The organism is Aquimarina callyspongiae, assembly GCF_034322225.1.
In the GTDB taxonomy this organism is placed as follows: domain Bacteria; phylum Bacteroidota; class Bacteroidia; order Flavobacteriales; family Flavobacteriaceae; genus Aquimarina.
Genome location: NZ_JAXLPA010000004.1, coordinates 461,372 through 576,714 on the forward strand (window position 1 = coordinate 461,372; position 115,343 = coordinate 576,714).

The 115,343-nt window shown below is 32.7% G+C and carries 100 protein-coding genes and 3 tRNA genes (2 of these 103 running past the window's edge); 47 read left to right on the top strand and 56 right to left on the bottom strand.

The annotated features are described in order from the left end of the window. The 4 genes from U0D62_RS18635 to U0D62_RS18650 all read left to right on the top strand — a co-directional run. On the top strand, positions 1-215 hold the end of the coding sequence (locus tag U0D62_RS18635; protein WP_322288842.1) for a cytochrome P450. It extends 991 nt beyond the left edge of the window; only the last 215 of its 1,206 coding nucleotides appear in the window; its start codon lies off the left edge, out of view; the stop codon is at positions 213-215. A 265-nt stretch (positions 216-480) separates the two neighbouring features. Beyond that, positions 481-1,641 (top strand): MBOAT family O-acyltransferase, encoded by a 1,161-nt coding sequence (locus U0D62_RS18640; RefSeq protein WP_322288843.1) that lies wholly within the window; start codon positions 481-483, stop codon positions 1,639-1,641. 12 nt (positions 1,642-1,653) lie between these two features. After that, positions 1,654-2,595, top strand: coding sequence for a hypothetical protein (locus U0D62_RS18645; protein WP_322288844.1), 942 nt, complete (start codon positions 1,654-1,656; stop codon positions 2,593-2,595). 18 nt (positions 2,596-2,613) lie between these two features. Continuing rightward, complete coding sequence (locus tag U0D62_RS18650) at positions 2,614-2,922, top strand: DUF6122 family protein (protein WP_322288845.1); 309 nt, start codon at positions 2,614-2,616, stop codon at positions 2,920-2,922. Between the two features lie 18 nt (positions 2,923-2,940). Here the strand turns inward: U0D62_RS18650 and U0D62_RS18655 are convergent, their stop codons facing one another. From U0D62_RS18655 to U0D62_RS18685, 7 genes are all read right to left on the bottom strand, one after another. Next, positions 2,941-3,927, bottom strand: coding sequence for an endonuclease/exonuclease/phosphatase family protein (locus tag U0D62_RS18655; protein ID WP_322288846.1), 987 nt, complete (start codon positions 3,925-3,927; stop codon positions 2,941-2,943). 34 nt (positions 3,928-3,961) lie between these two features. Then, entirely contained in the window at positions 3,962-4,834 is an 873-nt protein-coding gene (locus tag U0D62_RS18660; RefSeq protein WP_322288847.1) for a rhomboid family intramembrane serine protease, read from the bottom strand. A gap of 4 nt (positions 4,835-4,838) precedes the next feature. Further along, positions 4,839-5,591, bottom strand: coding sequence for a rhomboid family intramembrane serine protease (locus U0D62_RS18665; protein WP_322288848.1), 753 nt, complete (start codon positions 5,589-5,591; stop codon positions 4,839-4,841). Between the two features lie 7 nt (positions 5,592-5,598). After that, complete coding sequence (mutL, locus tag U0D62_RS18670; protein ID WP_322288849.1) at positions 5,599-7,473, bottom strand: DNA mismatch repair endonuclease MutL; 1,875 nt, start codon at positions 7,471-7,473, stop codon at positions 5,599-5,601. Then, complete coding sequence (locus U0D62_RS18675; protein WP_322288850.1) at positions 7,473-7,763, bottom strand: riboflavin synthase subunit beta; 291 nt, start codon at positions 7,761-7,763, stop codon at positions 7,473-7,475. The genes mutL and U0D62_RS18675 overlap by 1 nt, the downstream gene beginning before the upstream one ends. A gap of 192 nt (positions 7,764-7,955) precedes the next feature. Then, positions 7,956-8,453 carry a 6,7-dimethyl-8-ribityllumazine synthase gene (ribH, locus tag U0D62_RS18680; RefSeq protein WP_322288851.1) on the bottom strand — a complete coding sequence of 166 codons (498 nt, stop codon included), beginning with the start codon at positions 8,451-8,453 and terminating at the stop codon, positions 7,956-7,958. A gap of 58 nt (positions 8,454-8,511) precedes the next feature. Then, positions 8,512-9,282: a tetratricopeptide repeat protein gene (locus U0D62_RS18685; RefSeq protein WP_322288852.1), complete on the bottom strand. Its 771-nt coding sequence runs from the start codon at positions 9,280-9,282 to the stop codon at positions 8,512-8,514. Positions 9,283-9,418: 136 nt separating this feature from the next. On the opposite strand from U0D62_RS18685, the gene recF reads away from it, so the two are divergent. The 4 genes from recF (at position 9,419) to U0D62_RS18705 (ending at position 12,022) form a co-directional block, all read left to right on the top strand. Further along, on the top strand, positions 9,419-10,507 hold the full coding sequence (recF, locus tag U0D62_RS18690) for a DNA replication/repair protein RecF (protein WP_322288853.1): 1,089 nt from the start codon (positions 9,419-9,421) through the stop codon (positions 10,505-10,507). Positions 10,508-10,593: 86 nt separating this feature from the next. After that, positions 10,594-11,316, top strand: a complete 723-nt coding sequence (locus U0D62_RS18695) for a YqjF family protein (RefSeq protein ID WP_322288854.1) — start codon at positions 10,594-10,596, stop codon at positions 11,314-11,316. After that, on the top strand, positions 11,313-11,726 hold the full coding sequence (locus U0D62_RS18700) for a lipocalin family protein (RefSeq protein WP_322288855.1): 414 nt from the start codon (positions 11,313-11,315) through the stop codon (positions 11,724-11,726). Before U0D62_RS18695 ends, U0D62_RS18700 begins: the two co-directional genes overlap by 4 nt. Then, complete coding sequence (locus tag U0D62_RS18705; protein WP_322288856.1) at positions 11,726-12,022, top strand: DciA family protein; 297 nt, start codon at positions 11,726-11,728, stop codon at positions 12,020-12,022. The genes U0D62_RS18700 and U0D62_RS18705 overlap by 1 nt, the downstream gene beginning before the upstream one ends. Here U0D62_RS18705 and U0D62_RS18710 read toward each other — a convergent pair. Beyond that, positions 12,014-12,412 (bottom strand): acyl-CoA thioesterase, encoded by a 399-nt coding sequence (locus tag U0D62_RS18710; RefSeq protein ID WP_322288857.1) that lies wholly within the window; start codon positions 12,410-12,412, stop codon positions 12,014-12,016. The two genes, U0D62_RS18705 and U0D62_RS18710, sit on opposite strands and share 9 nt — an antisense overlap. Positions 12,413-12,509: 97 nt before the next feature. Continuing rightward, the gene (locus tag U0D62_RS18715; RefSeq protein ID WP_322288858.1) at positions 12,510-13,967 is read right to left on the bottom strand and encodes a hypothetical protein; all 1,458 of its coding nucleotides are present in this window, start codon (positions 13,965-13,967) and stop codon (positions 12,510-12,512) included. A gap of 333 nt (positions 13,968-14,300) precedes the next feature. Between U0D62_RS18715 and U0D62_RS18720 the strand changes: the two genes are divergently transcribed. From U0D62_RS18720 to U0D62_RS18730, 3 genes are all read left to right on the top strand, one after another. Next, positions 14,301-17,549, top strand: a complete 3,249-nt coding sequence (locus U0D62_RS18720) for a SusC/RagA family TonB-linked outer membrane protein (RefSeq protein WP_322288859.1) — start codon at positions 14,301-14,303, stop codon at positions 17,547-17,549. A gap of 11 nt (positions 17,550-17,560) precedes the next feature. Then, positions 17,561-19,015, top strand: a complete 1,455-nt coding sequence (locus U0D62_RS18725; RefSeq protein WP_322288860.1) for a SusD/RagB family nutrient-binding outer membrane lipoprotein — start codon at positions 17,561-17,563, stop codon at positions 19,013-19,015. 431 nt (positions 19,016-19,446) lie between these two features. Next, complete coding sequence (locus tag U0D62_RS18730; RefSeq protein ID WP_322288861.1) at positions 19,447-20,745, top strand: reprolysin-like metallopeptidase; 1,299 nt, start codon at positions 19,447-19,449, stop codon at positions 20,743-20,745. 95 nt (positions 20,746-20,840) lie between these two features. Here U0D62_RS18730 and U0D62_RS18735 read toward each other — a convergent pair whose 3' ends face one another. After that, positions 20,841-22,268, bottom strand: a complete 1,428-nt coding sequence (locus U0D62_RS18735) for a hypothetical protein (protein WP_322288862.1) — start codon at positions 22,266-22,268, stop codon at positions 20,841-20,843. Between the two features lie 252 nt (positions 22,269-22,520). Between U0D62_RS18735 and U0D62_RS18740 the strand changes: the two genes are divergently transcribed. The 3 genes from U0D62_RS18740 to U0D62_RS18750 all read left to right on the top strand — a co-directional run bounded on the left by U0D62_RS18740 (position 22,521) and on the right by U0D62_RS18750 (position 26,541). Then, positions 22,521-22,970, top strand: a complete 450-nt coding sequence (locus U0D62_RS18740) for an RNA polymerase sigma factor (protein ID WP_416135548.1) — start codon at positions 22,521-22,523, stop codon at positions 22,968-22,970. Positions 22,971-23,069: 99 nt separating this feature from the next. Continuing rightward, complete coding sequence (locus U0D62_RS18745; RefSeq protein ID WP_322288864.1) at positions 23,070-23,984, top strand: FecR family protein; 915 nt, start codon at positions 23,070-23,072, stop codon at positions 23,982-23,984. Positions 23,985-23,988: 4 nt separating this feature from the next. Further along, complete coding sequence (locus U0D62_RS18750; protein WP_322288865.1) at positions 23,989-26,541, top strand: TonB-dependent receptor; 2,553 nt, start codon at positions 23,989-23,991, stop codon at positions 26,539-26,541. A gap of 92 nt (positions 26,542-26,633) precedes the next feature. Here U0D62_RS18750 and U0D62_RS18755 read toward each other — a convergent pair whose 3' ends face one another. Continuing rightward, positions 26,634-27,053, bottom strand: coding sequence for a nucleoside-diphosphate kinase (locus tag U0D62_RS18755; RefSeq protein WP_322288866.1), 420 nt, complete (start codon positions 27,051-27,053; stop codon positions 26,634-26,636). 163 nt (positions 27,054-27,216) lie between these two features. Then, on the bottom strand, positions 27,217-28,245 hold the full coding sequence (locus U0D62_RS18760; RefSeq protein WP_322288867.1) for an alkaline phosphatase D family protein: 1,029 nt from the start codon (positions 28,243-28,245) through the stop codon (positions 27,217-27,219). A gap of 81 nt (positions 28,246-28,326) precedes the next feature. Between U0D62_RS18760 and U0D62_RS18765 the strand changes: the two genes are divergently transcribed. From U0D62_RS18765 to U0D62_RS18775, 3 genes are read left to right on the top strand one after another with little or no spacing between them, the layout of a single operon-like run. Next, positions 28,327-29,343 (top strand): DHH family phosphoesterase, encoded by a 1,017-nt coding sequence (locus U0D62_RS18765; RefSeq protein ID WP_322288868.1) that lies wholly within the window; start codon positions 28,327-28,329, stop codon positions 29,341-29,343. After that, positions 29,340-29,891, top strand: coding sequence for a gliding motility-associated peptidyl-prolyl isomerase GldI (gldI, locus tag U0D62_RS18770; RefSeq protein ID WP_322288869.1), 552 nt, complete (start codon positions 29,340-29,342; stop codon positions 29,889-29,891). Before U0D62_RS18765 ends, gldI begins: the two co-directional genes overlap by 4 nt. A 13-nt stretch (positions 29,892-29,904) precedes the next feature. Beyond that, on the top strand, positions 29,905-31,071 hold the full coding sequence (locus U0D62_RS18775; RefSeq protein WP_322288870.1) for a peptidylprolyl isomerase: 1,167 nt from the start codon (positions 29,905-29,907) through the stop codon (positions 31,069-31,071). Positions 31,072-31,175: 104 nt separating this feature from the next. Here U0D62_RS18775 and U0D62_RS18780 read toward each other — a convergent pair whose 3' ends face one another. Further along, positions 31,176-31,850 (bottom strand): hypothetical protein, encoded by a 675-nt coding sequence (locus tag U0D62_RS18780; protein WP_322288871.1) that lies wholly within the window; start codon positions 31,848-31,850, stop codon positions 31,176-31,178. Positions 31,851-31,943: 93 nt separating this feature from the next. Then, a complete protein-coding gene (locus U0D62_RS18785; RefSeq protein WP_322288872.1) occupies positions 31,944-32,429 on the bottom strand; it encodes a hypothetical protein in 486 nt (161 codons plus the stop codon). 239 nt (positions 32,430-32,668) lie between these two features. On the opposite strand from U0D62_RS18785, the gene U0D62_RS18790 reads away from it, so the two are divergent. Genes U0D62_RS18790 through U0D62_RS18805 form a run of 4 tightly spaced genes read left to right on the top strand, consistent with a single transcriptional unit; the run spans position 32,669 to position 35,007 of the window. After that, positions 32,669-33,769: a serine hydrolase domain-containing protein gene (locus U0D62_RS18790; protein ID WP_322288873.1), complete on the top strand. Its 1,101-nt coding sequence runs from the start codon at positions 32,669-32,671 to the stop codon at positions 33,767-33,769. 11 nt (positions 33,770-33,780) lie between these two features. Further along, complete coding sequence (locus U0D62_RS18795; protein ID WP_322288874.1) at positions 33,781-34,110, top strand: hypothetical protein; 330 nt, start codon at positions 33,781-33,783, stop codon at positions 34,108-34,110. Then, positions 34,100-34,678 (top strand): RNA polymerase sigma factor, encoded by a 579-nt coding sequence (locus U0D62_RS18800; protein WP_322288875.1) that lies wholly within the window; start codon positions 34,100-34,102, stop codon positions 34,676-34,678. The genes U0D62_RS18795 and U0D62_RS18800 overlap by 11 nt, the downstream gene beginning before the upstream one ends. Continuing rightward, positions 34,675-35,007, top strand: a complete 333-nt coding sequence (locus U0D62_RS18805) for a hypothetical protein (protein ID WP_322288876.1) — start codon at positions 34,675-34,677, stop codon at positions 35,005-35,007. The genes U0D62_RS18800 and U0D62_RS18805 overlap by 4 nt, the downstream gene beginning before the upstream one ends. 26 nt (positions 35,008-35,033) lie before the next feature. Here U0D62_RS18805 and U0D62_RS18810 read toward each other — a convergent pair whose 3' ends face one another. The 7 genes from U0D62_RS18810 to U0D62_RS18840 form a co-directional block, all read right to left on the bottom strand. Continuing rightward, entirely contained in the window at positions 35,034-35,798 is a 765-nt protein-coding gene (locus tag U0D62_RS18810; RefSeq protein WP_322288877.1) for a hypothetical protein, read from the bottom strand. A 10-nt stretch (positions 35,799-35,808) separates the two neighbouring features. Continuing rightward, a complete protein-coding gene (locus tag U0D62_RS18815) occupies positions 35,809-36,291 on the bottom strand; it encodes a MarR family winged helix-turn-helix transcriptional regulator (protein WP_322288878.1) in 483 nt (160 codons plus the stop codon). A 112-nt stretch (positions 36,292-36,403) separates the two neighbouring features. Then, a complete protein-coding gene (locus tag U0D62_RS18820) occupies positions 36,404-37,687 on the bottom strand; it encodes a gluzincin family metallopeptidase (RefSeq protein ID WP_322288879.1) in 1,284 nt (427 codons plus the stop codon). A 22-nt stretch (positions 37,688-37,709) separates the two neighbouring features. After that, positions 37,710-38,456 (bottom strand): hypothetical protein, encoded by a 747-nt coding sequence (locus tag U0D62_RS18825; RefSeq protein WP_322288880.1) that lies wholly within the window; start codon positions 38,454-38,456, stop codon positions 37,710-37,712. 135 nt (positions 38,457-38,591) lie between these two features. Beyond that, positions 38,592-39,263: an AIM24 family protein gene (locus U0D62_RS18830; protein WP_322288881.1), complete on the bottom strand. Its 672-nt coding sequence runs from the start codon at positions 39,261-39,263 to the stop codon at positions 38,592-38,594. Between the two features lie 95 nt (positions 39,264-39,358). Further along, positions 39,359-39,913, bottom strand: coding sequence for a YbhB/YbcL family Raf kinase inhibitor-like protein (locus U0D62_RS18835; protein ID WP_322288882.1), 555 nt, complete (start codon positions 39,911-39,913; stop codon positions 39,359-39,361). Positions 39,914-40,002: 89 nt separating this feature from the next. Then, entirely contained in the window at positions 40,003-40,842 is an 840-nt protein-coding gene (locus U0D62_RS18840; RefSeq protein ID WP_322288883.1) for a helix-turn-helix transcriptional regulator, read from the bottom strand. 213 nt (positions 40,843-41,055) lie between these two features. On the opposite strand from U0D62_RS18840, the gene katG reads away from it, so the two are divergent. Both katG and U0D62_RS18850 read left to right on the top strand, forming a co-directional pair. Beyond that, positions 41,056-43,326 (top strand): catalase/peroxidase HPI, encoded by a 2,271-nt coding sequence (gene katG, locus U0D62_RS18845; protein WP_322288884.1) that lies wholly within the window; start codon positions 41,056-41,058, stop codon positions 43,324-43,326. 451 nt (positions 43,327-43,777) lie between these two features. Beyond that, positions 43,778-44,053, top strand: a complete 276-nt coding sequence (locus U0D62_RS18850; RefSeq protein WP_322288885.1) for a hypothetical protein — start codon at positions 43,778-43,780, stop codon at positions 44,051-44,053. 68 nt (positions 44,054-44,121) lie between these two features. Here the strand turns inward: U0D62_RS18850 and aqpZ are convergent, their stop codons facing one another. The 4 genes from aqpZ to U0D62_RS18870 all read right to left on the bottom strand — a co-directional run bounded on the left by aqpZ (position 44,122) and on the right by U0D62_RS18870 (position 47,027). Then, positions 44,122-44,811, bottom strand: a complete 690-nt coding sequence (aqpZ, locus tag U0D62_RS18855; protein WP_322288886.1) for an aquaporin Z — start codon at positions 44,809-44,811, stop codon at positions 44,122-44,124. A gap of 119 nt (positions 44,812-44,930) precedes the next feature. Then, positions 44,931-45,527: an alpha-ketoglutarate-dependent dioxygenase AlkB gene (locus tag U0D62_RS18860; RefSeq protein ID WP_322288887.1), complete on the bottom strand. Its 597-nt coding sequence runs from the start codon at positions 45,525-45,527 to the stop codon at positions 44,931-44,933. Positions 45,528-45,719: 192 nt separating this feature from the next. Then, positions 45,720-46,436, bottom strand: coding sequence for an SDR family NAD(P)-dependent oxidoreductase (locus tag U0D62_RS18865; RefSeq protein ID WP_322288888.1), 717 nt, complete (start codon positions 46,434-46,436; stop codon positions 45,720-45,722). Between the two features lie 69 nt (positions 46,437-46,505). After that, entirely contained in the window at positions 46,506-47,027 is a 522-nt protein-coding gene (locus U0D62_RS18870; protein WP_322288889.1) for a DinB family protein, read from the bottom strand. Between the two features lie 342 nt (positions 47,028-47,369). Between U0D62_RS18870 and U0D62_RS18875 the strand changes: the two genes are divergently transcribed. After that, positions 47,370-47,744 (top strand): hypothetical protein, encoded by a 375-nt coding sequence (locus tag U0D62_RS18875; protein WP_322288890.1) that lies wholly within the window; start codon positions 47,370-47,372, stop codon positions 47,742-47,744. Positions 47,745-47,994: 250 nt separating this feature from the next. Here U0D62_RS18875 and U0D62_RS18880 read toward each other — a convergent pair whose 3' ends face one another. The 9 genes from U0D62_RS18880 to U0D62_RS18920 all read right to left on the bottom strand — a co-directional run bounded on the left by U0D62_RS18880 (position 47,995) and on the right by U0D62_RS18920 (position 57,484). Next, positions 47,995-49,053, bottom strand: coding sequence for a bifunctional transcriptional activator/DNA repair enzyme AdaA (locus U0D62_RS18880; protein ID WP_322288891.1), 1,059 nt, complete (start codon positions 49,051-49,053; stop codon positions 47,995-47,997). Further along, on the bottom strand, positions 49,054-49,809 hold the full coding sequence (locus U0D62_RS18885; protein WP_322288892.1) for an isocitrate lyase/PEP mutase family protein: 756 nt from the start codon (positions 49,807-49,809) through the stop codon (positions 49,054-49,056). It abuts the gene before it with no gap. A gap of 149 nt (positions 49,810-49,958) precedes the next feature. Beyond that, positions 49,959-50,444: a hypothetical protein gene (locus U0D62_RS18890; RefSeq protein WP_322288893.1), complete on the bottom strand. Its 486-nt coding sequence runs from the start codon at positions 50,442-50,444 to the stop codon at positions 49,959-49,961. 156 nt (positions 50,445-50,600) lie between these two features. Then, entirely contained in the window at positions 50,601-51,695 is a 1,095-nt protein-coding gene (locus U0D62_RS18895; RefSeq protein ID WP_322288894.1) for a serine hydrolase domain-containing protein, read from the bottom strand. Between the two features lie 157 nt (positions 51,696-51,852). Then, complete coding sequence (locus tag U0D62_RS18900) at positions 51,853-52,293, bottom strand: nuclear transport factor 2 family protein (RefSeq protein WP_322288895.1); 441 nt, start codon at positions 52,291-52,293, stop codon at positions 51,853-51,855. 7 nt (positions 52,294-52,300) lie between these two features. Continuing rightward, on the bottom strand, positions 52,301-53,062 hold the full coding sequence (locus tag U0D62_RS18905; RefSeq protein ID WP_322288896.1) for a type 1 glutamine amidotransferase domain-containing protein: 762 nt from the start codon (positions 53,060-53,062) through the stop codon (positions 52,301-52,303). Positions 53,063-53,150: 88 nt separating this feature from the next. After that, the gene (locus U0D62_RS18910) at positions 53,151-54,182 is read right to left on the bottom strand and encodes a helix-turn-helix domain-containing protein (protein WP_322288897.1); all 1,032 of its coding nucleotides are present in this window, start codon (positions 54,180-54,182) and stop codon (positions 53,151-53,153) included. 704 nt (positions 54,183-54,886) lie between these two features. Further along, positions 54,887-56,608: a serine hydrolase domain-containing protein gene (locus U0D62_RS18915; RefSeq protein ID WP_322288898.1), complete on the bottom strand. Its 1,722-nt coding sequence runs from the start codon at positions 56,606-56,608 to the stop codon at positions 54,887-54,889. A 72-nt stretch (positions 56,609-56,680) separates the two neighbouring features. Next, on the bottom strand, positions 56,681-57,484 hold the full coding sequence (locus U0D62_RS18920) for a helix-turn-helix domain-containing protein (protein ID WP_322288899.1): 804 nt from the start codon (positions 57,482-57,484) through the stop codon (positions 56,681-56,683). A gap of 165 nt (positions 57,485-57,649) precedes the next feature. On the opposite strand from U0D62_RS18920, the gene U0D62_RS18925 reads away from it, so the two are divergent. Further along, positions 57,650-58,504, top strand: a complete 855-nt coding sequence (locus U0D62_RS18925) for an SPFH domain-containing protein (RefSeq protein ID WP_322288900.1) — start codon at positions 57,650-57,652, stop codon at positions 58,502-58,504. Positions 58,505-58,506: 2 nt separating this feature from the next. Further along, positions 58,507-58,695 carry a type II toxin-antitoxin system antitoxin gene (locus U0D62_RS18930; protein WP_322288901.1) on the top strand — a complete coding sequence of 63 codons (189 nt, stop codon included), beginning with the start codon at positions 58,507-58,509 and terminating at the stop codon, positions 58,693-58,695. A gap of 9 nt (positions 58,696-58,704) precedes the next feature. Here U0D62_RS18930 and U0D62_RS18935 read toward each other — a convergent pair whose 3' ends face one another. The 5 genes from U0D62_RS18935 to U0D62_RS18955 all read right to left on the bottom strand — a co-directional run bounded on the left by U0D62_RS18935 (position 58,705) and on the right by U0D62_RS18955 (position 64,173). Next, complete coding sequence (locus tag U0D62_RS18935) at positions 58,705-60,135, bottom strand: pyridoxal phosphate-dependent decarboxylase family protein (RefSeq protein WP_322288902.1); 1,431 nt, start codon at positions 60,133-60,135, stop codon at positions 58,705-58,707. Positions 60,136-60,237: 102 nt separating this feature from the next. Beyond that, positions 60,238-60,549: a hypothetical protein gene (locus U0D62_RS18940; protein ID WP_322288903.1), complete on the bottom strand. Its 312-nt coding sequence runs from the start codon at positions 60,547-60,549 to the stop codon at positions 60,238-60,240. 79 nt (positions 60,550-60,628) lie between these two features. Then, positions 60,629-61,483, bottom strand: a complete 855-nt coding sequence (locus U0D62_RS18945; RefSeq protein ID WP_322288904.1) for an alpha/beta hydrolase — start codon at positions 61,481-61,483, stop codon at positions 60,629-60,631. Between the two features lie 289 nt (positions 61,484-61,772). After that, positions 61,773-62,456, bottom strand: coding sequence for a hypothetical protein (locus tag U0D62_RS18950; protein ID WP_322288905.1), 684 nt, complete (start codon positions 62,454-62,456; stop codon positions 61,773-61,775). A gap of 256 nt (positions 62,457-62,712) precedes the next feature. Further along, complete coding sequence (locus tag U0D62_RS18955) at positions 62,713-64,173, bottom strand: aminoacyl-histidine dipeptidase (RefSeq protein ID WP_322288906.1); 1,461 nt, start codon at positions 64,171-64,173, stop codon at positions 62,713-62,715. A gap of 187 nt (positions 64,174-64,360) precedes the next feature. Here U0D62_RS18955 and U0D62_RS18960 point away from each other — a divergent pair, with 187 nt between their 5' ends. Continuing rightward, the gene (locus U0D62_RS18960; RefSeq protein ID WP_322288907.1) at positions 64,361-65,425 is read left to right on the top strand and encodes a DUF3810 domain-containing protein; all 1,065 of its coding nucleotides are present in this window, start codon (positions 64,361-64,363) and stop codon (positions 65,423-65,425) included. Here the strand turns inward: U0D62_RS18960 and U0D62_RS18965 are convergent. Continuing rightward, the gene (locus tag U0D62_RS18965; RefSeq protein WP_322288908.1) at positions 65,420-66,112 is read right to left on the bottom strand and encodes a hypothetical protein; all 693 of its coding nucleotides are present in this window, start codon (positions 66,110-66,112) and stop codon (positions 65,420-65,422) included. The two genes, U0D62_RS18960 and U0D62_RS18965, sit on opposite strands and share 6 nt — an antisense overlap. Before the next feature lie 150 nt (positions 66,113-66,262). Here U0D62_RS18965 and U0D62_RS18970 point away from each other — a divergent pair, with 150 nt between their 5' ends. Both U0D62_RS18970 and U0D62_RS18975 read left to right on the top strand, forming a co-directional pair. Then, positions 66,263-69,250, top strand: coding sequence for an amidohydrolase family protein (locus U0D62_RS18970; RefSeq protein WP_322288909.1), 2,988 nt, complete (start codon positions 66,263-66,265; stop codon positions 69,248-69,250). Between the two features lie 36 nt (positions 69,251-69,286). Then, complete coding sequence (locus tag U0D62_RS18975; protein WP_322288910.1) at positions 69,287-70,579, top strand: amidohydrolase family protein; 1,293 nt, start codon at positions 69,287-69,289, stop codon at positions 70,577-70,579. An 87-nt stretch (positions 70,580-70,666) separates the two neighbouring features. On the opposite strand, the gene U0D62_RS18980 is transcribed toward U0D62_RS18975, so the two are convergent. From U0D62_RS18980 to tgt, 10 genes are all read right to left on the bottom strand, one after another. Then, a complete protein-coding gene (locus tag U0D62_RS18980) occupies positions 70,667-70,984 on the bottom strand; it encodes a hypothetical protein (protein WP_322288911.1) in 318 nt (105 codons plus the stop codon). A 108-nt stretch (positions 70,985-71,092) separates the two neighbouring features. Then, positions 71,093-72,217, bottom strand: coding sequence for a pyridoxal-phosphate-dependent aminotransferase family protein (locus tag U0D62_RS18985; RefSeq protein WP_322288912.1), 1,125 nt, complete (start codon positions 72,215-72,217; stop codon positions 71,093-71,095). A gap of 363 nt (positions 72,218-72,580) precedes the next feature. Then, complete coding sequence (locus U0D62_RS18990) at positions 72,581-73,390, bottom strand: DUF6503 family protein (RefSeq protein ID WP_322288913.1); 810 nt, start codon at positions 73,388-73,390, stop codon at positions 72,581-72,583. Between the two features lie 115 nt (positions 73,391-73,505). After that, positions 73,506-74,495 carry a DKNYY domain-containing protein gene (locus U0D62_RS18995; protein ID WP_322288914.1) on the bottom strand — a complete coding sequence of 330 codons (990 nt, stop codon included), beginning with the start codon at positions 74,493-74,495 and terminating at the stop codon, positions 73,506-73,508. A 74-nt stretch (positions 74,496-74,569) separates the two neighbouring features. Continuing rightward, a complete protein-coding gene (locus U0D62_RS19000) occupies positions 74,570-75,754 on the bottom strand; it encodes an asparagine synthetase B (protein ID WP_322289106.1) in 1,185 nt (394 codons plus the stop codon). Positions 75,755-75,869: 115 nt separating this feature from the next. Then, complete coding sequence (dnaB, locus tag U0D62_RS19005; RefSeq protein ID WP_322288915.1) at positions 75,870-77,417, bottom strand: replicative DNA helicase; 1,548 nt, start codon at positions 77,415-77,417, stop codon at positions 75,870-75,872. A gap of 168 nt (positions 77,418-77,585) precedes the next feature. After that, positions 77,586-78,539 carry an acetyl-CoA carboxylase carboxyltransferase subunit alpha gene (locus U0D62_RS19010; RefSeq protein WP_322288916.1) on the bottom strand — a complete coding sequence of 318 codons (954 nt, stop codon included), beginning with the start codon at positions 78,537-78,539 and terminating at the stop codon, positions 77,586-77,588. 69 nt (positions 78,540-78,608) lie between these two features. Then, complete coding sequence (locus tag U0D62_RS19015) at positions 78,609-79,523, bottom strand: DMT family transporter (RefSeq protein ID WP_322288917.1); 915 nt, start codon at positions 79,521-79,523, stop codon at positions 78,609-78,611. After that, positions 79,510-80,586, bottom strand: coding sequence for an LptF/LptG family permease (locus tag U0D62_RS19020; protein ID WP_322288918.1), 1,077 nt, complete (start codon positions 80,584-80,586; stop codon positions 79,510-79,512). Before U0D62_RS19020 ends, U0D62_RS19015 begins: the two co-directional genes overlap by 14 nt. 69 nt (positions 80,587-80,655) lie before the next feature. Then, a complete protein-coding gene (tgt, locus tag U0D62_RS19025; RefSeq protein ID WP_322288919.1) occupies positions 80,656-81,786 on the bottom strand; it encodes a tRNA guanosine(34) transglycosylase Tgt in 1,131 nt (376 codons plus the stop codon). A gap of 177 nt (positions 81,787-81,963) precedes the next feature. Between tgt and U0D62_RS19030 the strand changes: the two genes are divergently transcribed. The 3 genes from U0D62_RS19030 (at position 81,964) to U0D62_RS19040 (ending at position 84,794) form a co-directional block, all read left to right on the top strand. Then, a complete protein-coding gene (locus U0D62_RS19030; RefSeq protein ID WP_322288920.1) occupies positions 81,964-82,809 on the top strand; it encodes a transketolase in 846 nt (281 codons plus the stop codon). A gap of 90 nt (positions 82,810-82,899) precedes the next feature. Beyond that, complete coding sequence (locus U0D62_RS19035) at positions 82,900-83,853, top strand: transketolase family protein (protein ID WP_322288921.1); 954 nt, start codon at positions 82,900-82,902, stop codon at positions 83,851-83,853. 323 nt (positions 83,854-84,176) lie between these two features. Next, complete coding sequence (locus tag U0D62_RS19040; RefSeq protein ID WP_322288922.1) at positions 84,177-84,794, top strand: porin family protein; 618 nt, start codon at positions 84,177-84,179, stop codon at positions 84,792-84,794. 53 nt (positions 84,795-84,847) lie between these two features. Here the strand turns inward: U0D62_RS19040 and U0D62_RS19045 are convergent, their stop codons facing one another. Next, positions 84,848-86,125: an FKBP-type peptidyl-prolyl cis-trans isomerase gene (locus U0D62_RS19045; RefSeq protein WP_322288923.1), complete on the bottom strand. Its 1,278-nt coding sequence runs from the start codon at positions 86,123-86,125 to the stop codon at positions 84,848-84,850. 14 nt (positions 86,126-86,139) lie between these two features. On the opposite strand from U0D62_RS19045, the gene U0D62_RS19050 reads away from it, so the two are divergent. The 3 genes from U0D62_RS19050 (at position 86,140) to U0D62_RS19060 (ending at position 87,707) form a co-directional block, all read left to right on the top strand. After that, positions 86,140-86,529: an RNA-binding S4 domain-containing protein gene (locus U0D62_RS19050; RefSeq protein ID WP_322288924.1), complete on the top strand. Its 390-nt coding sequence runs from the start codon at positions 86,140-86,142 to the stop codon at positions 86,527-86,529. Then, entirely contained in the window at positions 86,526-87,107 is a 582-nt protein-coding gene (locus tag U0D62_RS19055) for a methyltransferase domain-containing protein (RefSeq protein WP_322288925.1), read from the top strand. Before U0D62_RS19050 ends, U0D62_RS19055 begins: the two co-directional genes overlap by 4 nt. Positions 87,108-87,206: 99 nt before the next feature. Further along, a complete protein-coding gene (locus tag U0D62_RS19060; protein WP_322288926.1) occupies positions 87,207-87,707 on the top strand; it encodes a phosphoribosyltransferase family protein in 501 nt (166 codons plus the stop codon). Here U0D62_RS19060 and U0D62_RS19065 read toward each other — a convergent pair. Then, on the bottom strand, positions 87,699-88,220 hold the full coding sequence (locus U0D62_RS19065; RefSeq protein WP_322288927.1) for a shikimate kinase: 522 nt from the start codon (positions 88,218-88,220) through the stop codon (positions 87,699-87,701). The two genes, U0D62_RS19060 and U0D62_RS19065, sit on opposite strands and share 9 nt — an antisense overlap. Positions 88,221-88,360: 140 nt before the next feature. Here U0D62_RS19065 and U0D62_RS19070 point away from each other — a divergent pair. The 3 genes from U0D62_RS19070 (at position 88,361) to U0D62_RS19080 (ending at position 88,737) form a co-directional block, all read left to right on the top strand. Beyond that, positions 88,361-88,433 (top strand) — tRNA-Lys (locus tag U0D62_RS19070). An 80-nt stretch (positions 88,434-88,513) separates the two neighbouring features. Beyond that, positions 88,514-88,586 (top strand) — tRNA-Lys (locus tag U0D62_RS19075). 67 nt (positions 88,587-88,653) lie between these two features. After that, a tRNA-Leu gene (locus tag U0D62_RS19080) sits at positions 88,654-88,737 on the top strand. 157 nt (positions 88,738-88,894) lie between these two features. Here U0D62_RS19080 and U0D62_RS19085 read toward each other — a convergent pair. Both U0D62_RS19085 and U0D62_RS19090 read right to left on the bottom strand, forming a co-directional pair. After that, complete coding sequence (locus tag U0D62_RS19085) at positions 88,895-89,284, bottom strand: VOC family protein (RefSeq protein ID WP_322288928.1); 390 nt, start codon at positions 89,282-89,284, stop codon at positions 88,895-88,897. A gap of 88 nt (positions 89,285-89,372) precedes the next feature. Continuing rightward, positions 89,373-90,224, bottom strand: coding sequence for a hypothetical protein (locus U0D62_RS19090; RefSeq protein ID WP_322288929.1), 852 nt, complete (start codon positions 90,222-90,224; stop codon positions 89,373-89,375). 574 nt (positions 90,225-90,798) lie between these two features. On the opposite strand from U0D62_RS19090, the gene U0D62_RS19095 reads away from it, so the two are divergent. The 5 genes from U0D62_RS19095 (at position 90,799) to U0D62_RS19115 (ending at position 107,476) form a co-directional block, all read left to right on the top strand. After that, complete coding sequence (locus tag U0D62_RS19095; protein ID WP_322288930.1) at positions 90,799-91,167, top strand: hypothetical protein; 369 nt, start codon at positions 90,799-90,801, stop codon at positions 91,165-91,167. Further along, on the top strand, positions 91,124-91,561 hold the full coding sequence (locus U0D62_RS19100; protein WP_322288931.1) for a hypothetical protein: 438 nt from the start codon (positions 91,124-91,126) through the stop codon (positions 91,559-91,561). The genes U0D62_RS19095 and U0D62_RS19100 overlap by 44 nt, the downstream gene beginning before the upstream one ends. Before the next feature lie 104 nt (positions 91,562-91,665). Next, a complete protein-coding gene (locus tag U0D62_RS19105; protein ID WP_322288932.1) occupies positions 91,666-95,349 on the top strand; it encodes a hypothetical protein in 3,684 nt (1,227 codons plus the stop codon). 3 nt (positions 95,350-95,352) lie between these two features. Next, on the top strand, positions 95,353-96,696 hold the full coding sequence (locus tag U0D62_RS19110; protein WP_322288933.1) for an exonuclease/endonuclease/phosphatase family protein: 1,344 nt from the start codon (positions 95,353-95,355) through the stop codon (positions 96,694-96,696). 19 nt (positions 96,697-96,715) lie between these two features. Further along, a complete protein-coding gene (locus tag U0D62_RS19115; RefSeq protein ID WP_322288934.1) occupies positions 96,716-107,476 on the top strand; it encodes a LysM peptidoglycan-binding domain-containing protein in 10,761 nt (3,586 codons plus the stop codon). 116 nt (positions 107,477-107,592) lie between these two features. Here U0D62_RS19115 and U0D62_RS19120 read toward each other — a convergent pair whose 3' ends face one another. Both U0D62_RS19120 and U0D62_RS19125 read right to left on the bottom strand, forming a co-directional pair. Then, on the bottom strand, positions 107,593-110,730 hold the full coding sequence (locus U0D62_RS19120; RefSeq protein ID WP_322288935.1) for a TonB-dependent receptor: 3,138 nt from the start codon (positions 110,728-110,730) through the stop codon (positions 107,593-107,595). A 192-nt stretch (positions 110,731-110,922) separates the two neighbouring features. Next, a complete protein-coding gene (locus U0D62_RS19125) occupies positions 110,923-112,089 on the bottom strand; it encodes a FecR family protein (protein WP_322288936.1) in 1,167 nt (388 codons plus the stop codon). An 89-nt stretch (positions 112,090-112,178) separates the two neighbouring features. On the opposite strand from U0D62_RS19125, the gene U0D62_RS19130 reads away from it, so the two are divergent. The 4 genes from U0D62_RS19130 to U0D62_RS19145 form a co-directional block, all read left to right on the top strand. Then, complete coding sequence (locus U0D62_RS19130; RefSeq protein WP_322288937.1) at positions 112,179-112,736, top strand: RNA polymerase sigma factor; 558 nt, start codon at positions 112,179-112,181, stop codon at positions 112,734-112,736. A gap of 180 nt (positions 112,737-112,916) precedes the next feature. Beyond that, complete coding sequence (locus U0D62_RS19135; protein WP_322288938.1) at positions 112,917-113,813, top strand: MerR family transcriptional regulator; 897 nt, start codon at positions 112,917-112,919, stop codon at positions 113,811-113,813. Between the two features lie 18 nt (positions 113,814-113,831). Then, complete coding sequence (locus U0D62_RS19140) at positions 113,832-115,325, top strand: phytoene desaturase family protein (RefSeq protein WP_322288939.1); 1,494 nt, start codon at positions 113,832-113,834, stop codon at positions 115,323-115,325. A gap of 17 nt (positions 115,326-115,342) precedes the next feature. Then, on the top strand, position 115,343 holds a 1-nt sliver of the coding sequence (locus U0D62_RS19145) for a phytoene/squalene synthase family protein (RefSeq protein WP_322288940.1). 839 nt of this gene lie beyond the right edge of the window; just 1 of its 840 coding nucleotides falls inside the window; its start codon straddles the right edge of the window (only 1 of its three bases is visible, at position 115,343); the stop codon falls past the right edge of the window.

Genomic DNA, 115,343 nt, shown 5'->3' on the forward strand with positions numbered 1-115,343 from the left:
GAAATCCAAATGAGCATTTAGCCTTTGGTGGAGGAAATCACTTTTGTTTAGGAGCACTCATATCACGACAGGAAATGAGATATTGCTTAAAACCTATGATAGAATTTTTAAAAGATTTTACAATAACCGATACCCAGCAAATAACTTGGGCAAGACAAATCTTTATGAGAACAGTTAATTCATTAAAAATTGAATCTAAAGTAGTAGCGCATTAAAAAGAACTGCTAAGAATTAATTTCTCCTAAAGGAAACTAAATGGTAGAGTTCAACTTACTATTCATTTTTATATATATACTTTTCTCCTTGATCTTAATCTCATTTTTTTCTAAGGAGAATAGATGGAAAGCACTTTTAATCACAAGTTTATTCTTTTACTATATACTTGTGGAGTATAAAGTATTCGTTCTAATCCTCTTAGCTTATATAATTTATAAATTAGGTTTCACAATACATCATAATTTATCAAAAATTAAAATAGCCGTGGTTGTTATTTTGATTCCTTTAATAGTTGCTAAAGCAACAACTATCGGATTTCATTTTGAAAATTATAATTCAAAAAACATACAACTCCTGGAATGGTTTAAATGGTCGTTCGTTTTTAAAATAATAGGGCTTTCCTATTTTACTTTCAACGGTATAAGTTATTTAATTGATATCAAACGAAAATACATCCAACCAGAAAAGAATTTTTTCTTATTTCTTTTGTATCTCACTTATTTTCCTGCAATATTTTCGGGTCCCTTACATAGAGCAAAATACCTTATTAATCAATTTAAGAAGATATCTATTTCTAATGAATCTATTTCCAAAGGACTACGCCTTATACTTTGGGGATTATTCAAAAATATGGTAATTGCTCAGCGAGTTTTTGTATTAATGAATAAATTGATAATTTCAGAAATTAGTGGAATTTATTACCTTATTCTAGGATTACTCTTTTTTCTTTATTTATACTGTAATTTTAGCTCGTTTATTGATCTTTTTCAAGGAGTCTCTAAAATTTTCGGTATACAGCTTAATGATAATTTTCGTAACAGAGTATATTTTTCATCATCACGCCAAGAATTTTGGAAAGGATGGCATATTACTTTAAATGAATGGTTTCGAGATTATTTTTTCTTTGTACTTGCTAAAAAAGATAGAAAAAGAAAATACCTGAATCTAATTCTTTTAACTACATTCATTTTAATTGCCCTATGGCATGAATTGACTTTAACATTGCTAATATGGGGAATAATGAATGGGCTATGGATTATACTTGAAAAAAAGGTTAACATTCATAGGTTACCATATCCAAATCTAAGACAAGCAACCGGGTTTATTTATCATATTTTTTTTTCATGTATTCTTGCACTAATTTTTATATCTTCTGATTTATTTTTTATGACGGAAAAAATTATTCTAAAGCCTAATTATTTTCCAGTAGAAATAATTCAAAAGCAATATATAAATATCATTGTAATTATTTCTTCATTTATAATAATGGATTATCATTATAGAAAAGCTAAAGATGAAAGATTTGACATTTATATACATAAAAAAACTGCATTAATTAGGTGGTTTATTTATTCCAAATTAACACTTATCATTTTAATATTTGGAATAAATGCTGGAGTAGACAATTATTATATTCTATTCTAAATAACAAAAGTCATGAAAATAAAAAAAACAATCGTAAAACTAATTGTTTATGGAACAATTTTGTTGTCTACAACATTTCTCTTTAAAAATATAGCTAAAGAAAAAACAGGCAACTTTTCAAATATCGCAAATAACTTATCAAATGTTGATAATACTTCTTACTACTTTGTCGGATCTAGTAGAGTTCAAAAAAGTATAAATCCCGAAATATTAAGGAAAAACTTTAATAACAAAAATATTCATAATGTAGGTATCAGTGGTTCCACCTTTTTAAGCAATTGTATTCTAGCAGAATATTTAATTAAAAAACAAAAGTCTAGTACAATTTTTATTGAGCTATCACCAGTAATTCCAAAATTAGCGACAGGGCTTATAAAATTCTCGGATGAAGTTAACCTAGACCTGTTAAAAAGCTTTAATCAATTCAATAAATATGAAAACGTCAGAAAAAAACTCTTCAATACCCTAAATGTATTAAATCATTATTCTTTCTCTAAATTAACAGTAAAAGAAAATATAAAAGAAGTACTTGGACAACCCAATTTAAATGACGAAAAAAGATTGATGGGTTTTGTCTCTGTAAATGAAAATAATTTTAATTCAACAACACCTTTTATCACCTATAAAGAAATTAACTCTTCTTTTAAACAAAATGAAGAATTAAACACTCATAAGAATTACATTAATCATTTATTAAAATTAGGCAAGCAATATAACTCTAAAGTAGTATTCTTCTTACCTGTTACATATAGAAATCAGAAAGAAAAAAATATAGTAATACCCTTGTTCCAAGAGCTACCAGATAGTCTAAAAATAAAATACTCTGAGAAATTCATTAAGACTATTACCGATTCAAAATATTTATCTGATAATAATCATCTTAATAATATAGGGGCCAAGAAATATTCTCAACTATTAGGCCCACTTTTAGGAACCTATTTTGAAAACAAGTAACCTTCTCTCTATACAATAATGATTCAAACGATCGTACATTACGGATTTCATTTATTAATTCCTTTAGGTATTGCATTGATCTTCTTTCCTAAACAATGGAAAAAAGTATATCTTATTTTTCTAGGTGCAATGTTAATTGATTTAGATCACCTTCTAGCAAGTCCTATTTTTGATTCAAACCGATGTAGTATAGGTTTTCATCCTTTACATAGCTACTATGCAATTTTTGTATACACAGGAGCTTTATTTCTCAAAAAAACCAGGGTCTTCGGTTTTGCTTTACTTTGGCATATAATAACAGATCAATTAGATTGTTGGATGATGTAGGTCAGAAATGAAATGTATTTAAAACCTAACCCTAGTATAAATAGGGTAATGATCTGATAATTCTTCATCAAAACTCTCAAAATTTAAGACTTCAAAATCCTTAGAAACCAATATAAAATCAATTCTGGCAGGAAATAATTCAAACTTGAACGTTTTACCAAACCCCCTTCCCGCTTCTTTAAATGTATCTTGTAAATTCTCAGATTTAATTTTATCATATACATAGGAATATGCCGTGTTATTAAAATCTCCCATCACAATATTTTTATATGGTGAAGATTTCATGTGAGTAATCAAATGTTCTGCCTGATCTTGCTGTTTTTTAAAAGAGACTCCAATACGTTTTAATAATTTTTGAGAATCTGCCTTCGCTAAATCATCAGTTTTAGAACTAATCCTATGTGATTGCAAATGAATATTGTATACTCTAACCGTATCTACTCCTTTTACGATATCAGCAAAAATGACATTATTAGCCGTGTTCTTAAAATTAAGAGATCCTTTATTCACAAAAGGGTACTTAGAAAAAATAACCAAAGCCAATTCTTTTCTATTATGATTAAAGTATTCATACTTATGATCATATTGACTAAAATCAATACTAGAGTTATTATAATATTCCTGAGCGCAAAAAACATCAGGATCTTGTTCTCTCACCAATTTTGAAATATCCTGCGGAATAGTATTAGAATCTATCCAATCAAAACGATTGAAACTATGCACATTATAACTTAATAAAGAAACACTATTTTCTATATCATCAGAAGATTTACCTCTAAGCTTATATAGTGAGGTTACATGAGAAAAACCTAAAATTAAAACTACCAGAGAAAGTGTTACTTTTTTATTGAGAAGTATTGCCCAATACACTAAAAACAGAACATTTATCACAATAAGAATTGGTACAGCGAGACTTAACACCGATAATAATGGAAATGTTTTGGGAGATACATAAGGTAGTAAGTAGGACAATAATAAAGCAAAAGCTGCTATAGAATTTGTCAAAAAAACTATCTTATTGATCAATTTCTTCATACACCTACTCCTTCCCCGCTTTAAACAAAAAGTCTTTTTCTTCCTTTGTCAGGCTATCATAACCACTCTTACTAATTTTATCTAAGATAGCATCTATCTGAGCCTGATTTGGATTCTTTGGGGTTGGAGTTTTCTTGGCAGATGTTTTTCGAGTTTTAGACTTATGAACTGTTTTTAAAGGACTTTTTTTAGAAGGCTTAAAAATAGTAACCAATCCATCAATCATTTTTTCAAACCAAGCCCCTATATCATTACCTTTTTTAAGTTGGATAGCATATGCATATCCAAAAATTGCACCGCCCATATGTGCTATTAAACCACCGGCATTACCAGAACTAGGTAACTGTATTAAATCAGATAACACAGCAAATACACCTATATGCCATAGTTTAACATTAAAAAAGATGAGTCTCACTTCGGTATTTGGCGTATAAGATGCAATAAAGATTACAATAGCCAATACAGAAGCAGAAGCTCCTATTAGATAACCAACTTTCCCACTTAAAACGGGAAAAAGATTGTAAGCCAAAACAAATAATACCCCTCCACATATAGCTCCTAATAAATAGATTGTTAGAAACCTTTTTTCATTAAATAAATTTAAAACAAATCGTCCGAATAAATATAACATGAGCATATTCCAGAAGATATGCCAGAAGTCAAAATGTAAAAAACTATAGGTAAGTAATCCCCAAATCTGTAATACTAAAGCATTAATCTCTGTAGGCAATACAAACCACTTCATCAAAGACTCTGGATTGGTTTTAAAAATCCAGGAACCTAGTGTTGCGAACAAAAAAATAACCGTATTGATCGCTATAAGTTTAATAACAATATTAGCCGTTTTAAACTGATATGTCAATGAGTTTGCTGCCATAATATTAATCCCAACGATGTTGATTAAACGAATTCTTTTTCCAGTACCACATAGTAATAAACCCAATTACTGCACCACCTATATGCGCCCAATGAGCTACATTAGAAGGTCCAAGAATAGCCTGACCTGTTATCCCTCCGTATAAATCTAATAAGAAATATCCTCCGATAAGATATTTTGCCTTTATAGGTATTGGTATAAATATTATATACAAAGGTAAATTAGGATACAATACAGCAAAAGCTGCTAACACTCCAAAAATTGCTCCTGAAGCTCCTACCATAGGTGTAGCATACGCTCCTATCATTCTCTCTGTTAAATCCTGAGGGATATTAGGATAAACTTTATATTGCCCGGATGATATTGTATTCTGAATAAATTCTGTAATCTCACTTGGAGAAAAACCAGCTTCAATATACGCTTGAAATCCAGGATTAAATTGAAAATAAGTAAATAAAATTTGAAATCCTACAGCCCCTAATCCTGAAGAAAAATAAATAAAGAGGAATTTTTTCTGACCAATTGCACTTTCCAAATGACTTCCAAACATGTATAAAGCAAACATGTTAAAGAAAATATGACCTCCATCCGCATGCATAAACATATGCGTAACGATCTGCCATATTTGGAAATTATCATTTTTTGGAAACCATAAAGCAAAAAATTGAAATGCATTATCACCAAGACTTATTGATCCAACAAAAACAATAATATTTATAATCAATAAAACCTTTACTGTATCTGTAATTCTTCCCATTTATATTTTAAAATTTCTTATCGATCTCATCTACTGTTAACGTGATGAAAGTCGGCTTATTATCTGGTGTTATTTTTGGTTCAGTACAGGCAAAAAGACTATTAACCATATACTGTTGTTGTTCTAAATCAAGATCCACCCCTGTTCTAATAGCTACACTCTTTGCCATCGATCTGGCTAATAAATCTGTTTGTGAAAAACCACTATCCGGTACTTCATTCTCAAGATCACTTAACAGTTGCTCTAACAAAAGTGATATCTCTTTTTCTGTAGCAACTGTAGGGATTCCAGTAATTTCTACTTCACCTTCAGATAGGTCTCCAAAAATAAATCCTGTATTTTGTAACTGTTCTTTTACTGTTTCTAACAAAGTTATTTCTTTTTTAGAAAAAGAAAGCTTTATAGGGAACAACAATTGTTGACTTACTGTATTTGCCATTGTTATACTTTTTAACAATTCTTCATACAGTATTCTCTGATGTGCACGATGCTGATTTATAATTACCATCCCGCTTTTTATGGTAGTTACAATATACTTTCTTCTAAGCTGGTATGTGGTATTATGCTCTAATTCTGTTTTTTTATCTCCTTCAAATAAAGATCCCGTTACCTCAGCACTTTCAAACTGAACTGAAGAAAATCCTTCGTCTGATTTTTCAGGAGTAGCCATTTCTGATTCAAGACCTACATAAAGATTCTCCCAGTCTCCTGCTGATTCTTTTTTAAAAGAACTATAATTCTTGGTCGAAGGTGTTGTTACAGTTCCTTTTTCATCTTTAAAAGGATTAAAACTTCGATCCACCTCAATTTTTGGAGCTTGTGCCATTTTGCTTTTATATTCATAAGGCGTATCCATTGATGAATCTCTATTAAAATCTAAGACTGGAGCTACATTAAACTGCCCTAAGCTATGTTTTATTGTAGAACGCAACATTGCATATAATGCATGTTCATCATCAAATTTAATCTCAGTTTTTGTGGGGTGAATATTAATATCTATTGATTTAGGATCTACTTTTAAATAAATAAAGTAGCTAGGATGTGCTTTATCTTTTAACAATCCTTCAAAGGCAGCATTTACCGCATGATTTAAATAGGCACTTTTAATAAATCGATCATTAACAAAGAAAAACTGTTCTCCTCTGGATCTTTTAGCATACTCTGGTTTGCCTACAAACCCGCCTATGGTCACTAAATCAGTTTCTTCTTTAATAGGAACCAATTTTTCATTAGTCTTTCCCCCAAAAATATGAACTATTCTTTGGCGATCATTAGATATAGGCAGATTAAACACCTCACTACCGTTATGATACATATCAAATCTAATATCAGGGTGCGCCATAGCTACTCGATGAAACTCATCTATAATGTGACGAAGTTCTACTGCATTAGATTTTAAAAAATTACGTCTTGCTGGTATATTATAAAAAAGATTTTTTACGCTAATTGAAGTTCCTTTTGTAGTAACACAAGCTTCTTGTGAGGTAACTTCACTACCTTCAATCTTTATCTCTGTTCCTACTTCATCTGATTCCTGACGGGTTTTAAGCTCAACATGTGCTATTGCAGCAATAGAAGCCAATGCTTCTCCTCTAAATCCTTTAGTATCTATTTGAAAAAGGTCTTCTGCTGCTTTTATTTTTGAAGTAGCGTGACGCTCAAAACTCAATCTTGCATCAGTAACACTCATTCCTACACCATTATCAATAACCTGGATAAGTGTTTTTCCTGCTTCTTTTATAATTAATTTTATTTGATCGGCTTTTGCATCTATTGCATTCTCAAGTAACTCTTTTACTACTGAAGCGGGTCGTTGAACAACCTCTCCGGCGGCAATTTGATTGGCTACGTGATCTGGTAATAGTTGTATGATGTCAGACATTAAGAACTGGTAAAGAATATTGACAAATCAAAATCTATGAGATATAAAAAAATAAGAAGTAATATAGCAACAATCAATAAAACTCGATTATTTACCTTTCTATCAGAATCATGTCTTAATTCTTCCCAAGCTGTTTTTAAAGTAGTCTTAACCCCTTTGTTCTTACCTACCGTACTACGGTATTTATCAAACTTATGTTCCATTTGATATGGACTACCCTCTCCATTATCATCCCAGTATCTAGGTGAATAATTAAACTTTTTATTTTTTCGCGTCTTGAAGATTCCCATAATATATAGTTTCAAAGGTACTTAAAATTGCTTTGTAATCTAAATCTTTTAGCATTACAATAACATCAAGATATTAACAACAAGGATCATGCCAGCCTTATAAATCATAGATTAAGCAGCGCAATTAATACGGGAATTCTTAATTACCTGTAGAATAGGCAAACCACAAAAATATCTAGAAATAGTTACAGCTTAAAACTTAGCCTCTTTGCGCAATTGCGCCATTTTAATTGCTGCGATTGCTGCCTCTGTTCCTTTGTTACCATGCTTACCTCCTGAACGGTCGATGGATTGTTGCATGTTATTATCTGTTAGTACACAAAAAATAACCGGGATATCACTAGTGATATTAAGATCTTTTATTCCTTGAGTAACTCCTTCGCATACAAAATCAAAATGCTTAGTTTCTCCCTGAATCACAGATCCAATTGCTATTACTGCATCAAGCATATCATAGCTTTCTTGCATTTTTTTACAACCATAAATAAGTTCAAAGCTCCCTGGAACGTTCCACCTTACTATATTTTCTTTCATCACTCCGCAATCTCTCAAAGCATCAAATGCTCCTTGAAACAAGCCTTCAGTTATAGTATCATTCCATTCTGAAACAACAATCCCAAATCGAAAATTTTTCGCATTTGGGATTGTCGATTTATCGTATTGTGATAAATTTTTATTCTCTGTTGCCATAGTATGTGTCAATGGTATCTTTTGTAGTTTAAAGTTACTAAAAACTCAAAACCATAAATTACTGCATTGCTTTTGCTCTTCCTAAATGTACATCAACTTGGTTAGCTTCTGCACTTCCTGCGAATTCATTTTTAATTCTTTCTAAATAAGGAATTGCTACTTCTGGTTTATCCAAAGATATAGCTGTTATTGCTGCTTTTAATAAAAACTTAGGAGTAGTAAACTCATTAGTTTTAGTATTTGCAGCTTTTTCATAATATCCTAATGCCTCTCCCACTTGATCTAATTGAGAAAATGCATCTCCAATACCTCCAATAGCCAATGGACCTAGCATCTCATCATCACTTTTGAATTTATCAAGATAATCAATTGCTTCTTGATATTTATTCATATTTAGATATGCAAAACCAGCATAATAATTAGCTAAGTTTGCTGCATCAGTACCTCCATAGTTATCTATGATTTGTAAAAAACCATATTTACCTTCTCCTCCATTAAGTGATAAATTATATAAAGAATCTCTAAGAGTACTGTTACCATTAACAGCATTGTCAAAATATTGTTGTGCTTTAAACATTTCATTAGATGCTTCCTGTTCTTTAGGCTCCTGAATAAATTTCTGATATCCAAGGTAAGCTAAAACAACAAGAGCGATAATTCCAACAATTGAAAATATATACTTTTGATTGGCCGCAACCCATTCTTCTGTTTTTGAAGCTCCTTCATCCAAGGTATTAAACACCTCTGCAGTGGTAGATTGATCTTCTATTACCTCTACTTCTTCGGCTTTATTTTTCGGTTTGTATCCGCGTTTCTTGTAAGTTGCCATAAATTTTCTTTAATGAAGGGCAAAAATAAAATTTTTATTCATAATTAAAAGCACAACTATTTATTATTTTTCAATAATTTGCACAGATTAATTACGAATTTTATTATAATTACGATCCGTTGAAGATCAACGATTTATGATTTTAAAATCTCTTTCTTTACTTAATTACAAGAATTTTGAATCTATCAATTTTGAATTTGATGATAAGATAAATTGCTTAGTAGGAAACAATGGCGTAGGAAAAACCAATATTCTAGACGCTATCTACCACTTATCTTTTGGTAAAAGTTATTTCAATCCAATTACCGGTCAAAACATTAGGCACAATGCTGATTTTTTTATGATTGAAGGTAGTTATGAAAAAATGGAACGAGATGAAAAAGTAATCGTTAGCGCTAAAAGAGGTCAGAAAAAAATAATTAAACGCAATGGTAAAATATATGACACGTTTAGTGAACATATTGGTTTTTTACCATTAGTTATTATTTCTCCAGCCGACAGAGATTTAATTACAGAAGGAAGTGGTACTCGCCGCAAATTTATTGATGGAGTAATTTCTCAAAGTGACCCCAATTACCTTTCTATACTATTAAAATATGGTAAAATTGTTTCGCAACGTAATTCTTTATTAAAATATTTTAATGCCAACCATAGTTTTGACCCTACAGCTTTAGACGTTTACAATCAGCAATTACAAGAATATGGTAGCGTTATACATCAAAAAAGAAAAGAGTTTTTAGAAACTTTTGTTCCAATATTTATTCATAGATATGAAGCTATCAGCTCTGGTAAAGAAAATGTAGCTCTTGCATATCAAAGTAAATTACATGAAACTGATCTATTAACACTACTCGAGCAAAATATAGCAAAAGACAGAATGCTTCAATACACCAGTGTTGGGGTTCATAAAGATGATTTAATATTTGAAATAGAAGGATATCCTATAAAAAAGTTTGGAAGTCAGGGACAACAGAAATCGTTTTTGATAGCCTTAAAACTAGCTCAGTTCGATTTTATAAAAAAACAAAGTAAAGTAAATCCAATCTTACTCTTAGATGATATTTTTGACAAACTTGATGAAAAGCGAGTTGAACATATCATAAAACTTGTTGACGATCAAAATTTTGGACAATTATTTATTAGTGACACCCATGCTGAACGTACCGAAAGTGTTGTAAAAAAAATCTCTCAATCATATAAAATCATTAATTTAGAAAGCAGGTGATTTTTAAATATCTAACATGGTATCACTTCTTAAAAGTAACACCATAAGAATTTTAAAAAACGGATTGCTATTTCGGCTATCTAAAAATGAAAACCAAAGAAATACTACATACTACGAAGCACAGACCTTGGGAAATTCCTGACAAACCATGGAAATTCTATCAAGAATGGAATAATGCTATATTTCTTCATTGGGAAGTGGACTATGACATATTAAGAAAACAAGTTCCTAAAGAATTAGAAATAGATCTATTTGAACAAAAACCCTGGGTTTCGGCTGTGGTATTTGCTATGGAAAAAATAAGGCCTAAAAATTTACCTTCGTTTCCTCCTGTTTCTAATTTTAACGAAACCAATATTAGAACTTATGTACGTTTTAAAGGAAAACCTGGTGTTTATTTTTTAAGCATCGAAGCTGATAAAAGAATATCCTGTGCAATAGCAAAAGGTATCTCTGAATTACCATACCGATTTTCAGAAATGAAAAGAGAAAAAAGTAGTTTCACTTCTAGAAATCAAAAATTTAAGGATCAATTAAATTTTGAATACATATTAGGAAAAAAGGTGACCAACAAAACTGCTACAGACAAATGGTTAACTGAGAGATATGCTCTTTTTCAAGATACCCGTAGTTCTATAAATCAATTCGAAATTCATCATATTGAATGGCCCATTCAGGAAGTAAAGATTAGCAAATTAAATATCAATTATCCTAGATTTAGTGACCTTATTCATTCTACACCTGATATAATTAATTACTCTCCTGGTATTCAAGTGATCGCCTGGGGAAAGAATAAAGTTAAAAAATGAACAGAATAAAATTTTACATAGTATTCATTTTGATAGTTTCTTGCACAAAAACTAATCCTGAAGAATATATTAAACACCTACCCGGTTATTGGGAGATAGAGCGAGTTATAAGACCTGATGGAAGCGAAAAAAAATACAACTTCAATCAAAGTATTGATTTTTTTGAGGTTAAAGATTCTACAGGTATTCGAAAAAAACTACAACCTCAACTCAATGGCAACTTTATAATCAGTGGTAATAACGAATCCTTTTCTCTTAGAGTAGAAAACGACAGTTTAAGAATCTATTATAAGAATACTCTTGACGATTGGAAAGAAACTATTATTTCTATAAAAGAAAATACCATGACTATCAAAAATGAGACTGGGAATGTTTACTTTTACAAGAGGTATCAAAAGATAGAATTATAATGGCAAAAAGACAAAATGAGCATCAAAGCCTTAGTGATGTATTAAAGGATTTTGTAAGTGACAACAATCTTCAAAAAGGGCTTGATAAAGTAGAGGTTAAAGATATCTGGGAGCAAATTATGGGACCTGCCATTACCAAGTACACTCAAAATATCAAACTAGATAGAGATACATTATACGTACAATTAACCTCTTCTGTATTGCGCGAAGAACTTAGTTATGGAAAAGAAAGAATCATAACCAACCTTAATGAAGGATTGGGTAGAAGTTTGATCAAAAAATTAATCTTAAGATAATTCGTCTTTAAGACGGTCTTTTACAAATTCTATTTTAGTTTTTCCGTGTGGAGAAGGTTTTCCTTTTTCATTAAGGTTAACCATGGTAATATTTTCGACTTTTATGATCGTTTTTCTGGTGAGCTTATTCCTCACCTCGCATTTTAGAACTAAAGAAGTAATTCCAAATTTTACTACATCCATGCCGATTTCTATAATATCACCCAGAACTGCAGAACTTACAAAGTTAATTTCTGACATATACTTGGTTACTATTCTTCTACTTTGTAATTGAATAACTGCATAGATAGCTGCTTCTTCATCTATCCATTCTAATAATCTACCTCCAAACAATGCCCCAGCAGGATTAAGATCTTCATGCTTCACTACTTTACGAGTATGATACCTCATATTACCACTTTATTTTCAAACAAAATTACCGAAAATAAAACAGAAGTTTTTAAAAGTAAGAAATGAAAAAAGAAACAAAAATTGAAAAGACACCTATCTAATTAACTACTAATTGTTCGCAAAACTCCGTGCCATCGGGACAAGTATTTGATTCTGCTCTTATACATATCGTATAAGTACCAGGGGAAAATTGACGAGTAAGCGTATTATTTCCTCCAGCACCTCCTCCATTATCCACAACCATTCCATCTACCAACCATTCAAAAGGCGTTGTATCAATACCTGAAAATGCAGCAATAAAGTCATAGCTAGATGTGTTTCCTTGTTGTTCTATTGTAAACGCCAGGTCAGGACATATAGGTTCTACCATAACCTCTCTACAAAACTCTGTGCCTTGAGGACAAGAAGTAGCTTCTGTTCTGATACATATATTATGCGTACCAGGTGTTAACTCTAAAAACAGCATATTATCTCCATTTGCTCCACCATCTGACTCTACCATATCATTATCGAGGAACCATTGATATGTAACATCAGTTATTTGATTAAAACTTGCTGTAAAATTATATCCAAGAGTTTCAGGTTCCTGTTCAAATTCAAAAAACAAATCAGGGCAAAATGAATCTATTACAATCTCCCTACAAAAAACAACCATTTCTGGGCAATCAGCAATATCTGCTTTCATACATACTTGATACGTTCCAGAAGCATTAAAACTATGTACTAACATATTGTCACCTTGAACACCTACCCCATCTTCTTCTATGAACTCATTATTTATGTACCACTTATATTTATCTACTAGTTGTAAATCAGGAAAACTTGCAACAAACTTATATTCTAACTCTAAGTTATTAGTTACTTCTGAAGTAAACCCTAACTGCGGACAAAACTCACAATTGTTTATAATTCTATAAAACCCGAAATATGTGTTAATCTCCACTTCAGTTGAATTGGGAGCCACAAGAACATTTACAGGAAATTTAAATCTTGGCTGATAATCTACTCCTTGATTTTGCCAGAACACATCAAATTCCTCGGCAGAATCAACGGTAACTTCTTCATTAGTTTGTGATAGTAAGGTAATCGGATAATCAAATGTAAAACACCTATCAGAAAACTTATCTAACTCATCACGTAGAGTATCAAACCCACATTCTCGTAGCACGCTTATCAAAGCTGTTTCATTCTCGATAGTTATAGGACCATCACTATTTCTATATATAATCTGAATAGGAAACTCTAATCCTGTTATATTGAAATTGATGCTTTGACTTGAAATCACATCGATCAAGCCTCTAAAATTATCTATTCGTATTGTCGAATCATTATTGTATCCCAAAATAATTGGATAAACAAACCTAAAACAAAGCTCATTCTCTAAAGAAGAAGTATCTACAGCGCGAAAATCATTAAGAATACTAACCACAGCAGTACTGGCTGTGATATCATCTCCAGAGTTATCCGGAATAAAGGAATCATCATTAACACAAGAATTTAATAGTACAAGTTGCACTATTAATAAAACTCTAAAATATGTAATTAATCTCCTCAAAATAAACATGTTTTGATATAAGTATAACGTTTATACAACCATTTACCCTACCATATTTATGAATTTATTTATTATGGATCAATGTATAAAAATTAAATTAGAATCAAAAAAAGATCCCGCAACCCCCTATTTTCCCTCTAAGCAAAACCTAATTCTACAGTTTTAAATAAAATTTAAAAAGTAAAAAATATTATTTAGTCGTATTTAACATAATTCCTTACAAATAAAAAGATAATTCTTTGTTAAAAACAATAATTAACCATTGATTTTAACAATCACTTGTTAATCTTTTATTCATTTTTGCGCCACAAACCAATAAATTATTACACAATAATGAAATTATTAACAAAAAACTTGTTAATACTGCTATCAGTATTAGCGATGCAACTCTCGTTTGCTCAAAAAAGTTCTGTGGATGGTAAAGTCACAGACGACAACGGCTCTCCTTTGCCTGGTGTAAATATTGTCATAAAAGGCACCAGCTACGGAACTCAAACAGATTTTGATGGATTATTTTCTCTTCAGGTAGAAAAAGGAAACACTCTCGTATTTAGTTATCTCGGTTTTGGAGATCAAGAAGTAGTTATTGGAGATGAAAAAAACCTTAACATCCAACTTGTACCTTCTGCTTCTCAACTAGATGAAATTGTAGTTACAGCTCTCGGAATCTCAAGAGATAAGAAATCTCTTGGATATTCTACTCAAGAAGTTGGAGGAGAAGACTTAAACAGGGTAAAAACTTCAAATTTTGTAAACTCTCTATCGGGAAAAGCTTCTGGGGTTCAGATTAAAAGAAACAACAACTTAGGTGGTTCTACCAATGTTGTAATTAGAGGTAATGCTTCATTAACAGGAAGTAACCAGGCTTTATTCGTGATTGATGGAGTTCCTATTAATAATACGAATACGAATACAGCAGGTCAAGGACAAGCAAGAGGCGGATATTATGATTATGGAAACGCAGCTTCGGATATTAACCCAGAAGACATAGAATCTATTAATGTGCTTAAGGGTGCTGCTGCATCAGCTTTATATGGTTCCAGAGCGGCAAATGGTGTTATTATGATTACTACCAAAAAAGGTGATAAATCCAAAGGGATGGGAGTTACTCTTAACTCAGGAATAACATTTGGATCTATTGACAAAAGCACTTTTGCGAAGTATCAAACACAATATGGTGCTGGCTATGGTCCTTATTATGGCCCAAATGAAGATAGTTATCTGGATTTAGTGGATATTGATGGTGATGGTAATTTAGATTTTGTTACACCTTTAACAGAAGATGCTTCTTATGGTCAAGCTTTTGATCCTAATATTTTAGTATATCAATGGGATGCTTTTGATCCGGATTCTCCAAACTATTTAACCGCAACTCCTTGGGTAAATGCAAAGAATGGTCCTATTTCCTTTTTTGAAACGCCAGTTACTATTACAAACTCTATATCGGTAGATCAAGGCTTTGATCAAGGAGCTTTTAGATTAAACTATACTCAATTTGATCAATCAGGTCTTATGCCTAATAGTTCAATTAAGAGGCATAACTTTTCTATGAACGGAAGTTTTAATCTTAATGAAAAACTAACGGCTACTGGTTTTGCAAATTATATCAAAACAGATGGTTTAGGTCGTAATTCTACTGGTTATGGAGACAATATTGTCGGAATGTTTAAACAATGGTGGCAAACCAATGTAGATATCAAACAACAAAGAGATATCTACTTTGCCACCAGAAGAAATATAACCTGGAATCCTGCCTCAAGAGATGCCGGATCTGCTCCTATTTATTGGGATAATCCCTATTGGACAAGATATGAGAATTTTCAATCAGACACCAGAAATCGATTCTTAGGTAATGTTTCTTTAAACTATATCGTAACAGATTGGTTTAATATTACTGGTAGAGTAGCAACAGATACTTATTCTGAGCTGCAAGAAGAACGCAGAGCAAATGGTAGTGTTGCCAGTAATTTTGGAGTAAGTCGAGGTAATGTAGATTCTGGATATTCGCGTAGAAATATTCAAAATACCGAGACCAATTACGATTTAATGCTAAACTTTGACAAAGACTTAAATGAAGAGTTAAATATTAAAGGTATCCTAGGTACTAATATCAGGAGAAATCATTTTCAATCTATTTTAGCTTCTACAAGCGGTGGATTGAGTGTACCTAGATTATATTCTTTACAAAATAGTGTAGATCCTTTACCACTACCTGTTGAACAAGATCAAAAGGTAGGTGTTGACGGTATTTATGCCAGTGCGTCTTTAGGATACAAGAATATGTTATTTGTAGATGGTACCATAAGAAGAGATCACTCTTCTACATTACCTGAAGATAACAGTACTTTTTACTATCCATCTATTGCAGCAAGTTTTGTATTTTCCAATGTAATACACACAGAAATTATTTCATTCGGAAAAATAAGAGCCAATTATGCCGAGGTAGGTAACAGTGCTCCTTTTGACTTTTTATATGACAGTTACAATATAAATACTCCTATCGGAAGCGCCAGTACATCTGTAGGCGATATAAAAAAGAATCCTAACCTAAAACCAGAGAGAACTACAAGTCTTGAATTAGGTTTGGAAATGAAACTTTTAGCCAATCGAGTTGGTTTTGATTTTGCTTATTACAAGAACAACTCCATTGATCAGATTTTTGGAGTACCAGTGAGTACCGCAACAGGGTACACTTCTAAAATTTTAAATGCTGGAGAAATCGAAAACAACGGAGTAGAATTATCTGTGTACGGAACTCCAGTTAAAACAGCAGATTTTTCTTGGGACGCATCTGTAAACTGGTCAAAAAACAAAAATGAGGTAGTTTCTCTGGAAGATGGTATTGAAAATCTTCAATTAGGGTCTTTTCAAGGTGGTATTACGATCAATGCATCTGCAGGACAACCATATGGTGTAATACAAGGAACAGATTATACATACTTAAACGGGCAACGGGTTGTAGACCCCGCAAATGGTCAGTATATTAAAACTTCTACATCTAATAATGTAATTGGAGACACTAACCCAGATTGGTTAATGGGGATCACAAACAAGTTTAATTATAAAAACCTGGCTCTTAGTTTCTTAATCGACATTCAACAAGGAGGTAGTATTTTCTCTTTAGATCAATATTACGGAAGAGCGACAGGATTATATGAAGAAACTGCTTTTATTAATGATCTAGGAAACCCCGTAAGAAATTCATTAGCCGACGGAGGTGGTTTTATCAATCCTGGAGTAAATCCTGACGGAAGCACAAATACCACAAGAATCAGAGCAGATCGTTTTGGTGCTTTTGGATATAGAAGAGGTCTTCCGGATGCTGCTTTTGTGTATGACGCTAGTTATGTAAAATTGCGTGAAGTTGCACTGACTTATACACTTCCTAAAAAACTATTAGAAAACACGTTTATCAATAATGTAACTATTAGCGCAATTGGTTCTAACCTTTGGATCATTCACAAAAATATTCCTCATGAAGATCCTGAGGGTGGTTTGAGTTCTGGTAACCTACAAGGATATTCTACAGGTTCCTTACCTACCACCAGAGACATTGGTTTTAATTTAAGAGTACAATTCTAAAAATAGTAGCGATGAAAAAATTAATAATATTAATTACAGCAGTAATTATAGCTTCTTGTTCTGATAATTTAGAAGATCTAAATCAGAATATTAAAGACCCTTCTTCCGTTCCAGGAGAAACCCTATTTACAGGTGCCCAGAAAAATTTAGTCGATCAAATGGTTGATTTAAATGTGAATAACAATAACACCAAGCTTTGGGCTCAGTATCTGCAAGAAACCACTTATACAGATGAAAGTAATTATGATCAGGTAACCAGAACCATTCCTGAAACTCATTGGAGTGTTTTATATAAAGATGTTTTAAAAGATCTTGATGAAGCTTCTAAAATTATTACTGCTACAGAATATTCATTACCAGATGATATAGACAACAAAGCAAATAAGTTACAGGTTATAGAAGTATTGACCATATATGCATATAGTGTATTGGTAGAAACTTTTGGAAATGTTCCTTATTCTGAAGCCCTGGATATTGATAATTTATTACCCGTTTATGATGATGCAGAAACTGTATACAGAGATTTGATTAGCAGACTTACTGTTGCTATCAATGCTTTGGACACTTCAAATGGAAGTTTTGGCTCTGCAGACAATATCTATAGCGGAGATGTAACTTTATGGAAAAAATTTGCTGCTTCTCTTAAATTAAGAATGGGTATTTTGATGTCTGATGTAGACAATGCATTTGCAAGAACTACCGTAGAAGAAGCCGTTGTCAGTGGTGTCTTCTCAAGTCGCTTGGACAATGCTAATTTCACTTATTTATCTGCTGACCCTAATACAAATCCTGTACACGCAAATCTAGTATTGAGCGGAAGACAAGATTTTGTTGCCGCAGTAACAGTTATAGATATGATGAATACTTTAAACGATCCCAGAAGACCGTTATATTTTGAAGAAGTACCTGGAACAGGCACTTATATTGGCGGTAACATAGGAAGTACTTCAAGTTTTGCTTCACATTCTCATGTTTCTGACCAGGTGGAAGAAGCAACAGCTCCTGGTGTTATTTTTGATTATGCTGAAGTTGAATTTCTATTAGCAGAAGCAGCTGCAAGAAACTTTACTGTTGGAGGTACAGCAAAAAGTCATTATGACGCTGGTATTATCGAATCTATAGAATATTGGGGAGGTTCAAATGCTGATGCCTTAACATATTTAGCTCAACCAACAGTAGATTATGATACAACTCTAGCTACAAGTACAGCTACAGTACCTTGGAAAGAAGTAATAGGTAATCAAAAATGGCTGGCATTATTTAATAGAGGGATTGAAGCCTGGACTTCCATACGACTTTTGGATTATCCTTTGTTGGCAACTCCTGCTGAAGCGGTTTCAGGTTTTCCTACCAGATATACATATCCTATCGTAGAGCAAACCCTAAACGGAACCAATTGGGATGCTGCTGCCACTGCCATAGGTGGAGATCTAGCAGAAACCAAACTTTTTTGGGACCTTAATTAGTGATCATATCGCAACTTTTATAATAAAGAGGTCTATAATAGGCCTCTTTTTTTGTGAAGTAATCCCTGAATACACTTCAGGATTTAACAAAGCATTGATATTTTTTATAGGGTAATTATAGTACATTAGAAGTAATAATATTAACCAATACACATCATGAAAAATATTTGCACAATTCATTTTATTCGATCTTCTTATTAGCATGTAATTCTTTTTATAATCTCATAGTATTCTAGCACAAAGAATATATGCTCTATTTAAAGATATTGACAGTTCTATTTTTAAGTTCTTGTCATACAACTACGCTAGATTTCATTAAAACAGAAAAACACTAATCAAAACCCCGTAAAACTTTACAAATCAATTTCTAGGAGAAAAAACTGACCCGAACACTCCAAAACAAAGTAGGGCATCATTAAATATTCACACAAATGAAAAAAATACTCTTTTTAAGCCTATTATTTACTGTTTTCATTGGTTGTTCTGAAGATGATTATTTATCAGAAGATAATAACATCCAACAAACAGATGCTGTATTTGACACACTAAAATCCTGGGGATTTTCAGACGATGAAATCGAGGATAAAGGAACATATTACTTAGTCGTTGGGGATATAGTCTTTTACAAGAACAAAAAATATCATAGCCCTAATACTTCTAATACCAGACAACGAGAACATCCCAACTCTGTTACTATAAATAACGTTAATGTATTTTTAAATACAGGAATGAATAATGATTGGAGAAATGCTTCTATAAACGCTATTAATAGATGGAATAATGCTAGTTCTGGTTTATTTTTAAATATTACTCCTACTCTGGCAAATGCACACATTGAGATCATGTATGACACCCATGATCCGGCAACGACCTTAGCTCCTAATGTTTTCGGGAGAGGAGAATTTCCTACCGCAGATGGCTTGCCCGGTACCAGAATCTGGATAAATCCAGATTTTAACGCTTGTGGTTTTGCTATCACGCAAAACATGAGAATTTCAAATGTACAGCATGAGTTAGGTCATAATTTGGGAATTATGCATACCAATCAATCTGGTGGCAATTTAATCCCAGGAACACCCAGCACAGATGCTCAATCTGTAATGAATGGTGGTCAAGCTTGTTCTATAGATAATTTTAGTGCCGGAGATTTTTCTGCGATAGATTTTTTATTCCCTCCTTTAAATATAACTGGCATAGCTTTAATTTGTAGTGGATCAACTAATTATAATATTCAAAATGATGGTATTCCTATAAATTGGACTACATCCTCTAATCTTCAGATTTTATCTTCTTCAAACAACGGTATATCTGTAAGCCCAGTTAATAGTTCATTTAATGGCTCTGGATTCATACAAGCCGCGACACCAACCCATACAATCCGAAGAGATATTTGGATAGGAGACGCTATAGTTGATTATGTTGAGTTTGGTAACGGCGTGGGAGGAACAGATTATTTTTGTTCAAGTCATAATGGTAATACGTATAGTATTTTGCCTCAACAATCGGGTACAACACATCAAATACGTTTACGTAGATTCCCTAGTTTATCGATCATTTATAGTCCCTCTACCAATTATGTTGGTAACACTGGAACAGTAAACTTTACTCCATCTCCAGGTTGGTATGTTTTTGAAGTAAGAAGAACAAATTCTTGTGGTACTTCAGAATGGTTTAGTACAGAAGTTGAATATGTAGATTGTTCTAACGGCGGCGGCGGTGAAGAATTTTAATTTAAAAATTGAATCTATTATATAGACAAAAAAATTCCCTGGAAGTATGGCAGCTCCCAGGGAATAACCTAATTAATCTAACCTAACCAACTTTATTATTCGACAACTATTGTTTTACAGTATCTAATTCCTTGTGGGCAGTTTGGTGTTTCTACCAAAAGACATATTTCATAAGTACCCGGATTAAATTGATAGTAGAAAGGATCATTACTAGTTCCTGGAGTATTTCCTACAACATCTCCATTAACTGACCATTCTAATGTAACATCATCCATACCTTCAAAAGCTCTTGGGTAAAAATAATACGCAGGGTTGTCTCCATCTTGCTCGGCTTCAAAAAATAGATCTGGACAAGAGGCATTAGGATCTTCTATTTCTATAACCTTACAGTAAGATGCTCCTTCAGGACAAAGAGGTGTTTCTGTCATCAAACATACTTCATATCTACCTGGTTCAAATTGATAGTAAAATCTATTATTATCTCCATTGTTAGAATCTTCTACAAACTCTCCGTTAATATACCAACCTAACCATTCTATTTGGTCAGCTCCTTCAAATTCTACCTGGAAATAGTACGCTGGATTATCTCCATCTTGTTCTGCAAGGAAAAATAGTTCAGGACATCTTCCTACTCTAATCTCTTTACAATAGATTACTCCTTCTTCACAATCTGGTGTAATTACTTTAAGACATACTTCGTGAACTCCAGGCTCAAACTGATACCTTAATACTCTTGCACTTTCATTAGGATCTGTAGAGTTTTCAACAACGTTTCCGTTTACATACCATAGTATCTCCATTTCATTAGCATTATCAGCTCCTTCAATTCTTGCTTCAAACACATATGTATCATCAGTATCAGGTACCATCTCTTTATCAAAAGAAATTTCTGGACATCTTTCATCAACTTCTTCAATTTCAATTACTTTACAATACGATGCTCCTTCTGGACATTCATCAGTTTCAGCTTTGATACATACTTCATATCTCCCTGGTTCATTAAAATCCCAGATCAAATAATTTCTTTCATTTGGGGATGAATCTTCTACCAATTCTCCATTGATAAACCATCCATACGATATCTCTTCAATCCCTCTAAAATCTGCTATAAACTTGTAGGTTGATGGTCTTTCATATTGTCTCGCTTCAAAAAATAGATCAGGACAAGGATCTGTTTCATCAGTTTCTACTACAATATCTGTACATACCTGGATTGGGCAGTTTTCATCAGTTACTCTAACGCAAATTGTATGAGAACCTGGTTCAAATCTGTAATCCAAAATTTGATCAGCAATATCATTTAAATTTCCTGTTTCGATATCTTCTCCATCAATTGACCAGGTTAATCTGATATCTTCGATACCTTCTATTTGCGCTACAAAACGATATACTGCACTACCAGCTTCATTTTCTATATTGATGTCTATCTCTGGACAACGGTCAAATTCCTCATTTAGTTCGCAAGAAGTAAATCCAATTAACAGTGTAAAAATCGTTACACACCAAATACTAAGTTTTTTCATCGTATATATATTTTAGGGGTTATTCAAATGTTTTTTAAAAGAGACTATTTCAATGCCTCACATAAATAAAACGCGTCCTAAAAAAAATACCCTACCCCCCTATCTTTCATTTTTTATTTTTTGATAGGAGAAAAAAAACATCTAGATTTGAACACGTATATGTATATTCCATACCCCTAAATGTCTGAAAACAATAAATCTACATGTGATGAACAAGCTTTTGATAATTTTTTCAAAAGCCACTCAAAACTTTTGAGAAATTTTATTTATTACAAATTTGGAGATCTGGAACAAGCCGAGGATATTGTTCAGGATACCTTTATTAAATTATGGAATAACTGTTCTAAAGTTTCTCTGGATAAAGCCAAAAGTTATATTTATACGGTTGCTAATAATTTGGGCATTAGTATTACAAGGCATCAGAAAGTTAAATTTAAATATCGCGACTATATAACACAACGTAGAAGTGATATCACCAATGAGTCACCAGAATTTATTGCACTTGAAAAAGAATATATGGAACAATTGAAAAGTGCAATTGCAGATTTACCAGAAAGACAAAGAGAAGTTTTTCTTTTAAGTAGAATAGATAAAAAAACCTATAGGGAAATAGCAGAATTATCAGGAGTTTCTGTAAAAGCGATAGAAAAATTAATGCATAAAGCATTACTATCTCTAAGAAAAAAAATAGGAAATATTTAGTGGTTGATTTTTTACAAATCGTCAACTTTAACAAAAAAATATAAAAAAGAAGGTAGGGTAAATAATAAATAAAACGTTTTCAATATATATACCAAAGTTATGTTAGACGATAAAAAAGACGACATATTCTTATCCAGATGGATTAGTGGCGAGCTTTCAACCGAAGAGTTGAAAGAGTTTCAAGCACATCCTGAATATGGGTATTATATGAAGATTATGGCCGGTGCTGATGCTTTGGATCTCAAAGATTATGATGTCGATAAAGAGTTAGTTTCTTTAAAATCAAAACGAGAGGTTAAGTCAATAAACCAGTCTACTCGTATAATTAAGTTATGGCCGTATTTAGCTGTAGCAGCATCTGTTATTATCATTTTAGGTGTATTTTTATTTAACCCAAACGAATCGTTCAATACTAATTATGGAGAACAATTAGCCGTAACACTTCCGGATGGTTCTGAAATGATATTGAATGCAAAATCCACAGCGAGTTTTGATGAAGATGATTGGAATAATAATAGGACAATCACTTTAGAAGGAGAAGCATATTTTAAAGTAAAAAAAGGAAGTAAATTTACCGTTACCACAAAAAATGGAGATGTATCTGTTCTAGGAACTCAATTTAATGTACAATCGGATACTTCTATATTTGAAGCTATTTGTTATGAAGGTAAAGTAAGTGTTACAAATGGCCAAAATTATAAAATTCTTACTGCAGGAAATGCATATAGAAATATTATAAACACAGCCCCTGAACATTGGACGTTTGTAGCACAAAAACCTTCTTGGATCGATAACACAAGCTCGTTTAGAAGTGTGCCTGTAAAATATGTTTTCAAAGAACTTGAAGAACAGTATAATTTACAGATTGATACTACTAAAATTGATACCGAAATTATTTACACAGGAACCTTTCCAAATGACAATATAAAAGTTGCTCTTAAAACAGTTTTTAGTACCTTAGGCATTGAGTATAGCCTATCTAAAGATGGTAAAACCGTCGTACTAGAAAAGTAAACGAATGATTAGACTTTTATATGCATGTATGTTTTTATGGAGCATGTCTGTTTTTTCTCAAGAAAAGACAAAAGTCGCTGTCATAGAAAACAAATCCCTATCTGAGGTCATTACATTGATTGAACAACGTTTTGACCTTAAGTTTTCCTATATCGATAATTTAATCAATAATAAAAAGGTCACAATCACAATAGATTCTACTACTACTGTAGAAAATCTAATTGATCATTTACAACGACAAACTTCTTTAAAGTTTGAAATCACAGGCTCTAATTTTGTAACAATAAGTTCATATAAAAAAAAAGATACAATCACTGTATGTGGTTATATTATGGATGATAAATCTACTCCATTAAAAGAGATAAGCATATTCTTTAAAGCAATACGTACCAATATAAAAACAGATAAAAATGGATACTTTGAGATAAAAGAAGTTCCTTATAATTCTGTCATATTAGTTAGTGCTCCTGGATATCGACAAAAAATACTAAACACTCGATCTTTTCTAACGCAAGAGTGCAAAAAGATTTATCTCACCAATACACTTGAAGAAACCTTAGACGAAGTTCTTATTAAAGAGTATCTGGCTAAAGGGATTACAAAAAATAAAAATATAATACATATTGATCTTAACGATGTAGAAATTCTTCCAGGCCTTACTGAACCAGATATATTACAGAGTGTACAATTAACACCAGGAGTTAACAGTCCTTTTGAAACTGCCTCAGGTTTGTTTGTAAGAGGAAGTACTCCACATCAAAATCTTGTATTATGGAATGGTATTAAAACGTATCACCAAGGACATTTTTTTGGTATGTTATCTGCCTATAATCCATATGTTGCAAAAGAAGTTAATTTTTCAAAAAGTGGAGTTAGCGCTAAGTATGGAGACCGAATAGCTGGTGTTATTGATATAAAATCCGAAAATGAAGTAGCACAACATTTCAATGGAGGTGCAGGGTTTAATATGATCAATGCAGATGCTGTTATCCATACTCCAATAATAAAAGACAAGATGTCTCTTCAAATATCAGGAAGAAGATCGTATACAGATCTCCTGGAAACATTTACCTATAAACAACTTTCAGATCGTGTATTTCAAAATACTAAAATTGCTGACACCATCGGTCTCAATAATGAAGACAACGACTTCTTCTTTGTAGACTATAACGCAAACTTGATTATAGAACCTTCTGATTATGATAAAATAGAGATAAATACTATTTACAGTAAAAATGATCTTGATTTTAGAAGAAGTGATGACACTTCAGCATTTCGGGACGATCTTGTTACCGAAAATGAAGGATACAATTTTAAATGGAAACGCTCCTACTCTAAAAGGTTAGAACAAAAAGCTAGTGGATACTATACCAAGTATTTATTAAATTATCAGTTTATTACCCAGGATTCTGGAGTTATCACAGAGATTGAAAGTAAAAAAAATAGCGTTCGGGATTTTGGAGCTACGATGGATATGACTTATAACATAACAGATTATCAGCAACTATCCGGTGGATATCAATTTTCTAATAATAATATACAATATGCATTTGTTACCACCACACCAAGTTATGAATTGATTTTGGATGAAGACGATCGCTTCCTGAACACTCATGCTTTTTATGCAGAATACAAATATGAAAATCCTAAAAATTTCTTTATCTCAGGCGGGCTACGTTTTAATCACTATAGTGAATTAAATAAGTCTTCTTTTGAACCCAGAGTTATGGTTCAAAAGAATATTAATAAAAACTGGCAAATAAATGCTACCGGAGAATATAGAACACAAGCGGTGAGCCAAATTAGAGAATCTGTAGTGAGTGATTTATCTTTAGAAAATCAGGTTTGGACATTAGCAAACAATTATCAATTTCCTATTATTTCTAGTTATCAGTTTACTCTTGGTAGCAGTTTTAGAAAAAACAAATGGTATTTGGATGTTGATAGTTATTACAAACAAATTGATGATATCACTACGCTAACAGCTGGATTTATTAATCCAATTGACAATACTTATCATACTGGAGAAAGTAGAGTTTTTGGTGTAGATTTTTTTCTAAAAAAACGGTTTAAAAACTATAAAACCTGGGTAAGTTATTCATATATCAATACCAGTAACAAATTTGAAGACATCAATAACAATGAATCTTTTCCTGGTAATTGGAACATAGAACATACTGTTAAATGGTCTCATTTTTATAAGATAGATAATTTTGAATTTTCTTTGGGATGGTTATGGCATACTGGTAAAGCTTTTACCAATGTTTCTGGAGTAGATGCAAGTGGTAATATCGTGTTGCTAGAATTTGGAGAAATAAACAGCAATAATTTACCCGTTTATCATAGATTAGATTTTTCTGCTATTTATGATTTTAGAATAGGTAATAATCCAGATATCAGATATAGAGTTGGGCTCTCTGTGTTGAATCTTTATGATAAAGAAAATATATTAAATAGAGAATTTAGAACTACAAACTCTTTAGATAATCGTTTTATCAATGCAGATATATTCTCTGTTGGTATTACTCCAAACTTAAGTTTCAGGGTGTTTTGGTAGGTAAACTTTAAAGCATTTTTTACTCCTTAAAACAAAAAAACCATCCCGAAAATCAGAATGGTTTTTTTTAAATATTATAAAGCTGTTATTTATTAAAACTGCTCTCTTCCTGAAAAATGGAAAGCACCTTCAATTGCAGCATTTTCATCACTATCACTACCGTGTACAGCATTTTCTGAGATAGAAGCAGCATACTTTTTACGAATAGTACCTTCTGCAGCTTCCTCAGGGTTTGTAGCACCAATTAATGTTCTAAAATCTTCAACAGCATTTTCTTTTTCAAGAATCGCAGCTACAATAGGACCGCTAGTCATATATTCTACTAATTCTCCATAAAAAGGACGCTCGCTATGCACTGCATAAAAAGCTTTTGCATCATCTGTAGTAAGTTGAGTCAATTTCATTGCTACAACTCTAAAGCCTGAAGCAGTTATTTGCTCAAGGATTGCTCCTATATATCCTTTTCTTACCGCATCCGGCTTAAGCATAGTAAAAGTTCTGTTCGTTGCCATATAAATGTATTTGTTATCATTTCCTCAATAGAGGAATCTTTTTTATTATTCTTCCGGGAAAATTAACCGGATTTAAATTTTTGTGCAAAAGTATATATAAAAGGTTCAAAAACAAGAAAATTATTAGAAAGTATTGTGTTTTTACCTTTCAATCATAAGAATATCAGTCTTTAGGGTATTTTCGTCTTAATTCTTGCAATACCACATTTTTCTCTCCTCTTATTTGCATTATAACTTCGTTAGTATCAAAATTAAACTTCAAGAGTCCAAAACTAGGGATCGATATCACTCTACCAATTCTATATCTATTTGATTCTCCATTATATGATGTGTAAGAATGAGTTAAACCACTAGAAGTAAAATCAACCAATGGATATTTAAGTCCTTTTACTTTAGCTATAGAAAATTCAGATATATGACGATCTCCACTCAGTATAATAGCATTCCTTACTGCTTTATTTATTAAAATGTTTTTTAAACGACTTACTTCATGAGGAAAGTTGCCCCAGGTTTCAAACCCATGTTCTGAAGATAAAAACTGAATACTACTTACTATAATAATAAAATCAGAATAATTGGTTTCCAGCTCTTTTTCTAACCATTTCCATTGTGCTTCTCCTAATATAGTTCCTTCTCCATTCTCATAAGGCTCAAATCTTTTTCCTTCTATTTCACTTTCTTGTAATGGAGATCTGAAATAACGAGTATCCAATACTATTATTTTAATACTACCTTTTTCAGTTTCAAATACTTTTGAATTATAAACTCCTTCTTGTTTTCTTCTAGGATCTTTTTTAGGTACTCCTAAAAAATCTAAAAATAATTGCTGGCTTTCTTTTTTTAACTTCCACTCTCCTCCAGCATCATTCTTTCCATAATCGTGGTCATCCCATGTTGCTAATATAGGGGTTGATTTTTTAAGTTTTTGATAATCTGAATTGCTATTCTGTATATTATAATCGTTAGCTATCTTGGTCATATCCTCAGAATCACCATAGATATTATCTCCTCCCCAAATAAAAAGGTTTGGGCTTAGTTTTATAATCTCATTCCAGAATGGTTGTGGTTTATCTTGTTTGTTACAACTACCAAAAGCAATGGTATAATCTGACTGAATATTTTCATTTTCTTGAGAAAAAACTTGAAATAAACATCCTAATAGTAATAATAATGTGATACAATAAATTTTCATGTCAAATTCAAGATTAAGATCAATACAAAATTAACGCATCTAATATTATCAAAATATTATTTATTGTATATTCGCTCACTTATGAGTATTCAAGAAATAACAGAAATAAAAAAGCTTTTAGCTTCACCAAAAAGTATAGTCATCATACCTCATAAAAACCCGGATGGAGATGCTATTGGTTCTACATTAGCATTACATCATTATTTATCTGAGTTGGGACATGATTCTGTGGTAATTGCACCTAATGAATATCCTGATTTTTTAAAATGGGTTCCAGGAGAGGAATCGGTAATTAAGTATAATAGTAATACAGTAGTAGCTCAAGAAAAAATTGAAAACGCTGCAATAATTTTTACTTTAGATTTTAATGATCTCTCGAGAACTGGAGATATGGAGAGTGCTCTTCAAAAAGTTGAGACCACTTTTATAATGATAGATCATCATCAACAACCCAGTGATTATGCAACATACATGTACAGTGATGTAAGTATGAGTTCTACCTGTCAAATGGTGTATCATTTTATGGAAAAGTTAAGCGAACTTGATAAAATAACACCAGAAATTGCCACTTGTTTATACGTAGGTATAATGACAGACACTGGATCATTCAGGTTTAGATCTACCACTAGTACCACGCATCGTGTAGTGGCTGATTTAATTGATCGTGGTGCTGATAACACCAGGATTCATGAGAACATTTATGATACAAAAACTTTTTCCAGGCTTCAATTACAAGGTGTAGCATTAAAAAACCTAAAAATTCTACCTGAGTATAAAACCGCCTATATTACGTTATCTCAAAAAGAATTAGATGAACATCATTTCAAAAAAGGAGATACAGAAGGTTTTGTAAACTTTGGTCTATCTATAGAAGGTACTGTTTTTGCAGTTATTTTTATAGAGAACAAAAAAGAAGGGATTATTAAAATTTCTCTACGTTCTAAAGGAGAGTTTTCTGTTAATGAATTTTCTCGAAATTATTTTAACGGTGGCGGTCATCATAACGCTGCTGGAGGAAGAAGTAATCTCTCCTTGAATGATACAATTGAGAAATTTATTAGTATCTTACCGTCTTATAAAAATGCCCTGAATCGATGAGATTAATTCTTTTTACTCTTTTCCTGTTTCCCTTACTTTTTTCCTGCAAAACACCTGATGCAAGGAGACCTGTAAGCACATTATCAGGTTCATTTATTGATGAATCTATTGTTCGCAATAAAAAGCTTGCAGCAAGAGAAGAAGCTCAGATTCAAAAAATCATTGCAGAAGATACTATCAATAACTATATAGCCTCAAAAGGAGGATTCTGGTACTATTATAAAAAACAGGATACCTTACAGGTAGAAACCCCTCAATTTGGGGATGTTGTAAATTTTAATTACAACGTAAAAGATCTTAACGGAAACTTTATTTATACCAAAAAAGAACTAGATACCATTAACTACGTAATTGATAAAGAAGAACTTTTTTTAGGGCTTCGTGAAGGATTAAAGTTAATGAAACCTGGTGAAGTGGTAACTTTTTTGTTTCCTTCTTATCAAGCTTACGGATATTATGGAGATGATAATAAGATTGGAACAAATATTCCGTTAATATCTGAAGTAACTTTACATAAAATCACCAAACAAACAACAATAGAAAATTAACAAGTAACACAAAATGAAAAAATTAAACCTTTTATTTCTAGCCATTATTGCCATTACTCTTAATAGCTGTAAGGATAAATATCCAGATCTAGAAGACGGGATCTATGCAGAAATCATTACAACAAAAGGTACTGCTGTAGCTAAATTATATTATGAACAAGCTCCAATGACAGTAGCTAACTTTATTTCGCTGGCAGAAGGAACCAGTACAGCAGTTGATAGCACATATAAAGGAAAGAAATTTTATAACGGAATAAAATTCCATAGAATAATTAAGGATTTTATGATCCAAGGAGGTGACCCTACAGGAACAGGTGGTGGAAGCCCTGGATATAAATTCCCAGATGAATTCTCTAATGATTTAAAGCATACAAAAAAAGGAATTCTATCTATGGCAAATTCTGGTTATGCAACTAATGGAAGTCAGTTCTTTATTACACTAGTACCTACTCCACACTTAGATGGATATGATCCTCAAGGAAATTTGAAGCCTTGTGATGTAAGAGGAGTAAGCTGTCATGCTGTTTTTGGTGAAATCGTTCTAGGTCAAGATGTTGTAGATAGCATCGGAGGAGTTGAAACAACAAAGCCAGGAGATAAGCCTGTAAATGATGTGGTTATGCAAGAGGTAAATATCATCAGAAAAGGATCAAATGCGAAGTCTTTTGATGCTAGCAAAATATTTACTGATAAACTACAAGCTCTTGAAGAAGAAAAAGCAGAAAAAGAACGTGTTGAAAAAGAAAGAAGTGAAAAAATAGCTGCAAAATATGCTGAGCTAAAGAAAAAAGCTACCAAGTTAGAAAGTGGATTGGAGATTTTATTCTTAAACAAAGGTGATGGTGAGAGTCCAAAAATTGGAGATAACATTACTGTCAACTATGAAGGTTATTTTGCAGACGGAAAAATGTTTGACACTAGTTTTGAAGATAAAGCAAAAGAATTTGGAGTATACAATCCTCGTAGAGGAGCTTATGGACCAATGCCTATGCCTTATTCTCCAGATGCGCAAATGATACCTGGTTTTAAAGAAGGTGCTTTACAAATGAAAAATGTTGGAGATAAAGCAGTATTATTCATTCCTTCTCACTTAGCTTATGGAGAAAGAGGTGGTGGACCAATTCCTCCAAATACTGATCTAATCTTTGAATTAGAAGTAATGGGTATTCAAGCTAAATAATAATATAATTTGAATCGTCTTTATCCTAAACGATTAACAGGCGAAATATTCAAAAAAAAATATCCCGAAGATTTTCGGGATATTTTTTTATAAGCTTAATTCAATTATTCTAGTTTAATAATTTTTGTTTTATTCAATTCAAAAACCTTATCAGAAACCTCCTTTTTTATTATTGACGTTACCTCTTGCACCGATTTAAATAATGGCAAAAACTCTGTTTCATTTCTTATACTTATAGATTCAGATTCCTTAACATAAAGATTCCAAAAACCACTAGTATAGTTTTTATATAGTTCTGCATTGAGTTTATATTTAGGATTAAAGTAATACCTCCCTTTAAATTTCTCAAAAAAAGCTTTTGTTCCCATAGGTTTGTACTCGATCGTTACAGATTCACATAATTCATTCAAAACCTTTTTTTTATTATTTGAGTTTCTTTTAAATGTGATAAGCTCTTCTTTTTCGGCTCCAAACTTAGTTTTGATAATAGTATCTGATTTTTCAAACTCTTGATAAGAATATCCTTTTTTAAGATCAACAATAACCTTCATCCATCCTCTTTGACCTTTTGCATGATAAATCATCGCATATCGATCTTCTTGAACATATGCCGTAAAAGAGGTGCCCATTTCTCTTTCTAACACAGATACTGGAATCTGTTTATGAAGTGTTTGATATTCTATTTTATAATGTAGTTCTCCTTCAAAATATTCCTGACCAAAAACACTAACATTAATTAATATTAAAAGCAGTATTAGACATCTCAATTTATTATTCATATCCAAAGTTTGTAACATTTCTATTAACATGTGTCTTAATACCATGAAATGTTACCTGTTGTATTTTGAATAACCTTACATAAGATCGCCAGATTAGTTATTATTTCCTGTATCTAAAATTGCAGATTGACCATTTAATAATTTCCATCCGTCATCTCTCTTTATCAATGTTCCGGATTCTATAATAGATACTTTTGATTTAATCCCAGATGTATCAATCATCTGCCCATTTACAATACCTGTATAATTAGCTATTACATTTGATAAAGGAAATATCTGTAATGTATCCCATTTAAAAGTAACCTGTTTAAGAGTCTTTGCATTTTGTTTTAATATTGTTTCTACAGAATCATAATTTAATGCCGAAGTATACCCTGGTGGAACCCAAAAAAAATCAGATGAGTCATCGAGATAAGCAAACTCTGCCATCAATCCATCTTTATTCATCGCTATATGATAATCCAATAGCACTTGTCTGGTCTCTTCACTAATTTTTGCTTTATCGAAAGTAGTTATCTCAAGGTTTTTTTGACAGGAGGTTAACGCATAGAGTAAGTAAAAAAGAAATAATCGTTTCATTATTATTTATGACTTATTTATTGATTCAAAATATTTAAAACACTGTAAATCATAAAAATAACAGTAAGAAAGATCAAATCCAAAGGTTTAGTTCTCTCTAGTCACATAACTATTAGTCGTTTATGAAAAATAAATAAAATAACTACCTGCAACCTTATTTGTAACCTTTTCTTTTTTCATTTTGTCCAATCTATGTGAATTCGCAAAAAAGAAATTTAGTCACATTAATTTTAGAAAAAATGAATCAAATAAAACATCATACTATAAAGTCATTGTTTTTACTATTGACCTTGATCTTCTGGGTTCAATCTAACGCCCAAACCATAAAAAAAGTAAATGGAGAATTATTAAAAATATCAGAGCTGGAAGCCGAAGTGCAAAAAATAATGAATCAAGTTAAAATGAGTGGTCTTTCGATCGCAATTATTAATGATTCTAAACTTGCCTATCACAATACATTTGGAGTAGTAAATTCAGAAACTAAAATAAAAATCACAAAAGATCATATTTTTGAAGGAGCTTCTTTATCTAAGCCAATTTTTGCTTATTTCGTAATGAAGATGGTGGACAAAGGGCTTTTAGATTTAAACAAACCGTTACATGATTATTTCCCACATCCTGCGATTTCACAATCTTCCATAGAAGATTATAAACTGATTACCGCAAAAATGATCTTGTCTCACAGCAGTGGTTTTCCTAACTTTAGTGAAGGACAAAAAATAAATTTACCTTTTAAGCCTGGTAATGGCTTTTTATATTCTGGAGAAGGCTATCAATATCTTGCAGCAGTAATTGGTAAATTGAATGGCGTGGGCTGGAAAGATAAATTCAATGAAATTTTTAAGAACCAAGTTACCAAACCTTTAAGTATGAAACATACTTCATTTCTCTGGAATGACCATTTAGAAAAACACAAAGTATATGGTCATGAAAATGGTACTCCTACAAGTAATGGAACTGGAGGTTGGAGTGGAAAAACTTTTAATGCCTTCTCCAGTATACATAGCGAAGCATTAGAGTATTCAAAATTTATTATCACCATGCTAAAACAAGAAGGTTTGAGCCAAGAGAGTTTTACAGAAATGCTGAAAGAACAAAATACTTTTTCGCCATCTAATCAACTTTTTAAAGAAACAGGACAAACTGGTTGGGGACTTGGGTTTGCGCAAAAACCAACTGCCTACGGAACTATGCATCTACATACCGGAAATAATCACGATTTTCAAGCATATACCATGTTTATTCCGGATCAGAAATATGGTATAGTACTTTTTACAAACTCTGATAAAATGCTGCCTTTTATCCAAAAACTAAACACAATACTAGGAGAACAATTCTAATTCAGACAATTATGGAAACAACAGAAAATATTATCATGATGATTGGCCTAATTACTGGCTTAGTACTTATTGTATTTATCATCGCTAAATATAATTACTTAATTAAAAAAGCGACTATCGAGCGTGGTTTAACCAATGAAACCACAAAAACCAAAGCTCATTATCTCGATTTAGGATGTATTGTATTAGGGTTAGGGTTAGGACTACTAGTATCCTCGGTTTTTACTTTGATGGATTTAACAGAAGATACTATGGATCTACTTATTTGGGGTACCATATTAATCTTTGGAAGTATTGGTTTGATAATAGCTCACTTCATAAGAAGAAAATTTGGGAACTAATTTTTCAGATAACGAAACCGATTTAATCTATAGGATTAGAGATGGAGATACTAATGCTTTTAGGCAATTGGTCAATACATATAAAGACGTATCTCTTTCTCTTTCTTTTTCAATTCTTAAAGATCAAGATTTGGCAGAAGATGTGTTGCAAGATGCCTTTATCAAAGTGTTTGAAAAAATAGATACTTTTAAATTTGGTGCTAAATTTTCGACCTGGCTCTATAGAATTGTAGTCAACACTAGCTATAATGCACTAAAAAAGAGTAAAAATCATTATCATCGTTTAGATACAGATAAAGAAATTAATGTATCTGTTAATGATACCGCTTTAAGACAATTAAAAGAAGATGATCAAAAAAAGTACATTCAAATAGCACTAGAAAATCTTAGATCAGACGAAGCATTAGTTCTTAGATTATTCTATTTGTGTGAATTAAATATTAATGAAATAAAGCAAAGTACAGGCTTTAGTAAATCAAAAATTAAAGTAGATCTGCATAGAGGAAGAAATAATTTCTACTTTGAGTTACAAAAAATTATGGGAACCGAAATACGTGATTTGTTATGAAAGAAAGAAGAACCGAAGATTTAATAAAAAAAGGGACTATCTCTACCTCTGATGATTTTACAGATAAATTGATGCTAAAACTCGAAGCACAACAAGAAATAACAAAAACCCAGGTTTGGTCCTTTAAAAAAGTATACGGGATCTTGATTATAGTACTATCATTGACTAGTTTTTTAATCTTCCGATTTTTGAATCATTTATTAGCAAGTATTAATATAAACATTTCTAAAGTTTCAATTTTTATAATGATAGCTATACCTTTTTTTATATGCCTCAATTACCTAGTAAGATTAAACACTAACGCACTACTATTAAAACCCAAAGCATAGGTTTTAATAGTAGTGTATTTTTATTTTTAATTGTAAATTATATAATTAACCTTATCAACTCCGGTGTTACCACTTTTAGAATCATAAGCATATACAATTAATTCATAATTACCAGGAGTTGTTATATTTACATTTCCTTCAAACAAATTAGTAGATGAAAGAGACATATCAATTTCTTTAAAAGATTCTCCATTTCTTTTTAAAATACCTTTTACTTCTATATCATCAGAATTCCATAAACCACCTTTATTTATAGTACATCCACACATCATAACCATATTAGCTTGTATATTAAAAGGTTCGTTTTTAACCTTATCAAGGGCAATATAATGGTGAGTTCTGGGTTTTAAAATATCAATAATAAAACCTGGGATTTCTAGTACGATGCCTTCGCCTAAAATATCTTTACCAGGAATTAACCACAACTCTGTACTAGAAATTGTTTGAGCTTGTTTATTATTAAAAGGTGATACTACTTCAATACTAATAAATGTTGGTTCGCTAATATCTATAGTAGCTAAAAACTTAGCCGTTTTCTCATCAACTATCGAATTCCCTCTTTCTCTAGGGACTTTCATAATCAAATTAGTATTTCCCGTACTTCCGCTAGTCTTCCCTTCTGCCAAAATTTGTTGATTTACTTTATTACGTATAATCACATAAGCTCCTCCCAGAGAACTACCTATAAACTTTGCATCTTTTGCTTTGGCTCTAACGATAATTTTGGTTTCGGTAGCATTGGCATATGTTCCTAAAAGTGCTATCAGAAGTATTGTTATTATTTTTTTCATCGTATTGGTTTTAATTTTTTAAGTATTCGTTTTTAAATCTATCATGAAATGAAGTAGTTTTTAAAGAGTTATCAATGCGATCTAAGTATGTCAAAATACCCATATCTTCTTCAAGCACCTTTAATATTGCTTCTTCACAACTATACCATAGTTTTTCAAGTTCGGGTAAATTATCTATCGCTTTAGGAGTTAACATGATCAATTGTTTTCTCTTATCGTTATCGTCTTTTTGAGAATTCACATATCCTTTTTTAATCATTTTTTGAATAATTACGACGATAGAAGGATGTGCATAACCCAGTCGTTCTGCTATTTGAGCAATAGATAAGTTTTTGTGATCCCGTAAGAGCATAAAAATAAGATACCAATTGGGTTCAACATCTATTTCTAACTCTTTATATAATTTTCTTATATCCTGTGCCATTCGATCACTGATTCGTTTTAACCTACTATCTAGTGCCTTATAACCAAGTGCTTTAATAAAATCATCCATATCTAAGTGAGATTGATTGTACAAACATAATATTATATAGTCAACTATGTAGTTAACTATATAATATTTTAATAATTAATTAACTATCAAACTTATCTGATTGTTATTTAACTCATTTACTAAGCTTGGTTCTAAATTTTTGTGCAGTTTCTACTCCTATCACATCCTTTATTAATTGTAGAAATTTTTCTGAATCTTTTACATCTTCTTTAAACCATTCTGTCATTAAGGTAAACATAGTGCTCTCTCCTATCATTTCTTCTAGTTCGAATAATTTACCTACTCCTTTTCTATACATTACTGCATGAGAAGGCACTTTGGCAGCCTCTTTTGTATATACCGGTGGAAGTGTTGGAGCTTCTTTTTTAACACGGGTTAAAAACTCATCTAATGCGTTATCGCCAAATTCTTTTTGAACATATTTCCAGGCAATGTATTCTGCTATAGATTCATCTAACCACCGATGAGCGGTTAAGGGGTTAGCTCCACTGCTCCAAAAATGTGCAAATTCATGAGCAATATAGTTTGCAAAATGTATAGTATTGTTTACTGAAATATCATTACTTAGTACAATAAAATTCTTTCTGGCATAACCACTTTCCTTTCTTGGGGTTATAACCAGTTTTGCAGGTGGTATTTTTTTAGCTTTTCCAAAAGAATTATTAAGCCACGTATAACTTCTTTCTCCATAATCAAACATCAATTTATTTCTTTCTTCATTTAATTTATGATCATATATGGTAATGTTTTTCCCATTACTTTTATAAAAATTGGGACTACCAATTAATACTAAATCAATTTGAGGAGTTACATTTTTGATTTTATAGGTATTATGCCCTACTTTTTTAGACAAACCACTTGATAAAACATTAAAATCAGTATCTGCAATAATTTTTATATCTAATTGGGCGTCAAATTGATTATCAAACGTTGCTACTATTGGTAACCATACAGAATTAAGGCTCAGTTCTATCCATTCATCAGAAATTTTATCAATTCCCCAAGGAGCATCATCCTTTTTTAAAACAGAACTATACTTTAAGTTGACTTGTATCTCTTCTTTAATGTTCTCTTTAAAATAAAGAATCAGAGAACTAATCTTATTATCTCCTTTTTTAACTTCATACTTTACCAACCCCTTAACTTTACAGCTTTCAATATCAGCATTCTCATGAATCATAAACGTCAATGTATTCAATGAATCATTGGGTTTAGGGACATAAGAAATATTTGCTTCAACGTTAAAGGTTTGCTGTTTTACATTAATAGAGGCTTTAACAGCATAATGTGATTTTTTATTAATTTGTCCTTGACAAAAACAACTTATAAACATTAAACAACAGACGGTCAATGTTCGTAGTATTACTTTTGTTTTGCATAAGATTGGGTTAGTCATATCAATTAATTTTATGAGAATATTATTTTGGAAATTTATCAAGTAGGACACCTTTGTCATTATAAAAATTAAGCCTGGCTATATTTGAGGAATCAATAAATAACTTTATCCTTTCATTACCTAAATTGTCCTTCATGGTTAACTGAGGTATTTCATTATAGCTTCCTAAAAACACTCTTTCTGTTCCTAGGTCACCATTTTTTTTCATACTTCTAATCTCATCAATAATTTCCTTTTTTCGACTCTTAGAAATATCTGCATACTTATATTCGTGTAATAAGTCCAGGTTTTTACCAAAACTACCATCCCCTTTTCTATCATAAAATGTGATCCCTGATTTTATTTTACCGTGAATGTTTTCCTGATGCTCTAAATTGATTACCTGGTTATCGTTAAATCTATCAAATGATAAATGTCCTGAACCATACTTTCTACCATCAGGCAATCGATTACTATTAAAAATAAGTCCCCCCATTTCGTCACCATTTTCATTAAAAAAGATCATTCCCGCAAAATGCTGTCTTTCGATCATATCTACAGGGTATTCTTTTCCATTCATTCTGGGAGCAGCGATTTGTTGTTTATTTGATATTGCCATAACAATAGTGCCATCATCATTAACAATATTGATACGTTTAGCCGTAATAATATCAAATTCTTCATTTTTCTCCTTTGTAGTAAAACTAATAAAGACCATAGATAGTAAAAGAATCCAGCAACTTATATTACTAATAACCAAAAACCGAGTTTGTTTTTCTGATAGTCTCATAGGATACACTTTTAAGCTTCAACATATAGACTTCTGTTTTTGATTTTTGTTACTCTTTTAAGTTTAAAAACTAAATCTTACGAAACTTCTAATTCTATAAAACTCATAAATGTTTTTCTGATGAGGCAGATATTATTACTTAACAAAATTAAATACCCCATCAATAAGACCTCCCCCACTTGATTGCTCACTCTTTTCTCTAGTTTGCAACCATATTTTTCCTTTTCCTTTAATGGCAAACAAAAATCCTTCGCCACTTGTAATCAATTCTTTTAAGCCTTTTGAAACTGTTTTAACATCCAATCGATTTTCAAAAGCAATAAGTGCATCTTCATCTACATAAATCGGTTTATCTGTATCAATTTCTTGACTAATTATCTTTCCGTAACCTTTTAAGAACAATGTTCCGTTTCCGTTAGTTTTTAATTTTAATCCATCGTTCAAGGTACTTTTCCAGTCTTTTTTCTCTAATTGAATGCTTAGGTTGATACTTCTAGCAAAATGTAAATGGGGTTCAAACAAGATTGGGTTTTCATCAGAAATATCGATATTAAAAATTTCAGCATTTTCTTTGGTAGAAAAAGCCATTTTTAAATCTTCTTTTGCTGTGTATATATTATATGTCAAACTTTTCCCTTCAAATACTTTGGCTATCCAATTTTTATAACTCTTAGCTTCTATCTTATTTTCAAAAGAGTATTCCCCATCACAATAGATAAGACTTCCTTTTTCTGTTATTAATTTCTCGCCTTTTTTTAATTCTACAGCCAAATAAGATCCGGGATATTCTGATATGTTAAAATTCATACTTGTTTGACGTTATTTTGTCAAATCTGTTACAATAACAAAAAACGATTCGAGTAAAATCTCAAACCGTTTTTTTACCACTTTAATCGTTTTTATTATTTTGTTCTCTGGTAATACGTCACAATACTAGCTTTCTCTATTGTATTGTTCCAAAGATAATAGCCCACTACTGCAGGGTTTGTATTTTCGTTAAGACCAAGTGTATTAGTTTTTAAAGCATAAACAGTGATTATATATTGATGCAAACCATGACCTTCTGGCGGACAAGGCCCTCCATACCCCATTGCACCATAATCTGTAATACTTTGAATTGCTCCTTCGGGAGTCAAATTAAGTTTAATATCTCCCGCATTTGAAACCAATTCATTAACATTTGCCGGAATATCAAATACAAGCCAATGCCACCATCCACTACCGGTAGGAGCGTCAGGATCATACATAGTTACAGCAAAACTTTTGGTTCCTTCTGGTACGTTTTTCCAGGAGAGTTGCGGGGATTCATTTTTTCCTACACATCCAAAACCATTAAACTCTTCATTAATCGTGGCTTGCCCACCTAAATCCTTACTAAATAAAGTAAATGTATTTTGAGCAAATAAGGTATTTGTTATAGCTATCAATAAAAGCAATAAAAGATTTGATTTTTTCATACTATTCTATTTTTGGTTATGATGGCAAATCTAATTTAGAAATGGCGTAATGTAGTATTGAAAAAGAGTCAAAAAGTATTGCTAAAAGCTCAATTTATTTGGTATTGTTTTGGAGTAACCCCAAATTTTGTTTTGAAAGCGTGGATAAAGTTTGAAAGATTCTCATATCCTATTTCTTCAAATATATCTGATGGTCTTTTTGATTCACTTTTTAATAAAAAAGCTGAATACTCCAAGCGTTTATCTTGAAACCATTTAATAGGTGATTCCTGAAAATGTTTTTCGAATTCTCGTTTAAATGTAGAAACACTCATATTAGACAAAAATGCTAATTCTTTCAAAGTAAGTTTATTAAGCTTATTATTCTCTACAATTTTAATCAGGTTCCTGGATTGATCGTTAATATTTTCAATTAAAGAATATAAAAAAATCACCCCTTGTTTTTCAATAAGATATAACATCAATTCTTCAAATTTGACTTGTAATATTTTATTTCTGACATTACTATCCAGTTTATTAATATCAATTAAACTACTAACAAAAGTGTGTATAAAATGATCATACTGAAAAGCCATAACAGATGCTCCCTCAACATTTTTTTTATGAGTTATGTTATACTTCCTGATAAATTCAAAAATTGTCTGATCAGAAAAAAATAGTAGAATACTTCTATAATGATTTTTAGCTATAGAAAGTTTTTCGGTCATTAAACAATGACCTGATTTCATTAGTAAGAAATCTGAATTGTGAATTGAAATAGATGAATTATCCGTAATAACTTCTTTAAATCCTTCTCTTAAAAAACTTATAGTATTCTGCGTTAAATTAATTCTCTGCTTTGAACATTCATCCGAAGTTTCATAATCAAACATTTGAATTAACGGAACATCTTCTAATTGTAAATCTTTTGGTAAAGTAACTATTTCCATTTCATCAATATTAATAAAAATTCCTTCTTAACCCTCAAATTTACCCTTTTACAACAGGCTTTTTACGGTTATAAATTAATTTGATCGCGTTTTGTGGTTTCAATTGAATTTATCGATACAAAGATCAAAACAACCAATATCATTCTGATCAAAACAGGGAATTAAGTAGGTACTTTTATACATCACTTTATACTAACTTATACATATAATATCATGAAAAAGGTACTATTATTCTGCTGGTTGTTCAGCATAAGTGCGCTAATTATTTCTTGTCAGAAAAAAAATGACACAAAAGCTGAAGTTGACAGTCATTCCGGAGCAACTAAAACGAGTAATTCTAATTTAAAAGCTACCAGTAATAGCGAATGGTGGCCAAACCAATTAAACTTAAGTCTTCTGCGTCAAAATTCTTCTCTATCAAATCCTATGGATCAAGATTTTGATTATATCAAAGAATTTAAAAGTCTTGATTATGAAGCTCTCAAGGAAGATATCAGAAAGGTATTAACTGATTCACAGGATTGGTGGCCGGCTGATTATGGGCATTATGGTGGTTTATTTATCAGAATGGCCTGGCATAGTGCAGGTACCTATCGCAGTGGTGATGGGCGTGGTGGCTCTCGTTCTGGTCAACAGCGTTTTGCTCCTTTAAATAGCTGGCCGGATAATGCCAATTTGGACAAAGCAAGACGTCTAATCTGGCCTGTTAAACAAAAATATGGTAATAAAATCTCTTGGGCAGATCTGATGGTACTTACAGGAAATGTTGCTCTAGAAGATATGGGATTTAAAACTTTCGGTTTTGCAGGAGGTAGAGAAGATGTATGGGAGCCTGAGATGGATGTCTATTGGGGTGCTGAAAAAAAATGGTTAGAAGATGACAAACGTTATTCTGGAGACCGAGAACTCGAAAACCCTCTAGCCGCTGTACAAATGGGGTTGATCTATGTAAATCCAGAAGGTCCTAATGGCAATCCGGATCCTTTGCTTGCTGCTGAAGATATTCGTCAAACATTTGGTAGAATGGGGATGAATGATGCAGAAACTGTTGCATTAATTGCAGGTGGTCACACGCTTGGAAAAACTCATGGTGCTGGTGATGCTTCTAATGTAGGATCCGAACCTGAAGCTGCTGGTATTGAAGAACAAGGATTAGGATGGAAAAGTAGTTACAAATCAGGTAAAGGTGCTGACGCTATTACTTCTGGCTTAGAAGTAATCTGGACTTCTACTCCAGCAAAATGGAGTCATCTTTTCTTTTTTAACCTGTTTGAAAATGAATGGGAATTAACCAAAAGCCCTGCAGGAGCACATCAATGGGTTGCCAAAGATCCTAAAATGCTGGTCCCAGATGCTTTTGATGAAGAAAAAATGCACAAACCCACTATGCTTACAACAGATTTATCTCTAAGATTTGACCCTGTTTATGGAAAAATATCCAGAGATTTTTATGAAAACCCAGAGAAGTTTAATGATGCCTTTGCTCGTGCCTGGTTTAAATTAACACATAGAGATATGGGACCAAAAACTACCTATTTAGGACCCGAAGCACCTAAAGAAGATCTAATATGGCAAGATCCTATTCCTGATGTTACTCACGAAGTGATCAATGAAAAAGATATAACAAATCTAAAGTCGTTAATTTCAGATTCTGGTTTATCTATAAGCGAGATGGTAACTACTGCCTGGGCTTCTGCCTCGACATATCGTAACTCTGATCGAAGAGGTGGTGCTAATGGTGCGAGAATACGTCTGGCACCTCAAAAAGATTGGGAAGTTAATAATCCTCAACAATTACAAAAAGTATTAGGTGTACTTGAAAAAATCCAAACAGATTTTAATGCAAAATCAGAAACCAAAAAGGTATCTATTGCTGATCTAATCGTTTTAGCAGGTAATACCGGAGTAGAAAAAGCTGCTGCCAATGCTGGATATACCGTAAAGGTCCCATTTCGTCCAGGTCGTATGGATGCCTCTCAAGAACAAACAGATATTCATTCGTTTGCGCTCCTTGAACCTATGGCTGATGGTTTTAGAAATTATCTAAAAACACGATATACTATTTCTACAGAAGAGCTACTTCTTGACAAAGCTCAGCTATTAACCTTAACAGCACCTGAAATGACAGTATTATTAGGAGGACTACGTTCTTTAAATGCAAATTATAACGGTTCTAAACATGGTATATTCACTAAAAACATGGATGCTTTGACCAATGACTTTTTTATTAACCTTTTGGATATGAATACTGTTTGGGAAGCTACTTCTGATACTAAAGAAGAATTTGAAGGAAGGGACAGAAAATCTGGAGAGCTTAAGTATACGGCAACCCGTGCAGATCTAGTTTTTGGATCTAATTCTGAGTTAAGAGCTTTGGCAGAAGTATATGCCAGCAACGATGCCAAAGAAAAATTTGTCAATCACTTTATTGCTGCCTGGGATAAAGTAATGAATCTGGATAGATTTGATTTAATATATCAATAGTATTTTTTATTATATCAATCTATGGAAGATATTTTTTAAAATCAAGATCAAAAGAGGTTATCTAATTAGTAATCTCTTTTGATCTTTTTTTTTCACTAACAATTTATCTTTTTATTTCAAGAATTCAACTGGAAAATATACTTGATAATCAACTATTTCACCTTAAATTTTTCCTGGTTCAAATTGAAAATTACAATTTTTAATAGATATAAAACACCTTCAAGTTTATCATTAATATGATGTAAAAACTACTTCCTATTAACCCAAGTATTTCTTACCTTTTAAATAATGTAAGTAATTTCTACGTAAAGAATATTCTCGTATCCTCAGACATTTGTAATGTAATCAGAAACAAATTTATCGATTGAAAAATCACTATTCGTTTTAATTACAAAAGGGGAAAACCGAAAATCCTTAACAGAGTAGGTATAATTTTATTATTTATTTTATTATGGCAGCAAATAACTTTTTTAACGTAGTAAATGCTTCAGGTGGAGCTTTAAATGTAACAATTGATGGAAAATCAATCAGCATACCTCAAGATGGGGCTCAATCTACAGGTCATACATTTAAAACAGGAGAGAAGATCACTGCAGAAATCAGTGGAAACTCTGTAAATTTAGATTTACCTGGTGGTGTTAATTCTTGGTCAACTTTGGTTTATACAAGTCAAGATTTGATTAACGTATTTCCTTCTGCTCCTAATCAAGGAACTATTGGTTATTAAAATAAAAAACACAGAGTTATAACTTTATAACTCTGTGTTTTTATTCTATTTGATAAGTATTATCACTCTTAATCTTCCTTTTCTGGAGAGATTAGCTTATATACTATTCCTGCCAAAATTGCTCCTACAATGGGGGCAACCCAAAATAACCATAATTGATCTAATGCCCAATCTCCAACAAATATTGCCTGACTCGTACTCCTTGCAGGATTTACTGAGGTATTAGTAACTGGTATACTAATTAGATGTATCAGGGTTAATCCTAACCCAATTGCTAGTCCTGCAAAACCTTTGGGTGCTTTTGAGTGTGTAGCTCCTAAAATAATAATCAAGAACATAAAGGTCATAACAATTTCTGTAACCAATGCAGAAATCATATTATATCCGCCTGGTGAATGTTCTCCATATCCATTGGCAGCAAATCCTCCGATTTCGAATCCTGGTTTTCCGGTTGCGATTACATATAAAATACCAGCACCTGCAATTCCTCCTGCTACTTGAGCTATAATATATGGTAGTAATTCTTTTTTATCAAAACGCCCTCCTACCCATAATCCAATAGATACTGCTGGATTTAAATGACATCCTGAAATGTGTCCTATAGCATATGCCATAGTTACTACAGTTAAACCAAAGGCAATTGCGACTCCTACAAACCCAATACCAAGTTCTGGATATGCTGCTGCTAACACAGCGCTTCCACATCCTCCTAGTACTAACCATAAGGTTCCAATAAATTCTACTACTAATTTTCTCATAATTATCTATTTAATTGTTAGTGAGTTACATATTATTATGATAATGGCTAACGTCTTTTATGACAATATGAGGTATGCTTTATGCCACTTTGTTTACGGTTTATTAGCAAAGTTTTTATTTATATCTGATCATCAAATCCATATTTTCTGAAAGTTAAATTTATTCTGGGTTTTTTATATATCGGGTTTATAGGTAAACTATGTTCATAATGCTCCTGGCAACCTTTATCCATAATTAATAAACTTCCGTGTTTAAGAATCATAGAATTTTCTTTATTTGTTTTTTTATCTCTAAGACAAAATAATCGCTCCTCGCCTAGACTTACAGAAGGTATTATTGAAGTATCTCCAAATGCTGTAGAATCTGAGTGAAAATCTACTCCAGAGTTACCATCTGGATAAAAAATACAAACACAAGTTCTAAAATGATTATTAGTATAGTTCTCAATTCGTTTTTTGAGTGGTATGATTTCTTTGGACCAGGTCATATTATTTCCCCAAACGGATGGAGGAAATTTCTTTTCTTCAACTAGTTCCTTATCCAAAAACATCATCTTCCCAAAATTATGTTGAAAAGTAGTACCATCTGGAGTTTTCATTTCCATCAGGCGGGTAAGTGCATGATACTCCATCAAATGCTCAAATAACTTATTTGCCTCTTCTCTGGACATAAAGCTATTATTATATTGGATAACATCTTTTAGTTGATGGTTCATGTCACTTTTTTATTATTGAGAACATCTAGGTTTTATATCATTCATGTGTTCTCCAAATAGATCATATGCAATATACAAATTGTTATGACTATATAAATATTCTTAGTTTTTGGTTATTTTTTCATAATCTGTTCTAGCTCTTTAACTTTCCAATTTTTATCCATTGATCAAAATTTAAAAAATTGTTTTGTTTTACATTTTTTCTAATATCCAACTCGGAGCAATTTTCATAATCCAAGCAATTAATCTCCATCTTTTTGTAATATAGACTTTTCTTTTTTCTTTTATAATACCTGAATAAATTTGGGTTGTAGCCTTTTTTACTGGTGCAACCCAGAATAGTCCATCTCCTTTTGCCATTGGCGTATCTACAAAACCTGGTTGAATATCGGTGATTTTTATGCTTAGTTTTTCATTTTTGGCAATGCATCTTAATGCTTCAAGGTAATTGGCTTGAAATGCCTTTGATGCACTATATGATGCACAAAACCTATTACCTCTTATTGAAGCGATAGATGAGATCCCTACAAGATGTCCATACCCTTGCTTTTTAAATTTTGAAAACACAAACTCATATACTTTGGCAATTCCGTTTACATTGGTTTGGATTACTTTGTTTTCAATTTCCCATTCTAATTCTTGGTTTAACTCAGAAACTCCAGAAGAAACAACTACCAAATCTACAGTTTCTAATTGTTGAAAAAGAGAATCTATTTTTATATCTGAAGTGTTTATTTCAGTAACATCATGTTCTAAAGTTAAAACCTTGTTGTTAAATTTCTCTTTTATTTCTTCAAGTAATTCAATTCTTCTGCCAGTTATCCCAACAGTCCAATTATGCTCCATTAGTTTTTCGGCGAGGCTTTTTCCTATTCCTGAGGTTGCACCAATTACAATGGCTTTTTTCATTTACTTTATTAATTAATTGTTTCAGAGTTTTTTTATGTTTTTTTTCGACATTTTATCATTATTGCATTTTTATACTTTGTTGTGTGCGGTTTTTATTTCTGTTATTCTTGCTAAATGATGATCATCGTGTTCTGCTACAAACAAAAATAAATCCATTGTTCTCATTGGCTCTTTTAGTCTTGGATGAAGAGCTGTTTTATATATATCTTGCTCTGTTAATTTAGAAAGCTTATCTAATGTTATTGTACGCAATTCCTGAAATTGTAGCAATAGATCATTAATACTTGTTTTATTATGTTGAGCCAGATCTGTTTTTTTATTTTCTAAATCAGCGGACCTCAGATATTCCTTACTTTCTAATATATCATCAAGTCTTCCTTGCCATATTGGTTCTAAATCTATTAGATGTCCTATATTTTCTTTTATAGACCATTTCCCATCTGATTTAACCTCTAATAATTCTGGCGGAATTTGTTCAATTTTTTCTTTTAACCGTATTAGTGTTCCATCAAGTCGCTCAATAATAGATGGAAAAATATTTTGTCGGAAAGAAAAATCAAACTTTCGTTCAAACCATTTTATTTGTTTCATGCTACTTATTTTAATTACTTAAAAGTTATTGGTAAAGAAACGTTCTAATAATAACAAGGTATGCTTTTTTAATCATTCTTATGATTTTTGTGTCAGAATTAAGTGGAATAACACAAAGCTTTGAATTGCCTAATGGTATTGAATTAATATTACTCAGTAGAAATTACCTATTTTATCAAAACAGGTAATTTCTACGTAAAAGATATACTAATATTAACGGACATTTATAATATGATCAAAACAAATATTTCAATTGAGTAGCTACTATGTACTTTTTGGTTATAAAGGTGGAATCCGAAAAACCTATGTTAAATAGAGTAGGATAATATAAAGCAAAAAAATATGTCACTTCAAGCGCCATTTACAATTACAATTGACCCAAAAAAAGATGTTCTGGATATTAGACAAGGTAAACTTATGAAAACTCTCGTCGGACATGACGTTCATCCAAATGGGGTTTACGAATTAACTTACTCATCATCAGTTAAATACCATAACAATGAATATCCTGTTGATAAAGTTGTTGTGTATAATACAAATAACGCCTCAAAAGGATGGTTTTACACTGTTGATACTTCTAATGACTCTTCTAATCCTTTAATAATACGGATGGGAGCGTATGGAACTGATTCTAATAAATTATATGGTTTTATAATTGATGTAACTTCATCGGATAATACAGGAACCGGAACGTTAACTGTTAAGCAGATAGCCTAATAAATTGAATTAGTAATTCTTTTTAACAGGATCAATAAAGAATCACTTATTGATAAAGAGATTTAAATACAAATGCACTAGTGATAAAAGCTACTTTTTAATCTGCTTTTATCACTAGTGCTTCCTGTTTTATGTAAGATAAAGTCAAATGAAATTCAGATTGCTTTAAGAATGCTACTATTTTAGTTTAAATGCCAATCAACGATTTGGTCGATTTTTTAATTTTCATAATCTAATAAACTCTTATTTGTTATGCCCTGATGTTCTTCTGCTCGTGTTCAATCAACCATCTTTTCCTTTCTATTCCACCGCCATAACCTATCATTTTCCCATCCTTACCTATGACTCTATGACAAGGAACGATAATTGATATCCTATTATGACCATTCGCAGAAGCAACTGCTCTAACTGCTTTTGGGTTATCGATTTTTTCGGCTTGTTGTTGATACGTTGTTGTTTTTCCGTATTCAATCTTTTGTAAAGCATCCCAAACCGAATTTTGGAAATCCGTACCGGGTGTGTCAAGTTTTACATCAAAAACTTTTCTTTTACCTCCAAAATATTCTTCAATCTCTTTTTTGACTTGTTTAATATGTTCGTTTTCTCCAGAAATAATATTTGCATTTAAAAGTTTTTGTAAATCTTTAAATTCTGTTTCCAACATACGTCTATCTACAAATTCTAATAAACAGATACCTTTTTCAGTAGCACAAACAAACATTGGCCCTAACGGAGTTGTTAACCTGTTTATTAAAATGATATTTTTATTGGTGATATTTTGTGGTGAGTTTCCTATGATTTTTTTGAAAGTATAACCAAAGCCGCTTAATGATTCATATCCCGAATCAAAAGCTATATGTGTCGTGTTTTTTCCTTTTTTTAGCTCTTGATAGGCACTATTGATTCTATACATTCTCTGATATGCTTGAAAAGTCATACCATAATTTTTCTTGAACCATCTTCTTACTGCTTCAGGACTTATATTTTCTTTACGAAGTTGATAATCTGTAATTTTTTCTTTTGGGTTTTCTTTTATTAGCATAATTGCCGCTTCAACTTGCGCAGGAGCTTTGTTAGCATTTTCAGTGGGTTTACAAACTTTACAGGGCCTATAACCATTATCTAATGCATCCTTGAATGTAGTGAAAAACTCTACATTTTCTTTTTTGGGTTTTCTTGCTCTACAAGTGGCAATACAAAAAACAGACGTTGTTTTTACCCCTACAAAAAAGATTCCAACAAAGCTTTGTTTTCTCTCTAACAATGCTTCATAATATGTATCTATCTTTTTATTTTCTGTGATTCGCATTTAAAAAATAGATTTAAATGATTTTTGATTTAATATCTCCTTTGCTGTGTTTTCAAACTGACTATACATCTTGTCAAACAGAAAATTTCCCGTACTAATCCGTTTTACTCCTAACTTGGTTAAAGTGTCAAAATCCGGAAGGTTTGGCATACACATTACATTGATAGGTAAATCTGTGCAATTTACAATTTCTTTTATGTCCGAGGCCTGTTCAATACAAGGTGTAAAAATCCCATTAGCACCTGCCTTTTCATATAATCTGATTCGTTTTTTAGTTTCTTCGATTACGTTTGGTTGTCCTAATAAAAACGTGTCTGTCCTTACATTTATAAAAATGTCAATATTTTCTATTTGAAGTATTTCATTTACTTTAGAAAGTACATGAGCAAATTGATCTGGATTCAATAAAGTTCTATTATTCTCAACGATACTATCCTCAATGTTAATCCCTACAACACCCAAATCAACTAATTCTTTAATATAATTAGCAATTTCTTTTGGATTACGACTATACCCGGACTCTAAGTCAACTGATAATGGAAGATTTGTATTTAATACAATTCGTTTTACAAAGTATGCCAATTCCTCAAACTTCATTTCTTCGCCATCTTGATACCCCAAGAGTGTAGCAATGGCAGAACTTGATGTTCCTATTGCTTGAAATTTTAGTTTTTCAGCAGTCTTTGAGCTTGGCACATCCCAAACATTCCCTATGAACAAAGGGACATTTTGATTGTGTAAGTTTTTAAATTTCATCTCTTTACAATTTGACACAAAGTACCGACGATGAAATTTAGTGAGCAACCGAAAATTGGACACGTATTTTTTTATGCTGTGATTTTTAATTTTCTCACTTTAATTCATAAAAGTATCCGAAATAATATTTTTTGAATGATTAGAGGTAATTACTCTTTTTCTGGAGGTAATTCTACTTCTCCATTCGGGTGAATTCGGCAAATTACTTTACTTGTTTGATCGATTAAATTTAATACAAATATTACCGGACCATCTTTAGGTATTTTTTTAAACTCATCACTATTAGCAACGGATTTAAGCCCTGTTAATACAGCAGAACAAGCATTTTTAAAGCATTTCTCAATATATTCTTCTTCATCACTTTCAAAATATTCTCCTTTACTATCTAAAGGAAAAAACGACTCTAAATTAATTCCTCCACAGTCACTGAATGATTCTCCTTCTGATCCACCACCATATCCCATAAATTCTAAATCTGGTGGCGAGGTAATTTCTCCTTGCGCAGAAAAAATAATTTTTGAAACCGGATGTAAAGGGTCGTAACCGGTATACTCAGGATTTGCAAATAAATCAAAGGATTCTAAAAGTTCGATTTTTATTTGTTGATCTATTTCTTCTTTACGTATATCTCCCATATCCTTTTATTAAAATTTAGTTTGTAAGTAATTTTTATCAATCCTTCAAAACTAACCGTAATAATATTGTGATATACCCCTTTTTTCAGTGAAATTTATATACTATGTCTTTTAGTGCCTTATGATAGAGAACATTATTTTAATATCTACTTTTAATTATTTGATTAATTTATCCATAATTTTATTTGACAACTCATTCAGATCCCCTTGGGATTCAGTTGTCATAACATTGGTTACCAAAAAAACACCCGTTTTTTGATTAGGATAAAGAGCCATCCAAGAAGAATGACCAAAGGTACCTCCACTATGATACAACATTTTCTTTACCTTATCATAATTATAAGTATTCCAGATAAAGGCTATTCCGTGTTGATTTGTTCCTCCTAACCGGTTCATTGTTCTTTTGACCACAGGATCATCTTTCTCTAAGTACATTTTAATGTAATTCGACATTGAATTTGTAGTAGATTTTAATCCTCCTGCATTTTTATAAAACCCATTTATTAAGGGTACAGGAGTTCCATCACTATTTTTACCTATAGATATATTTTCTGCATTGTTTACTGCGTAAAGAGTATTTCGTTCTCCAGATCGAGAAAAAACATACTTCTCTATTAATTTTTGAGCTGATAATTGATAAATATTTTCCAATATATAACCTACTAATTGTATCCCGGTATTTGAATAGTGATAATTTTTACCTGTGTTATCAATTAGCTCAACTTGTTTTAACTCCTTAAAAAAATCTTCTTTGGTAAAGGATTCAAAGCATAGTAGTTGTTCATCTATTTTTTGATCTAAACTATTGCAATTAATATTCATAGGAAGTCCCGAAGTGTGGGTTATCAAATGCTGTAAAGTAATAGAGGCTCCATTATCCAATTCTAAATTCGGGTATATCCCGTCTAAATACATCCTTATATCATCTTTAAGGTCAACCTTTTTATCTTGAATTGCTTGCGAAAGTATGATCCCTGTATAGGTTTTGGTTAAAGAACCTATTTCGTGAAGTGTTTCATTATTAGCTCGTTTTTCATTGATTAATTTTCCGAAATGAAATTGATATGATTCTCCATCTACATAAACAACTCCGGACAAAGCGGTATATGGTGGTTTTAAAAAATTTGAAATTTCTTCATCTATTATTTCCTTTAAGGTTTTGAGGTTTTTTAGTGGTTCATTTTGAGATTTTCCTTTTGGTTTACATCCAAAGAAAAGAATCAAAAAAGCTAAAACTATTGTTTGCTTCATATTTTATTCTAGCTTAACTAACTGTTGGATTTATTATAATGCCAAATAGTATTTTTATATGTTAATATTTTGTTTAGTCACAAGTATTGACAATTCTGGGCGGATTCAGATATATCTAAATCCATCATATTTTCCTTATATACAATGTTACCTCTCATTATTTTTCATTTTTAGGATATTTTCTCCAAGTATAGCTTTTATGTACTATTTTCCAACTTCCTTCATATTTTAATAATAGAAAGTAATCAGTAAAAATTCGCCAGTTAGGGATTATGATTTCTACTTTTGCTATTGCAGCATCTTTTTCATAATCTATCGAAATTATACGACCAATTCGGTTGGATTTCTCTCCTTCTTTTACATTGGCAATATATTTTTTACCTGAACGTATCCATAAGCTATCATTAGTAGTTGTATATAAGTTGAAATCAGCATGGAATGCTTTTTTTAACTTATCAGGCTCTCCATTTGCCGTACCATCAATATACAACATTAAGGTTTCTGAAATTTCTTGTATTTCTCTGTTACTCTGTTCTTCCTGACCGTATAAAGATGTCAAGGTGATTGATAAAACTACTGCTAGGATTGATTTTTTCATTTTTTGATTATTTGTTCGTTTTTTGATTTTCTAAAGCTTCAACAACCTTTTCTGCAACAGATGTTGTTGCTGATGGATCTTGTCCTGTAATAAAATTTCCATCTATCACATAAAAATTATCATTTCGTTGTTTTGAGTATAAAAAGTTGCCGTTGTTTTCTTTTATTTTTTCCTCTATTGAAAAAGGAAATGATTTGTAATAAGTTGCTTCTTTGTTTTCAAATACATCAGGATAACCGCTAATCTTTTTATTGTGATAGAGCGAAATACCTTTTTCATCTTTTAAATTTACTAAACCTGCGGTTCCGTGACACACGGCCGAAACAATTCCGTTTGCATTGTAAATTGACTCTGCTATAGTTTGAATGTATGAATTCTCTGCTACCCCAAACATTGCTGCTCCTCCTCCACTATAGTATATAGCTTTATAATCCAGAGGGTTTACATCTTTAGGTTGTTTGGTACTTTTAATTACATTCATAAATGCATTGTCATATAAATATTTTTTTTGAATAGAATCAGATGTTGCAATATAACCTATAGGAATCGCTCCTCCTTTAGGGCTAACAAAGTCAACCGAGTAACCATTTTTTACAAAAACATCATAAGCCCAAACAATTTCGGCAAAGTGATTTGAAGCATTGATTTTGGTGTTTCTATATGTATGTTGATTGGAGGTTACAATCAATATTCGTTTTTCACTTTCATTTCTTTTTGAACAGCCAATCAATATTGTTATGATTAAGAGCTTGAGGGCTAATTTTTGCATTATCTTAAAGTTTAAAACAAAGATGCCTAATGCAATTAAAAAGAAGGTGTAAAATGATAAAACCGAAGTTCGGATTTATAAAACCGGATTAAAAAACCTTAGATTTTCTATACTCAGCGGGTGTTTGCCCAGCAAGTTTTTTAAAAGTAGTGTAGAATGTCGATTTTGAGTTGAAACCACTTTCATAACCTACACTTTCAATAGAATAATTGTTTTTTGTCTCTAAAAGTTTTTTTGATTTTTCTATTCTAAATTCATTAATATAGGTCGAAAAAGATTTATCTAATTTTTCATTTAAATACTGAGATAGTGTATGCTTAGAGATATTTATTTCTTTTGCAACATCAATGATGGTAAGGTTAGGATTTAAAAACACCTCTTTTTCAATTATCATAGAAAGTTTATGCTCAATTTGTTTTAAAATTTCTTGATCAATCTCCTTATTTTTATATTTCTCCTTATCATTAAAAAATGTAGATTCTTTATTGCTTTTGAAAACAAAAAGTAAAATAATTAAGTACAGAACAAACGAAAATGACAAAGCTCCTGCTATATAGGATGTATAAGCTCCTATTACGTATGTCAACAAAATAATAATATTACCAAAATAAATACTAAGTAACCATAGATCTATATTTTTCAAACTTTCTTTTGCCTTTACTTTTTTAAAAATCGGTTTAACAAATTTGAAAGACAAAACAATATAAACTAATAATTGAAGGTATATACCTTTTACAATCCACTTACTCCAGATAGTTCTATGCTCTACATATGGATAAAGAATACCTAAAATGGTTATTCCCGCCAAAAATGGAATCACGTGAATTTTCCAATTTACTTTTCCTTCATTTGTATAAGATTTTAGGTATAGGAATAGAAACGGACCTATTAAAATACAGGCCGAAAGTCCAATCTGAATAAAAATGTTTGCCAGTTGTGGATTAAAATAAAAGAAAACAGATTTAGCAATTCGGATACTTAACATTAAAAGCAGTAATGCCAAAAAATAATTTGAGAATTTTTTCTTTTTCGTTTTTAGAGCAAAATAGAACGAAAGTAGAAAACCGTTAAATGCTCCTAAAGCACTTAAAAAAAAGATAATCTGATTTTGGAAATCCACTTACTATTAGTTTTGTATGGTAATGTAATTGATTATCACGGTCTCGCATTATTGACCGTTACAAGTCCAAAATTATTTAATTTTTAGTTTGGTACTGTTATTAAATTTATAAAATTCATTTTTGACAAAACGATTAAATCGTTATTTCTAATATATCCTGTAACACTGCTTAACATTTTATGAGTTTCAATATCTACTATATTTTTGCTCTTTTTTGTTCTAAATGTTATTATACTAAAAGTAGGAAAAGAGAATGAATGTATCTCCAATTATCAAATATATTGCATCAGTTTCTTTTGTTGGTAAATATGTTATCAACACTTTGTTATTATCAGTAAAACAACCCATTTCACTAATTACTTTCCCTGTATAATCTGAACCTATTGATAGTTGCAAACTGGTTTGTCGAGTCAAATTAAAGCCTTGTTATATTGCTCTGAACTTTACACATTTTTCAAGGTCAAAATAGAACGTATAAATTGTTTAGCTTCATTACTTATATTTAGGTATTGTTGCATAAACAAGTCAAAGTAATGCTATAATTCTATCTCCATTCTTTAAGGTTGCTACCAACACATTTGTATATAGTTAATTGTATTGGTTGGAACTAAGTTAATAAAAGAAAGCAATCCAAGGAGAAATCCATAGTGTTTTGTCTATACACAGAACTTCCAATTAATTATATATGTTATATGTATGACTTTTTAATTTATTATTGCTGGTAATATGAATTCTCTTAAAATTTTCCTTGATTGGTTACCTTTACCATTCCTAAAATTTCCTGAAGTGATTACCACCACCGATTCTAACTCTGGAATTATGAAAATAAATTGCCCGCCAGCTCCTCTTGCTTCAATAGATTTTATAGATTTTCCATTGATTAAATAAGTGTCATGCCACCATAAATAACCATACTCGTTTTTATCTCTTACATCCTGTAAGCGCATATGTTTCTTAAATGATTCTGCAATCCAATTTTCTGAAATAATTTGTTTCCCATTCCATGTACCTTCATTGAGATAGAGTTGACCAAATTTGAGTAAATCTCTTGGTGTTAAGAGAATTCCTCCTCCAAAATAAGGGGTCATTTCTGTATCATCTGTCTGATTGATATAATTAGTTATACCTAAAGGGGCAAAAAGCTTTTCATCCATGTAGAACTCAAGTGGTTTTCCCAACCGTTCACTTAAACATATGCCAAGTAAAAATGGGTTTGCAGATCCATAATCGGCATAAGTTCCTGGTTTTTTTACCATAGGCGCTTCTAAAACAGTTTGTAGCCATGTTTTTGATCGACCAGGGTCTTGATAATAATCTTCGGATGCCAAATTATTTACATCTAATCCTGAGCTCATGGTTAGCAGATCTTTGATTTTAATAGTAGATTTTAATGCATCTTTGGTGTATTGATAATCATTAGTGATGAAATCATATAACGGCTCATCAACACTTTTTATAATTTTATCATCAATGGCTATCCCTATCATTGCTGAAGAAATACTTTTTGATGCAGATCGTAGGTCATGAGGGATGTTTGTATTAAATCCATCAAAGTAGTTTTCGAATATAAGTTTGTTCCTCTTAGCTATAAGAACGCTATGCGTGTTTACTAACTTATTAGCGTGAATACTATCAATGAGTCTAATTAATTCACTTTTCTCAATCCCAAAGTTATCGATATTATCCACGGACCAGCCATCATTTAATTGTTTAGGTGTATTTGTGTTTTGGGATTGATTAATTGGATCGGTTTTATATTCCCAGCCCTCATTAGTATGTGTTAAACTTGTCTTAGTAATTAAAACATCACTTAATAAGATCTCAAGATCAATTTTACTCACTAATAACCTAGCACGAAAATTAAACCCGGTATTACCATCTCTGAATAGAAGTGTATCTCCCTTCATTTTAAAACCACTGGTCCAAGTTCCTCTAAACCTTTGATCTCCTAGAAAAGGATAGGCAGCTAGACTGCCATCTTCCATATTTTCTATGTATAGGAGAATATCATCAGATTGTAATCCATTATCCACCATAAAAGCGTTCCAGGCTCCAGTAAACTTTTGATTACCTATATGCTTTAGGTTAACATGGTATAAAAGCTTTCCAGATTTAATAAACCCCGATAGTCCTTGCCTATCTTGATCATACTCTAAATTAAAGAATAGCTGTTTATCTATATTGAATTGTACAAGATCTTTGTCAGAAGATTCTAAATTTTCATCAATTATTTTTTTATCATTAGCTATGGTAAGATGGTAATGATTATTTTTCAATTCTTCTATTGATACCTGAAAATTGAAACTATTTTTATTTGGCAAAAAACCTACCCATTCTCCTTCGTAGTTTTGCTTACCACTTTGTGCACATGATGCCGTTACTATAAAAATTATATTTAGTAGAGGAACGATAATGAAATTTCTCATGTAAGATCGATATTAATGATTAAAGTGTAAATCTACCCTAGAAATAAATACCAAAATAGAATGAAATTAACATCATCGGCATTTTTTATAAAATTCCTTTGGCATCATTCCCATATATCTTTTAAAGGTTCTGGAAAAGTGGCTTTGGTCAGAAAATCCGCATTCGTAGGAAATAGAAGAAAGCGATGCATTAGAAGAAAGCATAAGATCAATAGCTCTCTTAATTTTAACTTGTCGAATATAATCCCCAAGAGTTGTGGAAAAATATTTTGGTATTGCTCTCGATAAATGCCCTGGATGAATTCCTAACTGTTGAGAAAGAGATTTTAAATTAAACGGTTCTTTGTGTAGGTGAATAATCTCAATAAGAGATACAAGCCAAGGCGGATTCTTTTCAAACCAATATATTTTTTCTTTTTCTATGTTTTGGCACAACTCAGATATTAAGAGTTCACTTGAAATTTCAGAATAAGCATCTGCGTATTTGAATTCAGCATAAAGTTTCGCCAAAATATGATGCAATTTAGGGTTCTTTATTAGTTTACTACCTTCCCATAGATCAATATCTATGTTATTCTTTTCAAACCAATTCTTTTCAAATTCAATATGAAATCCTCTTGCCTGAGTAGATTCTTTTGAGTTAAAATGTGGTTCTTGCCAATTATGAAGTAAAAAACTACCCGAAGGACACGTTGTTTTACATCTTTTATTTACATCATATAAATTACCTTGAAGAACATACATGAAATAGGGATTCTCATGAAAGTGCCAATCAGTTTTCTTTGTCAAGTAATCATATTCTGAAAATAATACGCCATTCATTTGCTGTTCAGCATGCATAGCTCCATAATATGTACCCTTAGCTAAGATTTTCATTTTTTATCAAATTTGCACATGAAGTCCCTTATATATTGTGTTTGCCCTCCAAAGGATCCTTATGCAATATACATATTGTTAGTCACTTTTTTTACGCAAAACATATCTACAATTTGTAAATCTCAAATTATTTTAATATTATTGTGATATCAAAATAATATCATTATGAAAAAAGAAACTCAAATTAAAGCGACTAATGGTTATGTAATGCTTCTTGTATTAACAGTCACAATTGTTAGTATGGTGGCGGGTTTATTAATGTTCGAAAATCCTTTATTTTTTATCCTTGGGCCCTTCATAATTTTAATGATAAAAGGCTTTTTTATCGTTAACCCGAATAGTTCTAAAGTACTAGTCTTATTTGGTGCTTATAAAGGGACTGTTCGTGAAAACGGATTCTTTTGGGCCAATCCTTTTTTAAGCAAACAAAAAATTTCATTAAGAGCCAGAAATTTTGATAGTGAGAGGGTAAAAGTGAATGATAAAATTGGAAACCCAATTATGATTAATGTAATCTTAGTTTGGCAAGTTGCGGATACTTACAAATCGGCTTTTGATGTTGATAATTACCAAGAGTTTGTAAAAGTGCAAACTGATGCTGCTGTTCGAAAACTAGCGGGATCTTATCCTTATGATAATTTTGATGATGAGCAAGCAGAATTTACTTTAAGATCAGGAATGGACGAAGTAAACGAAGCTTTAGAAAATGAAATTACTGAACGTTTAGCTATTGCTGGTATAAAGGTTATGGAAGCTAGAATTGGTTATTTAGCATATGCGCCAGAAATTGCAAGCTCCATGCTAAAAAGACAACAAGCGGTTGCTATTGTAGCTGCCAGAAAAAAAATAGTTGAAGGAGCCGTTGGTATGGTAGAAGATGCCTTGGATAAATTATCTACAGATAATATTATTGATTTTGATGATGATAAAAAAGCTTCTATGGTCAGTAATTTAATGGTAGTTTTGTGTGGTGATAAAGAGGCTGTACCAGTGGTAAATGCTGGAACTTTAAATTCCTAACTGTGAGTAAAAGAAAATCATTTGTACTTCGAATAGATCCCGATATTTTTAAACAAATAGAAAAATGGGCAGATGATGAGTTTCGTAGCGTTAATGGTCAGATTGAATGGATTATAAATAAAAGTTTAAAAGAAGCTAAAAGATTACCAAAAAAGCCTCAAAACAAAAGAAATAGCGATCCAAAGGAATAATTGATTCTGCTATGAAATTTCTTTAGCCGTCTTTTTTATCAATTCCCATGCTTTGACAACATGGCTGCGTTCGACATTGGTTTGCCCGATAGACATTCTGAGTACGAAATATTTTTTGACCTTTGTGTGAGTGAGGTAAATTTTACCTGTACTATTCAGATGATGTAAGAATTTTTCATTTAGATCGTTCTGTTCATCAATTGTAATGTTCCCTAAAGTAGAAGGTTTATAATAAAAACAAACCAAGTTCATGCTTCTGGGAACTGCCAGTTCAAATTCTGGAGAACCAACTAATTCGCCTTCGAGCCATTTGGCCAACTCAATATGAAGCCTAAGTTTTTCTTGCAATCCTTTCAATCCAAAATTGCGTAACACAAACCATAACTTAAGAGAACGGAAGCGTCTTCCTAATGGAATCCCCCAATCACAGTGATCAGAGACTAATCCATCATTCTTGGTTTTGAGATATTCTGGTAAAATAGAGAACGTATTAACCAATGCTTTCTTATCCTTCACAAAATATGCCGTACAATCAAAATTTGTGAACAACCATTTGTGTGGATTAAAAACAAAACTGTCTGCGTGCTCAAGTCCAGCAATCAAGTTTTGATATTCTGGTAATAAAAGTGCCGAACCGGCATAGGCAGCATCTACATGAAGCCATATTTTATATTTTTTAGTTACCTGAAGTATCTTATCAAATGGATCAATAGCCATAGTTCCAGTCGTTCCCAGGGCTGCAATTATGCATAACGGGTGATGTCCATTGGCTATATCACGGTCTATATATTCAAGCAATAAATCTACATCCATAGCGAGATTATCGCCTGTTGGTACTTTAACAAGGTTCTCTTTTCCTATACCCGCAATCTTCACTCCTTTCTCAACAGAAGAATGTGTTTCTTCTGAGCAATAAACCCTAAAATTCGTGTATCCATTAAATCCTTTTTTGTTAACCTGATAATTAGATTTTTGCTCTCTTGCTGTTATAATGGATGCCAAGGTTGCTGTTGAAGCAGAATCTTGAATTACACCTATCCAGTCCCTTGGGATGGTCATAGCATCTCTTAACCACTCCATCATTCTTTCTTCGAGCTCGGTCGAGGCTGGCGAAGTATCCCATTTCATACCTTGAATTCCAAGAGTAGCCATTAGCATTTCGGCTAATATTGAAGGAGGGCTTGTGTTTGCTTGAAAATAGGCAAAAAAGTTGGGACTTTGCCAATGGGTAACACCTGGAATAATAATTTTTTTAAAATCGTCAAAAATCTCTCCTATACTTTCTCCTTCGGCTGGAATGCGATTTTCAATTTGGTTATATACTTCTTTTGGTACTGCTTGAGATTTTACTGGATATTGTTCAACATCGTTCATATAATCTGCCATCCAATCAACAAATTGGTGAGCATATTCACGAAATCTTTCTGATTCTGTATTCATGTATTGCTATTTTTTTGTTTGCTTGCCTATTACGTTTCTTGTATGGTACTTTTGCTCCTCAAAGGGAGTATATGCTTAATACAAACTATTGAGTGTTTATTTTTATTCCTCGTTTGTATCGAATAATTCTTGAAATAAGTTATCAATACCAGGAGGAATTCCTTCGATAAAATTATCAGGTTTAAGTACTTTTTCTCCTTCTACTTTTTTTAACATAGTTTTTGGGATATTTCTAATACGCAAATCCGATGAAATAACTGTCCAATCTCCACCTAAATCATCTTTGGGGTTAAATAAAAAATTAGATTCTTTATAGTATCCATTCAAATATTGTTTTTCTATTTTTTCAACTAATTCTAAAAAGTCACTTCCAAAATCAGAGCCGAAAACTGTATCCTTCCAATTTTCTATCATTTATTCAATCTATTTGTAGTTTCATTAATAGTATATAATAGCCTGAATAAATGTCCCTTTTAATGGTGTTTATTCTTTACTATAGTTTCTTTATTTTTTCTAATATTAGATTTACCAACGAACTGTCTTCTTGCCCCAATTTATGCACTATTTGATAGTGATTTAATTCTTGATATTCATAATATTCTATGGATGCTTTTAATCTATTCTTAGTATATAAGTTCTTAGACTCTTCAATAAAAAAAATAGTTTCGTTGGATCCAACGCTAAGTAAGACAGGGCATTTTAAATGAGACAAATCCTTATTTGAGACACTATAAGTTTCTACATCATCTTGACTCAATTGTAAAACTTCATTGAGGTAACTGTTTTTAATTGGCGCTAAATCAAATATCCCACTAAGGCTGTAAATTGCTTTGATATTTGATCTTAAATTCTCATTCATTAAATAGGTCATTAAAGCGAGATGTCCACCTGCCGAATGCCCACTAAGTATAACCTCATTTGAATTACCATTGTATTGAAAAGCTTTTTTTTGAATCCATTGTATAGAAGCAGCGATATCGCTCAAAACCGTTTCCATATTAACGGTTGGAATAAGGCGGTAATTAATAATACAGGTTGTTATATCGTTCTTAATAAAAGGTTCGGCCACAAAGCTATAACTCTTCTTATCCAATGATCGCCAATAGCCTCCATGGATAAATATCAAGATTGGAGAATTAGGAATATTAGATGGGAAGATATCCAGAGATTGTAATGGGGATTCTCCATATTTTAGGTCTAAATAGCAGTTATAACTTTTCCTTATTCTTTCGGATTCATTTTCATTAATGTCTAAAAAAAATTGAAAATCCGGATGTTGTGATCTTAGGTCTAATTGATTATTTGGTGTCATTAACGTTTTTAAATTTACTCTCTTTTGCCAATTCATTGACCAAGTTATTCAGGTATCTATTTTTTTATAAATGATGTTTGAATTTCTTCTATTCAATAGTCACATATTATTTTGGTACTGAACTCAGCATTCAGGCTGAATTTTGCTCTTTTGAAAAAAATCAGAAGTAATTTTCTTATCACTAGACTCTTGTGATTTTTAATCATCAAAACCAATCAACTATTCTATTACTCGATTAAACTCTTCTATGATTCTTCCTTTTTTCTCAGTTTTTATTACATAACATAAACAAACTAAAAACAAAGGTTATTTTGCATAACAGCTATTAATCATTGCCTATAGTTTTTAAATTGGTATTAATTAATTTTATTAACCTTTCTAATCTATGAATTTTTATTTTGTGAATTAATAAATCATAATAAAGTATTTGTTCTTTTAAGAGTTTATTCAATTTTTTATCGCTTAATTTTTCTTCAATAATTTTTGAATTATAAAGATATAATGTATCCACTTCGGCTATTTTGTCTAAATAAGTTACTAAATCATTTCGAACAAATGCTCTGTGCTCTTCTTCAAGAGTTTCGTATAATGAATAACTAAGCTCATAATAATTTACAAGATAATATCGCAGAGAATCATTTTTGATGAGATTTAATTTACCACTAAATTTCAAAGTACTAAACTCTGTCCCAAAATTATAATGAACGTATTGATACGCTGAATATAGATAGAGGGAATCCAAACTATTTTTGTTGTTGTTATAGATAATATTTTTTAACACATTTCTCTTCTTCTTAAATACTTTTTTCTCCTTTTCGAGCCAATTTTTTTCTGTATGTAGATCAGTTAAAATTCGTTTTAGAGAATTCCTTTCATCCTTGATATCTTTGTTATATTCACTGTAATTATTTAATTGAAATGCTATAAAAACACCTATTACAACGACAATTACCTCTCTAAGATACTGAGCGGATATTTTGATTAGTTTTTGCTTTTTTGTTTTTGTCATTAATCTACCTTTTCTAAATTATTACCTACATTAGAAATATATGCACTAGTACTATATACCTATATTTTATTTGACCTTTTATAAACGCATTTTAAACATTTAAATCTACGGATATAGTTTATTATATGTTTTTAAAGAAACATATAATCTGTTATAAATAAAAACAAAAAGCCTATTTGTTTTATTTGAACAAATAGGCTTTTAAAAAATTACAAATTTCACACTTCGATAAACTCAATGTGACATTTTGGAATGGTTATTTAACAGGAATTTCTTTTAAGATTTCTTGTACAAACTTCCAATATTTTTGTGCAGATGAGATACTGGCGCGTTCATCAGGAGAATGTGCTCCTAGTATCGTTGGACCAAAAGAGATCATATCCATCTCTGGATAGTTTTGCCCTAATATCCCACATTCCAATCCTGCGTGGCAAGCAGCTACGTGTGCTTTTTCTCCATTAATTTTTTCGTATAAAGCGTCCATTACCTTTAGAATCGGCGAATCCATATTTGGCGCCCAACCTGGATAGTCACCACTAGTTGTTACCTCGCAACCGATCAACTCGAAAGTTGCTCTTAGTTTATTCACCAAATCTAATTTAGAAGATTCTACACTACTACGAGTCAGGCATTCAATCGTTACGGTTCCTGCTCCAATAGTTACTTTGGCGATGTTATTAGATGTTTCTACCAGATCTGATATAGAAGCACTCATGGTGTACACACCATTATGTGCTGCATACAATGCTTTTAACACACCTTCTTGCACTCCAAGATCCATTACTTTTTCCGGTAATGCAGTTGGTTCTATTTCGATATCCAAATCTGGATCTGCGATTGATAATTCTTTTTTAATTGTTTTGACTAATGTTTCTGTTTCAAACTCAAAAGCTTCTGTCTGTACAGTATCTACTACTACTGTAGCAAAACTTTCTCTTGGAATGGCATTTCGTAAGCTTCCTCCTTTGATTTCTTGAACACGTAATCCAAAATTTTCAAAACTATCAAACAACAAACGGTTCATGATCTTATTTGCATTACCCAATCCTTTGTGAATATCCATTCCTGAATGTCCTCCGTTAAGTCCAGTAACAGCAATAGTATATGCAGTTTTACCTTCTGGTGTTACTTCTTCGGTATAGGTTCTAGTAGCCGTTACATCAATTCCTCCAGCACATCCTACTCCAATTTCATCATCTTCTTCTGTATCTAGATTTAATAAGATATCCCCTTGTAACCAGCCTCCTTTTAAGCCCATAGCACCTGTCATACCAGTTTCTTCATCGATGGTGAACAAAGCTTCTATTGCAGGATGTTGCAATGTATCTGACTCTAATATTGCCATAATCGTAGCTACTCCTAACCCGTTATCTGCTCCTAAAGTAGTTCCTTTAGCACGTACCCAATCTCCATCAATTACCATCTCGATTCCTTGAGTATCAAAATCAAAATCGGTATCAGCATTCTTTTGATGTACCATATCCAGATGAGATTGCATCACTACGGTTTTACGATCTTCCATTCCGGCAGTAGCAGGTTTTTTGATTAAAACATTCCCTACCGCATCTATTTCTGTTGTTAATCCCAGGGATTCTCCAAAATCCTTCATAAAAGCAATTACGCGTTCTTCCTTTTTTGAAGGTCTTGGTACTGCATTAAGATCTGCAAATTTATTCCAGAGCGCTTTAGGCTCCAGAGCTCGTATCTCTGAATTCATATCATATCATATTTAGAATTGCGAAATTCTAAATTTAAAGTGCAAAATACAAGAGTTTCAGTCTATAGTTTCTGGTTTATAGTTCTTTGGTAAGAGTTTTACATTCTAACTCAATTCTTTTGGTATATTCGAATAAAAAAATCTTAATTCTTCTTTTTGTATCTATAATTGTAAATATATTTACCATATGCAATCCAAAACAAAGTTATATCTTACGTTATTACTACCGATACAAATTATAATTGTTAAGATTCTTTCCTTCTTTCCTGAATTTATTGAACGTTTTTATAGTAATGGAATCTTTATCTACACTTCTAAAATATTGCGATATGTTTTTGGTTGGTTGCCCTTTTCTTTTGGAGATTTACTCTATTCAACATTGATTGTTCTTTTGATTAGGTTTTTATTCAAAAAAGTTTTTAAAAGAAGAATGGATTGGAAAAATGTACTGCTGGATATTGGAGCTACTTTATCCATTGTATATGCTTCTTTTCATTTATTATGGGGGATGAATTATTATCGATTACCTCTAAACGAAATTCTCCAAATAAATGATACATATACCGAAGAAGAATTAACCTTTGTAACTAATAAATTTATTGCGCAGGCTAATACTTTGCACCAGCAATTGGAACCTAATGACACGCTATCTGTAAAGATTCCTTATTCTAAGGATGAAATATTCGAAAAAACGGTTCCTGCATATAATCAAATAAAGGGAATTTTCCCTAAAATAAATTATACTCCAAAAAGTATTAAAACCTCTATACTAAGTCTTCCGTTAACTTATATGGGGTTTAGTGGATACTTAAACCCTATTACTAATGAGGCACAAGTGAATGGTTTAATTCTTAATTATAAAGCACCAACAACTAGTTGTCATGAGGAAGCACATCAGCTAGGATTTGCTAAAGAAAATGAAGCTAATTTCATGGCTGCTTTGACCACTATAAATTATGATGATATTTATTTTAAATATAGTGGGGTTACTTTTGCTTTAAAATTTTGTTTAAATGATCTCTACCTTCGCGATGAGCAAAAAGCAATATGTCTTATTGAGAAATTAAGACCTGGAATCAGGAAAAATTATCGTGAGGTTAATGAGTTTTGGGATAGTTATGAAAACCCTATTGAACCCTTTTTTAAAACTACTTATGACAGTTATTTAAAGGTCAATAACCAACCTGATGGCATCGAAACCTATAGTTATATGGTTGCACTATTAGTAAACTACTATAAAACGAGATTATAGTGTATTATAATGATCTAGGATCTTAATAACATCTTTCTCCTTTTTATAGCTTAATTTTGATGAGGAAGCGTATTTCTCAATTTCACTCTTTTTATCGTTTAGCACCTTTAACAAGTCTTTTTTCTTTAATCGTACTGTTTTTAAATTACCGGATTTATCCTTTATATAATATTGATAATCTTCGGTAAAAGTTGGTGGCATTGTTCCTCCTAATCCAGAAGAGGGTTCTACTGCTTTTTTAAGCGTTTTTTTGGGTTTTAAAACCAAAGAAGTGGATGCATCTTTATTAAAATCAATAAAATATCCTTTTATACCAACATCGTTCTTCATCATTACATACGAATAATTCTTTAAAACTACTTCTACTCCATCTTGCTTTAGTAAAGCAAAAGGTTTTTCTCCATTTAAGATTTCGATCTCATCGTGATATGCATTATACCGTATTGCATATTCATGGATCACTTTACCATTAAGATAAACTGTTGCCATTTTATACTTCTCTTCGTGATACTTACTTCCAGCAATTCCATCTTCAGTTATTACCTTTTCATTAATTGGTTTTGCAAAGGTATTTAGTCTAATAGCTGTTCCGGTTGGACTAATTACAGTAGTACTTTGGGTTTGTTGCGCTTGCACCCCAACAAAACTCAGGGTTATAATTCCTAAAACAAAGAGTGTTTTTCTCATGATTATTAGTATAATTTTCCCACAATTTAAATAATAAAATCCGGTTTTATCCTCAAAAAAAAGTCTGACTTGTTAAAATATTATTAATTAACAATCACTTTCTTTGGCAACAGCTATCTTTAAAACCAATTCACTTATACGCTAACTCTTATGAAAAAACTACTAATATCACTAACTGTGATATGTGGGAGCTTTACATTGTCTGCACAGGAATATTTTCCAAAAAACGACGGAGTCAAGACCACAGATTCAAATTTCACCGTATTTAAAAATGCAACTATTCACACTACTCCGGATACAGAGATCAAAAATGGTACTCTTGTTATTCAGAAGGGTAAGATTGTTCAAGTAGGAACATCTGTATCCATTCCTTCAAATAGTGTGGTGATCGACTTAAAAGGAAAACATATCTATGCTTCTTTTATTGATCCTTTTACAAATTTTGGTATCGAAAAGCCTAAACAAAAAGGAGGAAGTCCGTTTAGCGGAAACCCACAATATGGGGCTTCAAGAGAAGGGTATTATTGGAATGATCATATCCGCCCAGAAACAGATGCCTTAACTCATTTTAAATATAATAGTAAAAAGGCAACAGAATTTATAAAAGAAGGATTTGGAGTTGTTCAAACACATATGCCGGATGGGATTGTTAGAGGAACTGGATTATTAGTTGCTCTCAATAATGAAGGTACGAAAGGAGATCGCTTAATTAGTGGGAAATCTGCACAATTATTTTCTTTTTCTAAAAGTAATAAAAGTAAACAATTATATCCTACTTCATTAATGGGGTCCATGGCATTACTACGACAGATGTATCATGATGCTAATTGGTACGCATCTGGAAATGTAGCTACCAAAGATTTATCATTAGAGGCATTAAACCGTAATAAGAATTTACCTCAGATTTTTGAAGCTGGAAGCCGTGTAAATGGTTTTAGAGCTGATAAAGTTGGAGACCAATTTAATACTCAATTTATATTAGTAGGTGGTGGTGATGAGTATGCCAGAATTGATAAAGTAAAAGCTACCAATGCCAGATATATTATTCCGTTAGATTTTCCTGATGCTTATGATGTATCTGATCCTTATATGGCTAATCTTGTAAGTCTGGGTGATATGCGTCACTGGAATCAGGCTCCTAGTAATCCATCTGTTTTATCAAAAAATGGGATTACTTTTTCTTTAACTACTCATAAGCTTAAAAAAGTAGCAGATCTTAAAACAAGAATTGGTAAAGCAATTGAATATGGATTGGATAAAAAGACTGCTTTGGCTGCTTTAACTACAGTTCCTGCACAAATCCTAGGACAAAGTAACGTTTTAGGAAGTATAAAAAAAGGAGCATATGCCAACTTCTTGATCACAAAAGGAGAACTTTTTGACAAAGACAATATAATCTATGAAAATTGGGTGCAAGGCAATAAAAATGTAGTCAATGATATGAATGTTACTGATATTAGCGGAAAATACGATCTATCTGTTGCGGGAAAGAAGTATGATTTATCTATTTCAGGAAAACCTTCTAAACCTAAAGCCGAAATAAAACTTGGAGAAACAAAACTAGGTTCTAAAATAAACTATAGCAATGATTGGGTAACGATTACTTTTACAGATGCTGATACTACCAAAACCCGATATACCAGAATTGTAACATCCATTGCAAATAATTCAAATCTTTGGAGTGGTAAAGCAATACTTTCCAATGGATCAGAAACTACATTTACTGCTAAAAAGAAACCCGAAGAAGCTAAAGATAAAAAAGAAGCTAAAAAACCTTCTGACAAAAAAGAAACCCCAGAAGTTTTACCTGTTGTGTACCCTAATATTGCTTATGGTAGTTCTCAATTACCTAAGGCCGAAACAATACTATTTAAAAATGCTACTGTATGGACCAACGAATCCGACGGTATTTTAACTGAAACTGACGTATTAGTTAAGAATAGAAAAATTTCTGCTATCGGTAAAAATCTTTCTACAGGAGGTGCCAAAGTAATAGATGCTACCGGAAAGCATATTACTGCTGGAATTATAGATGAGCATTCTCATATTGCTGCTGCTGCCATTAACGAAGCTGGTCATAATTCTTCTGCAGAAGTTACTATTGAAGATGTAGTAACATCAGATGATATTGATATCTATAGAAATTTAGCAGGAGGAGTAACATCAATACAGATTTTACACGGTTCTGCCAATCCAATTGGTGGCCGTTCTGCTATACTAAAATTAAAATGGGGAGAAAGCGCAGATAATCTAATCTACAACAATTCTCCTAAGTTTATAAAATTTGCTTTAGGTGAAAATGTAAAACAAAGTAACTGGCAAAGTTTTAGTCGTTTTCCTCAATCCAGAATGGGTGTAGAACAATTATATATGGATTACTTTTCTCGTGCTAAAGCATATGAAAAACGTAAAAAGAGTGGTCAACCTTATCGCAAGGATACTGAAATGGAAACTCTTGTCGAAATCCTAAATGGCCAACGATATATTAGTTGTCATTCTTATGTGCAAAGTGAAATCAATATGCTGATGAAGGTAGCTGAAAAATTTAATTTCAGAGTAAATACCTTCACTCACATTTTAGAAGGATATAAAGTAGCCGATAAAATGGCTGCTCACGGTGTTGGTGGTTCTACTTTTTCAGACTGGTGGGCTTACAAATATGAAGTAAACGATGCTATCCCATACAATGCTGCAATTATGCATAATCAAGGAGTTGTTACTGCCATTAATAGTGATGATGGAGAAATGTCTCGCCGTTTAAATCAAGAAGCTGCAAAATCAGTAAAGTATGGTGGTGTAAGCGAAGAAGATGCTTTAAAATTTGTAACACTTAATCCTGCAAAACTTTTACATATAGAAAACCGAGTAGGTAGTTTAAAAGTAGGAAAAGATGCTGATTTGGTAGTATGGACTGATCATCCATTATCAATCTATGCTAAAGCTGAAAAAACGATGATAGAAGGAGCAATCTACTTTGATCTTGAAAAAGATAAAGTGCTAAGAAAATCTATTGCTTCAGAAAGAAATAAGTTATCTACTATGATGCTAAAAGCAAAAAATAGTGGTTTAAAAACACAGCCTCCTAAGAAAAAGGAAAAACAACATATGGAGTGTGAGACCTTAGAGACGATTCATTAATTTTAATAAGAACCTTTAAGGTTTAAACGATAAGACATGAAAAAAATAATATTCATAATAGTATTGTGTATCTTTTTCTTAGGAAACACAATCGCACAACAAACTCCAGCTAAAGCTCAAGCTGAAGCTATTACAATTACTGGTGCTACTGCACATATCGGTAATGGAGAGGTAATCGAAAATAGTATCATTACTTTCGAAAATGGTAAAATAACAGCTATAGGTACTGTAGGAAGTAGTAGTTCTAAAGGTACAGTAATTGACGCCTCCGGAAAACACGTATATCCTGGATTTATAGCTCCCAATTCGACATTAGGGCTGGTAGAAATAGGTGCCGTAAGAGCTACTGATGATGATAGTGAGATTGGGGCATACAACCCTCATATACGTAGTATTATTGCATATAATGCAGAAAGTAAAATTGTAGAGAGTATGCGTCCTAATGGGGTACTAACTGCTCAAATAACTCCTCGAGGCGGAAGAATCTCTGGAACCTCATCGATCGTACAATTAGATGCCTGGAACTGGGAGGATGCTACTATCAAAATCGATGAAGGAATTCATATTAACTGGCCAAGACCCTTTACAAGAGGTCGTTGGTGGTTAGGAGAAGATCCCGGTTTTAAACCCAATAAGAACTATACAAAACAAGTTACAGAGCTAGAAGATTTTATAAATAGTTCAAAAGCTTCTATACAATCTGGAGTTGCGGCAGAAAATCTTCCTCACCTTGCTATGAAAGGTATTTTTGAAGGTTCCCAAACATTATATGTTCATGTAGGTACAGAAAAAGCTATTCTTGATGTTATCACTTTTGGTAAAGAAAATAATATTAAAAAAATTGTAATCGTCGGAGGTGACGAAGCATATAAAGTAGCATCTCAATTAAAACAGCATAATATTGGCGTTTTATTAAAGCGAACGCATACTACTCCTAATTATGAAGATGATGATTATGATCAACCATACAAAAATGCAAAACTATTAGTAGATGCAGGGGTATTGGTTGCTTTACAAAACAGTGGGCAGATGGAACGTGCAAATGCAAGAAATCTTCCTTTTCAGGCCGGTACTGTTGCAGCACACGGATTGGACAAAGAAAAAGCTGTACAATTAATTACTGGCAATAGTGCGAAGATACTAGGTATTGACAATCAAACAGGAACACTTGAAATTGGAAAAGATGCTACTCTGTTTATTAGTATTGGCGATGCTTTAGATATGCGTACTAATCAACTAGAAAAAGCTTTTATTCAAGGGCGTGATATTAGTTTAGAAAGCCATCAGACCAAATTATGGAAACGATATAGCAATAAATACACTAAGTAACATTAAATGAAATATATAAAATGTCAGTTTAAGTCGTTTTTCGAAAGCCACTTAAACTGACATTTTTTTTGCTATAAATCCTAGCTTTTAAATTCCCATTTTCCCCATATGGTAACTGCTTTTATATTTTAAAGCCACCGTAGTTCTTACAGTTTCATAAATTTCATCTCCTCCTTTTGATCTCCACAAGGCTTTTACTCCTTCTTTCATCAACCACTTAAATGATGGTGTATAAGTTGGTCTCGGCACAAGATGCATCGTATCTGATGCTTCTAATGCTTCTGCATACATTTCTGCAGCTAGTTCTCGTAAATCTTCAGTAATTTCATGAAGCGTTATCGTAGTATCCGGATAAAAGAAATTAAGGATATCAGCAACCATTTCGTCGTTTTGAATCGAACTCATAGTAATATATTTAAATGTTGATTAATTATTACTAGACAAAGTTGATAAAACCTCTCTAATGACACTACCCTTTTTTCAGTGAAAATCATTCACTGAATTCCTTAATTTTCAGCCTTTCCTAAACTCCTTCATATCTTCAAGAGCGCTAATAAGCATATTTACATGATTTAATGTGCAGCTTTCACCCATAATACCTACTCGCCATATCTTACCAGCAAAATCTCCTAACCCTCCACCTACTTCAATATTATACTCCTGTAATAGTTTATTTCTGATCAAAGCCTCATCATTGCCTTCTGGTAAATACACCGCATTTAAATTAGGGAGTCTATATTGTTCTTCTACTAAATAACTAAAACCTAGAGATTCTAATTTGATTTTTAACACCTGATGTACTTTTTGATGTCTTTGCCAGCGGTTTTCTAATCCTTCTTCCAAAACAATTCGTAGTGATTCTCGTAACGCATATACAGAAGATACTGGAGCTGTGTGGTGATATGCTCGTTTTGCACCATCCCAATAGTTCTTAACCAAACTTAAATCTAAAAACCAACTTTGTACTTTTGTCTTTCTATTTTCTAATGCTTCTACTGCTCTATCAGAAAAACTAACTGGTGATAATCCAGGAGGAGCGCTCAAACATTTTTGAGTTCCTGTATAAATAGCATCAATATCCCATTCATCTACTTTGAGCTCCATACCACAATATGACGTTACAGCGTCTACCATCAATAAACCTCCTGCGTTATGGACTAAATCACTTATTTCTTGTATTGGCTGTAATGTTCCCGTAGAAGTTTCTGCATGTACCAGAGATACTAATTTTGGTTTAGGACAAATATCTAAGACTTTTTTGATATCTTCTGGAGTAATCACCTCTCCCCAGGGCACTTCTACTTTATGTACTAAAGCACCACAACGTTCTGCAATATCAGCCATTCTACCTCCAAAAACTCCATTAACACAGATGATTACCTCATCTCCCGGTTCTAATAAATTAACCAAACAAGTTTCCATACCTGCACTACCAGGAGCGGATACGACAAAAGTTAAATGATTTTTTGTAATAAATGTTTCCTGAACCATCGTCTTTACCTCATCCATGATAGTAACAAACTCAGGATCTAAATGACCAATCAAAGGAGTAGCCATAGCTTTTAATACTCTAGGGTGGGCATCAGAAGGACCAGGCCCCATTAATATTCTTTGACTAGTATTCAATTCTGTATACATACATTAGGTTTTATATTAATCTTATACTTTTATTAATACGATCAAATAGCATTTTTACCTGTTCTTTTAATTTCTATAATTAACAGACAAAACGCTTTCTTTAAATATTCCGATTGGTACGTAACCTAATTATGTGCTCAATCGTAAAATTAAACAATTTTGACTTGAGCATATTTTATCATTTGATCGATTATTTCTTCAAATCATCTAAAAACAGATTTTTATTAAATTATCATAATTCAAATACTATCTGGGTTGATACATTCTCAAAATAAAGCATTGATTTTTATTAAAAATAAGTTTTATAAATAAAGAAACCCATCGATTTCTCGACAGGTTTCTAATCATATTGCTTTTTGATTTTTATAAGGTTCCTCCTTTTTCAATCGTAGGTTTTTTAAACAAAGAAGTAGGTGCCTTTTCTTTACTTGCCTTTGCATTAACAAAATTTCTTTCGCTCTTTACTTCTCCAACTACACCTTCTTTATAATCCATCCATTTTAAAGTCTTAGGTAAAATTAATCCGTTTACATCATTCCAGTCAGAGTATTCTATCAGACTTACTCTTTCACTTGTTTCTTTACTGAAGAAAGTAACAGTATAACCTAAATATTTCATTTGATGTGTTGAAGCATCATAATATAAGAAGTAATTATCCTTTGGAGAATCTCCTACTCCATCACCATATGATACTTTATATCCTGGATATTTAGTATCTCCTACTGTTAGATCTTCTACTTTTTCATAAGTGATACCATCATCTCCTAAAACGAAAGGCATTGCATAAAAATAGAACATCAGATTGTGATAGAAACGAGGGTTTCCTTTAAAATAGGTAGAATCTTGCTCAATCCATGCTTCTTCACCATCAAAACCTAAGGCAAACTTATCAGTTTCGATACGTGCATGTCTGGTTTTAAGATCTGTGGTATGTTTTTCATTACCTTCTGGATTTGCTAATTCAAAAATCAAAGTATTCTGTTGATCAAATGCCTGGATACCTCCGTGGGCTTTAAAAACAGCAGCTATATCCGCCGGAAAATCTTTAGAACGATCAGGAACAATTTCTTCTTTAGGCTCTTCCTTAGCAATTGTTTCTTTTTCTGGTTTGGTTTGCTGATTACAGGATAAGAATACAGTTACAGCAAATAATAATACAGTTAGTTTTTTCATTAGTTACTTTGTGGGTTGACGTTTAAAGCTATAATAGTCGTACAACTTCAATAACCTTACATTTTTTTGTGAAAATTATAAAAAACACCTTAATCTAAAATTGTGGAAAATCAAATCACTTCTTTTTTTCTACAATCTTACCTGCATCATAAACGTGATTTTTATCTGAAAAAATATAACTTCTATCATTATACTTAAACGTCTTTGGATCTGCACCTTCTATAATTTTTCCCAGAAAAAAAACATGATTAGCATCTTTGGTATATCCGTATTCTACTTCTTCAAATGTATAGGCGTCAGCTTCTTTAATAATATCTCCTTCATAATAAATCTTATCATCTACTTTGATAATTGATGTAGCATTAAAGAATTTGATCTCATTATGATCATTAAAAGGTATTTTAATAATATCGTCAATAATTTCACTACCTCTATTATCTAAATAGACAAATAAATGCTTATCATCTCGAATATATAAAGAAGTTAAAACTATTACTTCAGAAAGATTGACGTCTATTTTTTTTAATGGCTTATCATACCAGTAATAGTATACTCCGTTAATGTCTTTACAAAAATATTCATTGAGAATCTCAAAAGAGTTTCTGTCTACTACAGCAGTTTTTTTATTATTTCTAAATACAGATTTTTTATCTTTTGCAAAAGTATAATTCAATTGTTCATATGATTCAGGATCTGCATCTTCTAATATTTTAAATCCCTCTTTATCTGTATCGTCTAGATAGTATAGGTCATCAACAAGAATATACACATGGTTTTTATCTATTGGCACATATCCTGACTTAACTGTAAATGAGGGAACATCTATCTTTGAATTAATAGCTCTGGATTTATAATATGCACTATTTTTATCCTTAGCATAATCTCTACCAAGTACTTGAAAAGTCTCAAAATCAACTTTCATCTCCCGTTTCCCTAAAGAAAACCAATTCCCCATAGAACTGTAGATAATCCCTTGATTATCTCTGGTGTAGTAGTATGAATCTGACAACTCTTTATCAACTTCTTTTCCAAACGGATTAAAGAAACGATATATCCCATAAATACATAAAGAAGCTATACTGATAAATACTATGGCTACTATCATAATTATCTTTTTTATCATAGTAACAAAATTATGGAAAGCTTTACTTTATTATCCCCCTATAAACAGTGATTCTATTATGTTTTCTGTTTTTTCTTTTTGGCAGCAGGAAACAATACATTATTAAGGATAAGTCTATATCCTGGAGAGTTAGGGTGTAACTCTAATTCGGTTTTGGGATCACCGACTCTATGTGTATAATCTTCGGGATCATGGCCGCCATAAAAAGTAAAAAAACCTTTTCCTTTTATTCCATGAATATAACGTGCTTCTCCATTAGTTCTATTTTCTCCCAGTGTCAACACATTAGATTTAATTTCATTAGGATTATATGCAGTAGTTTGCCCCATAAATCCTTTTACTAAAGCAGTATGATTTTGACATAACATGGTAGGAATTGGATCCCATTTTGCAGAAAAATCCATTAAAGTAAAATAATCCGTGGTTCTGGAAATTCTACGTTTTCGAGTCATATCTATTGAAGAAAACTCATATACATTAGGACTACGCTCCAGTGTAAAGTTTTTAAATGCAAAAGTCCTATTATAATCTATTTTAGATTGATATCCTGGTTCACTGGGATCCCCATCAAACATAGGTTCACAAATATCTACTCCTTCTGCAGCTAATGCAATTTCAAAACTATCGGTAGCACTACACATTGCAAACATAAACCCTCCTCCTACAACATAATCTCTGATTTTAAGAGCTACTGCCAGTTTTTCTTCAGAGACTTTTTGATATCCAAGTTCAGAAGCCAGTTTTTCTGCTTGTGCTTTTTCTCTTATATACCATGGAGCTGCTCTATACGACGCATAAAATTTACCGTATTGACCAGTAAAGTCTTCATGATGTAAATGCAACCAATCGTATAAAATCAGGTTATCTTCTAATACTTCTTTATCATAAATGGTTTCGTACGGAATCTCTGCAAAAGTTAATACCATTGTAACAGCATCATCCCAAGGCTGATTCCCTTTAGGAGAATATACAGCGATCTTAGGAGCTTTTTCTAACACTACAGCTTCCATATTCTGTGAAGGGCTACTAATCTCTTCTAGAATAGATTCTGTTTTATCATCACTAAGTACTTCATAAGAAACCCCTCTAATTGTACATTCTTTTCTGATATCCTCTGTGTCAGGTAAAAGAAAAGAACCTCCTCTATAATTAAGCAGCCATTTAACCTTAAGATCTTTACTTAATGTCCAATATGTAATACCGTATGCTTTTAAGTGATTTTGTTGACCTTCAGCATCCATAGGTATTAATACATAGGACGCATAGGATTGAAACGTAAACAAAAAGATTAAAGCATAAGTAAAGTTTCTGGTTAATTTTTCTGATACATTAATCCAGTTAAATAATTGAATTATTTTAGAAAGGTACTTCGTCATCATCATTAGAATCATTTATACTGCTCCCAAAAGCTTCATCGGCACTAGGAAGATTACTCGTACTAAACGGTTCTTCTTCTTCTTTACCATCATTCATCTTTGAATGAAACTCAAAAGGAGTGCTAAAGTCATCTAAGTTATCAAATTTACCTAAGTGACCAACGAATTTTAACCTAATATTCTCTAAACCACCATTACGGTGCTTAGCTACGATGAATTCTCCTTGTCCTTGTGTAGGTGATCTTTCTTCATCATCCCACTCATCAATCTTATAATATTCTGGTCTATAGATAAACGATACAATATCCGCATCCTGCTCAATCGCTCCAGATTCACGAAGGTCACTAAGAAGTGGTCTTTTACTTCCTCCACGGGTTTCTACAGCACGTGATAACTGAGATAATGCGATCACCGGAACATTTAATTCTTTGGCCAAAGCTTTAAGGTTACGAGATATAGTAGAAATTTCTTGTTCACGATTTCCATTCTTTCCAGACCCTCCAGCCGTCATTAACTGCAAGTAATCAATCACGATCATCCTTATCCCATGTTGCGAAGAAAGACGTCTCGCTTTTGCTCTAAGGTCAAAAATCGATAATGATGGAGTATCATCAATAAACAAAGGTGCTTTTTCTAGGTCTTTTACCTTTACATTTAATTGTTCCCACTCGTGCTTCTCTAGTTTACCGGTACGTAATTTTTCTGAAGAAAGCCCTGTTTCTGATGAGATCAAACGAGTAATAAGCTGTACCGATGACATCTCCAGAGAAAAGAAAGCCACTGGAATATTTTGACCAACTGCCATATTTCTCGCCATCGAAAGCGTTAAAGCGGTTTTTCCCATACCCGGACGGGCAGCTACAATGATTAAATCACTAGGCTGCCATCCGGATGTTAATTTATCCAGCTTATCAAAACCGGACGGTACTCCACTTAATCCTTCTTTGTTTGATATCTCTTGAATCTTTTTCTTTGCCTGGATCACAAGACTCTGAGCAGATTCAGTTGATCTTTTTATATTTCCTTGAGTTACTTCATATAATTTTGATTCTGCCATATCCAACAGATCAAATACATCTGTTGTTTCATCATACGATTCTTCAATAATCTCGTTTGATATTTTAATCAAACTTCTTTGTATATATTTTTGAAGAATTATACGTGCATGAAACTCGATATGTGCCGAAGAGGCTACTTTTTGAGTCAATTGAATCAAATAATAATCTCCACCCGCCAATTCTAGCTTAGCATCTTTCTTTAATTGGGTAGAAACCGTTAATAAGTCGATTGGCTCTGAGTTTTCGAAGAGTTTAAAGATTGCTTCGAAGATGTATTGATGTGCTTCACGATAAAAAACGTCAGGATTCAGTATGTCAATAATTTCATCAACCCCTTTTTTATCAATCATCATTGCTCCGAGCACAACTTCCTCTAAATCAATTGCTTGAGGAGGTATTTTTCCTTTCTCAAGCGATATTACGTTCCCCCGACCGTAATTTATTTGCTGAGTTTGTTGTACTTTTTCCATGACTACGAATGTAAAAAAATTGTAAAGAGATGTACCTACTTATAAAGATACGAATGTTCACCGGTCTTTAACAAATGAACTGTTAATAACTTGATTTTATTGTTGATAAGCATAAAAAAATCCGAAGCACGAAACTTCAGATTTAGTGAATAAGCGATTTTTTAAGGGCTAGCCTTTAAAGACTCCCATATCTGCATATTTATTCATTCGGTTTTCAACCAATTCTTCTGGTGATAAGTTTTTTAATTCATCATAAGATGTTAAAATTTTATCTCTTACAGTTTTGAATATTTTTTCTCGATCGCTATGAGCTCCTCCAAGTGGTTCTTTTACGATTTCATCAATTAGTTTTTGCTTTTTCATATCAGTCGCTGTCAGCTTTAAGGCTTCTGCTGCTTGCTCTTTATACTCCCAGCTACGCCAAAGAATTGATGAACAAGATTCTGGAGAAATTACAGAGTACCATGTATTTTCTAACATTAATACTTTATCTCCTACTCCAATGCCTAATGCACCTCCACTAGCTCCTTCTCCAATAATCACTACTGTGATAGGAACTTTAAGACGAGTCATTTCTAAAATATTGCGAGCAATAGCTTCACCTTGTCCTCTTTCTTCTGCTTCTAATCCTGGATAAGCTCCTGGAGTATCTACAAAACAAACTACTGGTATCCCGAATTTTTCGGCACTTTTCATAAGACGAAGTGCTTTACGATATCCTTCTGGATTCGCCATTCCGAAATTACGATATTGTCTGGTCTTGGTATTATATCCTTTTTGCTGACCAATAAACATAAAGCTTTGATCACCAATTTTACCTAATCCACCAATCATGGCTTTATCATCACGTACTGTTCTATCTCCGTGCAATTCTAAAAAAGATTCTCCACAAATCGCATCAACATAATCTAATGTATAAGGTCTGGAAGGATGTCTCGAAAGCTGAACTCTCTGCCAAGGTGTAAGATTTTTATAAATCTCTTTTTTGGTATCTTTTAGCTTTTTTTCGATTTGCTTACAGGTATCCGTTACATCTACTTCGCTCTCTTCTCCTATTGCGCAAGCTTTCTCGAATTGTTCTTCAAGTTCTTTTATGGGGAGTTCAAATTCTAAATATTCCATAATAAAGAATATAATTTATGTTAACTAGGGTTAGCCGACAAATATAAAAACTTTACTTCGTAAGTAATGTTAAGTTGCTTGTCTTTTTCTGTTTTTAGTGTTTTTAAAAATACCATTAAGCACGACAGTGCCAAGAATAATAAGGGCTCCGTAATAAAATTGAGGACTCATTTTTTCTGAATCTCCAAAAATCAAAAATGCTAGTAAAATACCATAAACCGGCTCCAAATTAGTTGTAAGCATCACTGTATAAGGACTTAAGTATTTCATTACCTGTACTGAGCCAATAAAGGCATAGGCCGTACAAACGGAAGCTAAAATGAATAAATAAAGCCAGTCAGAAAGAGATACTTGAAAAAAAGCTATTGAAAAACCTTCTGCTTCTCCTCCAAATATGGTCAACCCTAACAAATAGATCGTTACAAAGCCTACACCGCTTAATAATTCATAAAAAGAAATCATAGATGAATTATATTGTTTTGCAACTTTACCATTAATAAGAGAGAATACAGATGACAAAAATGCAGAACAAAGTGCGTATATAATTCCATATAAATAATCGCCTTCTACATTAAAAATAACATATAATCCGGCTATAACCAATACTCCAAATAATACTTCGTACCAGATTAATTTTCGTTTATAAAATATAGGCTCAAGAATCGATGTAAAAAAAGCACCTGTAGAAAGCACCGCTAAGGTTATAGATACATTAGAAACTTTTATTGCTGCAAAAAAGGTGATCCAATGCAGTGCTATAACAACTCCTGCTATAAAAAGGGTTAAAAATACTTTTCTAGATACTACTAATGATATTTTCTTAAAATAGATAAAAAGATAAATAAAGCCCGAAGCTATTAGCATACGATACCATACTAACGATAAAGCTTCAATAGAAATTAATTCTCCTAGTATCGCTGTGAATCCCCAAATAAAAATAATAAAATGAAGATGGAAATAATTCTTAAGTTTAGCGTTTGGCATTATACAAAAGATAAATTGCTAATATCCCAAATGTCACGTTGGGAAACCATACAGCTATTAATGGTGGAAAGTCTGATTGATTTGCCAATGTACCTAATACCTTATCAAAAAAGATAAATATAAAGGCCAGAGATATCCCCACAGCCAGGTTAATCCCCATTCCTCCTCTTCTTTTCATAGAAGAAACGGCAACACCAATTATGGTAAGGATAAAAGCTGAAACTGGGATACTCCATCTTTTATAAGCTACTACTTTATACCTATTTATATCTGAAGACCCTCTTTTACTTTCTTTTTCAATAAAGGCACTTAACTCTGTATAATTTAATGTTTCTGCTACATATGTAACTGGCGTAAACTCATCAATATTAAATGGCAGTAACGTATCTTTTTTTCTAGCTTTTTCTAAAATATCTTTATCCTCAAGAATTGTGCGTTTTACAAAATCTCTAAGTTCATAAATACTATCTTTCTCAATAAAAGTAATTTTTCTGGCAGAAATTTTAGTATCTAATTTATTACCATTAAAATATTCTAATGTAAAATTAGTAGCAGATTTTTTAAGCGGTTGAAAGTTATTTGCATACAAAAACATACTATCGTTTAATTGACGATAGACATTTCTTGTCTCCTGGACTTTTTTTCCTTTTTTGAGGTAGGTATATTTAAACTCATTAAACCCCTGACTAGCTTTTGGAGCAAGAAACAATCCCATTGCCAACGCTCCTAAACAAATAATAATTGCGCCAATCATATATGGTCTCAAAAATCTCCAAAAAGAAACTCCAGAACTCAAAAAAGCAATAATCTCAGTTTTATTAGCCAATTTAGACGTAAACCATATTACTGAAAGAAAAACAAATAAAGGAAACAACAGGTTAGCAAAATACACCGTAAAATCAAGATAATATCCAACAACAGCTTTAACAGGAACATCATGTTCTAGCATATTATCTATTTTCTCAGATAAATCCACAATAATTCCGATTGGAATAAATAACAGGATCATGGTAAAAAAAGTTCCTAAATATCTTTTGAGTATATACCAGTCTAATATTTTCATTAAAATTATTCTATATTATTCCTTTCTTTATGATCTAAGCGTAAACATTAATTACCTTAAGCAAAACATTTACAACCTTTTATCCATTTGTTTCACCATCATATTTTTCCAAGTCAGAAAATCCCCAGCTAAGATATGTTTTCTTGCTTCACGAACCAACCATAAATAGAAACCTAAATTATGAATTGTAGCTATTTGTTTACCAAGCAATTCATTAACTGTAAAAAGATGTTTTAGATACGCTTTAGAATACTCTGTATCTACAAAAGTGATCCCCATTTCATCAATTGGTGATAAATCATCTTTCCACTTTGCATTTTTTATATTAATAGTTCCGTGTGCTGTAAACAACATTCCGTTTCTTGCATTACGCGTAGGCATAACACAATCAAACATATCTATCCCCAATGCTATGTTCTCTAATATATTAATTGGTGTACCAACTCCCATCAAATATCTTGGTTTATCCTCTGGTAATATTTCGGTGACTACTTCTGTCATTGCGTACATCTCTTCAGCCGGTTCTCCAACAGACAATCCTCCAATAGCATTACCTTCTGCTCCTGCATTTGCAATATACTCTGCAGACTGTTTTCTTAAGTCTTTATAAGTACTTCCTTGAACAATCGGAAAAAAGGTTTGATCATACTCATATTTAACCGGAATTTTTTCTAAATGTTGCATACATCTATCTAACCACCTATGAGTCATGTGCATACTTCTTTTAGCATATCCATAGTCACAAGGGTACGGAGTACACTCATCAAAAGCCATGATGATATCTGCCCCAATGGTTCGTTGAATTTCCATAACATTCTCTGGAGTAAACACATGTGTTGATCCATCGATATGTGATTTAAACTTCACCCCTTCCTCTTTGATCTTCCTGTTAGCCGATAAAGAATATACTTGATATCCTCCACTATCTGTAAGAATATTTCTATCCCAGTTCATAAACTTATGTAGACCACCAGCTTTTTCTAAAATAGGTGTTTGCGGCCTAAGATATAAATGGTACGTATTTCCTAAAATGATATCAGGATTTATATCATTTTTTAATTCTCTCTGGTGAACTCCTTTTACAGTAGCCACTGTTCCTACAGGCATAAAAATCGGAGTTTCTATCACTCCATGATCTGTGGTTATTTTTCCTGCTCTTGCTTTGGATTGAGCATCTTTACTTAGAAGGTCAAATTGCATAATTTCTTTTTCGTAGAGCGCAAAGATAATTAACTAAAATCATTTTAGTTACCATAGGTTTTCGAAAACTTTTTGTTATTAACAAGTCTTTCTTAATTAAAAGCTGCTAAGACATTTTGCCACCGTATCCAAAACCTGTATTTTTGGGCTTTTATTATTAAGATAACTAGCATCATAATGCCAAAAACAAAGCAATTAGAGGATTTTGTAACACAGGTTCGTAGAGATATTCTACGCCAGGTACACAAGGTAAACTCTGGGCATCCGGGAGGATCTCTGGGTTGTACTGAATTTTTTGTAGCTCTTTTTCAAGAAGTACTAGAGCGAAAAGACGGATTTGACATGGACGGTATAGGAGAAGATCTTTTCTTCTTATCTAACGGACATATCTCGCCTGTATATTACAGTGTATTAGCAAGAAGCGGGTATTTTCCTGTAGAAGAGCTAAATACTTTTAGATTAATCAATAGTCGATTACAAGGACACCCTACTACGCATGAAGGGCTTCCAGGTATTAGAATTGCATCTGGTTCTCTAGGACAAGGAATGTCTGTTGCAATAGGAGCTGCCCAAGCAAAAAAACTTAATAATGACGATCACCTTATTTATAGTTTACATGGTGATGGAGAATTACAAGAAGGACAAATTTGGGAAGCTGCCATGTATGCTGGTGGGAAAAAAGTAGATAATCTTATTTCTACTATTGACTATAACGGTCAGCAAATTGATGGATCTACTGATGACGTACTACCAATGGGAGACTTAAAAGCAAAATTTGAAGCTTTTGGTTGGGATGTTATGGAAGTTAAAGAAGGAAATAATATTACAGAAGTAGTAGAAGGCCTTAAAGAAGCTAAAACCAGAACTGGAAAAGGAAAACCCGTTTGTATACTATTACATACCGTTATGGGAAATGGAGTAGATTTTATGATGCATACTCATGCTTGGCACGGTAAAGCACCTAATGACGAGCAGTTAGAAATAGGTTTAGCACAAAATCCCGAAACTTTAGGAGATTACTAAATCATCTCTTATAAGGATTCTAAAAACTAATGAAAAAAATAAATCTTTAAAACATAACCCGTTAAGACCCTTGTTGGGTTGGGGAGGCTTATGAAAAAATATATCGATACAGGAAAAAAAGATACTCGTTCTGGTTTTGGTGCCGGTCTTGAAGTACTGGGAAAAACCAATGAAAATGTAGTAGCTCTATGTGCTGATTTGATTGGATCCCTTAAAATGGATGCTTTTATAGCTAATAACCCTGAGCGTTTTTATCAGGTAGGTATTGCTGAAGCTAATATGATGGGAATTGCCGCAGGACTTACTATTGGTGGTAAAATTCCTTTTACCGGAACATTTGCCAACTTTTCTACAGGACGTGTATATGACCAAATTCGTCAATCTATTGCTTATAGCGGTAAAAATGTAAAGATCTGTGCTTCTCATGCCGGACTTACACTAGGTGAAGATGGAGCAACACATCAGATTCTTGAAGATATTGGCTTAATGAAAATGTTACCTGGAATGACAGTAATCAATACCTGTGATTACAATCAAACCAAAGCAGCTACCATTGCGATAGCAGAACATCAAGGTCCAGTATATCTTCGTTTTGGAAGACCAAAAGTTGCTAATTTTACTGCAGAAGATCAAAAGTTTGAAATCGGTAAAGCTGTACAATTACAAGAAGGTAACGATGTAACTATCGTAGCTACCGGACATTTAGTATGGGAAGCATTAAAAGCTGCAGAAGCATTACAGGAAAAAGGTATTAGTGCTGATGTTATTAACATCCACACAATTAAACCTCTTGATGATGAAGCTATTCTTAATTCTGTAAAGAAAACCGGATGTATCGTTACTGCTGAAGAACATAACCACTTAGGTGGATTAGGAGAAAGTGTTTCTAGAGTTTTAACAAAAAATCATCCTGTTCCGCAAGAATTTATTGCCACCAATGATACTTTTGGTGAGAGTGGAACTCCTGATCAATTGATGGAAAAATACGGCTTAAATGCAGAGGCAATCATTAATGCTGCACAAAAGGTTGTTAAAAGAAAATAAACTCCTATATACTATTGAAAAGAGCTTTCTGAATATATCAGGAAGCTTTTTTTTATACCCTATAATAAAATATCCTTACCTGGAGAGGATTCACTTTTAATACTATTTCTTGAATGGTAATAAGTAATAACTTAATTAGAATCATTTTAAGATTATTTTAATATTGGCATAAACCTTGATAATAGTTTGCAGAACGTTTTGGTAATGACTTCTACTTATATTACGTAATAAATAAAAGGCATACCCGTTCTAATAAAACCAGCCATACACTAAAATTCTTAATTAATTATTCATCATTTTAAAAACAACAAAATTATTTCACAATGAAAAATGTATTAGTTTTTTTATTTCTGTTCAGCTCGTGTGCTTTACTTGCACAAAAAAAAGGAATCGCTTTTGGGGTAAAAGCTGGTCTTAATTATGGCGATAATGGTAAAATTGAAATTAGAGATCTCACCAATGCTGGTAGCAATGTATTTTCTGAAAACGCAGATGATCGTGTAGGATATCACTTTGGTATATTTTTAAGAGGTAACATCACCGAAAATTTTTACATAAAACCAGAATTACAGTATACGCAAAACAGTAGTTCGTATGAAATCAATAACAATAAAGTAAGTTATGACATTAAAAAGTTAGATCTTCCAATCCTTTTTGGTGTAACTGTCTTGGGGCCAATTCACGTTTTTGGAGGACCTTCTCTTCAGTACATTGTTGACAATGAATTAGAAGATGTAAGACTTGGAGACGTAAAAAATGAATTTACCGCAGGTGTTCAGTTTGGAGTTGGATTACAGCTAGGAAGGCTTAATGCAGATATACGTTACGAGCGAGGATTAAGTGACAATCAAGCAGAAGCAATTGATAATACAACTGGCTTAGGAGTAAGAGTAGATTCTAGACCTAATCAGTTTATTCTCAGTCTTGCATTAGATCTTTAATATTATAAATCAATTCAAAAAAAACTCCGGTTAATTAACCGGAGTTTTTTTTATTAGTCATTTTTAAAATCACTATCGTCAGGATCTAAATGGTTCGGTGTTCCATCACCATCATCATCATAAAAAGTTATCTCATCGAGAGTAATTCTATTATCTCCATTAAGGTCTCCTAATAAAGTAATCTCATCAGAAGTTGGTGTACCATCACCATCATCATCACCATCTATGTAATTAGGGAAACCATTTTCATCTGTATCATCATCAGTATCTACCACAGATCTATCATTATCTATATCTTCTAAGTATGAAGGTATTCCGTCATTATCGTGATCTGATTCGTTTGCACTATAGGTCTGAATGCTAAATATTAAAGATGAATACAAAGGAATTCCTCCTCCTGGGGCAGATGAAGCAAAATACCCAAGTCCAGAAGGTATAAATACCGTAAAGTTTCCAAAATCATTATTATAGCTTACCGTACCATCTGGGTTTTCAACAAACCCTGTTGCTCCTTTAAAATCTACGGTAGATTCTCTAAATCCTTGAATCAAATTAATAAGGTCAAACCAAATAGGAGTTATTGCACTGTCAAAAACTCTTCTGTCGGGATCGTTATTATCTACTGGATCCTTATCATCAATAATTCCATCAACATCAGTATCAGTTTGTCCTGGATCTGTTCCAGCTACACCATCATCATCAGCATCACTATCATCAGCAATTCCATCACCATCACTATCGGTTCTTATCTCTCCATCCAATTCATCAGCTGCTCCATCACCATCAGCATCGACGTCCGCTACATCAGGAATCCCATCTCCATCTTTATCTACATTATCATATAATAATGCCCCTCGATACGTTACAAAACTTGAATCGGCAAAAGTAGGTTGCCTTTCTCCGCCACCCTGATTAAAGTTTAATATATAAAGTGTATAATCAACATCATTACTATTTATTGCTTTTGTCTCAAGTAAAGGAGAATCCATTATAGGTTGTTCTCCACTATTGCTTCCTGCAATGGTATCAAACTTAGCAGTTTGATATTCTGGAGTACCATCATTGTTTAAATCCACATCCACCAGGGTGTAAAAATGCGTTCTTAGGTAATCCTGAAGTCTTTGATCATCTGCAATTTGCTGTTCTGCACGATCTCTTACAGGTACCGATACAATACCATCATCATCATCATTATTACAAGCATATAACGCAGCAATAGCTATTATTGCAGCAAAAACATATTTTCTAAAATTCATCTCATTTGCTTTTTGAGGCCGCAAGATACGATTTTCTTGTACTTTTGTTTTACAATTATTATATATAAAACGCATTTTAAATCATTTTTATGCGAGTTGATAAATATTTATGGTGTATCCGATACTTTAAGACCCGAAGCATCGCTACAAAAGCCTGTAAAGAAGGTAAAGTTAGAGTCAATGGTGATTTGATCAAACCTTCACGTGAAATTTATCCTATGGATAGTATAAAGGTTAGAAAAAATCAAGTTGATTATGAACTTACAGTTTTAGATACACCCGATAGTCGAGTTGGAGCTAAGCTCGTCGACATCTATCGTAAAGACACCACTCCAAAGGAATCGTTGCAAAAATTAGATCTTTTAAAGTATTCTAAAGATTATTATCGTAAAAAAGGTACTGGAAGACCTACAAAAAAAGATCGAAGAGATATTGATGATTGGTATGATAATGATACCAGTAATGATAGTGAAGAATGATTGACAACTCTCAGTATTGGATAAAAAGATACCTCAATCATCAAACGGGATGGGATATAGGATATCCCTCTCCTCCTCTTATTGAGTATACGGATCAGTTACCTGATAAAAAAATTAAAATATTGATTCCGGGTTGTGGTCATGGATATGAAGCTCAATACCTTTATCAAAAAGGATTTGAGAATACTTTTGTATTAGATTTTGCCAAACCCGCGCTAGAAAATTTAAAAAAAAACGTACCTGATTTTCCGAAAAATCAATTGCTATATGATGATTTTTTTGAATATCAAGATCAGTTTGACCTTGTTTTAGAGCAAACTTTTTTTTGTTCGCTATCTAAAAGCAAAAGAGATCAATATGCAAAGAAGATGAAGCAACTTATAACTCCAGGAGGAAAATTGGTAGGAGTACTATTTAATAAAGAATTTGAACAAGAAGGTCCTCCTTTTGGAGGAATCAAAGAAGAATATACCGATCTTTTTTCTCAATATTTTAATATCAAAATATTAAATGACTGCTATAATTCGATTCCTCCTCGTATGGGTAACGAACTCTTTTTTATCTTTGAAAACTTATAAAGAATTTAATCTAGTCTAGTGTTTTGTTCCTTATTAAAATTGTAATTCGTAAATAGTTTATCTTTACGCTCAATAATTGTGTAGTCAATAATTTTATCAATGCAAACCGACAATAATATCATTCTTACCCACGAACAAATTCAACATAAAATTAAGCGTATCGCTTATCAAATTTATGAAACCAACGTAAATGAAAAGGAAATTGTTATTGCCGGAATTTCTGAAAATGGATACATTTTTGCAAAACGCCTAAAAAATATTCTAGAAGATATTTCTGAAATACAAGTAATCCTTTGTGAGGTAACTATGGATAAATCTTCTCCTTTAAATACTGTTCAGACATCGATTGAGGTATCAGATTATAAAAATAAGTCATTGGTTTTGGTTGATGATGTTTTAAATTCTGGTACAGCCTTAATGTATGGAGTAAAGCATTTTCTTGAGATTCCTCTTTTACAATTTAAAACAGCTGTTCTAGTGAATAGAAATCATAAAAAATACCCTATAAAAGCGGATTTTAAAGGGATTTCTTTATCTACATCACTACATGAGCATATCACCGTTACTTTAGGCGAAAAGGATCTAGCTATTTTAGAATAATAGCTTATAAATTTCTTCTACGATTTCTACTGAGGCTTTTTGATCAGTTTTAATAGTATATTCTGCCTGATTATAATAAAATGAACGCTCAAAAAGGTGTTTACGCACAAAATCTTTAAGATCCTCCTCTTCTTCTATATGTGCGATCAAAGGACGCTTAGATCGCTCTTTAAACAATCGCTTTGTTAATTCTTCTAAAGAGGTTTGAAGATATATGCTCTTTACTCCTTTATCTTGTTTTACAATTTCTAGATTTCCTGCAAAACATGGAGTACCTCCTCCTAGCGAAATGATGGTATCAAAATGGGTGTTTAAAGCTTCTTTTAGGTAAAAAGATTCCTTTTTTCTGAAATAAATCTCTCCATGATCCTGAAAAATTTTTGCAATCGATTTTTTTTCACAAACTTCTATATAGTCGTCTAAATCGAGGTATTTTAATTTTGTTTTTTCTGATAATTCATTGCCTATCAAGGATTTTCCACTCCCCATATACCCCATTAGAATTATATTCATGTCTTCAAATTTTAGTTATAAATCGTTCAAAAAAAATATCATTTTAAACAAAATGCAAATTTATATCAATTTCTTCTTGAAAAATAAATTAATGATAGTATATTTGCACCCGCATTCAAGGAAAAAAAACAAGAATGTATGACCTGGTAGCTCAGTTGGTAGAGCATCTCCCTTTTAAGGAGAGGGTCCTGGGTTCGAGCCCCAGCCCGGTCACTAAAAAATGAATAGTTTTTTATGTATCATAATTAATATTCATAAGTGTTCTTAAAAATATTTTGATATTTATTATCAATGACCTGGTAGCTCAGTTGGTAGAGCATCTCCCTTTTAAGGAGAGGGTCCTGGGTTCGAGCCCCAGCCCGGTCACTAAAAAGTATCGTATATTCTACGATACTTTTTTAGTTTTATGGTATATTGTAATACTATTAGTATTGCCCAGGTGCTGGAACTGGTAGACAGGCATGGTTGAGGGCCATGTGTCCATTAGGGCGTGCGGGTTCGACTCCCGCTCTGGGCACAATTTACTTTACACTTATATTGATTTCAATTCACTTTAAAATAGCGTTATTACAATTGTTTCCCTCTATTGTTTTAATATAATTTCAATAGTTTTAGTTGAATATTTTAAGAATTATATTCACTAACACAAAATTCAAACCCAATATATAGCTATATTAAATTTTAAAATTTTTAATTGGTGAAGAAACATCAATTAAAACTCCATTGGGATCTTTCAATAATAATCGTCTTTGTCCATAGAATGTATTTGTAGGTTTGTTTACAATTTCAAATCCTTCCAACTCTGCAATCTTAAATATCTCGTCGACATCATCAACTACAAAAGTAACATAGAAGCCTTGTGGAGTGTTTTGAAAGCCTTTTGGTACCAATTCATTTGTTCGATCGATTATTCCCAATTCAAGTGTTTTATCTTTTGAAATAAGATGAATAAACCAATCGCTATCGTACTCTATGTTAAGGTCAAACAATTTTGCATAAAAATCACGACTTTTCACCAAGTTATCTGAACAAATATTGGTCATTATCCGATTAATTGTTTTCATTTCTTTCTTCTAGGTTTTAATTATGAAGTTTTACTCTTATCAGACTTATTAATTCTTTGTTTTGCATACAACTCCAACTATTTGATGTTTATTCGATTTTTAATGAAAAATTATCTACAAATAATTCTACAATTCCTGCGTTGGGATTTGCCGTAGCCCCCACTTGGATCCTTTCATAGAATACAGGTTCTTGCAGTGTGAAATTAATTCCATTTTGTGCAAACACATCTGAGAAAATCTCTGGATTAGGAAAATTCATTCCGACAGTAGAAATTACTTCATTTTCGTTAATTTTTAAACTATTCAATCCTTCCTGTTGTTGGTCTGACAATTGCATTTTCCATTCTACAGTTACCCATTCATTTCTTGGGAATGATAAGTTGGTTTGTTCAATCGTTACATCCGATATTTTACCTCGTTCTATAGACAAGAAACCGTTACCTGTAATTTTTAAGCGTACTCCAGGACATTGATTATCACCATCAGATGATTGTTCCATATCTACCGATGGGTCCCAACAGGAACAACACTCCAAATCCACTAAAAACAAATCTGCAATTGACTCATTAGAAGCTACATAAAAATCTGCTTTTATAGTTACCGTACTACCTTCAAAAGCCTTAAAGCCAGCTTTTTCAATATCAATTTTAGATAAAATCTCATTGGATTGATTTGACAATAAACGTAATGAATTAATTCCTTTTGAAGTTGGGTTATTAACTATCGATATTTCATTTGTTGTTCCAGTAGGATTAACTTGTTGAATTAAAGTCCATCGACTGCCATCTAATGGGAACAATTCATTTAGATTATTATTTTGAACCTCAAAATCATCTTCAAACGTAAAAGATTCTTGCTGTATATTTAAATCAGTCGTATCATCACTATCACTGCAAGAAATCAGAAGAATACAACAGATTAAAAAAGAAAGTTTTTTCATAATTATTCAATACCTCGATTAACAACATTTAAAAAGCCTCTCAAAAGAAGCTCTTATATTATTTTAGTATTTCTCAAAAAGAAATATTAAAAACTGAATAGGCAAATTAACATAATCCAATAATATTATCTTATTTAGTGTAAAAATTTAACTTTTTAGGTTAAATTTCTACCATAACATATTTGATAGTAAAAAGCTTCAACACAATTCTTTTATGCCTCTAATTTCCCTTTCTTTCTTCATTTAGAAAAATAAAGAGAAAATTCCCCAAATATGCGTTTAAGAAATATTTAAGAAATAAGTGAAAAATCATTTTTTTCACAGTTTAAAAACAACTAAAAGTCTCAATAAAATCAATAGCTGAGAAGATTTTTGGCATCCAACATAGTTTTAGAAAATTACGTCTTAACAGTAATAAAAATACAGGGTAAGTAACACTAAAACAAGTATTTATACCCGTATAATATCCAGTAGTCTTTTTTTAAACTTGTATAGAGATAAGCAACCAGCTTACTCAGAGTTTAAGACAAAAACTCGGAAAAATTATTATTAATAAACCTAAAAATTTTAAATTATGTCAAATGCAACTTCAACACAAAATCCAGTAATTAATCAGCAAGGTTCTGCAGCTATCGATTCAGGTCAATTCGCTACCTGGAACACAGCAAATGGTTCTACTTCTACTTTAACCATTTCTAACTCAAGCAGAGCTAACACTCTATCATTAGGTATTACAGGAGCTCCCACAACTGGGATTATTGTTCAAGTAAACGGTGTAAGCCAGCCAACATTGAATAATTTTTATCAGATTCCACCTAACACGCCTTCTTATACTATCCAGGCACAAGGTGATTTTGCAGGAACGATTGTTACTATTACTAACAACACGAATGCACAGAATGACGCTACTGCTCAAATTCAGGCGCAAACCACAAAGAATTAATATAAAGAAAGGGTTATATACATTGTATATAGCCCTTCTTTTTTCAGTATTTGTCAGTAGCTATACTTATGCTCAAAAGATTGTAAAGTCTAAATTAGACACCATAGTGCTTTCGCAATATGAGTATGCTATTTTGAGCACTAACAATGGGTCTCAGTGTATTTGTTATATTAATAATATTAGTAAAGCACAGAAAGCAACTGTGGTTAATACGGGCGACACTCAAAACATAAAATTTAATGACAGTACTCAATTTAACGGTATCCATAAGTTAGCTATCCGACAACAACTCATTGCAGTTGCTGATTTTAAAGGCAGTCAATTGATTGTATCAAATCTTTCTCCTTATGAAATTATGGTTCTTGTATCCATTTTATGTCCTGAGGATGAATAATATTATAAGAATATTAAAATAGCTCTAAAACAAACTTTTTACAGCTATTCTGGTGTTCTTAATGGCATTTTTAACATACGTCACACACAGATTATTCTTATATCATGGGATCAACTCAACAGGATACCGAGGGTACCCTATTCAGTAATGTTAACTCAGGAGATGAAGCATTATACATTAACACCTCATCCGATCTAAATCATTGGTCAGCTATCGTATTGCCAAAAGATTCTACCTATAAAGAATCTTCTCTTACGCTATCAAAATCTACCACTTTAAGTGTTTATTTTCTATTTGCTAAAGAAGCTCCTAACAAAGATACCATTTCTACATATCTAGATGAAGTTAGAGAGTATTTAGAAAAGTACCGACAAAATTTTTCTAATAACTTAACCACAGCTTGGTTAGAAGAGGTTGATCAAACACCTAATGATGATAATACCGTAGCTATAAGTTTTTATGTAAACTCACAAAATGTAATTAAAGTCAGCCAAACTTTTAATTATACTATGGGTAATAATTTTGCTACGCTTTCTATTCAAAATAATACAGCGGTATCTTTTATTCCAGAAGGCGCAGCTACCCAAATACAACTAGCTTACGATTCCAATAGCCCTAACATGTCCTTCGATAGTAAAGAATATGGTAGTGACACTCTCTTAAATAAGGATATGTCGATATCTTTTTCTCAATACAATTGTGGTGCATTTGGATTTCCTCTAGGGTTTAATCTTGAGAGTGATTTTAAAGCTTTCTTTTTAGAAACGTGTTATTATCACACTGATCCTACTGATAGTACAATTACAAAATTCAATTACCCAGTATTTAAAACATTATCAGATACTGATTATGCCTTGACACAAGCTGCAATTGACCCTTTAGATATTACGAACACTAATGGTTTGAACACTTATTTTGCTTTTACAGGAACAACATACAATATCAGCACAAGAGCTTCAACTACTTGTTGTTTACCTAGCTATTTTTCTATTAACACAGGATATCCTATCACCTTATGGCCAAAAATTGATCTTGTTGAAAATAGCAATCCAGACAATAACCTCATCCCTTCTTCTTATAGCTCCAGATTAGTTATTTCTCCTCAAGACGCTAAAGAAACTGAACGATTTTATTTACAGCCTGAAGGTGATTTTTTTATGGATCCAGAATCTGATCAGACAGATGAAAATGGTCAATTTGATTTTTTACCTGGATTATCAGGGACCGAAATCATTACATTCACTCCATACTCAAATAATAATGGGGAACCTACCGGAGACACATTGCGGTTTAAAAGCAAAGAAGCTGCTTATGCTCCAAACTTTCCAGCCCAGGAACTTTCTCTTGTAAATCCAGGAACTAATGATCCTACATTAGATAAAACCTATCTAACTGGTTGGGTCAATGTAGTATCTGATGTTTCAGAAAATGTTCAATACGTTTCACAACCTGAAGGTGCTTCTTTATTTGCCAAGGATCATGGAGTAAGCGAAACGGTTAATGGCAAAGCTAATCTCTTAGGATTTTATGAGCCCAGTGTTGATATGCCTCAACAAGAATTTTATGTTCCTATTGCCCCTTACTTGAATGCTGAAACCAATCCACAATATCCCGGAAACGAAAATCTACCAACTTTTGAATCTCAAATCCTGAGTAAAGAACGAAAAGCATTAATTACAAACCAACTAACAACCGCCAGAGTTTCTAAAAGTGCTAGTAAAAGAACTCGATTATCAAGTAACGCAGATACAGATTATACCAGCTCAACCACACCACAAGGTCTAATCGCTCATGTTAATAATAAGGGCTCTTGGAGTTTACTCAATCTAGGTCAAAATGAGATACAGGCAGGAGCCACTCCTGAATACTTATATCCCGAGAATCAAACTCCAGTAGACCCTGCTCAGTATCAGATGAGTTTTATCAACTTATCCACTACGTTACAAAGTGCTTTTCTAACCAATCAGCAATTTTTAGTAGCTACTCAAAACAATCATTTAGGCAAATTGTTTTCTACCAGTGGTGAACAAGGAGGTCAAACCACAACTGAAGCTATATTCAATAACAAAATGTCAATAGAAGATTGGCCATTTGATATTAACGTAGGAACATCAAATACTTATGCAGATTATAACAATGTAGTTATATTTAAATTTTGTAGCGGAACTTTAATAGATCGTGTTAAAGACCCTAAAACCTGGACACAACCCAATACTTTTAATACCGAAGGAGTTGATGACCCTGCAAATGCTTATCAACAATTAATCGCAATATCTTCATGGGTTCAGAATTATATTCAGGAAGCTGAAGAAGCTTATCAGTATGGTTTAGATCATCCAGAAAGTAATCAGGCGATTCTTTATGAAAAGTTTCATAAAATCATTAATAGTAAAGAATGGAATGGGATTTTAGTACTGAAAGCAGATATTGATTTACAAGAATTTCCTCAACAACTAAAAGGTTTGATATCTGGTATTGATTTAACCAGGTTCAACGCCCATCATTTTGGAATAGAAGTCAACAAAGTAAATGCTGAAGGTGAAATCCAAATGGAAAAAACCAGTTCTCTTTTTGGACTTATTAACTATTTAGATACTGCATATCAACAGCAACTTATGCAAGGTTTAAATGCCAATAAACCTGTACCTCCATTAGCAGGCGCTACATATGACTTTAAAGTACTTCAATTACAAGTTCTTTTTGAAAATACTACTATTAAGTTCTTTCAGAGCAAGGTACAATTAACAATGAATAACTTATTTTCTGATAATGTTATAGGCACTAATAATAAATACGGCGCCAATACTCTAAACACTGTAGTTCTGGATGGTACTTATCAAGATCATGATGGTACACCAGTGTATGTATTTGAAAATACAGATGACAACCTGTTTTATTTTAACAGCAACTTGCTTAAAAATGTTGAAATCACCAAGATTCAATTTAATACCTTAACTACCGATCCTGCTGCCACCCATATAGAATCTCGTTTTACCATGTGGGGATATCTAAACTATGCAGTGATGAAAACAACCACCCCTGCAACAGATGAAACCGAAGAAACCACTGTTATAATGGATGCTTTTTCTTTTGGAAATAGCGACGGTACAGATTCTGATATTATAGATGGTTTAAATTATAGTAATCTATACATCAACATGGCATTTAACATCAGTACACCCACTGTGGTAGATTATGCATTTGATGCTTCTCAGATAGTATTTAACTCTAACTTAAGTACCGCAAGACCATTGAGTTTATATCCCAATTTTGCACTACAGATCAATAACCTGGTTACTGGAGATGATAACACGATGCCGCCTAGTTTAGGATATCTTAATTTAAGTTTACCTGGAATCAATACTACAGGGCTATCAGGAAACTGGTACGGTCTAGAAATGACCTTAAATATGGGAACACCAGGTGAACTGGCATCATCACTCGATTTTAATGCTAGTTTATTGATTGCCTGGAGTCCTGGAAATAAAGCTACCGATACTGCCTATAATGCCTTTGTAGGGATAAAACTTCCTGGAACCAGCAGTAATGCTAAACTTCTAAGCCTTCAAGGAGTATTAAAGCTATCTATAGATACCTTAAAATTAGAATATGTTGAAGCTCAGCAATCATATCTGATGACATTGAGTAAAATCGCATTAAAATTTCTTGGGATTCTTAAACTCCCTCCAGGAGGAAGTACCAATTTTTTACTTTTTGGAAATCCAAATCCTGGAGCTACTGCCAAAAGTTTGGGCTGGTATGCTGCATATAACAAAACTAAATCATAGATCATGGCGAGAATACTCTATTGGAACATACAACAATTTGGGATTAATAAGATTAATCAAATAGGCAGAAAACGAGATCGCCTGGGTAATCGCTTGCGCACTCCGGAATCGGGATATAGACGTGATGTTATCAGAACTACATTGACTCAAAACGCTCCTGATATTTTTGTTGTGGTAGAAACAAGTACAGGAGGCGGAGCGCCAGGAACTTTGATAAGTGCCGGAGGATCTACAGGATCACGTTATCTCTTGGGACTCATACGCAATTGGCTGGGTAATACCTGGATGTTAGTTCCTCCTCTTAGACTAGGTATGAACGGAGTAACAGAAGGTATTTCAGTATACTACAACAGTGCCAATCTTGATTTTAGTGGACCTTGGGGGTGGCAAGGTGGAGGAAATGCTTCTGATTCTGTGGCTAATATTGGTGCCATGAATCTTGCCAACTATGCAAATCCCTGGAATGCTACTCTTCCTGCCGGAAATGTAAATGCAAACTCTACTATTAATGCTAATCGTGCATTCAGGCAGCTTGCAGGACAATGGCAATTCAGAGGACCAGGAGTAGGTATGGCTCCCGGACCGGTATTAGGATTTCCTAATAACTTTAATAGAACTCCTTATCTCACTACTTTTTGGGATAATGCAAATAACAGAACCATTAAGTTGATGTCTTTTCACGCATCTCCAAAAAAAAATCAGGCGGCTAATGGTACAAATCAGTTATCTAATATCCAGGAAATGACTGCAAATCTTGCCGCTAATGAAGTTGGTGTTATCGTGGGAGATTTTAACGTAGATCTTTTTAATACTCATTTTGAACCCATCGCTTATAACAATCTTACAGGAGCTGCTGGATATACCCGTTCTATAAACCCAACGGCTAATCAATGGCCCGACAAAGGATATGTATGTACTATGATACGATCTCACAATAGTGCGAGGCCTTGGGATACTAATGGATATCCTGGATACGAATACGTGATTCAAGACACTTATTCCAGTGTAGACAATATATTATCCCGATACGGTGCTAATGCAGGAGGCCCTGCCGCCAATATTACTATTGCCAATCGCGTTACCGGAACCCCTTACAATCTTGATCCCAATGCTCCTATGGGAGTTCCAGCTGGTCATTATGCTTATACAACCGGAATGGCTCAAATACCTGTTGGTATGGCAAATGCAGGATCCCCAGTAGCATTACCATTACCTCCTAACGGTCCCAATGGCGTAGGAGGATATGCTCCAGGAAATATAGGAGCGTTAAGTCGATTCAAAGGATGGGCTAACTATCGAAGAATTCGAAGTACCAGCGATCACATGGCATTAATCATAGATATATAACAGAACACACAATTGTATTATGAGTCTTTCTAATCTTGCAACTACTTTTAGAGAACAAGCAGCAGCTAATGATGGAAACATTACTATCAACGCTGCAACTTTTACAGATTCTCAATTGACTCCTCCTGAAGGTTTGGATGAATTACTAACCAAAGCATATCAATTACCTGACGGGAAATTTTTACTAATCGATACATCTGGTACTTCTATCCCAGATCCTACAGGTGATACATTAACGATATCTGATGCAGCAGCAACTATACTCAATGTAGATAAGGCGAATACAAATGTTACTCTGGTTGTAACGGCTAATCCAAGTGGAGATGTTCAGTTTACAATACTTATCGATCTAAGCGACTGGAAATTTGATACCAGTTGGGAATACATGACTGGTGGTGTATTTGATAATATTCCTTATAGTTCTCCCGCCTTTATTTTTAGTACAGAAGATATCTCTGGGTTTTCATGGCAAAATCAAACTATACCATTAGTAACCGGACAAAACTTTGCATCACTCATTACATTAACAAAATGGCTTAAACCTGTTGTTGATTTTCTTACATCGTGGTCCTCAAGTACCCGATTAGCATTAGTAGGAAGCTTAGATCCTTCTGCTGTCAATAATGAAGATATTATTTACCCAGAAATGAATCTTTTTGTGGCTATAGATGCTACAGTAATCTCTTTAGATTTTTTAGAGGTAAGTAATCCCGGAGTAGGGTTTCAAATCAAAACAATTGAAGAATCTACAAATCAAGATCCTGATATAGAAAGAATTGGTCTTGCTGCTGATGAAGAAACTGAAAAAACACAAACTCCAGTTTTATATTTTCAACTTACATTACATTTAGGAGATGATATTTCTATGGATTTTAGTGCAGGGATTATTACAGAATCTTCTGCTTTTGACATTAATGTAACATCAGATCCTAATAAACCAGTAACTCCTTTAAACCTGTTTTCTTTAATGGCAGGCAATAATTGGTTTACGATCGTACCTCCTACTCTTCAACAATTTTTAAATAGTATCGCTTTTAAAGGGTTCAGCACATCTCTTGATTTTACTGATGGATTAAGCATTAACAGTGTATCAACATTAGTTGGATCTAACGGTGCGTGGAATCTTTTTGATAATTTTACTATCCAGGAATTTGATGTCAATTGGTTAGTTACCGGTCCTGGAACGATCAATGCTCAAAGTATCTTTTTTTCAGCTCGAGCAGATTTTTTTCCAACCATATTCAAAGGAGGTTTTGATGTAGAAATCACATCAGATCTTACTTTATCCGCTTCTTTTGATGGTACCGTTTCAATTAATGATCTATTAGCCGCTATAACCGGTGGTTTTATAAAAATACCAGAAAGCCTCGTGAGTATCGTATTAACTGGGTTTGGTATTGATATGGATATTAACCAAAAATACTATGCCTTTGCCGCTACAGGAGATGTTTCTTTTGATATTATTACCAATATATCATTAACCGATGCCGCATTACAACTTACTTCTACTTCTCCGGTAAATGAATCTGGATCAAACGTATATACAGCAGCTATCAGTGGTCTATTTACTATTGGAGATCTAATGTTGCAATCAGCAGTAAATTACAACTCTTCTACAGAAGATGGCGGATGGGATTTAACCATAGGTATGCCAGAAGGAGACAAGCTAGATCTAGGGCAATTAATAGATGGGTTATTTAAAAAAGTAGGCTTCGAATTGCCTACTAGTTTTTTGCCCGCAGATCTGGCCGTTACCAGTTTTGATCTTACAGCAGATATCCCTAACGGAGATGAAAAAGGTTCTTATGATGTAAAAACCAGTATAGAGTGGATATTTACTTTTCCTATAATCAATCAGAAAATTGATATTACTGCAGCTTTAGCCTTAAAATATGATGCTACGAAAGAAGTAGGAAAACAATATTCTGGTGGCGTAATGGGAAGCATACTTCTCGAATACTTTAATGCAGAAGTTAAAATTGGATATAATTTTGACGGAGATGACCAACTATTAATGATCGAATGGGAAGGCTTTATCGCCAAATATGATGTTGCTGCCGAAAGTCGAACAATTACTTTTGAGATCAAAAACTGGAGCGTAGGATCTTTACTTACTTCATTCATGAAAATGCTGTTTGATCCTAACTTTGAATTAGATGCTCCTTGGGATATTCTTAATAAAGTAAGCCTTGATGGTTTTAAAGTTACCTATAATCTGGATACTAAAGAAGTCGTTGTAGATTATAAACTACCTAAAAGCCTTGATTTAATATTCATCACCATTAACGGAATCAAACTTACCAAAAATGCACAAGGCGTTCAAATATCATTTGATGGTAGTTCTGTAGTACCTTCTGTCAATAACAGTAGTGTTTTTGATAAAGAAAAAGGGCAAGATGTAAAAGATATGCCAGAAGTTCCAGGGCAAGGAACGCAATATTTTGATCTGCGATTATTAGCAATGGGACAACACGTTGAATTAAATAACGCTCCCCAATATCAGTCTATTAAAGAAGTGACTGACGCTATGGAAAAAGCTTTTGAAACCCCAGAAAATGGTACAGTACCGATTGGTCCTGGATCTGGAAACTCTTTGCTTTCTTTTAACGAAAATTCTAATTGGTTAATCGCAACTGATTTTGGAGTTCTTAATGCAGGAACTAAAGAAAAACCTGTATGGACATTAGAAATGCAAGCTGTATTTAATGATCCTAACTTATATGGTTTACGAATTGCAATGGCAGGTGGTAAAGCCAAAATTTTTGCCGGTTTGGATTTTGAGATCATGTATAAAAAAATCTCAGATGGCGTAGGCGTATATCAAATAGCACTTACATTACCAGATGCATTACGTTATTTACAGTTTGGAGCCGTCAACGTTACGCTACCATCTATAGCCTTGGCGATTTATACCAATGGCGATTTTATGGTAGATATTGGATTCCCTTACAATCTGGATTTCTCAAGATCTTTTACCGTTCAGGCGATCGTTCCTCCTGGTATTCCTGCCATGGGATCAGGAGGGTTTTATTTTGGAAAATTGAGCAGTGCAACCACCAAAAAAGTACCACAAACCAATTATGGTGATTTTAATCCGGTAATTGTTTTTGGGATTGGTATGCAAGTAGGTGTTGGATACAGCATTAATTATGGTGTATTAAAAGCTGGATTTAGTGTTACTATTTTCGGAATTCTTGAAGGAGTAATTGCTACATATCATCCTTATCAGGGAGCACTTCAGGAAAACAATAAAACCGAAGTAGAAACCTCTTATTATTATTGGTTACAGGGAACTCTAGGTTTAATTGGTAAACTCTATGGTTCTTTAGATTTCGGAATCATCTCTGCTTCAGTAAATATCACGGTAAAAGTATATGCACAGGCAACCTTAGAAGCATATAACAAAATGCCTTTGGCTATTGTAGCATCGGTAGATGTAAAAGTCACGGCAAAACTCAACTTAGGTCTATTCTCTATCAAGATTAACTTTAGCTTCAAAGCAGAAATACGAACTGATCTTACAATTGGCACAGATCAAACCAGTATGGCTCCTTGGAACAGGCAACTTTCTGATTCTATTGATAGTAGATCGTTAGTATATGCAGAAAAATCAAGTTTACTAACTGTATTGCCTACCAAAACAATGCATTATGATACTAAATTGGTAGCAAGTTCAGAGGAGAAATCACCTACATTAAATATATATTTTATTCCGCATCTTACGGTAGCTGGACCAGAAAATGGCAATTTAAAGGATCAGACTGCTCAATATGTTACTACGCTTTGGATTGACGCGCCAGATGCCGAAAACCCTGATAGCACAACAATTTCATCTTTTGAGTATTTAAGTCAGGATTTCTTCAGATGGTTGATACAAAATTATGCTGATGAATCCGGTACAGAAAGTACCAGAGCTACAGCAGATGGGTCTGCAGTATCAGAAGCGGATCTTCAAATGCTACTTGCTTTATTATCCAACGAAGACAACCCAATACCAATTCCTACGGATAAGTTGTTATCATTCCTAGAAGATACTTTTGAAGCGGTAAATATTCAAAATGTGACTGAAAGTGCAAAACCTGAAACTGCTGCTGTATTCCCGATGTTCTTTGATTTAGAATTATCGGTTCCAGATGCAAAAGTTGATGTCAACTTCAATAATTATAATATGGCTACAGATGAATATTTATCTGAAGTTAAAAAATGGTTTAATGAACTGGTAGTTAAAGTATCAGAAGAAAATACCAATGCTGCTCTGAAAAAAAGCGCTTCTGTTGAGCATTCTATATCAACATTTGTTTTTGAAGATTATTTTGTATTGATAGGAAAACAGCTCATAGGATATGCAGAGGATGCTTTAAAGAACTATACATATCCTTTATCAAACGGTAATAGTTTAAGTGCGATGGCCAACTGGGCAAACAGCATTAGTACTTCTGATGGTACAACTAATACTGTAAAAATTAGTGATATCTCTAAAGCTAATCAATCACACCCACTAAATAGTGAAATCAATGTTCAAATCACAGGAGTGATGTATACGATTCTAGATGGGGATAATTTTGTTTCTATTGGAGCAAAGTATGCATTAGAAACTGCTTTACTTATTACTCAAAATGCAGTCATTCCTGGATTATTACAAGTTCAAGAGATCACTTATAATTCTAATACCTATACAGTCAAAATTACTGATACTATTACTGATGTAGCTACTGGATTACAAACTACAGTTTCTGATTTGGCTAATGATTCGGATTTCCAAAAGAATACACTTTTAACCACTGAAGCAGTATTGATTATAGCAGCTGCAAATTATATAGCAAAAAGTGAAGATACCTTCTCTTCTATTGCTAGTACAGTTTATGACAACATTTCTGTTTCTGATCTCTTATTACAAAACCAATCTGTTCCGGGATTATTTATAACTGGCAATTCATTTACGTACGATACTACTACATATGATATTGTACCAGGTGATACACTTACAGGCATTGCAAAAAAACTAAGTACACCTACCACAACCGTAACCGTAAATGATCTTGCTAATGATACTCAGGTTCAAACATTACAGGTACAACCTTTAGGTGCATTATTAATTCAACCTTTTACACATACGACTGCTTCTTTCAGTAATCCGGATGACGCAGAAACTTTAGGTAAAATTGCTCAAAAGTACAGTACTACTTCAGAAATATTAGGAACAAACTATACTAACCAACAGCTAAACAACTTATTCTATGATTCTGATAATTACAGTACAGCAAACATACCTGGATTAAGGTGTTTAGATGTACAAAGTATATTAGATTATTTTAAAGCAAATCAATCTTATACACAATTATCTGGTATGGTATCCAGATATCAACTTCACGGGATGAGGTTACCAACAACATTACCTGGATTGACACTCAACGCAGATTCGTCTTGTACTGGTGATGATTGTGCATTATATCAATTAACAGGGCAGCAGTTTGAAATCCCTGCTGACGTTAAAGAAGGATTCACAATAAATTTAATTAATACCACACTGGATTGGTTACAATTTAATGGAAACGTACCTTCTGGAGATCCAAAAGAAGCCATATTACCGATAACATTAACGACAGAAGATATCTCACAAATCTCTACAGTAATTGATTATGCTCAAAAAACAGGTATTGAACCAGATATTCTAAAACTGACTCCTATCACGCCTTATAATTTGATCCCGGTTCAATATACATTCCAAACTGTTACTCAATGGAGCACTTCAGGAGTAGTAAACCTTCCTTATGGCAGTTTAGGAAATCAAACTGACATTTCTCCTCTTATCTGGAATTTCCCATCAGGGCTTCTGCAACAGATTGCTTTACCAAAACGAGCTGGATCAGCGATGGATATTCAGATAGGAACGTATAATGCCACAACTGGTGTTATGGATTATAAAAATTCTGACTATTATGGCTGGTCGACCCTCTTAGAAATAGATATCAAAAAACAAGCTGATGATACAGCTCCAGGAACTAGTGCTTTTACCTACGAATTAATTGGGGCCAATGAATCCGGTACTCAAATTCTCGAAAGATTACTAAGAGTTTTAGATCCTAATTCTGGTAATAACAATCAGGGAGTAATTGAGGATATACAGTGGCTATACGAAGGAAGTGACGGATTACTTTCTGTTGGAAATATTAACATGAAAACGTTTGTTGTTCAATCTAATTTATCGACAGAAACAAATCCTGCACAACCTTCTTCTGCTTTATTAAGAAGTGTCGCAGAATCTCCAGAATCTAATGGGGTTTTAAATACCCTCTACGACTTTATAAAGCTACTATGGGAGTGTAGTATTACGAGATCCGGAGGATATTATCTGTTATATAATGAAATTGAAGACAATACTGGTTTTCCAGATACTATTTTTGACACTTCAGACAATGCCTCTATCTCATTGCTTGTAACCTACAGCAAATCTTATGATAATGTTCTTACAGACTTTATGAATTGTGCTATAACTGGTGATAAAATAGATACTTCATCTTCTATCGTTTATGCAGAATCCAAGGCTCAAGAAGATCTAAATTATACAACAACCTCAGCCAATGAAACGTTGCAAAGTATTTCGTCTCAATACAATATTTTAATTAGCGAACTTGCCAAGCTCAATGAAACTGATGTAAAACTTAACACCTCTGCAAGTCCTATTACTCTTACTGGATTGCAATACGAAGTAGGTCTTCCTTCGGATACTCCGTCTAATACCCTAACCGCTATTGCAGATTATTTTAATGTAGACCCGAATGATGTTAAAAGTCTAAATCCTGATATTACAGATTGGGATAATTTACCAGTATGGCAATTAATAGAAATCCCTACGGTTACTTATCAAATAACTACAGGAGAAGGCACTCCTGGCAATACTATGCAAAGTATTGCAGCTTATTATTTTATTGATGTTGATACCCTATCATTTATAATTAGAAATGATGCTGTTTTTGCAAACAATACAACATTTACGATAATTGATCAAATAGTACATAAAGTATCTTCAATACAACAAGGTACAGCAGGTTTTGAATTAAACCGTACAGATCCTGGAACTCCTCCAGATAATCCAAGTGATTCTGGGTATGCCGAAATTTATTTAAATAACCTATACAATTTATTGAATTATCAAGTTGTAGCTAATCGATATTTTAATAAAAGTATTGTTGGATTACCATCTGGTCCAGCTAATCCTGATGACCAAAACAAAGAAAATACAGATTCACCTTGGAATTACAACCAGGTAATTCCTATTGCTCAATATGCAGTAGACAATCCTAACAACTCTTATCCAGAAGGATATCCTCAAAAAGACGATAATCCTTATAGAGGCATCGGAAACACTTTACAAATACATTTTGACTGGGTTGATTATTATGGTAATGAAACGGTAACACCATTTAGTGATCCAGAATTAAACACTAATTCACCACTTAATAATCCACCAGTTCAAGTAGGGTATCTTGATGAACTAAAAGGGTTCTCACAATGGCCTAGCCTTTTTATCACCTATGATGTAAAACTAGAAAATGATATTGATCCAGAATTATTATTAAATTTCTCTTTTGACATTACGCGATATCAAAATACCGATGGTAAACCTTGTGTATCTGACCCTAATGATCCTGATGCTCCTGATTATCAAAAAAATGCTTTACACGATTTAGCGATTTACACAAACATTTATTATCAAATCAATCAATATAACCCTGATAAAAAAGATCAGAATACGGTTACACTCACATTAAGCACTTCTTTACTGCCTGGTATCGAAACCAATGTTGATTTAGGGCCTATTAATGATTTTGTAAAAGAAATTTATACTTATTTATATGCCATTGCATACTGTAAAACTGTTGGTTCGGCTCCTTCAATGAATTCTCTAAAACAACCTGTTACTATAGCAGATCTGGAAACCGCTTCTATTTTTGAGTTAACTGTAGTATTGGACATGGAGAGAGATCTTTCTTTTGTAAATAATGATTTTAAAGATAGTCCATCGGTTACATCAGCAAGTACAGTAGTTCAACCAAACACATATATTCCAGATGGTGAGCAAGAGAATAGTGCTGGAGAAAAAGTTCAAAATCATTCATTAACAGAATTTGCAATCAATTTTGAAAAAACTTTCTATCAAGAAAACGAATACGTGCTTAAAATTGCTACAGGAGTAAATGAAGCGCTGGCTGGTAGTCAAAACAATCAAGCTATTTATATTGTAAGAATGGGATTAAAACCTGATAATGGTATCTATTGGAATGTAGAACCATCAGGATCTTATGAACTTACCAATGATTCCATTGCTAAACTTACTTCTTCTGGAGTTCCTACTTCGGTAACCGACAAGCTTACATCTTTGATAGGTACTATATACTCTAATAGAACAAGTTTTGATACAGCGCTACAAGGAGTTTTAACAGATGAAGAATTTACCACCTATCAAGTACAGATTTATACTTATAGTTTATTAAATGCTTCTTTCTATGCTCCTTTACCAATTTCTACGAGTCTAACTTCTAAAAATGATGTCCCTATATGTTCGTATGTTACTGGTAAAGGATTAGATTGTGATAAAGGCTCTGTTAAGAACTTTACAGGTATTGATATGGATATTTGGGGTAAACAATGTCTAGATGCTATTGATCTATTCTTAGGTTCAGAATTTGCAGTACCAGGATTTCTAGTAGATCAATTAAAATCTGAAGAAGAAAAAGCATTTTTACAACAACAAGGAATTGATGCTACATCATATCTTGAAGCCATAACAAATTCAAAATCGTTACTTGCAGAAACTATCTCAACCAAAGTAGCACCTATTCTAACTGCACCAGAAGTAAGCACCTCTGGAACATTAAGTGCACAAGAAAAGTTTAAACAACAATTACTGATGCAGTTAGGAAACACGTATACTATTAATGCGGTAGTACAAATGCAGGTAACCGCTCAATCCGGAATAACAAGAGAAGATCCTGATCAGATTGCTCCGCGATTATATGGTACTCCTGGCATTGTTAATAATACTGAAGAAGATAGCAAGTTATATTCAATATCGAATGCTAAGATTCAATTGGATTTTGAAGATGGAGAAAAAACATCAGATATGTCTTTTATCTTCTCAACAAAAAATGCCAAAGAATTTACTACAGTACCTCTTGATATGGATTATCAAATTACTCATATCGAATTTGATATTACAGATGTACCTGATGTAAAAGGATATCAGGCCTCACAATGGTTAACGTTTATAGTGCCAATAAATCTGGCAGAAACCGCAGAACCTGATTTTGATAACTCACCATTACAGCAGTCTTTAGGAACTGTAGATATTCCTATTGTACTGCGTAACTATCCTAAACCGCCAACATTAACAACTCAAGAAGGTAATGCGGTATCGGTATCTGGTGATACGACCAAGGAGATACTTGAAAAAGCTTCTGAATGGAATTTTACTTATACCTATTCTGAAGATCAAGCGGCACAGGATCAAATCTATTCAGATATTACATTCAATACTTTTGATAATCAACTAAACGCTGCTTTACGTAGTAGCAGTGCCAGAAATCTATTTAATGATATGGCTCAGATGATAAGTGTATGGACGCCTGTACTAAATGATATGACCAAATATTTAACACTCATATCTCCATCATCTGATGAAACTGATCCTAATCTTGATAATGCATTTTATGCAATGCAAGCTATGGTACAATTGACTAACAACCTTGCCCTAGCCTGGAGTCAGTATAATAAAAACACTGCATTCTTAAAATCGTCTCAAGAGACAATAAGTGCCTATGATTTTATTATACAGCAAAAAGAGGACCTACATTTTACTACTACTTGTGATTGTCAAGATAATGAAGAATGCAAACGTCTGGTAGTTACTATAGTTCCTCCTCAAGATATGTCTGAACTTGATAAACAACTATTTATTAATGAATTAACTGTTCAACAAGCTGATATACCTAATATTCCTGTAATTAATATCAAAGATTACACAAGAGTACAAGCAACCGATGAATCTGGAACACCTATTGAAAACTCATATTGGTATGTAAAAGATCCGGATGCAAAAACAAAAGAATATTTAGGATATCCTTGTTCTTTTGAAATTCCGGATAGAACCGTTGAGGTAAGTGGATTAAATGTATTACAATTCCAAAATACGTGGGCAGGGATCGCAGTGATTAGAAACGAAGGTTTGGTAGAAGACAATCCTACAAACAATAATTTTATTTACCGTACTCCATTAGTCAGGTTCTCTAATAAACTAATTCCATTACTAAGTAACAATACACCAATTGATATTGCCAAAATAGTAAATGAGAATGGAAGCACATTACCATTATCAGAGCATTTAGCTACATTCTTTAAAACATTTTTCACCTATGATGAATTAGCACAACAAACCATCAAAATAAGTGGTGCATGGAACTATTCGTTGCAGGCAAAATCCGAAAGTGATTTACCATCAATCCAACTACCGATATTATTATACACTCCTTTTTCCTTTGAAATCCCTGGAGATTATGAAATCCCAACAGGAGGATGCCCGGGAGAAATTACAGCCGATACTCCTTTTGTGTGTCAATTGGCAGAAGCTTTAGGAAAATGGTATCAAGAGAACAAACCAACAACTACAGATGCATATTTTTCATTTGACCTATCCGTGTTCTCTGCAGTAACCGAAACTCAGTTACCACTGATCCAATTATCTAATTTGACACTTCCATATAAAAATATTAAAGGATTATAAATAAAAAAATAGACAAGGGTAGTTAATACTGCCCTTGCCTATCTCTGGTTAACAAAAACTAAATTAGTGAAACAAACTCTATAATATCAATTAGAAATCTATAATTGATATTCTTATTAAAGGCTAAAATTAACTCTCGCAAATAAAAATCTACCGGAATATCCAAATTGAGAAGTTCTTCTTGAAAATACGAACTGATCTCCTGCTGTTCCTCCTGCTCTATTCTCATCTGGATATACATCTAGCAGATTATTGGCTCCAATAGTAATATTTAGGTTTTCAAAAAGCTCTGTGGATACAGAAAGGTCAGTAACTATTTTTCCTCCATAAATTGCATCATCACTTACCGGTGTGCCATCTACTCTTGGGTCTCCATTAAAATCATCAGGATCCGTAACTTCGCCAAAGAACACATTTCTAAGTAAAACATTATATTTTCCTATAGAAAGGGCATTAGTAAGACTTAGTTTAGTTCTTGGTTGCGCTAAAGTTAAAAACGCTTCTTCCTGAGCGTCAAAAAAGTTTCCTCCTTGACCGGCATTAGCAATTCTTTCTGGTACACGAATTTCTTCTACTTCAGTTTTTGCAAAAGTAGCGGACAAATCACTTTTTAATGTAGTATTTTCTCCCAGCTCAGCTTTATGAGCAATAACTACGTCAATACCTTGTGATTTAGTATCAATAGCGTTCACAAAGAAACGTGCACTAGTGGCTCCAGCAGCCTGGAATATTTGTGTTAATTCTGGATCTCCTCCATTACCAAAACTACCACTATATACAATTCTATCATCTATATTGATCAAATATGCATCGGCGGTGATCGTAAAGTTTTGAATTTTTGCAGTTAGTCCTAAACTATAGCTATCAGAGGTCTCTTCTTTTAATTGAGCAATCCCTATTAAAGCAGCTGCTCTACTATCATTAGTAAATGTCCCTTGTTCAAAAGGTTGGTTATCTACAAAAACAGTACTCGTTCTGCTAAAAAACTGCTGGTGTAATGAAGGGGCTCTAAAACCTGTACTATTAGCTCCTCGCACAGATAAATTTTCTGATATCTTATACCGTGTTGCCAGTTTGTAGTTAAATGTATCTCCAAAATCAGAGAAGCTTTCATATCTTCCGGCAAGGCTTACCAGCCAGTCCTCTGTAAAATCAGCTTCCAGGTCAATATATCCTGCAATACTATTTCTATATTTATCAGTTTCATTATTGGGGTCATATCCTCTAAATACTTGCGATCCTCCACCTAATACTGCTCCGGTAAAATTATTACGTACTAATTGATCATCTGGTGTAGCACTATTTACTGGGTTTCCGTTAATATCATAACTAGTATAAGAAGCTTCTTCTCCAGCTTCAATCGCATAATTTTCTACTTTATATTCTGCTCCTAATGCAACATTAAATCCGCTAAAAATATCTTCATGAAATCTATTAATATCAAGATTGGTAGTGTTTTGCATAAAACTCAATGCTCCGGCATCAAATGTACGAGGCGTAGCAACTCCTAGTGTTCCGTTACTTGAGTTACCAACTGTAATATCAAAGGTATTGATCCCGTAGGTATTTGAAAAATCAACATCCCATTCTTTGACTTTTCCTTTAATTCCTATGGCAATGGATTTATCTACGATATCGGTTCCTATGTTGGGTAAAAAACCATTTGGAAATGCTGGAGTATTGGCACGACCATCTCCTTGTGCTGGTCTTCTATAAAACCCTGATGCCAGACCTTCTCGATAACTTATTCCTCCAAAACTATAAATCTCGGATTCTTCACTTAGCGGAATAGACATATTGGCAAAGAATTTTCCTTCTCTTAATTTGGCAGTACCTACTTTAAATCTAAAATCAGCACGAGTTAATCCACGTGCAGCCAGTTCATCTTCATCTGCATCAAAATCTAATAATCCTCTAAAAGTATCAATATCTGCAGGATTACTCACATCCAGAGCTGCAATCTGATCTCTTGTTGCCTGATCAAGATATGTAATTCCTTGTGCTGCGGTTTGATAATCTGCCAATGTCATTTCGGCTACATTTCCTCCTCCAGCAGCAAATACACGTTCTGCGGCGTGATATCCTCTAAAAATATCACCTTGATAATCACGGTTACGTAATGCCGGCTCTCTAGTTGCTAAAGACCCCGTAAAATTGATATACCCTCCGTTCTCTCCTATTGGTAATCCGTAATTAGCTTCTATTTTCACTTTTTCTCCATCACTACCGCCATCAAACTGATTAGAATTCTTACTAAAATTAGCTCCTGTAGTTACTGTAAGATCTAGTTTACCGGTTGCTTTTTTCAATACAATATTAATCACACCTGCTATTGCATCAGAACCATATTGTGCAGCAGCACCGTCACGTAACACCTCTATACGTTGGATAGCTGCTGTAGGAATTGCATTCATATCGGTTCCTACACTACCTGCTCCAACAGTACCATTTACATTTACCAAAGAAGTATTATGTCTTCTTTTCCCGTTAATTAATACTAATACCTGATCTGGTCCTAATCCACGAAGGGAAGCAGGATCAATATGGTCTGTTCCATCAGAAACAGTTTGTGTTTGTGATGTAAAAGAAGGTGCTACATAGTTTAAAATTTCATTTACCGACGTTTGCGGTCCTTGTGTTGCTATTTCAGTAATATCAATTACATCAATTGGTACAGCTGTTTGAGTTGCCGTACGGCTTGGGTTTCTAGACCCTACAATAACAACATCGTCTAATTGTGCTGATGCATCTTTTAAGGTTACCGAAATAAAATCTTTTCCTGTCACATCAACTTCGGTAGTCTCAAAACCTATGTATGAAATAACCAGTATTGAAGCGTCTCCAGATAAACTAATGGTAAAATTACCTTCAAAATCTGTTTGCGCTCCAGTAGAAGTACCTTTTACTAATACATTGGCTCCAGGAAGTGGGCTTCCGTTAGAATCTTTTACATTACCCTTAATTTCTCGTTGTAACTTCTCTTTTTCTTTACTTGGATCCGCTTTTTTTAATACTACTTGTTTTCCTATAATAGCATAAGAAATGTCTGTATTTTCAAAAAGTAATTGTAGTACAGTATCTAATGTTTCTTTTTTAACCTTGATCGAAGTAACCTGACTCAGATCGACTTCATCGGTTATATAGAAAAATTTATACGAAGTCTGATTTTTAATCTCCTCTAATACCTTAGTAATGGGAGTTTTCTCAAAATCCAATTCTATTCTGCCCTGCGAAAAACTTGAGATCGCAGTCATCTGAAAGATGGAAAAACAAAATAAAACCAGTGTAAGCCTCATTTTTAATCTAATTGATTTGCGCGCTATACTTAAATTAAGCGTGCTGTTACCCTTTTTTTTCATAATTTTGAAAAGTTTGGTTATTAGTACTCAGTTAATTAATAATCCTACAAGTGAGGGAAGTGTTGCAGCACTTCCTTTTTTGTGTTTTTAAGGATTGATTGTAATCTTCTTATTTTCTATCATATATGTAAAATCTATAGTTTCTGAAAAGACATTTAGGATCTCTCTTACATTTTCAATATCAAACTCTCCTGTAAAACGTGTATTATTTAGTTTTTTATTATTGCTTATAATATCAACATCATAAAGTCTTTCGATTCTCTTATATGCCTCTGCAAAAGATTCGTTTTGCAGTACAATCTTCTTATCCATCCAGGATGTATACAGCGAGGTGTTAACCTTCTTTTTACGTAATTCATTACCACTTTTAGTAAAGATAGCCTGATAACTTGGTGATAATCTAAGAATATTAGAAGAATTATCTTCCTCCTTAATTGCCACTGCTCCTTCAACAAGAGTGGTTTTAATTGTTGCATCTTCTGCATATGAAGATACGTTAAATTGCGTTCCTAATACCTCTACATCCATACTACCAGTTTTTACAATAAACGGTTGTTTCTTATTTGTAGTAACATCAAAAAATGCTTCTCCTTCGAGATAAACCATTCTATTTTTTTCAGAACCTATAAATTGTTGAGGAAATCTAAGTGTACTCGCAGCATTTAACCAAACTTTGGTTCCATCAGATAGCGTGAGTTGAAAAATTTTCCCTTTTGGAATAGAAATTTCTAAATATTCTGTTTTAGCAATAGCTTTATCCCCACTCATCACGAGTTGATCCTTATCTTTTTTAGCAACCAGGGCTCCAACGTTATTCGTAATATCGGTTTTATTCTCAAAATCCATGTAGGTAACTGTCCCATCTGATTGTACTATTTTGATTTTATCAGACGATGTTTTGTCGATGGTAACAATTTCTGTTTTACTATCAACTATTGAAGATTCAATACCGGTATAATAATACACTCCAAAAAGAATTCCAGCTAAAACTGCAGCAAAAGAAGCGACTCTTAACCACGGTTGCAGTTTTATTGTTTTGGTCTGTTTATCATTTATACTATTAACAAAACGATTATACGCAGTATTGGGGTCTGTATTTATTTCGTCTTTGGTAACATACCAAGATTGTATTTCTTTTTTAAAAATTACTTTATGTTCAATATCCTCTTCCAGCCATTGCTTTAATATTTCCTTCTCAGAGGATGTAATATCCTTTTCTAGATACTTCTTTATAATTGTTAAATAATTATTCATTCCTTTTATTTTCTACACTCATGATGCAGAAAAAACAAAAAACCCCTACTATATTTTAATTTTTTTTAATTTAGCTGCGTAAATTCGTGATGAAAAACAATAAACAGCAAATAGAAAAACCTTTAATTGATGGTCTTATAGACGGTAATAGAAATAGCTATAAAATCTTGTTTGATAAGTACTATAGCTGGTTATGTAATTATATCTATAAACTATCTGGAGATGCTTCTTTGTCTGAAGATTTAGTTCAAAATGTTTTTCTTAAACTTTGGGAAAAGAAAACTTCTTTACGGATCACTACTTCATTAAAAAGTTATCTTTTTAGATCCTGTCACAACGAATTTCTTATGTATTTGCGTCAACAAAAAAGAGAATATGATGCACTCGATGAATTAAAGTGGCAATCTCTTTTTGAACTCTATTCTGAAAAAGAAGAAGATAAGACGGAAGCAGATTGGATACGACTTGAAAAAGCTATTGAGCAACTCCCAAAAAAATGCAAAGAAGTATTTAAACTCAGCCGATTAGAACAAAAAAAACATAAAGAAATAGCAGAAATTTTAGGTATTTCTACAAAAACTGTTGAAGTACATATTAGTAAAGCTCTACGGTTTTTAAAAGCTAATATCTCTATTTTTTTTCTGTGATTATAGTACGAAGCGCCTTACCATCTAACAACCTACAGATCAAACATATAAATACTATTCTTTTTAAGAATCATCTATAATAATTGTTAAAAATTAACAAGTTTAACTTTTATTTTAACAATTAATAAAAAGCTTGCATCATACTTTTTGTTAAATTTGTTTAACTATTTTACAAAAAAAGTGAACAACATTAAGCAGAATTTTAGCATTAAAGACCTTGAGAACCTCTGTGGCGTTAAGGCGCATACCATTCGGATTTGGGAAAAGAGATATGAATTGCTTACTCCAGACAGAACTCAAACTAATATACGCACCTATAATTTAAAAAGTCTTCAAAAATTATTAAACGTAACATACTTAGTTAATAGTGGTTACAAGATTTCAAGAATTTCTAAACTTAATGAAGACGAAATTAATGAATATGTAAGAAGAATCGTATCTGATAATAGCACTAAAAATCAAGCTATTAATTCTTTTAAGATTGCGATGCTTAATTATGATCTCAATCTTTTTCTAAACACTTATGAACATTTATTAGAAAAAAGAACCTTTAGACAAGTATTTTGTGATGTCTTTATTCCTTTATTGAATGAAGTCGGAATGTTATGGCAAACGGATACCATTAATCCATCTCATGAACACTTCATTTCTAATCTTATTAAGCAAAAATTATTAGTCAATATTGAAAAAGTACAATTTATAAAGCCTACTAAAACAGACAAAGCCTTTATATTATATCTTCCAGAAAACGAGATACATGAGCTAGGGTTATTGTTTATCAATTATGAAATTTTATTAAGAGGTTATAAAGCTATCTACTTAGGAGCCAGTATCCCTTTGGATAGTCTTCCTAGTATGTTAGATTTTCATCAAAATACCATTTTTGTATCGTATTTTACAGTAAAGCCCGAAAAAGAAAGAGTTACAGATTATGCAAAAGAATTTAATAAATTAGTATGTACCCATAAAATCAGTGAATTCTGGATGTTAGGTAAACAGACTATTAATATTTCTAAAAATAGCGCTCCTAATCATCGTTATTTTGATTCGATTAGTGATTTAATTACAGAGCTTTAATCATAACCCATATTTTTTATGTCAAAAAAAGTAATAATTATAGGATCAGGCTTTTCGTCTCTTTCTGCCTCATGTTATCTAGCTGAAATGGGGTATGATGTTACTATTTATGAAAAAAACAATACCGTGGGCGGCAGAGCGAGTCAATTAAAGAAAGAAGGATTTACTTTTGATATGGGACCATCCTGGTATTGGATGCCTGATGTTTTTGAGAAATTTTTCAACGACTTTAATTCCTCTGCATCAGATTTCTATACTTTAGAAAAGCTAAACCCAGCTTATAAAGTTTTCTTTAAGGATGGCAAAAACATTTCTATAGCAGATTCTTTAGAAAAAATATATGCAACTTTTGAAGAGGAGGAAAAAGGAAGTTCTGAAAAGTTAAAGAAATTCATTAATACTGCAAGAGACAATTATGAAGTTGCCATTAATAATTTAGTGTATCGACCTGGAGTTTCTCCTGCAGAATTAATGACCAAAGATACGATTAGGAGGTTGGGTAGATTCTTTAGTACGATATCTAAAGATGTACGTCGAGATTTTAAAAACGAAAAACTGATCAAAATTCTTGAATTTCCAGTTTTATTTTTAGGTGCTAAACCCAGTAATACTCCTTCTTTTTACAGCTTTATGAATTATGCTGATTTTGGTTTGGGTACTTGGCACCCTAAAGGAGGGATGTATCAAGTAATTCTGGGAATCGAAAAATTAGCGCGCTCGCTAGGAGTAACTATTTATACCGATACTACTGTAGAAAAAATACGAGTTGAAAATGGAGTCACTCAAGGGATTCTGGTTAATAATAATAAAATTGATGCCGATATTGTAGTTTCTGGTGCAGATTATCATCACACTGAAACTTTACTGGATCTTAAGTATCGTCAATATTCTGAAAAATATTGGAATACAAAAACCTTTGCTCCTTCTTCATTATTATTTTATGTAGGTTTTGATAAAAAGCTTAAGAATGTGAATCATCATAACCTATTTTTTGATACCGATTTTGATGAACACGCCAGAGAAATATACGATACTCCCAAGTGGCCTAAAGAACCTCTTTTCTACGCTAATTTTACTTCGTTAACAGATTCTGATACTGCTCCAAAAGGATGTGAGAATGGGTTTTTCCTAATCCCATTAGCTCCTGGACTTGAAGACACAGAAGAATTAAGAGCTACATATTTTGATAAAATACTAACCCGTTTTGAAAAGATCACAAATCAAAATGTTAAAAATAGTATTATCTTTAAAAAGTCCTTCTGTGTAAATGATTTTATAGAAGTGTACAATTCATATAAAGGAAATGCGTACGGAATGGCAAATACACTACTCCAAACAGCATTTCTAAGACCTAAGCTAAAAAGTAAAAAAGTAGATAATCTGTTTTTTACTGGCCAGCTCACCGTACCAGGTCCCGGAGTACCTCCATCGTTAATCTCTGGAAAGCTGGTAGCAGGATTAATTGAAGCTCATCATCAATCACCCAAAAAGGCAGCACTGCTTACCCATTAACGCAAATCCCGATCCTTA

What these genes read in the sequence shown, in the direction of transcription:
- U0D62_RS18645 (WP_322288844.1), top strand. Translation starts at nt 1,654, where the DNA reads ATGAAAATAAAAAAAACAATCGTAAAACTAATTGTTTATGGAACAATT.
- U0D62_RS18650 (WP_322288845.1), top strand. Translation starts at nt 2,614, where the DNA reads ATGATTCAAACGATCGTACATTACGGATTTCATTTATTAATTCCTTTA.
- U0D62_RS18660 (WP_322288847.1), bottom strand. Translation starts at nt 4,834, where the DNA reads ATGGCAGCAAACTCATTGACATATCAGTTTAAAACGGCTAATATTGTT.
- U0D62_RS18665 (WP_322288848.1), bottom strand. Translation starts at nt 5,591, where the DNA reads ATGGGAAGAATTACAGATACAGTAAAGGTTTTATTGATTATAAATATT.
- mutL (WP_322288849.1), bottom strand. Translation starts at nt 7,473, where the DNA reads ATGTCTGACATCATACAACTATTACCAGATCACGTAGCCAATCAAATT.
- U0D62_RS18675 (WP_322288850.1), bottom strand. Translation starts at nt 7,763, where the DNA reads ATGGGAATCTTCAAGACGCGAAAAAATAAAAAGTTTAATTATTCACCT.
- ribH (WP_322288851.1), bottom strand. Translation starts at nt 8,453, where the DNA reads ATGGCAACAGAGAATAAAAATTTATCACAATACGATAAATCGACAATC.
- U0D62_RS18685 (WP_322288852.1), bottom strand. Translation starts at nt 9,282, where the DNA reads ATGGCAACTTACAAGAAACGCGGATACAAACCGAAAAATAAAGCCGAA.
- recF (WP_322288853.1), top strand. Translation starts at nt 9,419, where the DNA reads ATGATTTTAAAATCTCTTTCTTTACTTAATTACAAGAATTTTGAATCT.
- U0D62_RS18695 (WP_322288854.1), top strand. Translation starts at nt 10,594, where the DNA reads ATGAAAACCAAAGAAATACTACATACTACGAAGCACAGACCTTGGGAA.
- U0D62_RS18700 (WP_322288855.1), top strand. Translation starts at nt 11,313, where the DNA reads ATGAACAGAATAAAATTTTACATAGTATTCATTTTGATAGTTTCTTGC.
- U0D62_RS18705 (WP_322288856.1), top strand. Translation starts at nt 11,726, where the DNA reads ATGGCAAAAAGACAAAATGAGCATCAAAGCCTTAGTGATGTATTAAAG.
- U0D62_RS18710 (WP_322288857.1), bottom strand. Translation starts at nt 12,412, where the DNA reads ATGAGGTATCATACTCGTAAAGTAGTGAAGCATGAAGATCTTAATCCT.
- U0D62_RS18720 (WP_322288859.1), top strand. Translation starts at nt 14,301, where the DNA reads ATGAAATTATTAACAAAAAACTTGTTAATACTGCTATCAGTATTAGCG.
- U0D62_RS18725 (WP_322288860.1), top strand. Translation starts at nt 17,561, where the DNA reads ATGAAAAAATTAATAATATTAATTACAGCAGTAATTATAGCTTCTTGT.
- U0D62_RS18730 (WP_322288861.1), top strand. Translation starts at nt 19,447, where the DNA reads ATGAAAAAAATACTCTTTTTAAGCCTATTATTTACTGTTTTCATTGGT.
- U0D62_RS18735 (WP_322288862.1), bottom strand. Translation starts at nt 22,268, where the DNA reads ATGAAAAAACTTAGTATTTGGTGTGTAACGATTTTTACACTGTTAATT.
- U0D62_RS18745 (WP_322288864.1), top strand. Translation starts at nt 23,070, where the DNA reads ATGTTAGACGATAAAAAAGACGACATATTCTTATCCAGATGGATTAGT.
- U0D62_RS18750 (WP_322288865.1), top strand. Translation starts at nt 23,989, where the DNA reads ATGATTAGACTTTTATATGCATGTATGTTTTTATGGAGCATGTCTGTT.
- U0D62_RS18755 (WP_322288866.1), bottom strand. Translation starts at nt 27,053, where the DNA reads ATGGCAACGAACAGAACTTTTACTATGCTTAAGCCGGATGCGGTAAGA.
- U0D62_RS18760 (WP_322288867.1), bottom strand. Translation starts at nt 28,245, where the DNA reads ATGAAAATTTATTGTATCACATTATTATTACTATTAGGATGTTTATTT.
- U0D62_RS18765 (WP_322288868.1), top strand. Translation starts at nt 28,327, where the DNA reads ATGAGTATTCAAGAAATAACAGAAATAAAAAAGCTTTTAGCTTCACCA.
- gldI (WP_322288869.1), top strand. Translation starts at nt 29,340, where the DNA reads ATGAGATTAATTCTTTTTACTCTTTTCCTGTTTCCCTTACTTTTTTCC.
- U0D62_RS18775 (WP_322288870.1), top strand. Translation starts at nt 29,905, where the DNA reads ATGAAAAAATTAAACCTTTTATTTCTAGCCATTATTGCCATTACTCTT.
- U0D62_RS18780 (WP_322288871.1), bottom strand. Translation starts at nt 31,850, where the DNA reads ATGAATAATAAATTGAGATGTCTAATACTGCTTTTAATATTAATTAAT.
- U0D62_RS18785 (WP_322288872.1), bottom strand. Translation starts at nt 32,429, where the DNA reads ATGAAACGATTATTTCTTTTTTACTTACTCTATGCGTTAACCTCCTGT.
- U0D62_RS18790 (WP_322288873.1), top strand. Translation starts at nt 32,669, where the DNA reads ATGAATCAAATAAAACATCATACTATAAAGTCATTGTTTTTACTATTG.
- U0D62_RS18795 (WP_322288874.1), top strand. Translation starts at nt 33,781, where the DNA reads ATGGAAACAACAGAAAATATTATCATGATGATTGGCCTAATTACTGGC.
- U0D62_RS18805 (WP_322288876.1), top strand. Translation starts at nt 34,675, where the DNA reads ATGAAAGAAAGAAGAACCGAAGATTTAATAAAAAAAGGGACTATCTCT.
- U0D62_RS18810 (WP_322288877.1), bottom strand. Translation starts at nt 35,798, where the DNA reads ATGAAAAAAATAATAACAATACTTCTGATAGCACTTTTAGGAACATAT.
- U0D62_RS18815 (WP_322288878.1), bottom strand. Translation starts at nt 36,291, where the DNA reads ATGGATGATTTTATTAAAGCACTTGGTTATAAGGCACTAGATAGTAGG.
- U0D62_RS18820 (WP_322288879.1), bottom strand. Translation starts at nt 37,687, where the DNA reads ATGACTAACCCAATCTTATGCAAAACAAAAGTAATACTACGAACATTG.
- U0D62_RS18825 (WP_322288880.1), bottom strand. Translation starts at nt 38,456, where the DNA reads ATGAGACTATCAGAAAAACAAACTCGGTTTTTGGTTATTAGTAATATA.
- U0D62_RS18830 (WP_322288881.1), bottom strand. Translation starts at nt 39,263, where the DNA reads ATGAATTTTAACATATCAGAATATCCCGGATCTTATTTGGCTGTAGAA.
- U0D62_RS18835 (WP_322288882.1), bottom strand. Translation starts at nt 39,913, where the DNA reads ATGAAAAAATCAAATCTTTTATTGCTTTTATTGATAGCTATAACAAAT.
- U0D62_RS18840 (WP_322288883.1), bottom strand. Translation starts at nt 40,842, where the DNA reads ATGGAAATAGTTACTTTACCAAAAGATTTACAATTAGAAGATGTTCCG.
- katG (WP_322288884.1), top strand. Translation starts at nt 41,056, where the DNA reads ATGAAAAAGGTACTATTATTCTGCTGGTTGTTCAGCATAAGTGCGCTA.
- U0D62_RS18850 (WP_322288885.1), top strand. Translation starts at nt 43,778, where the DNA reads ATGGCAGCAAATAACTTTTTTAACGTAGTAAATGCTTCAGGTGGAGCT.
- aqpZ (WP_322288886.1), bottom strand. Translation starts at nt 44,811, where the DNA reads ATGAGAAAATTAGTAGTAGAATTTATTGGAACCTTATGGTTAGTACTA.
- U0D62_RS18860 (WP_322288887.1), bottom strand. Translation starts at nt 45,527, where the DNA reads ATGAACCATCAACTAAAAGATGTTATCCAATATAATAATAGCTTTATG.
- U0D62_RS18865 (WP_322288888.1), bottom strand. Translation starts at nt 46,436, where the DNA reads ATGAAAAAAGCCATTGTAATTGGTGCAACCTCAGGAATAGGAAAAAGC.
- U0D62_RS18870 (WP_322288889.1), bottom strand. Translation starts at nt 47,027, where the DNA reads ATGAAACAAATAAAATGGTTTGAACGAAAGTTTGATTTTTCTTTCCGA.
- U0D62_RS18875 (WP_322288890.1), top strand. Translation starts at nt 47,370, where the DNA reads ATGTCACTTCAAGCGCCATTTACAATTACAATTGACCCAAAAAAAGAT.
- U0D62_RS18880 (WP_322288891.1), bottom strand. Translation starts at nt 49,053, where the DNA reads ATGCGAATCACAGAAAATAAAAAGATAGATACATATTATGAAGCATTG.
- U0D62_RS18885 (WP_322288892.1), bottom strand. Translation starts at nt 49,809, where the DNA reads ATGAAATTTAAAAACTTACACAATCAAAATGTCCCTTTGTTCATAGGG.
- U0D62_RS18890 (WP_322288893.1), bottom strand. Translation starts at nt 50,444, where the DNA reads ATGGGAGATATACGTAAAGAAGAAATAGATCAACAAATAAAAATCGAA.
- U0D62_RS18895 (WP_322288894.1), bottom strand. Translation starts at nt 51,695, where the DNA reads ATGAAGCAAACAATAGTTTTAGCTTTTTTGATTCTTTTCTTTGGATGT.
- U0D62_RS18900 (WP_322288895.1), bottom strand. Translation starts at nt 52,293, where the DNA reads ATGAAAAAATCAATCCTAGCAGTAGTTTTATCAATCACCTTGACATCT.
- U0D62_RS18905 (WP_322288896.1), bottom strand. Translation starts at nt 53,062, where the DNA reads ATGCAAAAATTAGCCCTCAAGCTCTTAATCATAACAATATTGATTGGC.
- U0D62_RS18915 (WP_322288898.1), bottom strand. Translation starts at nt 56,608, where the DNA reads ATGAGAAATTTCATTATCGTTCCTCTACTAAATATAATTTTTATAGTA.
- U0D62_RS18920 (WP_322288899.1), bottom strand. Translation starts at nt 57,484, where the DNA reads ATGAAAATCTTAGCTAAGGGTACATATTATGGAGCTATGCATGCTGAA.
- U0D62_RS18925 (WP_322288900.1), top strand. Translation starts at nt 57,650, where the DNA reads ATGAAAAAAGAAACTCAAATTAAAGCGACTAATGGTTATGTAATGCTT.
- U0D62_RS18935 (WP_322288902.1), bottom strand. Translation starts at nt 60,135, where the DNA reads ATGAATACAGAATCAGAAAGATTTCGTGAATATGCTCACCAATTTGTT.
- U0D62_RS18940 (WP_322288903.1), bottom strand. Translation starts at nt 60,549, where the DNA reads ATGATAGAAAATTGGAAGGATACAGTTTTCGGCTCTGATTTTGGAAGT.
- U0D62_RS18945 (WP_322288904.1), bottom strand. Translation starts at nt 61,483, where the DNA reads ATGAATTGGCAAAAGAGAGTAAATTTAAAAACGTTAATGACACCAAAT.
- U0D62_RS18950 (WP_322288905.1), bottom strand. Translation starts at nt 62,456, where the DNA reads ATGACAAAAACAAAAAAGCAAAAACTAATCAAAATATCCGCTCAGTAT.
- U0D62_RS18955 (WP_322288906.1), bottom strand. Translation starts at nt 64,173, where the DNA reads ATGAATTCAGAGATACGAGCTCTGGAGCCTAAAGCGCTCTGGAATAAA.
- U0D62_RS18960 (WP_322288907.1), top strand. Translation starts at nt 64,361, where the DNA reads ATGCAATCCAAAACAAAGTTATATCTTACGTTATTACTACCGATACAA.
- U0D62_RS18965 (WP_322288908.1), bottom strand. Translation starts at nt 66,112, where the DNA reads ATGAGAAAAACACTCTTTGTTTTAGGAATTATAACCCTGAGTTTTGTT.
- U0D62_RS18970 (WP_322288909.1), top strand. Translation starts at nt 66,263, where the DNA reads ATGAAAAAACTACTAATATCACTAACTGTGATATGTGGGAGCTTTACA.
- U0D62_RS18975 (WP_322288910.1), top strand. Translation starts at nt 69,287, where the DNA reads ATGAAAAAAATAATATTCATAATAGTATTGTGTATCTTTTTCTTAGGA.
- U0D62_RS18980 (WP_322288911.1), bottom strand. Translation starts at nt 70,984, where the DNA reads ATGAGTTCGATTCAAAACGACGAAATGGTTGCTGATATCCTTAATTTC.
- U0D62_RS18985 (WP_322288912.1), bottom strand. Translation starts at nt 72,217, where the DNA reads ATGTATACAGAATTGAATACTAGTCAAAGAATATTAATGGGGCCTGGT.
- U0D62_RS18990 (WP_322288913.1), bottom strand. Translation starts at nt 73,390, where the DNA reads ATGAAAAAACTAACTGTATTATTATTTGCTGTAACTGTATTCTTATCC.
- U0D62_RS18995 (WP_322288914.1), bottom strand. Translation starts at nt 74,495, where the DNA reads ATGATAGTAGCCATAGTATTTATCAGTATAGCTTCTTTATGTATTTAT.
- U0D62_RS19000 (WP_322289106.1), bottom strand. Translation starts at nt 75,754, where the DNA reads ATGGATGCTGAAGGTCAACAAAATCACTTAAAAGCATACGGTATTACA.
- dnaB (WP_322288915.1), bottom strand. Translation starts at nt 77,417, where the DNA reads ATGGAAAAAGTACAACAAACTCAGCAAATAAATTACGGTCGGGGGAAC.
- U0D62_RS19010 (WP_322288916.1), bottom strand. Translation starts at nt 78,539, where the DNA reads ATGGAATATTTAGAATTTGAACTCCCCATAAAAGAACTTGAAGAACAA.
- U0D62_RS19015 (WP_322288917.1), bottom strand. Translation starts at nt 79,523, where the DNA reads ATGCCAAACGCTAAACTTAAGAATTATTTCCATCTTCATTTTATTATT.
- U0D62_RS19020 (WP_322288918.1), bottom strand. Translation starts at nt 80,586, where the DNA reads ATGAAAATATTAGACTGGTATATACTCAAAAGATATTTAGGAACTTTT.
- tgt (WP_322288919.1), bottom strand. Translation starts at nt 81,786, where the DNA reads ATGCAATTTGACCTTCTAAGTAAAGATGCTCAATCCAAAGCAAGAGCA.
- U0D62_RS19030 (WP_322288920.1), top strand. Translation starts at nt 81,964, where the DNA reads ATGCCAAAAACAAAGCAATTAGAGGATTTTGTAACACAGGTTCGTAGA.
- U0D62_RS19035 (WP_322288921.1), top strand. Translation starts at nt 82,900, where the DNA reads ATGAAAAAATATATCGATACAGGAAAAAAAGATACTCGTTCTGGTTTT.
- U0D62_RS19040 (WP_322288922.1), top strand. Translation starts at nt 84,177, where the DNA reads ATGAAAAATGTATTAGTTTTTTTATTTCTGTTCAGCTCGTGTGCTTTA.
- U0D62_RS19045 (WP_322288923.1), bottom strand. Translation starts at nt 86,125, where the DNA reads ATGCGTTTTATATATAATAATTGTAAAACAAAAGTACAAGAAAATCGT.
- U0D62_RS19050 (WP_322288924.1), top strand. Translation starts at nt 86,140, where the DNA reads ATGCGAGTTGATAAATATTTATGGTGTATCCGATACTTTAAGACCCGA.
- U0D62_RS19055 (WP_322288925.1), top strand. Translation starts at nt 86,526, where the DNA reads ATGATTGACAACTCTCAGTATTGGATAAAAAGATACCTCAATCATCAA.
- U0D62_RS19060 (WP_322288926.1), top strand. Translation starts at nt 87,207, where the DNA reads ATGCAAACCGACAATAATATCATTCTTACCCACGAACAAATTCAACAT.
- U0D62_RS19065 (WP_322288927.1), bottom strand. Translation starts at nt 88,220, where the DNA reads ATGAATATAATTCTAATGGGGTATATGGGGAGTGGAAAATCCTTGATA.
- U0D62_RS19085 (WP_322288928.1), bottom strand. Translation starts at nt 89,284, where the DNA reads ATGAAAACAATTAATCGGATAATGACCAATATTTGTTCAGATAACTTG.
- U0D62_RS19090 (WP_322288929.1), bottom strand. Translation starts at nt 90,224, where the DNA reads ATGAAAAAACTTTCTTTTTTAATCTGTTGTATTCTTCTGATTTCTTGC.
- U0D62_RS19095 (WP_322288930.1), top strand. Translation starts at nt 90,799, where the DNA reads ATGTCAAATGCAACTTCAACACAAAATCCAGTAATTAATCAGCAAGGT.
- U0D62_RS19100 (WP_322288931.1), top strand. Translation starts at nt 91,124, where the DNA reads ATGACGCTACTGCTCAAATTCAGGCGCAAACCACAAAGAATTAATATA.
- U0D62_RS19105 (WP_322288932.1), top strand. Translation starts at nt 91,666, where the DNA reads ATGGGATCAACTCAACAGGATACCGAGGGTACCCTATTCAGTAATGTT.
- U0D62_RS19110 (WP_322288933.1), top strand. Translation starts at nt 95,353, where the DNA reads ATGGCGAGAATACTCTATTGGAACATACAACAATTTGGGATTAATAAG.
- U0D62_RS19115 (WP_322288934.1), top strand. Translation starts at nt 96,716, where the DNA reads ATGAGTCTTTCTAATCTTGCAACTACTTTTAGAGAACAAGCAGCAGCT.
- U0D62_RS19120 (WP_322288935.1), bottom strand. Translation starts at nt 110,730, where the DNA reads ATGACTGCGATCTCAAGTTTTTCGCAGGGCAGAATAGAATTGGATTTT.
- U0D62_RS19125 (WP_322288936.1), bottom strand. Translation starts at nt 112,089, where the DNA reads ATGAATAATTATTTAACAATTATAAAGAAGTATCTAGAAAAGGATATT.
- U0D62_RS19130 (WP_322288937.1), top strand. Translation starts at nt 112,179, where the DNA reads ATGAAAAACAATAAACAGCAAATAGAAAAACCTTTAATTGATGGTCTT.
- U0D62_RS19140 (WP_322288939.1), top strand. Translation starts at nt 113,832, where the DNA reads ATGTCAAAAAAAGTAATAATTATAGGATCAGGCTTTTCGTCTCTTTCT.